General features: G+C 40.2%; 87 protein-coding genes and 3 pseudogenes (2 of these 90 cut by a window edge). 35 read left to right on the top strand and 55 right to left on the bottom strand.

The genetic code is table 11. The annotated features are described in order from the left end of the window. A protein-coding gene (locus IPO83_13615) for a purine-nucleoside phosphorylase (protein ID MBK9732295.1) crosses the window boundary here: on the bottom strand, positions 1–199 show its 5' end (the start). The gene continues 614 nt to the left of window position 1, outside the view; only the first 199 of its 813 coding nucleotides appear in the window; the start codon lies at positions 197–199; its stop codon lies off the left edge, out of view. 51 nt (positions 200–250) lie between these two features. Next, on the bottom strand, positions 251–1342 hold the full coding sequence (lpxK, locus tag IPO83_13610; protein ID MBK9732294.1) for a tetraacyldisaccharide 4'-kinase: 1092 nt from the start codon (positions 1340–1342) through the stop codon (positions 251–253). A 167-nt stretch (positions 1343–1509) separates the two neighbouring features. Between lpxK and IPO83_13605 the strand changes: the two genes are divergently transcribed. The 4 genes from IPO83_13605 to IPO83_13590 all read left to right on the top strand — a co-directional run bounded on the left by IPO83_13605 (position 1510) and on the right by IPO83_13590 (position 6709). Next, complete coding sequence (locus IPO83_13605) at positions 1510–2604, top strand: Nif3-like dinuclear metal center hexameric protein (GenBank protein ID MBK9732293.1); 1095 nt, start codon at positions 1510–1512, stop codon at positions 2602–2604. After that, positions 2604–3362: a hypothetical protein gene (locus IPO83_13600; protein MBK9732292.1), complete on the top strand. Its 759-nt coding sequence runs from the start codon at positions 2604–2606 to the stop codon at positions 3360–3362. The genes IPO83_13605 and IPO83_13600 overlap by 1 nt, the downstream gene beginning before the upstream one ends. A 137-nt stretch (positions 3363–3499) precedes the next feature. Next, the gene (locus IPO83_13595) at positions 3500–4996 is read left to right on the top strand and encodes a hypothetical protein (GenBank protein MBK9732291.1); all 1497 of its coding nucleotides are present in this window, start codon (positions 3500–3502) and stop codon (positions 4994–4996) included. Between the two features lie 90 nt (positions 4997–5086). Further along, entirely contained in the window at positions 5087–6709 is a 1623-nt protein-coding gene (locus IPO83_13590; protein ID MBK9732290.1) for an alkaline phosphatase family protein, read from the top strand. A gap of 469 nt (positions 6710–7178) precedes the next feature. On the opposite strand, the gene IPO83_13585 is transcribed toward IPO83_13590, so the two are convergent. From IPO83_13585 to IPO83_13555, 7 genes are all read right to left on the bottom strand, one after another. Then, positions 7179–8474 (bottom strand): T9SS type A sorting domain-containing protein, encoded by a 1296-nt coding sequence (locus tag IPO83_13585; protein MBK9732289.1) that lies wholly within the window; start codon positions 8472–8474, stop codon positions 7179–7181. A 178-nt stretch (positions 8475–8652) separates the two neighbouring features. Then, on the bottom strand, positions 8653–9501 hold the full coding sequence (locus tag IPO83_13580) for an HmuY family protein (GenBank protein MBK9732288.1): 849 nt from the start codon (positions 9499–9501) through the stop codon (positions 8653–8655). 212 nt (positions 9502–9713) lie between these two features. Then, positions 9714–12008: a TonB-dependent receptor gene (locus tag IPO83_13575; GenBank protein MBK9732287.1), complete on the bottom strand. Its 2295-nt coding sequence runs from the start codon at positions 12006–12008 to the stop codon at positions 9714–9716. Between the two features lie 5 nt (positions 12009–12013). After that, complete coding sequence (locus IPO83_13570) at positions 12014–13261, bottom strand: T9SS type A sorting domain-containing protein (GenBank protein ID MBK9732286.1); 1248 nt, start codon at positions 13259–13261, stop codon at positions 12014–12016. 127 nt (positions 13262–13388) lie between these two features. Then, positions 13389–15332, bottom strand: coding sequence for a menaquinone biosynthesis decarboxylase (locus IPO83_13565; GenBank protein ID MBK9732285.1), 1944 nt, complete (start codon positions 15330–15332; stop codon positions 13389–13391). 324 nt (positions 15333–15656) lie between these two features. Beyond that, positions 15657–17159 carry a hypothetical protein gene (locus tag IPO83_13560; GenBank protein ID MBK9732284.1) on the bottom strand — a complete coding sequence of 501 codons (1503 nt, stop codon included), beginning with the start codon at positions 17157–17159 and terminating at the stop codon, positions 15657–15659. A 36-nt stretch (positions 17160–17195) separates the two neighbouring features. After that, positions 17196–18638 (bottom strand): hypothetical protein, encoded by a 1443-nt coding sequence (locus IPO83_13555; protein ID MBK9732283.1) that lies wholly within the window; start codon positions 18636–18638, stop codon positions 17196–17198. 118 nt (positions 18639–18756) lie between these two features. Between IPO83_13555 and IPO83_13550 the strand changes: the two genes are divergently transcribed. Together IPO83_13550 and IPO83_13545 are read left to right on the top strand one after the other, a co-directional pair. Beyond that, on the top strand, positions 18757–20232 hold the full coding sequence (locus IPO83_13550) for a proline--tRNA ligase (protein MBK9732282.1): 1476 nt from the start codon (positions 18757–18759) through the stop codon (positions 20230–20232). A gap of 12 nt (positions 20233–20244) precedes the next feature. Next, a complete protein-coding gene (locus IPO83_13545; protein ID MBK9732281.1) occupies positions 20245–20787 on the top strand; it encodes a hypothetical protein in 543 nt (180 codons plus the stop codon). Positions 20788–20799: 12 nt separating this feature from the next. On the opposite strand, the gene IPO83_13540 is transcribed toward IPO83_13545, so the two are convergent. Beyond that, a complete protein-coding gene (locus IPO83_13540; protein MBK9732280.1) occupies positions 20800–21924 on the bottom strand; it encodes an AI-2E family transporter in 1125 nt (374 codons plus the stop codon). A 262-nt stretch (positions 21925–22186) separates the two neighbouring features. On the opposite strand from IPO83_13540, the gene lepA reads away from it, so the two are divergent. The 4 genes from lepA to IPO83_13520 all read left to right on the top strand — a co-directional run bounded on the left by lepA (position 22187) and on the right by IPO83_13520 (position 27614). Further along, positions 22187–23977: an elongation factor 4 gene (lepA, locus tag IPO83_13535; protein ID MBK9732279.1), complete on the top strand. Its 1791-nt coding sequence runs from the start codon at positions 22187–22189 to the stop codon at positions 23975–23977. Positions 23978–24050: 73 nt separating this feature from the next. Continuing rightward, on the top strand, positions 24051–24929 hold the full coding sequence (gene folD, locus IPO83_13530) for a bifunctional methylenetetrahydrofolate dehydrogenase/methenyltetrahydrofolate cyclohydrolase FolD (GenBank protein MBK9732278.1): 879 nt from the start codon (positions 24051–24053) through the stop codon (positions 24927–24929). A 140-nt stretch (positions 24930–25069) separates the two neighbouring features. Then, a complete protein-coding gene (locus tag IPO83_13525) occupies positions 25070–25651 on the top strand; it encodes a 7-carboxy-7-deazaguanine synthase QueE (protein MBK9732277.1) in 582 nt (193 codons plus the stop codon). A 178-nt stretch (positions 25652–25829) separates the two neighbouring features. Next, positions 25830–27614, top strand: coding sequence for a PD40 domain-containing protein (locus IPO83_13520; GenBank protein ID MBK9732276.1), 1785 nt, complete (start codon positions 25830–25832; stop codon positions 27612–27614). 32 nt (positions 27615–27646) lie between these two features. Here IPO83_13520 and IPO83_13515 read toward each other — a convergent pair whose 3' ends face one another. The 10 genes from IPO83_13515 to IPO83_13470 all read right to left on the bottom strand — a co-directional run bounded on the left by IPO83_13515 (position 27647) and on the right by IPO83_13470 (position 38058). Beyond that, positions 27647–28576 (bottom strand): DoxX family membrane protein, encoded by a 930-nt coding sequence (locus IPO83_13515; protein ID MBK9732275.1) that lies wholly within the window; start codon positions 28574–28576, stop codon positions 27647–27649. A 59-nt stretch (positions 28577–28635) separates the two neighbouring features. Next, positions 28636–28842, bottom strand: coding sequence for a hypothetical protein (locus IPO83_13510; GenBank protein MBK9732274.1), 207 nt, complete (start codon positions 28840–28842; stop codon positions 28636–28638). Positions 28843–28980: 138 nt separating this feature from the next. Beyond that, complete coding sequence (gene kdsA / locus IPO83_13505) at positions 28981–29796, bottom strand: 3-deoxy-8-phosphooctulonate synthase (GenBank protein MBK9732273.1); 816 nt, start codon at positions 29794–29796, stop codon at positions 28981–28983. 83 nt (positions 29797–29879) lie between these two features. Further along, complete coding sequence (locus tag IPO83_13500; GenBank protein ID MBK9732272.1) at positions 29880–30464, bottom strand: IS5 family transposase; 585 nt, start codon at positions 30462–30464, stop codon at positions 29880–29882. Between the two features lie 6 nt (positions 30465–30470). Then, on the bottom strand, positions 30471–30638 hold the full coding sequence (locus IPO83_13495; protein ID MBK9732271.1) for a transposase: 168 nt from the start codon (positions 30636–30638) through the stop codon (positions 30471–30473). 699 nt (positions 30639–31337) lie between these two features. After that, the gene (locus IPO83_13490; protein MBK9732270.1) at positions 31338–33479 is read right to left on the bottom strand and encodes a T9SS type A sorting domain-containing protein; all 2142 of its coding nucleotides are present in this window, start codon (positions 33477–33479) and stop codon (positions 31338–31340) included. A gap of 544 nt (positions 33480–34023) precedes the next feature. Beyond that, positions 34024–34782, bottom strand: coding sequence for a class I SAM-dependent methyltransferase (locus tag IPO83_13485; GenBank protein ID MBK9732269.1), 759 nt, complete (start codon positions 34780–34782; stop codon positions 34024–34026). A 24-nt stretch (positions 34783–34806) separates the two neighbouring features. Then, positions 34807–35625: a class I SAM-dependent methyltransferase gene (locus IPO83_13480; protein MBK9732268.1), complete on the bottom strand. Its 819-nt coding sequence runs from the start codon at positions 35623–35625 to the stop codon at positions 34807–34809. Positions 35626–35709: 84 nt separating this feature from the next. Continuing rightward, a complete protein-coding gene (locus IPO83_13475) occupies positions 35710–36699 on the bottom strand; it encodes a glycosyltransferase (GenBank protein MBK9732267.1) in 990 nt (329 codons plus the stop codon). Between the two features lie 69 nt (positions 36700–36768). Beyond that, positions 36769–38058: a glycosyltransferase gene (locus IPO83_13470; GenBank protein ID MBK9732266.1), complete on the bottom strand. Its 1290-nt coding sequence runs from the start codon at positions 38056–38058 to the stop codon at positions 36769–36771. Positions 38059–38238: 180 nt separating this feature from the next. Between IPO83_13470 and IPO83_13465 the strand changes: the two genes are divergently transcribed. The 4 genes from IPO83_13465 to IPO83_13450 all read left to right on the top strand — a co-directional run bounded on the left by IPO83_13465 (position 38239) and on the right by IPO83_13450 (position 44928). Further along, entirely contained in the window at positions 38239–39609 is a 1371-nt protein-coding gene (locus IPO83_13465; GenBank protein MBK9732265.1) for an insulinase family protein, read from the top strand. 29 nt (positions 39610–39638) lie between these two features. Then, positions 39639–40976, top strand: a complete 1338-nt coding sequence (locus IPO83_13460) for an insulinase family protein (GenBank protein MBK9732264.1) — start codon at positions 39639–39641, stop codon at positions 40974–40976. A gap of 228 nt (positions 40977–41204) precedes the next feature. After that, positions 41205–43073, top strand: a complete 1869-nt coding sequence (locus tag IPO83_13455) for an ABC-F family ATP-binding cassette domain-containing protein (GenBank protein ID MBK9732263.1) — start codon at positions 41205–41207, stop codon at positions 43071–43073. Positions 43074–43122: 49 nt separating this feature from the next. Continuing rightward, a complete protein-coding gene (locus IPO83_13450; GenBank protein ID MBK9732262.1) occupies positions 43123–44928 on the top strand; it encodes a tetratricopeptide repeat protein in 1806 nt (601 codons plus the stop codon). A gap of 35 nt (positions 44929–44963) precedes the next feature. On the opposite strand, the gene IPO83_13445 is transcribed toward IPO83_13450, so the two are convergent. Together IPO83_13445 and IPO83_13440 are read right to left on the bottom strand one after the other, a co-directional pair. After that, the gene (locus tag IPO83_13445; protein MBK9732261.1) at positions 44964–46019 is read right to left on the bottom strand and encodes an RluA family pseudouridine synthase; all 1056 of its coding nucleotides are present in this window, start codon (positions 46017–46019) and stop codon (positions 44964–44966) included. Positions 46020–46227: 208 nt separating this feature from the next. Further along, on the bottom strand, positions 46228–47214 hold the full coding sequence (locus tag IPO83_13440) for a pyruvate dehydrogenase complex E1 component subunit beta (GenBank protein MBK9732260.1): 987 nt from the start codon (positions 47212–47214) through the stop codon (positions 46228–46230). A 193-nt stretch (positions 47215–47407) separates the two neighbouring features. On the opposite strand from IPO83_13440, the gene IPO83_13435 reads away from it, so the two are divergent. The 3 genes from IPO83_13435 (at position 47408) to IPO83_13425 (ending at position 50760) form a co-directional block, all read left to right on the top strand. Next, entirely contained in the window at positions 47408–49453 is a 2046-nt protein-coding gene (locus IPO83_13435; protein MBK9732259.1) for an OmpA family protein, read from the top strand. A gap of 222 nt (positions 49454–49675) precedes the next feature. Then, positions 49676–49960, top strand: coding sequence for a septum formation initiator family protein (locus tag IPO83_13430; GenBank protein MBK9732258.1), 285 nt, complete (start codon positions 49676–49678; stop codon positions 49958–49960). Between the two features lie 47 nt (positions 49961–50007). Beyond that, positions 50008–50760, top strand: coding sequence for a PorT family protein (locus tag IPO83_13425; GenBank protein ID MBK9732257.1), 753 nt, complete (start codon positions 50008–50010; stop codon positions 50758–50760). 12 nt (positions 50761–50772) lie between these two features. On the opposite strand, the gene IPO83_13420 is transcribed toward IPO83_13425, so the two are convergent. From IPO83_13420 to IPO83_13400, 5 genes are all read right to left on the bottom strand, one after another. Beyond that, complete coding sequence (locus tag IPO83_13420; GenBank protein ID MBK9732256.1) at positions 50773–52899, bottom strand: hypothetical protein; 2127 nt, start codon at positions 52897–52899, stop codon at positions 50773–50775. Between the two features lie 142 nt (positions 52900–53041). Continuing rightward, the gene (gene fabG / locus IPO83_13415; protein MBK9732255.1) at positions 53042–53788 is read right to left on the bottom strand and encodes a 3-oxoacyl-[acyl-carrier-protein] reductase; all 747 of its coding nucleotides are present in this window, start codon (positions 53786–53788) and stop codon (positions 53042–53044) included. 240 nt (positions 53789–54028) lie between these two features. Next, the gene (gene sucD, locus IPO83_13410) at positions 54029–54901 is read right to left on the bottom strand and encodes a succinate--CoA ligase subunit alpha (protein MBK9732254.1); all 873 of its coding nucleotides are present in this window, start codon (positions 54899–54901) and stop codon (positions 54029–54031) included. Between the two features lie 168 nt (positions 54902–55069). After that, a complete protein-coding gene (locus tag IPO83_13405; GenBank protein ID MBK9732253.1) occupies positions 55070–55834 on the bottom strand; it encodes an ATP-binding cassette domain-containing protein in 765 nt (254 codons plus the stop codon). Continuing rightward, on the bottom strand, positions 55831–56577 hold the full coding sequence (locus tag IPO83_13400) for an ABC transporter permease (protein MBK9732252.1): 747 nt from the start codon (positions 56575–56577) through the stop codon (positions 55831–55833). Before IPO83_13400 ends, IPO83_13405 begins: the two co-directional genes overlap by 4 nt. A gap of 140 nt (positions 56578–56717) precedes the next feature. On the opposite strand from IPO83_13400, the gene IPO83_13395 reads away from it, so the two are divergent. Beyond that, positions 56718–57422: an SDR family oxidoreductase gene (locus IPO83_13395; GenBank protein ID MBK9732251.1), complete on the top strand. Its 705-nt coding sequence runs from the start codon at positions 56718–56720 to the stop codon at positions 57420–57422. A 62-nt stretch (positions 57423–57484) separates the two neighbouring features. Here IPO83_13395 and IPO83_13390 read toward each other — a convergent pair whose 3' ends face one another. Both IPO83_13390 and IPO83_13385 read right to left on the bottom strand, forming a co-directional pair. Further along, positions 57485–58663: a WG repeat-containing protein gene (locus IPO83_13390; GenBank protein MBK9732250.1), complete on the bottom strand. Its 1179-nt coding sequence runs from the start codon at positions 58661–58663 to the stop codon at positions 57485–57487. A 20-nt stretch (positions 58664–58683) separates the two neighbouring features. Beyond that, positions 58684–60627 (bottom strand): glycosyltransferase family 39 protein, encoded by a 1944-nt coding sequence (locus tag IPO83_13385; GenBank protein ID MBK9732249.1) that lies wholly within the window; start codon positions 60625–60627, stop codon positions 58684–58686. A 334-nt stretch (positions 60628–60961) separates the two neighbouring features. On the opposite strand from IPO83_13385, the gene ispG reads away from it, so the two are divergent. Then, complete coding sequence (gene ispG, locus IPO83_13380) at positions 60962–62920, top strand: (E)-4-hydroxy-3-methylbut-2-enyl-diphosphate synthase (GenBank protein MBK9732248.1); 1959 nt, start codon at positions 60962–60964, stop codon at positions 62918–62920. A 17-nt stretch (positions 62921–62937) separates the two neighbouring features. Here the strand turns inward: ispG and IPO83_13375 are convergent, their stop codons facing one another. The 21 genes and pseudogenes from IPO83_13375 to IPO83_13275 all read right to left on the bottom strand — a co-directional run bounded on the left by IPO83_13375 (position 62938) and on the right by IPO83_13275 (position 81639). Next, complete coding sequence (locus tag IPO83_13375; GenBank protein MBK9732247.1) at positions 62938–63195, bottom strand: hypothetical protein; 258 nt, start codon at positions 63193–63195, stop codon at positions 62938–62940. Positions 63196–63398: 203 nt separating this feature from the next. Continuing rightward, positions 63399–63920, bottom strand: coding sequence for a DUF420 domain-containing protein (locus tag IPO83_13370; GenBank protein ID MBK9732246.1), 522 nt, complete (start codon positions 63918–63920; stop codon positions 63399–63401). Then, positions 63917–64546, bottom strand: coding sequence for an SCO family protein (locus tag IPO83_13365; GenBank protein ID MBK9732245.1), 630 nt, complete (start codon positions 64544–64546; stop codon positions 63917–63919). The genes IPO83_13370 and IPO83_13365 overlap by 4 nt, the downstream gene beginning before the upstream one ends. Before the next feature lie 351 nt (positions 64547–64897). Next, complete coding sequence (locus IPO83_13360) at positions 64898–65227, bottom strand: cytochrome C oxidase subunit IV family protein (GenBank protein MBK9732244.1); 330 nt, start codon at positions 65225–65227, stop codon at positions 64898–64900. Between the two features lie 57 nt (positions 65228–65284). Beyond that, positions 65285–65956 carry a cytochrome c oxidase subunit 3 gene (locus IPO83_13355; protein MBK9732243.1) on the bottom strand — a complete coding sequence of 224 codons (672 nt, stop codon included), beginning with the start codon at positions 65954–65956 and terminating at the stop codon, positions 65285–65287. 9 nt (positions 65957–65965) lie between these two features. Beyond that, on the bottom strand, positions 65966–66532 hold the full coding sequence (locus IPO83_13350) for a cytochrome c oxidase subunit 3 (protein ID MBK9732242.1): 567 nt from the start codon (positions 66530–66532) through the stop codon (positions 65966–65968). Positions 66533–66536: 4 nt separating this feature from the next. Beyond that, positions 66537–67436 (bottom strand): protoheme IX farnesyltransferase, encoded by a 900-nt coding sequence (cyoE, locus tag IPO83_13345; GenBank protein MBK9732241.1) that lies wholly within the window; start codon positions 67434–67436, stop codon positions 66537–66539. Positions 67437–67537: 101 nt separating this feature from the next. Then, entirely contained in the window at positions 67538–69310 is a 1773-nt protein-coding gene (locus IPO83_13340) for a cbb3-type cytochrome c oxidase subunit I (protein ID MBK9732240.1), read from the bottom strand. Between the two features lie 128 nt (positions 69311–69438). After that, positions 69439–70497: a cytochrome c oxidase subunit II gene (locus IPO83_13335; GenBank protein ID MBK9732239.1), complete on the bottom strand. Its 1059-nt coding sequence runs from the start codon at positions 70495–70497 to the stop codon at positions 69439–69441. A gap of 25 nt (positions 70498–70522) precedes the next feature. Then, positions 70523–70990: a hypothetical protein gene (locus IPO83_13330; GenBank protein ID MBK9732238.1), complete on the bottom strand. Its 468-nt coding sequence runs from the start codon at positions 70988–70990 to the stop codon at positions 70523–70525. Continuing rightward, the gene (locus IPO83_13325) at positions 70968–71702 is read right to left on the bottom strand and encodes a hypothetical protein (protein ID MBK9732237.1); all 735 of its coding nucleotides are present in this window, start codon (positions 71700–71702) and stop codon (positions 70968–70970) included. Before IPO83_13325 ends, IPO83_13330 begins: the two co-directional genes overlap by 23 nt. Before the next feature lie 126 nt (positions 71703–71828). Beyond that, the gene (locus IPO83_13320; GenBank protein MBK9732236.1) at positions 71829–71972 is read right to left on the bottom strand and encodes a hypothetical protein; all 144 of its coding nucleotides are present in this window, start codon (positions 71970–71972) and stop codon (positions 71829–71831) included. Between the two features lie 53 nt (positions 71973–72025). Then, positions 72026–72481 carry a hypothetical protein gene (locus tag IPO83_13315; protein MBK9732235.1) on the bottom strand — a complete coding sequence of 152 codons (456 nt, stop codon included), beginning with the start codon at positions 72479–72481 and terminating at the stop codon, positions 72026–72028. 36 nt (positions 72482–72517) lie between these two features. Beyond that, positions 72518–73051, bottom strand: coding sequence for a DUF3341 domain-containing protein (locus tag IPO83_13310; GenBank protein ID MBK9732234.1), 534 nt, complete (start codon positions 73049–73051; stop codon positions 72518–72520). A 21-nt stretch (positions 73052–73072) separates the two neighbouring features. Further along, positions 73073–74497 carry a polysulfide reductase NrfD gene (nrfD, locus tag IPO83_13305; GenBank protein MBK9732233.1) on the bottom strand — a complete coding sequence of 475 codons (1425 nt, stop codon included), beginning with the start codon at positions 74495–74497 and terminating at the stop codon, positions 73073–73075. Positions 74498–74597: 100 nt separating this feature from the next. Next, a pseudogene (locus tag IPO83_13300) lies at positions 74598–77768 on the bottom strand (TAT-variant-translocated molybdopterin oxidoreductase). A 21-nt stretch (positions 77769–77789) separates the two neighbouring features. Continuing rightward, positions 77790–78506 (bottom strand): cytochrome c3 family protein, encoded by a 717-nt coding sequence (locus tag IPO83_13295; GenBank protein ID MBK9732232.1) that lies wholly within the window; start codon positions 78504–78506, stop codon positions 77790–77792. A 29-nt stretch (positions 78507–78535) separates the two neighbouring features. Then, a complete protein-coding gene (locus tag IPO83_13290) occupies positions 78536–79018 on the bottom strand; it encodes a cytochrome c (GenBank protein MBK9732231.1) in 483 nt (160 codons plus the stop codon). Positions 79019–79377: 359 nt separating this feature from the next. Next, positions 79378–79628 (bottom strand): annotated as a pseudogene (gene atpC, locus IPO83_13285) (ATP synthase F1 subunit epsilon). Between the two features lie 64 nt (positions 79629–79692). Then, positions 79693–80052, bottom strand: coding sequence for a four helix bundle protein (locus IPO83_13280; GenBank protein MBK9732230.1), 360 nt, complete (start codon positions 80050–80052; stop codon positions 79693–79695). A 74-nt stretch (positions 80053–80126) separates the two neighbouring features. Beyond that, positions 80127–81639: pseudogene (locus tag IPO83_13275) on the bottom strand (F0F1 ATP synthase subunit beta). Positions 81640–82111: 472 nt separating this feature from the next. Here IPO83_13275 and IPO83_13270 point away from each other — a divergent pair. Beyond that, positions 82112–83614, top strand: a complete 1503-nt coding sequence (locus IPO83_13270; protein MBK9732229.1) for a T9SS type A sorting domain-containing protein — start codon at positions 82112–82114, stop codon at positions 83612–83614. A gap of 890 nt (positions 83615–84504) precedes the next feature. Here IPO83_13270 and IPO83_13265 read toward each other — a convergent pair. Beyond that, positions 84505–87204, bottom strand: coding sequence for a T9SS type A sorting domain-containing protein (locus tag IPO83_13265; GenBank protein MBK9732228.1), 2700 nt, complete (start codon positions 87202–87204; stop codon positions 84505–84507). 214 nt (positions 87205–87418) lie between these two features. On the opposite strand from IPO83_13265, the gene IPO83_13260 reads away from it, so the two are divergent. Both IPO83_13260 and IPO83_13255 read left to right on the top strand, forming a co-directional pair. Beyond that, positions 87419–87700, top strand: coding sequence for a hypothetical protein (locus tag IPO83_13260; protein ID MBK9732227.1), 282 nt, complete (start codon positions 87419–87421; stop codon positions 87698–87700). Continuing rightward, positions 87691–88845: a DUF5106 domain-containing protein gene (locus IPO83_13255; GenBank protein ID MBK9732226.1), complete on the top strand. Its 1155-nt coding sequence runs from the start codon at positions 87691–87693 to the stop codon at positions 88843–88845. Before IPO83_13260 ends, IPO83_13255 begins: the two co-directional genes overlap by 10 nt. A gap of 106 nt (positions 88846–88951) precedes the next feature. Here the strand turns inward: IPO83_13255 and IPO83_13250 are convergent, their stop codons facing one another. Both IPO83_13250 and IPO83_13245 read right to left on the bottom strand, forming a co-directional pair. Next, a complete protein-coding gene (locus IPO83_13250; GenBank protein ID MBK9732225.1) occupies positions 88952–89362 on the bottom strand; it encodes a hypothetical protein in 411 nt (136 codons plus the stop codon). 2 nt (positions 89363–89364) lie between these two features. Then, entirely contained in the window at positions 89365–90582 is a 1218-nt protein-coding gene (locus IPO83_13245) for a glycosyltransferase family 39 protein (protein ID MBK9732224.1), read from the bottom strand. A 395-nt stretch (positions 90583–90977) separates the two neighbouring features. Between IPO83_13245 and IPO83_13240 the strand changes: the two genes are divergently transcribed. Continuing rightward, positions 90978–91952 (top strand): polyprenyl synthetase family protein, encoded by a 975-nt coding sequence (locus IPO83_13240; protein MBK9732223.1) that lies wholly within the window; start codon positions 90978–90980, stop codon positions 91950–91952. A gap of 192 nt (positions 91953–92144) precedes the next feature. Continuing rightward, a complete protein-coding gene (locus IPO83_13235; protein MBK9732222.1) occupies positions 92145–94526 on the top strand; it encodes a fibronectin type III domain-containing protein in 2382 nt (793 codons plus the stop codon). Between the two features lie 454 nt (positions 94527–94980). Here the strand turns inward: IPO83_13235 and IPO83_13230 are convergent, their stop codons facing one another. Continuing rightward, the gene (locus IPO83_13230; protein MBK9732221.1) at positions 94981–95844 is read right to left on the bottom strand and encodes a T9SS type A sorting domain-containing protein; all 864 of its coding nucleotides are present in this window, start codon (positions 95842–95844) and stop codon (positions 94981–94983) included. A 208-nt stretch (positions 95845–96052) separates the two neighbouring features. On the opposite strand from IPO83_13230, the gene IPO83_13225 reads away from it, so the two are divergent. The 8 genes from IPO83_13225 (at position 96053) to IPO83_13190 (ending at position 107932) form a co-directional block, all read left to right on the top strand. Continuing rightward, positions 96053–98902 carry a TonB-dependent receptor gene (locus IPO83_13225; GenBank protein ID MBK9732220.1) on the top strand — a complete coding sequence of 950 codons (2850 nt, stop codon included), beginning with the start codon at positions 96053–96055 and terminating at the stop codon, positions 98900–98902. A 402-nt stretch (positions 98903–99304) separates the two neighbouring features. After that, entirely contained in the window at positions 99305–100924 is a 1620-nt protein-coding gene (locus tag IPO83_13220; GenBank protein MBK9732219.1) for a T9SS type A sorting domain-containing protein, read from the top strand. A gap of 152 nt (positions 100925–101076) precedes the next feature. Further along, positions 101077–102432, top strand: a complete 1356-nt coding sequence (locus IPO83_13215) for an alkaline phosphatase family protein (protein ID MBK9732218.1) — start codon at positions 101077–101079, stop codon at positions 102430–102432. A gap of 183 nt (positions 102433–102615) precedes the next feature. Beyond that, on the top strand, positions 102616–103647 hold the full coding sequence (gene lpxD, locus IPO83_13210) for a UDP-3-O-(3-hydroxymyristoyl)glucosamine N-acyltransferase (protein ID MBK9732217.1): 1032 nt from the start codon (positions 102616–102618) through the stop codon (positions 103645–103647). Positions 103648–103738: 91 nt separating this feature from the next. Beyond that, positions 103739–105145: a bifunctional UDP-3-O-[3-hydroxymyristoyl] N-acetylglucosamine deacetylase/3-hydroxyacyl-ACP dehydratase gene (locus IPO83_13205; protein MBK9732216.1), complete on the top strand. Its 1407-nt coding sequence runs from the start codon at positions 103739–103741 to the stop codon at positions 105143–105145. Positions 105146–105203: 58 nt separating this feature from the next. Beyond that, a complete protein-coding gene (gene lpxA, locus IPO83_13200; GenBank protein ID MBK9732215.1) occupies positions 105204–106004 on the top strand; it encodes an acyl-ACP--UDP-N-acetylglucosamine O-acyltransferase in 801 nt (266 codons plus the stop codon). Beyond that, complete coding sequence (locus tag IPO83_13195) at positions 105988–106605, top strand: ABC transporter ATP-binding protein (protein MBK9732214.1); 618 nt, start codon at positions 105988–105990, stop codon at positions 106603–106605. Before lpxA ends, IPO83_13195 begins: the two co-directional genes overlap by 17 nt. Before the next feature lie 61 nt (positions 106606–106666). Next, on the top strand, positions 106667–107932 hold the full coding sequence (locus IPO83_13190; protein MBK9732213.1) for a hypothetical protein: 1266 nt from the start codon (positions 106667–106669) through the stop codon (positions 107930–107932). Here the strand turns inward: IPO83_13190 and IPO83_13185 are convergent. Then, positions 107912–109930 (bottom strand): T9SS type A sorting domain-containing protein, encoded by a 2019-nt coding sequence (locus IPO83_13185; protein MBK9732212.1) that lies wholly within the window; start codon positions 109928–109930, stop codon positions 107912–107914. The two genes, IPO83_13190 and IPO83_13185, sit on opposite strands and share 21 nt — an antisense overlap. A gap of 492 nt (positions 109931–110422) precedes the next feature. On the opposite strand from IPO83_13185, the gene IPO83_13180 reads away from it, so the two are divergent. From IPO83_13180 to IPO83_13170, 3 genes are all read left to right on the top strand, one after another. Continuing rightward, complete coding sequence (locus tag IPO83_13180; protein MBK9732211.1) at positions 110423–112375, top strand: T9SS type A sorting domain-containing protein; 1953 nt, start codon at positions 110423–110425, stop codon at positions 112373–112375. Positions 112376–112544: 169 nt separating this feature from the next. Continuing rightward, positions 112545–114740 carry a sulfatase-like hydrolase/transferase gene (locus IPO83_13175; protein ID MBK9732210.1) on the top strand — a complete coding sequence of 732 codons (2196 nt, stop codon included), beginning with the start codon at positions 112545–112547 and terminating at the stop codon, positions 114738–114740. 342 nt (positions 114741–115082) lie between these two features. Further along, positions 115083–115343: the 5' portion of an SBBP repeat-containing protein gene (locus tag IPO83_13170; GenBank protein ID MBK9732209.1), read on the top strand. 2499 nt of this gene lie beyond the right edge of the window; only the first 261 of its 2760 coding nucleotides appear in the window; its start codon is at positions 115083–115085; its stop codon lies off the right edge, out of view.

Raw genomic sequence — 115343 nt, 5'->3', positions numbered from 1 at the left:
CGCCTAAAGCAAATTTACCGGAATGTCCAGGTACCGTGCTCACAGGAAAATGCGGAATGTCTTTGTATTCAATCACTTCCTGCAATTTCATTTCACTCACAATGCTCCCAAGTCCCGATCCTAATACCATACCGATTTGGGGAACAAGTTTAGTACGGTCCTTAATAAAAGCGACAGCTTCATCCAACTTCTTCAACAGGTCATCCATAAACTCAGGTTTGAGATTAATTCTTTAATAAGGTGATGGAATTTAATGCGCGGATTTTAAGATTTCACTGCTTTCCGGTTTGAATGACTGAACAAATGTTGTAATCAACCGGTCAAATTCAGCCTTGTCCTCTTCAAAAAAAACAGCTTGCACGGGCATGCAATATATTTCAAGTTGTTGATTCACGATATATTCTTTAAAAGGAAGTAGTCTTACCGCATCCTTTTCCGTAGTTATTATAACTTTTCTTGTTCCGGCCAGTGATAGAAATTCTGAATGAATATTCCTAAGTTCTTGCATTGTATATGCATGATGATCCCTGAAGCGGATCATCTTTATACCTGAAGTAATTTGCACTAAGTAGTTGTACAGCGGTTCCGGATTTGCAATACCGCAAATTAAAAGTAACTGATCACCTTTCTCAAGGTTCCACTTTTTTGCGGCATTAAGCATTTCATATGGAACACCGTATTTAAGGAATGAAAAAAAGACAGGCTTAGATGAGCCAATTGCCATTTCTTGTTTTAATTCCATTCGTGCTCCTTTATCCTGCGAAGCCGGACATTTGGAAATTATCAGAGCATCAGCCCGAGCGGCACCACGAACAGGTTCTCTCAACCGGCCGGCAGGCAAAAGAAAATCACGGTTAAAAGGATGAGCAAAATCAGTAATCAATAGTGAAAGTCCCGGCTTGACCTGGCGATGCTGAAAAGCATCGTCAAGAAGAATTACATTTAAATCGGGACTGTCATTTATCATATTAACAATCCCGATTACCCTTGACTCACTTACAGCGACAGTTGCAGCAGGAAATTTTCTTTTAACCTGCATCGGCTCGTCTCCTGTTTCTTCGTAAGATTTCGAATCTTCTACAATTACGTAGCCTTTTGTTTTGCGGCGGTAACCACGACTGAGTACTCCCGTTTTGAATGAAGGTTGCAGCAGATCAACCAGATACTCTGTCAGCGGAGTCTTGCCGGTTCCACCTGCCGAAAGATTTCCTATAGCAATTACAGGTATCAGGAATGAAACACTTTTTTTAATACCAAGATCAAATTGCTTATGGTAAAGAAACACGATTGCTCCATACAACCATGAAAACGGAATAAGTATAATTCGAAGGACTTTATTCATTGTCAAAAAATCGTTTGAGCTATCAAAAAAACTTCTCTGCCTTTGCAAACAATCAGTTGATGTGAGGTCTTGCATCTTTCAATAACATCGCCATCCGTCAAAGATGACAAGAATAAAAGGATCGCTAATGTAGTCAATCGCTATTTTTGTTCACAAATCCATATGCTGTGAAACTGATAGAAATTACTACTGCACTCGAAGCATTTGCACCGCTCAGTCTTCAGGAAAACTATGACAATGCAGGCTTGCTGACAGGAGACTATGAACAGGAAATTTCACAGGCTATGCTTTGCCTTGATGTGACTGAGGCTGTTCTGGAGGAAGCTATTACGACAGGCTGTAACCTCGTGATTGCTCATCATCCGGTTATTTTTTCAGGCATAAAAAAAATAACCGGTAGCAATTATGTTGAACGTATACTCTTGCTGGCCATCAGACATCACATCGCCATTTATGCTGCTCACACCAATCTTGACAACCTGATTTATGGCGTAAATGCGAAAATCGCCGAACGGCTTAATCTGCAAGATCTTAAAGTGCTCTCGGCAAAGAATGATCAGTTGATGAAGCTTTTTACTTTCGTTCCGGTCAGCCATGCAGAACAAGTTCGGGCGGCACTATTTAATGCAGGTGCCGGGTCCATTGGCAATTATGACGAATGCAGTTTTAACGTTGATGGAATGGGAACATTCAGGGGAAATGATTCGTCAAATGCCTTCGTTGGGGAAAAGGGGAAAAGACATATCGAACCCGAAACGAAAATTGAAGTCGTTTTCCCGCGATGGCGCTTGCATCAACTCATTTCAGCCCTTCGTAGAAGCCATCCGTATGAGGAAGTAGCATATGATATTGTAGCACTTGTTAATCCTTGGCACCAAACCGGAGCCGGCCTGACCGGAAAATTAAAATCACCTATGAAAACAGATGCATTTCTGAAATATCTTAAGGAGAAATTGTCAGTAAAAATCATCCGGCATACAACATTATGCAAAAACACTGTCAGCACGGTAGCGATTTGTGGTGGTGCCGGAAGCTTTTTACTTCGTAATGCAATAGATGCCGGAGCGGATATTTTCATATCAGCAGACTTTAAATACCACCAGTTTTTTGATGCCGATAATGCCATCATTATCGCTGACATAGGTCATTTTGAAAGCGAACAATTTACACCGGAGATTTTTGCTGATGTTTTAAGGCAAAAGTTTCCTACTTTTGCCGTCCGTTTTACATCTATTAACACTAATCCAATAAACTATTACTGATGGCCAAAGTGAAAGAAGCTCCAAAAACCGACAACACGGTAGAAGAAAAATTGAGGGCACTTTACCGACTTCAAAAAATTGACACCAAAACAGATGATATACAGGTGTTGAAAGGCGAACTTCCTATGGAAGTGAAAGACCTGGAAGATGAGTTGGCAGGTCTCAAAACTCGCATTGGTAAAATTGAAGATGAGTTGAAGGAGATGGAAGAAAATATTGCCAGCCGCAAAAACTCAATCAAAGAAGCCGAGTCGTTAATCAAGAAATATCAGAAACAGCAAAACAACGTAAAAAACAACCGTGAGTTTGATGCGCTGAGCAAAGAAATTGAACTGCAGAAGCTTGATATTCAACTGGGAGAAAAGCGCATGCGGGAAGCAACAGAGGAGATGAATGTAAAGGGTGAATACCTTGAAACTTCCAGGAAGGCGATTAAGGAGAAAGAAAAAAATCTGAAACAAAAGAAGGAGGAGCTGGAACATATTATTGAAGAAACAGATGCAGAAGAAAAGACGCTGTTAAAAAAATCTAAAGAACAGCAGACTAAAATTGAAGAACGGTTACTGCAGGCATATCACCGCATACGCACTTCTTACAAAAATGGATTAGCAGTGGTAACGGTGCAAAGAGATGCCTGCGGCGGTTGCTACAACGCCATTCCACCGCAAACTCAAATGGAAATCCGTCAACACAAAAAGATTATTGTTTGCGAACATTGTGGCCGCATACTCGTAGATGAGGTGCTGGAAACCAAATAGCTCCCGTAAGAGAGCGATAAGTAATAAAGGGACTTCAAATGAAGTCCCTTTATTTTTTTAATAAACCATAACTTGCGACTTACTTTCAAGAGAAGAAATTGCTTTTTTTGAATCACCCGTTTTACAGTTTTTTGAAGATGATTAAGAACGAGAAATTATCATTTCTGTTCAAAACAGTTTTTCCGGTTCTATTGGGAATTTTGTTGATGGTGTATGTGGTTGCAAGAGCCATATTACTTCCCATAACTCACGATGAATCCAATACTTGCCTCACTTATTCTACGATGTCGATTCATGACATTGTAACCTATGAAAGACCGATTCCGAATAACCATATTCTGAATACCTTGCTTGTTAAGCTGTCTGCTACTCTCTTCGGCATGCATCCCTTTGCAGCACGATTGCCAAACATTCTCGGTTTTAGCCTTTACTTCACGATGGTATTTCTTTTCATTCGCAAAATCACTGCGGATGCGGCAGTAACTTTTTTTGGGATCTGTGTGATGGTGTGCAACCCTTACCTCCTCGATTTTTTTTCACTTGCAAGAGGCTATGCGTTGTCCATTTCATTTATGATGACCGCGCTTTATTTTTCTTTACTATTTCTTGAAAAGAAAAAAAATATACACCTGGCATGGTCAGTATTATTCTCGATGCTGGCGGTTTACACAAATTTTACCACGCTCAATTTCTATGCGGCATTTATTGGATTACTTGGCATAGCTTCCTTCCAATTTAATTGGTTACAACATATAGCACAAAAACTGCCTAAAAAACTTGCATGGCAATGGTTCATACTTTTTATGGGCTCATTGCTGCTGGCAGTTGCCAGTTATATTCCAATAACAAAAATGATAGCTACCAATCAGTTCGTTTATTGGGGTACCAATGGTTTTTATAAAGATACTGTGTTGACATTGCTTTACGCAAGCCAGTATAACGTAGAATATTTTAATCTGCATGCAGTGGAATTCAGCTATTTACTTATCGCAATTATTTCCATCATAATTTTAAGTGCGGCATGGCAATTTTTTAAAGAAAAAATGGTGCTGTACAAATGTAACCAGATGTTCTTTCTGCTTGTTTTCATCGGGAGCATTATCGTAAACATGTTGCAATTTTATCTCGTTGACACTCCTTACCTGACTTCACGTACGGCCTTGTTTTTCTATCCACTAATGGCGATTAATTTTGTTTTTTTTGCAGAATGGTTACGCGGTAAATGGTCCGCTTCAATAGTTTTTTTCTCAATACCGCTTTCCATTTTCGCCCTCATTCATTTAATCAGAGCAGCGAATTTTACTTACTGCTTTGAATGGTGGTATGACGCGGACACTTATAAAGTGATCAACGCATTGGAAGAAGAACATCAGAAAACAGCTAAACCGATCATGCTCAACTGCAGTTGGTGGTTTTATCCTTCACTAAATTTTCACCTTGTTACTGAACACAAAGACTGGATTGAGCTGGCACCTTTTCACCAGGATTTTCATCCTGAAACTGACTTGAAGTACAATTATTATTATAGCACATCAGATGACATCAAGCTTCTTGTTGCCGAATATGATACAATGCTTTCATTGGGATGGAACTCTCGATTCCTGATGAAAAAGAAAGAAGCGAGCAAAGAGTAATTGTCCATACGACTGCATGTCGGGCTTGATGCTGGTAATTCATCCAATAACTTATTTTCACAGTTCAAAAACCAGTCTTCAACTCTGTTTATGAAAAAAATCATTCCTATTGTTCTCGCAGTTTTTTCTTGTATACAATTGAGTCTTGCACAAAGCAGCAATGCACCTGATAAGCCAAAATTGGTAGTAGGTATTGTAATTGATCAAATGCGCTACGACTTTATCTGGAGATTTTGGGATTTATATGGAGACGGGGGATTTAAGAGACTGGTAAATGAAGGGTTCCTTTGCCGGAATACGCATTACAATTATTTTCTTACCACTACAGCGCCGGGACATTCCACCATCTACACAGGCACCACACCAGCCATTCATGGAATAATAGATAACAATTGGTTTGACCGGAATACAGAGCAGGAAATCTATTGCGTATCAGATCCTCTTACAACCACCGTAGGCAATGAAGTGGCTGCCGCTTCCGCTTCACCTTTTCTTCTGGAAACTTCCACCATTACAGACGAATTAAAGCTGGTAAGCAGGGAATCAAAGGTAATCGGCATCGCGTTAAAAGATCGGGCTGCGATAATGCCTGCAGGTCATTTATCCAATGGTTCTTTTTGGTTTGATTCAAAAACAGGAAATTGGATTACCAGCACTTTTTACATGAAAACGTTGCCTGCCTGGATGGAGCAGTTCAACAAATCCCATAAACCTGATAGCTATTTGCAGAATGACTGGCGATTGTTACTTCCCAGAAAAGATTATTCAATGTGTACAAATGATACAGTTCCTTATGAAAGCAACTTACCCGGCGAAACAATGCCGATATTCCCTCACAGGATGGTGAAAAAAAATTATGCCCTGATCCCAGTGTCTCCTTTTGGAAATACGATGACGAAAGATGTTGCCATTGAAGCAATAAAAGGAGAACAAATGGGAAAGCATGCTTCAACTGATTTTCTTTGCATCAGCTTTTCGTCCACTGATATTATTGGTCATTCTTTCGGACCTAATTCACTGGAAACTGCTGATTGTTATGCCCGCCTTGATCGCGATATTGAAGCACTACTAAAATTTATTGATGAATATGCAGGGAAAAATAATGTGCTTGTATTTCTGACAGCCGATCACGGTGTGGCACTGAATCCTCTATTTGCAAAAGATAAACACCTTGCCGGTAGTTTCACCAGTACTGACAGTGTTTTGCAAAATCTGAACAACTACCTTTCTTCAGTATTCGGAACCGGAAAATGGATCAATTCCATGAGCAGTCAACAGATATATCTGAATAAGAAGATGATTGCTACTTCAAAATTTTCAGAAGAATCGGTTGCGTTGAAAGTGCGGGATTATCTTATTGCTCAACCAGGAACACTTTGCGTGTGTGCACCGGATTATGGAATAAATAATTGCGCCCCTTTTGTTCAAAATACAATCATGAATGGTTATCAGCCGGCAAGAAGTGGTGACATTCTTTATTCATTATCACCAGGGTGGGTAGAATGGCACCAGACAAAAGGAACTTCTCATGGAACTGTTTACGACTATGATAATCACGTTCCCCTTATTTGGTATGGCTGGAAAATAGCACATGGCACAACTGCGGATCCGCTCGTGGTTCCTGATATTGCGCCTACGATTTCTAATTGGTTAAATATCTCCTACCCGAGTGGCTGCACAGGGAAACCCATTACAGGCATAATAATGAAGTAAAAAGAAATCGTAATAAGCATTAAGGCATTACCACTTTAGTAAAAGACATTCTTTTGCTGAAAAAATCTGATTTCCTAATCAAAAATGTTTGATAAAATCATTCATAAGCATATATGCAATTGAAAACCTCTTATGAAGTAAAATTGTTGGAATAATTCTTCGCGATAACCCTTTACCGAAAACAGCAGAGTAGAAAAAGTTATTACGCAATCATTTGAAATTCGATTGGCCAATTTCCCTTACTCAACTATTTTTAAAGATTAAATCTTGCACATCCAAATCATTTCACCGTCTGAAATACTAGAAGCCATCTTAAAAAGGCAAAAGAGCAGTGTCATTCCGAACTTGTTTTCCGAAGGATCCTTCGGAAATAAATTCAGCAAGACGCATCAATTTTGAGATGGTTTCTAATACATAAGATCATGTAAATGAATAACTAAAAAATAGTTGTCCACCGTAGATAGATCAATCAATGAATCACTGTTAGCTTTGAGATTCCCTTCAATGCTCCCTGATCAATCAATCGGATCAGATATAGACCAGCAGGTAAATCAGAGGTATATATCATAGCCGGTGATTCCAGTAAACCCTTGAATTGACGAATAAGCTGACCCGAACTATTATAGACCTGTATAGCAGGGCCTGACGCTTCGGAGGACCATGGCAAATCAATCATTGCCAAATCATCAGCAGGATTTGGATAAATCAGCATCGACTCCTTTGCATTTGCGACTTCTTCAAGACCAACGGTTGAAGAAATTTTTAAATTATCGATGTAAAGATTATTGCCATGACCGCTTGTCGCCTTAAACCGAATCATCACGTTGGCATTCCCAGCATAATTATCAAGATTTACTGTTTCAGTTCGCCACTCATCGTCGGCTACCGGATAATAAATACTTGCTCCACTTGGAGGCACTGTGGCTAAATCATCCTTCTCCTTATCATATACTACATTCCAGAACGCCCCGCAATCAACAGATACTTCTACCTGGAGTTTATCAAAATTAATAAGTCCGCTGTTTTGATAATAGCGGTAAGCCACATCAAAATTCAATACTGCACTTCCCTGATTCAAAAGGTTGAGGTTCTTGATATATGCATAGTAAATATTTTCAGCAACACTATAAAAAAAAGGCATTTGCAACATGTAATTATTATCGCCTAGTTCCTTTTCCTGGGAATACATTTTCCAACCGAACTCGTCTTCATTTTCTACAAAATATCCTTCCGGTAAGATTACAGTTTCAAATGGCTGCGACACAGGTACGGAGATACTTGATCCAATTATATAAAAATCAACCAATCCATCATTGTTACTTCCATTGATATCAGCAAGTCCGTTGGCTTCAATAATAGTCACAGCTAGTTGATGAAATCCTGCAGTTACCTGAATCTGATCGAATTCTATCACATCTGCTTCACCGGTTTCAAGGCTTCCTTCCCATGCCAGATATTGAGGCAACTCTGAATCAACAGTATATTTTATTAATGCGGCAGAAAGCACATTAGAACCATAGTTAACTATTTCAACGGAAGGATTTATGAAGCCCGTGCATTGGTAATCAGGAACTGCATAAATTCCGGATACTCCACCATCATTTTCATTTTCAAAAAAATTTGAAATAAATAAATCTGATGAACCTTTGGATACACCAGGCTGCAATCCAGTAAACAATTGCGCCTGAGTTTGCTGCGCAAAAAATCCAGTTGACGAGAGCAGGAAAATGAAGAGTCCTTTCATGTTACAATCGTTGAGTGGCATCAGAGATTTGAAGCAACATAAAGTTAATGTAAAAATCAATACAGTGTATCACCAATATTTCAGATATAATCAATCAGCGATTCAGATTGTACATAATAAATAATCCAATAAATTGCTATCTGTAATCGGTAACTATTTTCCAATCTGGGCTATACGATAAGCTGTAAGAATAGTAAGCTTAAAGTCGTTGAAATTCGAATTGCGGATATCCCTTCTCACCTCCATTATTGTAAAAATCAATAAAGTGCATTTTCCAATATACTCCTTCCATGTCGCGGATAATGTAATTAATATTCGAACGAACAACATAAGCTGCATTGTCGAAATCATAATACTTCCAGTTGTAACCGATTATGTCTCGCTTGTCAGAATAAGTGAAATCGAGTGCCTTTGCATAGTCAATATCACTAAAAGAAAAAGTGGAATCAATTGCAATTGCAATTCCTGGATTAATGAGCACACCTGTAACTAAATAAGGCAAAGGCGGATTCAGATCATAAAAAATATAACGGTACCTTGTAAACAGAATATCCCACCGTTGATTGTCGGGTTCTATATTGAGTAGTGTTCCACCTTCAACAAAAGAAAAGTAGGCATAAGCAAACAACTCATTCTTTGGAACTTGCATTACATGAACATCACTCCCATCAAGGTTAGCAAATTCAATTTCGTAATAGGTATCAGTAAGCGTTTGAAAAATAATTTTCTTATACCGTTGCTCTGCCGGCTTTTCATAACCAAGATCCATTACGTATACTTTACGATCATTTCTCCAGTCACCGATTGCTGTGGAATCAATATTCCAGCTTGATTCATCCCATTTCCAGGCTGCACCGTTAGTACTCGTAATAGCATCAAAGTCCTGCGTGTTCATATTGGCAATCATCGCAAGATTACCTCCGTTGATCCAAATGTGCCAGCCATCTGCAGTTGATTGAAAGCATAAGTCCCAACAATTATAATTGCTGGCAAGTGTATCTTCGGTAGCCATATCAAAATAAATCTGGCGTTGATAATCAGATCCCATGGACACTTGGCTGATTTCCGCGTCTCCCGGGGGAGGGAGCACTATAGCCGTATCATCTTTGAAGCAGGAAGAGAAAAAAATGATGAAAAGCATTGTAACAATCCCACGAAAAAATGCATTCGCACCAAAAATTATTGACTCCAATTGAAAAACCCTTTTGCTCTTAATCATATTTCTAATCCTCCGGTTAACCGTGTTATCACTTCAAAAAACTATTCCTTATAAAGTTTGAATCGAATGCTTCCAAAAATAAACCTTCCTGTTGAATAAGGAACTGAAACATCTCCCGATGAGTGTGCTGTTCCCGAAGCGGCATTACTTTGAATATTTACCACATCAAAAAGATTTTTTACACCCATTGAAAAAGCAATGTGCTTGTTCAATATATATTTAGTAAGTGACAAATCAACAATTGTATATGCACCAATTGTTGTCTGATAAACATTGCCATCCACATCTAAGTTAAAGCCAGGCGTGGCACCGGTATTTTTTAAAAATATAGCTGCTTCAAATCCGGCTTTTGGAAACGTCATCAGAAAATTATTTTGAAACTCAGGTGTCAGCGAAAATTTTTCGATGTTGAATGAGTCAGACAATGAGTTGGAAAGGCCGGTAAGTGAAAATCCGGTGGTAAAAGAAAAGTGCTTAGACTTTAAGGATGCAGAAAAAGTTGCTCCTGTGGTCTGGTAACGGTCAATATTTATGTAGGTATACAATTGGGTAACAGGTTCTATCAAAGCAAGCGTGATAATATTTCTGATATCATTATAAAAAATACCAGCATCAGCCTTCAGGTACAAATCTCCCGCTTTGTTTCGCGTAGTAAAAGACAACTCATAATTATCAGAAGTTTCAGCTTTAAGGTTATTGTTACCGATTATGTTATGGTTTACATCTACAAAGTACAAGTCAAGTTCCTTGAGCGAAGGCGCACGAAAACCATGCGCGTATGACGCACGGAAGGAATAATTTACCAGGAAGTCATACTTGATATTCAATGACGGTGTAATTGGTGCGCCATATCGTGTGTTGTATGAAAAACGAAGTCCGGGCCGGACGAATAAACTTTCAAAAAACCGGTATTCTAAACTTCCGAAAAGTGCATAGTCATTAATACGCTGCTTGCTGCCAGACAATTTTTCACCATTCCCTGTTTCAAGATTGATATCATAACCTGCTTGAAAATTAAGTTTTTGCACAGGCAAATTATTACTGTATGTTCCCCTAAAAGCCCACGAAGTAAATGCATTGGTATCCTGTGTCCCTTCTCCTGTAAGCAGGATTTGGTCGAGTGTTACAAGATCCACCCGATAAGTGTTTCGGATATGCTGGTAATATGAATACGCATTCGTAAACTGAATGTTTGCATTGTTTTTCAATCGCCATTCTGCAGTAAGTACATTATTCCACCTTGTGGTAAGATAATAATCATCAAAAGCATATGCCTGGTAAGGGGTTAATACAGGATTTCCTTTGTTCTGAATTTTCTGATCAAGATAATCACTCTTGAATCCGACTTTTAAAGACTTCATCTGATAGTCATAGTTGAAAGCGGCAAAGTATTGCTCTTTTGGCTTCCATTGCATAAACCTTGAGGAATCCGGATCGGAAAAACCATCAAAAAAATTACGTCCACCGGAAATCGAAATTGCATGGTTATTTTTCCGCCACAGCAAAGCAGCGTCACCATTATAAGTTCCAACAGATTCGTAATACAAATTAAGATCAGCTTCTAACGGATAACTGCTGTTTTTACGGGTTACAATATTGATTAATCCTCCTACAGCATCTGTTCCATAACTCACTGACATTGGGCCTTCTACAATTTCGATACGCTCTACATTGTTCATATTGATCTGACTGAGGTCTATATTACCATCTTCTCTTCCAATCATATTCACGCCATCAATCAGAATTTTTACATGCTGCCCTGAAATACCGTTGATACTCACACTACTGCCAAGTATATTATCCTGCGATAACCTGCAGCCAAGCTGGTTCGATAAAACGTCTCCCAAGTCCTGCGCGGCCATTGATTGAATAGTTGATTTATCAATCACCTTTACATTGTAAACCGATTTATCAGAAGTATTGATACCATATTGACCTGTAACAACTATCTCATTGAGATCTACATTTAATTTAGAAAGATAAAATGTGTAAGATTGAGATGGAACAATTGTGTCCTGAAGCGTTTTAAAGCCAACTGACTGAATATAAATTGTAGCTTTTTCAGGAAATAAATTTTCAATTACACCAGTTTCCCCGGTAAAATAAACTTCCTGCTTTTCGTCTGACTTTTTATTGAATGGCTGCAAAATAATTACGGCATCTATCACCGGTGTCCGTGTTTCATTATCGATTACAGTAATGGAGGCATGTTCCTGCGCATAGACCGGGGTTAGCAAGATTGTGAGAATCAAAGCCAGCCAATTTCCATTTCTGATATCCATTAATTCTGACATCTTCATCTTCCACATTTTAACCGGGAAAATATGATTCAGCATGATGACTATTGTGCAACCATTACTTTCAAAGCAGAAACCTCATTACCCGCATCAAGTAGAAGAATATACAATCCGTCAGAAATAGCAGGCAGTGACAATTGCCGCTGATTCAAACCAGAATTGGCATTTAAAGTAGTGTGATATACTTCCCTGCCATTGACGTCATTCAAACTGACCTGCAAGTTGCTTATTGCTTTTTTTGCATCAAAAATCAAGTTCATCTTTTCATTTACAGGATTAGGATAGATGGTTGCACTGCCTATTGAATAATTCAAATTGTTTACAGAAGTAATGGAATTGGATTGCTCCCATGAAATATCGCCTGTCGCAGAACCCGCAAAGCCGGTGAATACCAATTTATAAATATTACCATCTAAGGATTTTACGAAGTAACAGAGGGAGTCAACTAATGCATATTGACCTGAAGCCATGTCAAAGAATTTCCAGTCATATCCGATTTCAGAAATACTTGCAGTATAAGCGTTGTCGTAAGCAGATGCATTTACCGTATTTACATCTACATTATTTGCCTGCGCAACTGTTACTCCAACATTGTTCAATACACCAGTTACAAGATAAGGCGTGTTGTCTGGCGGAAGAAGTGTAACATACCGGGTGAATAAAATATCCCAGTTGGTGTTGTCAGGTTCAAGATTTAATGGTGTTCCATTTGTAATGGAGTAGTATGCAAAATTTTTATTGGGATAATCAGCATCGTTGATTATGATCGTCTGATCGCCGGTATTATCAAGATTTGCATACCGGAATGTCCAGTTACCGAAATCCTTTTTCATTATCCAAAGCTTTTTGAAAACTGAACCTGTTTTAATCACATACAGTGAATCACCGGTAACAACATGTGTAGTGAAATCATAATCACCCCAGCTAAAATCAGGAAAACCGGTTGAAGAGCGGTCAAATGCTCCATATTCCCAGGATGTGTCGCTGTTGTAAAGCTGCTGCCATGATTGCAATCCTGTAGTGTCGAGGGTGAGCCAACCTGTAGTGTCCGTATTTGGAACATGATAGAGATTCACCCCATTAGCGGAGTTGATAAAGATGGAAGAATTCTGCAATCCTAAGCGGAATGCAAGTTCCCAACTATTTATTGCAGCTTGTCCTGTAACACCACCTTGCATTTTCCAAAACACTTCATTTGCATAACCAGGGCTCATGGAAATGGACTCGGTAGTCTGTGCGCTCAAGTTTCCTGCAATTGAAACAATCACAAGAAATGCGGATAAGATTTTCATTTTACTGTAGAATTTTAAGATGCGGCCAAAGGTACGATGCATGGCCGCTCACAACCTGTCATTGGTCATAGAGCAGATACTTATGACAGAAAGATGACAATTAAAACCCGTTGAGAAGCTGCATACATTACTCCACAACTACTGCACCGCCCTTATATAATTGCGAACGATATTTTAAAGATGGCGATGTGAGCAGAGGGCCAAGTGGAAGAGTTGACCATTTAGCATCAATCTTCTGAATAGTTTCTTTATCCATGCAAATAATATTTGGCCATTCACGATCGAAGTTATCGTACTCTCTGGTTTTACGGGTTCCGTCAAAACCAATATGTGAGATCGATGAATCATCAGCTGCGGCAACCACAAAACTATCACGTCTCGGGTCTATGTTATTGCTCCATCGCCATATCACGGAAGCAATGTCACTCGCAGCTACACCATGCTCCACATAAATGATAAACTTCACTTCCTTTAATCCTGTTTCGTGAAATAATTTTTCATTCAATTCACGAATGTGATTTTTCCTGTTTTTTTGAACAGCGATAAAAACTACGGAAATCTTTTTTTCAACTAGTGATGTATTTATACTTTTAATTTCAGGATATGAAATCCTGATTGTTTCATTCAATTCCGTTGTCCATGCAGAGAAAGCCTTCACATCATTTTCAAATAAAAAAGTTCTGAGCATCCCTTTAAGGGAAGAACGTTGCTCTTCCTCAAATTTTCTTGTCGCATCAATGCACATTTTTCCACCAAATGAAAATTTTGAACAGGAATGATCCAGCACATCCATGGGACCTTGCGCGAAAAAAATATCATGTTGCGGATCGACATTTAAGGACAGCACCTTAGCGACAGCTTCATAATCCTGTATATCCACTTCTTCATCCACCACCACCAACATCTTATTAAACATCATCTGGCCCGCGCCCCACATGGCATTGGTTACCTTTTGCGCTTGTCCGGGGTAGTCCTTTTTTATTTTCACGATAGTGAGATTGTGAAACACGCCTTCAATCGGAAGCTCCATATCAACGATTTCAGGTATAAGTGTCATTTTGATCGGCGCAAGAAAAATTCTTTCAGTTGCCTTTCCAAGCCATGCATCTTCCTGTGGTGGTATTCCGACAATAGTGGAAGGATAAATAGCATTCTTTTTATGTGTGATGCAGGTGATATGAAATTTAGGATAATAATCAGCAAGCGAATAATATCCGGTATGATCACCAAAGGGCCCTTCCAGTATGTTATCTTCTTCAGGGTCTACATATCCCTCGATAATAATATCGGCATCAGCAGGCACTTCCATTTCGTTCGTCAGGCATTTCACCAGTTCCACTTTCTTCTTGCGAAGAAAACCGGCCAGCATATATTCATCAACATTTTCAGGAAGTGGTGCAGTGGCAGCATAAGTGTAGACAGGATCACCGCCTAAAGCAACTGCAACGGGCATTCTCTTCTTTAATTTTTTATATTCATTAAAATGTTTCGCAGAAACTTTGTGTTTGTGCCAGTGCATGCCTGTAAGTGTTGGTCCAAAAACCTGCATGCGATACATGCCAACATTACGAATTCCAGTATTTGGATCTTTTGTATTGATCACCGGTAGTGTTAAAAAAGGACCGCCATCTTCAGGCCAGCATGTCATTACAGGAAGTTTGGTGATATCCGGAATTTGCATCACTACTTCCTGGCATTCACCTCTTCCCGATTTTACTTTGGGCATCCAGGAAGCTAATTGGGAAAGCTTAGGGAGCATCATCAGCTTTTCAAGAATGTTATCCTTCGGTTTCATTAGTGATTTAAATAACTGATCAATTTCATTTGCGATATTGTCAAGATCGGTTACTCCCAGCGCCATGCAAATACGTTTTCGAGAGCCAAATGCATTAATCAGCAAAGGAAATTCAGTACCAGTATTTTCAAACAGGATAGCCGGTCCGTCATTCTTTGAAAGCCGGTCTATAACTTCAGTTATTTCCAGGTGAGGGTCAACAAATTCCTTAATACGGATAAGTTCTCCTGCTTTTTCTAATTCATCCACAAAATGCTGCAATGATCTGTATGCCATTCAATAAATTTTAGGTGAAACAAAATTAGGGAAAAGAAGTTGCGAACAATTTTTAGAGAGAATAAAATATATGTAGTTTGGTCTAATGCCGAACCAACAGATGACAATAAGACTGAAACCAATTCCTATACGTAAGTGATTGAACTATTAGTGAGCCCAGGAATAATGCCTGGCAAATTGCATTTTCAATAACCCTAAATTTATCATAGGGAATATCCAGTTTCATAATCTCTTGAAAACGGAATTTTTAAGTGCGGGATTATTCCTCAAATAGGAAAACCTCGCAGGCATCCCGCAAGCGAGGTTTTCTTTGTTAAATTTTCTTTAAAATTTATATGCAAGCGAAACAACAACATTGCCGCTATTGTTATTAATTCCTACGCCAGGCACAAATTGCGAGTCAAGTGAATAAGGCTGATAAAATTGTTTTGTTGAGGTATGAATATATGCAGCATCTATTGAAACCTTATCTAACTTAATTCCGAAACCTCCGCTGATATTAATTTTACTGTAGTCATAGTCTTCCGTAGCAACGCCTGGTTTGAAAGGAGATCCATAATATCCAAATCCGGCCCTGAAACGGAAAATATCGTATACAAGTTCTCCACCCACCCTGATATTTGATGCAGACCCGTATTTCAATTTGATAGATTGATTTATTGAAGATTCAATTGCCTGTTCGCCGGAAGGAGCATACTTATTGAAATTATAATGCATCGAAGCATAATCCATAAATTCATAGTCCACTGAAATAAATCCATACTGCTTAAAGAATATTGCCATGCTAGCGATAGCTCTCCAGGGAGTAACTAATGCATAGTCATATACTCCATAAGGCGTGGAATAAGAATCACCCTGCGTAGTGTCAAGCTGAGCATTAATATATGAACTGTATTCATCATGCAAATAATAAATGGTAGGTGAATGAAAGGCTCCTCCAAATCTTACCCAGTCATTAACTCTGTACGCAAGACCGAACTTTCCATTGAATCCTATACCATAGGAGGAAACATTATCGTAGAGTTGAAAATTGGAAAAATTAGAAATCGAATTATTGACATCAGTTTCTACATAAGAAGAAGTAGACGTGTAATGAAGTGATGGCATCCCAAAAGTTGCACCTATAAAAAGCTTGTCATCATAATTAGAACCTAAAGTAAATACATATTCTGTTGCCGATCCGTCTTCTTCAATGAGCTTATCCTGCATAACCTGTCCATGAGGTATAACGCTGCTATAAAAATTAGTATCAGAAACATCAGGGTTTACCAGGTAGGACTCCCAGGCAAGTGCCGAAGAAAAGGGGTAGGTATTAGTTATTTGCGAAGGTGCAATTCCCCCTCCTGCATTCAATTCCTGGAGGTATGTATCAATCAGTGAATTGTCTTCATTAAACCCACGATAATAAGTGGATTTATTAAAATCATTTGTGCGGTTTGCGCCGAAACCAAAATTAAGTCGTTTCCATTTATTGTCAATTTGCTTCCTTGTAAGATCTGATGAAAAAACAACACCGAAATTACTTACATTGAATTTAGATGCAGATGCATTATTTAGAATGTTTTGGAAGTTTGAGGTTGAATTTGTCCATGCTACAGAAGCGGAGAAACTCATTTCAGAACTCCTGTAAAGACCAATACCTGCAGGATTAAAACTCAGTGAACCAAAATCGGCACCTAATGCTCCGAATGCACCACCAACACCTACAAAACGAGCCGTTCCACCGATTGTATATTGTGAAAAACGAAGCGCATCTTCATCTGATTGAGCATAGATAAAAAGTGGTAGACAAAACATCATACCTATGGCTGACAACATCTTTTTCATGACTAAATTTTAAGTTAATTAGGAAAGTACAATCCTTTACTTTCTGTGAGTACTGCTATTAGAACTTCTGTTAGTTCCTAAAGAGGGAGCATTAGAATTACTATGTTGGTTATAGCTTCTTCCTGCATTGTTTCCATTATTAGTGTTTGTGGGCGAGCGATCTGCTTTAATATTTAAATTGGAAGGCTGGTTGCTTTTAAATAACTTTTCATAATTCAACGTCTTCTGCTTTTGGGGTGCCTGCGCAATTATATTTTGTTTCGACCTGCCATCAGGCATAGCATTGATTACAGATTTCTGCATAGCTGCATCATTTACGCTCAGGGCTGATTTCTCAGTTTGAAAAGATTGATTTTCAAAATTAGCATGACTAGTTCCACGATTATTTGCTGCATTAATAGCGGCATTTGAACTCTGTTGCTGTTGTAACAATGGTGGCAACGCAGATGAATTAGTACGTGGGCGGTTTTCCTGATTATTCTGTCTTACCGGAACATTTGCAGGTGAAATAGAATGCGTAGCAGGAACATTAGTTTTTATTCCATCAGAATTATCCGGCAAAGCAAGGTCTCTACCAGTTGTATTTTTTATTACACCTGAACCTGAAGGGGAATTATTCTGAATGGTTGTATTCCTTTTGATATCCGTAACTCCAATCACTCCTCCCGTTTTAACCGGCGAAACAATGCCTCCATCAGCATTAGAAACATTTATGGAAGCCGGCGTAACATTGAGACCAGAACCATTTGAAGTATTACTCAGACCACCATTCACATCACCATCATATTTGTATTGACGACCATCACCATCATTTGATGTATTGCTGCTTGAGGAACCGTGAGGACCGTAATATGTATTATTTCCATATCCGGAGCCGTAACCATACCCATCACCATAGTACCCTCCACCATAGTAACCACCTCCACAATAGCCACCTCCATAATAGCCACAACCACTGTAACCATAATATGGATTATAGTAAGGATTATAGCCGTAGTAATAAGGAGAATACCATGGATTATAAGAATAATAAGGGTAATAATATGGATTATACCAACTGCTTCCCCAACCAAAACCGAACGAAATGGAAGCACCGAAGCCGCCCATTGAATAAAACGGACTGAAATAACTGAATCCTAATGATGGACCATACCAGTGACTCAAATCAGAGGAATAACTGTTTTGATTACCATAGAAATCATAATTCTGACCTTCATAATAATTGTTTGTTATATAGTTTGTTCCATTTTCATCAATATACTTATCAGTCGTAGAATAGTCAGGATTAGGATTTGTTTGTTCATCCTGATACTTAACAGATGGATCAGTTGTGTAAGTTTCTGCTGGCGCGCTTAAAGACGATTCAGTTTTTGCAACATATAAATCATCACCTTGCACTGATGATTGCATTTTATTTCCGCTCGAACAAGAAGCCAGAAAAATTACAGAAGCAGAAGTTAGAAGCAATGCCGTTCTCATATCATTTGAATTTAGAACTGTGACTTTAGTAAACCAGAAAAGTTTAACAAGGAAAAGAGTATTAAAAAAATGAGCTATTTTTCCGATCATTATCCAACTAGTATGCCAAAAGTACGACATGAGTAAGGAAATAACAAACAGAAAGGACGACTATTCCCAGTGGTACAACGACCTTGTGATAAAGGGAGGATTAGCTGATTATTCTGCAGTACGCGGATGTATGGTGATCAAACCCTACGGTTATGCAATTTGGGAAATGATGCAATCGGTATTGGATCGGATGTTCAAAGAAACCGGTCACCAAAATGCTTATTTTCCATTATTTATTCCGAAAAGTTTTCTTGCTAAAGAAGCCGCTCACATTGAAGGATTTGCAAAAGAGTGTGCTGTGGTAACCCATTACAGGTTAATGAATGATCCAAACGGGAAAGGAGTAATTGTAGATCCTGATGCCAAATTGGAAGAAGAGTTGATTGTAAGACCTACTTCAGAAACCATCATCTGGAATGCATATAAAGGATGGATTAAATCTTACCGGGATCTTCCATTGCTGATCAATCAATGGGCGAATGTTGTTCGTTGGGAAATGCGCACGCGCTTATTTCTTCGGACAACCGAATTTCTCTGGCAGGAAGGACACACTGCACATGCTACCAGCGAAGAAGCCCTGGCTGAATCACGCACTATGCTTGATGTCTATGCATCATTTGCTGAAGATTGGATGGCATTGCCTGTGATTAAAGGTGTAAAGACCGCTAACGAACGTTTTGCAGGTGCGGAAGAAACCTTCTGCATTGAAGCGCTTGTTCAGGATGGCAAAGCAATACAGGCAGGTACGTCACATTTTCTTGGACAAAATTTCGCCAAAGCATTCGATGTAACATTCACCAATAATGAAAACCAATCCGAATTCGTTTGGGCAACGTCTTGGGGCGTTTCTACAAGACTGATCGGAACACTTATCATGGCACATTCTGATGATAAAGGTTTGGTGTTACCTCCAAAAATGGCTCCTATACAAGTGGTTATTGTTCCTATTGTGAAAACTGCAGAGCAGTTACAACTGATCGATGAAAAAGTTTTTTCAATAAAACAATCACTTCAATCAAAAGGCGTAAGTGTAAAGTACGATAATGATGATAAACAAAAACCAGGATGGAAGTTTGCTGAATATGAATTGAAGGGTGTTCCCGTACGTATTGCCATTGGCCCACGCGATTTAGAAAACGGAACAGTGGAAATTGCGCGCAGAGATACATTCGCTAAGTCCACAGTCAGTATGGAAGGATTAAGTGAAACGATATTGAAATTGCTTGATGAAATTCAGCAAAATATTTATGACAAGGCGCTTGCTTTCCGAAATGCAATGATCACCCGCGTGAATTCTTTCGAGGAGTTTAAATATACACTTGATGAAAAAGGTGGTTTTATTTCAGCTCATTGGGATGGCACTTCGGAGACGGAAAATAAAATAAAGGATGAAACGAAAGCAACCATAAGATGTATCCCCTTGAATAATCCATCTGAGGAAGGTACATGCATCTATTCAGGAAAGCCATCAACACAAAGGGTGCTTTTTGCCCGTGCTTATTAAACTTATTTTTTTATGTCTGAAAAAACGGTAGGCATAGGTTCAAGAGTTCAACATCCGAAGTTTGGATTAGGTGTTGTTACAGGCGTTCGTCTGACTACTTACCTCATCACATTCATGGAAGCAGGTCAGCACGAGGTGAATCAATTCGACGAACAATTGGAAATAATTGATGCGGTTGAGATTTCATCAGAAATAGAAACCCTCTCCGAAGTTGAAAAATCATTGTTGGGCATACTGAAAAAATGGGCTGATATTCAGGAAGTTGTTCCCCTTGGTGAGCGCTGGATCGGAGGATCCATGATTCTAAAACCTGTTGATGCTAAACTGCAATCCAAAGAAATTCCGATTGAGGCATTCTTTCATAAGATTGTGATGTTGAGAGACCGGTTGCGGGTGCTGGAACAAAATATCAATAGCCATTCAAAACTCACTGACGAGGAAAAGGTGAACCTTCAACAATATATTACCCGCATCTACGGAACGCTTACCACTTTTAATGTCCTGTTCAGAAATAAAGAACATCAGTTTATTGGTGAGAAGGGAAAACAGGACTGAATTCAGTGGAAATCATTTTGCCTCTTTCCTATCATTACTCTTTCGCATTTCAAGCCGCATTTTTTTAGCAAGCACAGATCGTTTCGGTGTCTCATCCTCTCCTATAAGAAAACCGAATGGTTTCAATTGATCTACATTATCGAAAACAATTTTTGCAATTCCGAGTAGCGGAATAAAAAGTATCATACCGGCAACTCCCCAAACCAAATTTCCAATCAGAATAACACCCACTGTAGCAAGTGCATTGATTTTTACCTGCGAGCCCGTAATGCGCGGGGTAAGGAAATTATTGTCTATAAACTGATTAAAAAGGAACACTCCCAACACACCAATAGGATAAAAGAAACTTTCTTTTGTTATCAATGCCAGTATGATCGGAAGACCTGCCCCAATCCATACGCCTATGTAAGGAATGATATTTAAAATGGCGGCCAGCACTCCAAAGAAAATAGCATTCTGAATTCCCAAAAGCAAAAGTCCAACTGAGTTAAGTACAGACATGATGGCCATAACAATCACTACACCTGTAAGATATTGTCTGGTTACTTTGGTGATTTCCTCTATCACTTGAGCTGCTTTGTCATGGTGACCTTTATCAATAAGTCCCAGGAAAAATCCTTTAATGCGTTGACGGTACAAAAGGAATAAAATAAAATGTAAAATCATGATTCCAAAGGCGGCCAGTGTGCCTCCGGTTGACAATAATATACCGGTGCCCCATTTATCAGCAGTCGATAATATGTTGGTGGTTTCTTTATCAATAAATTCCATCTGGTTTTCTACCGTGAAGCCAGAAACCTGTTGCACAAAAGCCTGAAAATCGGTGAACTTATCCCTGAGTTGCTGTTCAATGGTGGGTAAGTCTTTCATGAAGTTCACAACCTGCACTGAAATCAGTGTAATTATTCCTCCCAGAATCACCAAGATCACCAATAAGGAAATTACAATTGCAAGCACTCGGGGGAACCGCCATTTCTCCAACAACCTGTTAAGTGGCAACATCAGCATAGCTAATAATGCTGCAAACGTTGCAGGAATAAGATAAAAGCTCAGTTCATTTAAAATAACAAATGAAAGCACAAGGAACAGTAGAGCAAGTACATACAATGCAATTCTGGGAAGTCTGGCTGTATTCATGGTGAAAAAATAACGGATTAGTTCCAACTGGCCAAAAATTGAAATTCTGTAGCTGCAAATTACATCTGATCTTTCCAGGTAGCTGATTTAATTTTATCATCTGGATTAAATAATTTATATGATTTTCACGTCCTCTCCGAAAATTAGGTTAGGGAAAAGATTCCGATTAGTCGAAGTTGGAAGGCCTTTAACTTGTAAATTGTAACCCACGTCACAAAACTCTTCTTTCCGCATCCCGAATTCAAAAGCTATCTTTGGCGCCGTGAAAAACATTCGGAACTTCTGCATCATAGCACATATTGACCATGGAAAAAGCACTATGGCTGACAGATTATTGGAAAAGACCAAGACGATTACAGAACGGCAGATGATGAACCAGGTGCTGGACGACATGGATCTTGAGAGAGAGAAAGGTATTACCATAAAGAGTCACGCCATTCAAATGTTGTATGAGCTGAAGGGTGAAAAATATGTACTAAACCTTATTGACACACCAGGACATGTGGATTTTAGTTATGAAGTGTCGAGGGCAATAGCTTCCTGCGAAGGTGCATTATTGTTAGTAGACGCGTCACAGGGAATTCAGGCACAAACTATTTCGAATCTTTACCTGGCAATAGACAGCAATCTCGAAATCATTCCGATTGTCAACAAAATTGATATGGATGGCGCCATGATTGAAGAAACGTGTGATCAGATCGTGGATCTTATTGGTTGCAAACGAGAAGATATTTTACTTGCCAGTGGAAAAACAGGGTTAGGAATAGACGAAGTGCTGGAAAACATTGTACATCGCATACCTGCTCCAAGTGGCGATCCAAAAGCGCCACTGCAGGCATTGGTATTCGATTCTGTCTTTAATTCGTACCGTGGTGTTATTGTTTACTACCGGATTTTTAGCGGAGAACTTAGAAAGAATGACCAGGTAAAATTTTTCAATGCCGGAAGTGAATATGTGGCGGAAGAAATCGGTGTTTTACTATTGGAGCGTTCACCACGAGAGATCGTTAAAACCGGCGATGTAGGTTACATCATTACCGGTATAAAAGACGCCAGCGAAGTGAAAGTCGGCGACACGCTCACACTAAAAAATAATCCCTGCAAAGACTCCATTCATGGTTTTGAAGAAGTTAAACCCATGGTGTTTGCAGGGGTGTATCCGGTGGATACGGATGACTACGAAGAATTGCGCGATTCAATGGAAAAACTCCGTTTGAATGATGCCTCTTTGACTTTTGAACCTGAGTCTTCATTGGCATTAGGATTTGGATTTCGTTGCGGATTTCTTGGGATGCTTCACCTCGAAATCATCCAGGAACGGCTTGACAGGGAATTTGATATGCCGGTGATCACCACAGTGCCCAACGTTTCCTACCATTCATACACCACGGATGGTAATATGAAGATTGTAAATAATCCCAGTGATCTTGAAGATCCGACTAAACTGGAACGTGTGGAAGAGCCATATATCAAAGCACAAGTGATTACAAAACCAGAATATCTTGGTTCAATTATGTCACTATGCATTGGTAAAAGAGGCATGTTAAAAAATCAATCCTACCTTACTCCTTCCCGTGTGGAAGTTACTTTTGAAATGCCGCTGGCAGAAATCGTATTTGATTTTTATGATAAGCTCAAGTCTATTTCTAAAGGATACGCTTCATTCGATTACCATCCTATCGGATATCGTCCAGGCGATCTTGTTAAATTGGACATCAAGCTGAACAGTGAAAATGTAGATGCCCTTTCTGCACTTATTCATAAGGATCGTGCTTACGATTTTGGCAGAAGGATTTGCGAAAAATTGAAGGAACTGCTTCCAAGGCAACAATTTGTAATTGCGATTCAGGCAGCTATTGGTCAAAAAATTATAGCACGTGAAACCATTTCTGCTTTGCGCAAAGATGTAATTGCTAAATGTTATGGAGGTGATATCAGCAGGAAAAGAAAACTTCTTGAAAAGCAAAAGAAAGGCAAGAAACGCATGCGTCAGATTGGTAATGTAGAAGTGCCTCAGTCCGCATTTTTAGCGGTATTAAAACTTGAAGATTGATCACTATGTTTCAGCTAATATCACGTTACAATTAATGTATGGCAACTGTTATCGCTAATTAATAATTCATTGTATGCAGTTACTCGACGGAAAGCAACTTTCGATTAAGCTTCAGGAAGAAATTGCCTCAGAGGTTCAACAACTGAAAACATCAGGTAAAAAGACACCACATCTTGCAGCAGTACTTGTAGGAAGTAATGCGGCCAGTCAATCTTATGTAAATTCAAAAATAAAGGCCTGCGAAAGAGTAGGATTCAAATCAACCTTGCTGCAATTCAACCCTGATATTACTGAAAACGAATTGGTGAGTTCAGTTCAACAACTGAACCAGGACCCTGACGTGGACGGAATTTTAGTGCAGCTACCACTTCCATCGCATGTGAATGAAGAAATAATAACCGAAGCAATTTCTCCGGAAAAGGATGTGGATGGATTTCATCCGGTTAACATTGGAAGAATGGTGAAAGGATTACCAGCTCATCTGCCGGCAACGCCTTATGGAATCCTACTTCTACTGGAGCGATACAAGATCGAAACCGCAGGGAAAAATTGCGTGGTAGTTGGAAGAAGTAATATTGTTGGCACACCCATCAGCATTTTGCTTTCGAGGAATAACAATCCCGGAAATTGCACAGTGACGATTGCTCACAGCAAAACAAAAAACCTTCCTGAAATTTGCATCGGAGCTGATATTTTAATTGCTGCAATCGGACGCCCTGATTTCATCAAAGCTGAATGGATAAAAGAGGGTGCAGTTGTAATTGATGTAGGAATAAACCGTGTGGAGGATCCTTCAAAAAAATCCGGATTCCGGTTAAAAGGTGATGTTGATTTTGATAATGCTGCATCAAAGTGCAGTTACATCACTCCGGTACCTGGTGGCGTCGGTCCGCTTACAATTGCTGCATTGATGATGAATACTTTAAACGCAGTAAAGTCAAAATATCAATAAGATATTCACTCATCAATCCCAATTTGCACATTCATTTACTATTGAGAGTTAGCATCACATTGCGGATCAGCTATTTTACAACCATCAGAACATAAATGACTACGTCGTCCCTGTATCCCGCTCCATCTCTGCTTCCAGTCATGGAGCATTTTTATACCATCCAGGGCGAGGGTTTTCACCAGGGGAAAGCGGCCAGTTTTATACGACTGGCTGGATGCGATGTGGGATGTGTGTGGTGCGATGTTAAAGATTCATGGGATGCATCAAAGCACCCTGTAATGAGTGTTGACGAAATCGCTGCATCCGTTGTTCGGTGTCCTTCCAACATTTGTGTAGTAACCGGCGGAGAACCTTTGTTGTACAACCTTACAGCGCTTACAGAATCACTTCACTTGTTAAATAAAAAAACACATCTTGAGACTTCCGGAACTTATCCGCTAACAGGTTTTTGGGATTGGATCTGTCTTTCTCCCAAAAAATTTAAGTCACCACTTCCTGAAATTTTACCGCTTGCAAACGAGCTGAAAATAATTGTATACAACAAAAGTGATTTCCAATGGGCAGAAACGTATGGCGCTGAAATGAATGCAACTTGCCAGCGGTATCTTCAACCTGAATGGAGCAAAGAGAAAGAAATGATGCCATTGATAGTTGAATACATTAAACAACATCCTGAATGGAATATTTCCCTGCAAATTCATAAGTACATGGATATTCCGTAAATACATCTCCTGTAAATAACCGTTAAAAGAATTCGTTCATCATTGCATGAAAAAATTGATTTTCCTTTTATTGACTTTTTTGCTGTCTCAATATGCCGTACGGGCTCAACATTATACTACTCTTAAAACTGCTCCCAAGAAGACAGTCCAGTCTTACAATGATGCTACAAGATTTATAATGACTGAAAATTATTCAGGCGCAATGAAGCAACTTCAGGATCTAACCGAAATTGATGCTGATTTTATTGATGGATGGCTATTGCTTGGTGAATTATATAAAGAAGAAGGTGACTTTGAGAAGGGGAAACTTGCGCTTGAAAAGACAGTTTTGCTTGGCCCCGATTATTCCTCCAAAGCTTACTACTTCCTTGCTGAATGCAACTGGAATTTGGATAATTATGACGACTGCATAATAGCGAGTGAGAAGTTTCTGACCTTTTCTGATATTTCCAGACAAAGAAAATTACAGGCAGAACAATTTATTGCAAACTCAAAGTTTGCTGCATTTGCCGTTAAGCATCCTGTCCCATTCGATCCTAAAAGTTTAGGTGACGCTGTGAATACTGATGCCCCGGAATATCTGCCATCTTTAACCGGCGATGAAAAAACGATTGTATTTACAAGAAGAATCGGAAATGGAAGAAATGCAAATGAAGATTTTTTTCAGAGCGTGCAAAAGAATACAATATGGAGCAATACCCAACCACTGAATGGCATAAATTCGGCTTATAATGAAGGTGCCCAAAGCATGACTCCTGATGGAAGCATTATTTATTTTGTAGTCTGCGATAAACCCAATGGATATGGAAGTTGCGACATCTATTTCACTCAAAAAAAAGGCGTTCAATGGAGCGAACCCAGAAATGTGGGGGCACCTGTTTGCACCAATGCCTGGGAAACACAACCAAGTATTTCGGCTGATGGCAAAATATTATTTTTTACGAGCACGCGCACCGGCGGCAAAGGAGGAAGCGATATCTGGATTTCAACCAAAGACAAAAATGGAAAATGGAGCAATCCGGTTAATGCAGGCGATTCAATTAACACCCCTCTGGATGAAAAGACGCCCTTTTTTCACTCAGATGGGATGACACTCTATTTTTCATCACCGGGACATCCGGGCATTGGGAAGGATGATATATTCTATTCGCGCAAAAAAGAAGACGGAAGCTGGAGCAGGGCTGTCAATATCGGATATCCGATCAATACAAAAAATGATGAAAACAGTCTTATTGTTTCATTAGACGGTAAACATGCTTACTTCGCCTCAGATCGGTTTAAATTGAATCGTGATATGGATCTTTATTATTTTGATCTCTACAACGAAGCCCGCCCAAAACTGGTTACTTATGTCCGGGGCATTGTAACTGATGCAGCAGATGGGACACCTTTAGCGGCAGAACTTCAGTTAATTGATCTGGAGACTGGAATTATTTCAGGAGAAGCGACAGCAGATAGCCAATCAGGAAATTATTTAGTGAGCATCCCTACCGGGAAAAACTATGCAATGAATGTTTCAGCAAAAGGATATTTATTTTATTCCGAAAATTTTTCACTGAAGGACTTTATAAAAGAAGAACCATTTCAGCTCAATATTCAATTACAGGCAATAAAAACAGGCAGTACAGTTGTCTTGAAAAATATTTTTTTTGAAAGTGACTCTTACCTACTCAAAGATGAGTCGAAAGCTGAGTTGAATAAATTAACTGATCTGCTTCAACAAAATTCAACACTTAAGATTCAAATCAGCGGCCACACAGACAACCAGGGTACAGCAGCTTACAATCAATTACTTTCTGAAAATCGTGCAAAAACCGTTTATGATTATTTGGTAGTAAACGGCATCATAGCATCACGATTGACATACAAAGGTTATGGCGAAACAAAACCACTTCAAAATAATGATACGGAAACGGGAAAATCAGTGAACAGGAGAACAGAATTTACCGTTACGGGGCTTTAACCACCATTTACAGTTCAAGTTTCTAATTGTTGTTAAGGATTATTCAACCAATTTAATATTTCTTGTTCTTCAAGGCTGATGTATAGACTCTTTCTCACAACAATTCCATTGTCAATCCAATAAACCGTTGGAACATTTCCTCCTGTAATTCTGGCGAATGGTTCGCCCAACAAAATCGTGTAGGGTACATTCCCGGATTTTGTCTCCTCAAAAAAGGGTTGCAAATTTTTTTGTTTACCATTTAATACCATGAAAAATGGAATATCCGGATGTCGCTTTTCTATTATATGCATTTTAAAAGCTGTGGTCTTACAATGAGGACAGGTTAAGCTAAAAAAAGCAACAATGTGCTTTCCGGATGAAAAATCAATAATATTTTTTTTGGAAACGGAATCATTAAAAATTAGTGATTGATCGAACGCGAAATTAACCGATTCGGGTTGACGATAGTTTGCTGCCATCAGATCAATCGGATTTAAAATAAATGGAAGTGCGATTGAAGTGATTAAAAATAACGGGGCAAGTAATTTTTTGAACCTCAGTGTAGAATCTTTATGAAAGACCTGGAGAAATATCGCAACAGTGATCAACAAAATGTTTTTAATTATAGATTCAAGAGGAGTCATTTGCAGATAAGTACCAAAGCAGCCGCAATTTCCATTATTACCTTCGCTGATAATTTGAATAAGCAGGTAACAAGTAAAAAAGACAAGCATACTCACAACAGCTTTCAGCGTAAAGGATTTAAGTGCAAGATTCACGATGAGAAAACATCCCAGTAAAAATTCAATGGAAATCAGGAAACGGGCAATAAAAGGAGCAGTATACCAGTTTCCAATTCCCAGTTCAATAAAGTTCAGCTCAAATGGTTCAATCGGATAGAGCTTAAGGTATCCCGAAAGAATAAAAACGAGCCCAAGAAATATACGAATGAACTGAGGGAAGTAGCTTATTATTTTCATAGGTAAAAAAAAAGGGCATTTTTTAAAGAATGCCCTCTTAAAAAATCAGGAATATGAAGTTATTCAAGGTTGCATGTAGCCGTAGGATCAACGATCTGGTAAGTTGCTCTGGCAGCGTCGCAAGTCGTTTCAGCATCATCTTTTGTAGAATTGGGAATCGAAACAGGAATAGTCGATCCTAAAACAGAACAATCACAAGTGTAATCTTTTTTGCAGGATGTTAGGCCGGCTAAAGAGATAGCGGCGAGAATAAGCATTCTTTTCATAATTGGAAATTTTTTAGGGTTAGTAATTATTTTTTTGCAAGATGTAGAGAAAGCTATATATATCCAAATTTCAAGATCACATTTATTTGCTATTAATTGTATTCAGGTATTTACTGAAGGTACCGGCAAACTCAATGTTTATGACGATTGTTCCTGAATCGCTTTTCTGATTCGAATCAGTTTCTTCAACAATTGTTCGAGTTGATCAAGAGGTATCATGTTTGCACCATCTGAAAGGGCATGTCCGGGATCGGGATGTGTTTCAATAAATAATCCATCAACACCCACAGCTACCGCAGCTTTTGCAATAGTTTCAATCATATGCGGAATGCCACCAGTTATCCCAGAAGATTGATTTGGCTTCTGAAGTGAATGAGTACAATCAAGCACAACAGGATACCCAAACTGTTGCATTAGTGGTATTCCCCTGAAGTCAACAATCAGATCCTGGTACCCAAAGGTTACACCTCTATCAGTAAGAATGATGTTGTCGTTACCAGCATCCTGCACCTTTTGTACTGCAAACTGCATTTGTTCCGGTGCAAGAAACTGACCTTTCTTTATATTGACATATTTTCCGGTTCTTGCCGCTGCTACCAGCAAATCTGTTTGCCTGCAAAGAAATGCGGGGATCTGTAACACATCCACAAACTGGGCTGCAAATGCGGCATCAGTAGTTTCATGGATATCCGTTAAAGTGGGGACATTAAACTCCTGACCTGCCTTTTTAAGAATGCCCAACGCTTTCTCATCCCCTATCCCTGTAAAGGAGTCAATTCGAGATCTGTTAGCTTTTTTGAATGATGATTTAAAAATGAAAGGAATTTCCAGTTCATTAGTAATTCTAACCAATTCCTTTGCAGTTTGCATAACGACGGCTTCACTTTCCACAACGCAAGGGCCGGCGATGAGGAAGAAATTGGAGGAGGGATGAAATTTAAATTTGGAGGTCATATCGTGAAGGTAGTAGATACAAGGAAAAACTAAAAAAATAAAGGAAAATTAAAAAGTCATTCATTTAAGAAGCCGTTTTGAAATTATTTAAAAAGTTTGTCAAGAGCGGTTTTGATAAAAGAAATCTTGGTTATTACTTCACTGCTTAAAGGAGTGAACTCATAATCTTTAGAATTTCTTCGGTCATTATTGAGCCATGCAAGGGTTCGCTCCACAATCCATCTCTTGGGAAGTACTCTGAATTTTCCTTCATACTTTTTTACGATTTCAAGTTCGCAATGTAAGTTGGTCTTCAATTTTTGAATTAATGCTCCACTGTAACCTCCGTCCGCAAATGTCTTTTTAATTGATGGGTACGTTTGTTTTGCAAGACTGACGATGTCAAATCCTTTGTCTCTGTCTTGCAATGAAGCAATGTGAACTTCTACAGCCAAAAGATTACCCATCGTATCGGTAGCAATGTGCCTTTTCCTTCCTTTGATTTTTTTACCTGCATCATATCCTATGGCAAATCCTCCTACCGAAGTCGTTTTTACGCTCTGGCTATTTATGATACATACCGTAGGACTGGCATTTTTATCACTCTTTTTACGAATCCGATATATCAACTCTTCTAAAATGTTATCCATCCGGCCTGCATACTTCCACGTTCTAAAATAGTAATACACTGTTTGCTAGGGTGCAAATTCTACGGGTAACATCCTCCACTGACAACCTGTTTTGACCACATAAAATATTGCATTCCAGATGTCTTTTAATTCGTGCTTTCTTTTTCTTTCACAATCAAAAAACTTTTTAATAATTTGCCATTGGGCATCGGTAAGTTGAGTGTAAGCATTCATGATCTGTAGTTTTAGTCAACCACAAATCCAATAGGTTTACTTCACTTTTAATTGCCGATGCCCTTTTTCTAATTCACCCCATTTCCCTTACCTGTATTCTTTTTTTAGTCATTTCAAAACAGCCTCTAAATTTGTTGATTTGGAGGTTTGAGTTTTTCAAGAGATATGCAGCAAAGAAGATTGAGAAAAGGAAGGAATGATTTTTGGCATTCCTTCCTGATTCTTTCCGATGGTCGGATTATTCTAGCAAAATTGCTCCTAATCTGAGCCTTCTTTCGCTTTTTCTCGGATTTTTTTTTGAATAATACCGCTTCTCTGTGAGGTCGAAACTGCTAAGAGTTTGCTCATATTAATTAGAAAAACTTGATTTGCAAACCCCCAGCAATTCTACGTTGGGTTAAAACAAAATTTGATTTGAACTTAAGAATGGGCATTAATCCTACATTGCAATTAAAAGTTTTCAATCAGTTTCTTCTTTTCATATTGATACCATTGATGCTGCGGCGAAATTCTACGCCGCAATAGTGAGTTTTGCATAGAAAATATTCGCTGAATTCAAAACGCTTCATGCCCTCCCAGTCTGCGATACTCTCAGAAGTGACTATATACATGAATGTGGCTTCCTACACGAGTGCCTAGAAGAAACATTTGATTTATGATAATTTGTAAATAATTTGATTTTCGAAATAGTAATATTTGTTATCCATCATGATTTACGATCATTTTCAGTGATTTAAATTTACCACTGATATTACTACGAAGTCGAACGAAATAAATTCCATTAGGATAATTTACAATATCCAAAATTAAATTCTCCCGAGTTTCAATTTTCTCAGAATAAGTTAACTCACCAGCAACGTTTACGACTTCTAATTGATAATCCTCAAACGTTGTATCTTGATTTACCAATATGGTAATTTTGTCCGAAGTTGGATTCGGATAGAAACTGAACTGCAACTCGTTTTGAGGTAATGCAATTTCTTCAGATTCAACTGAGGATATTCTTAAAAGATAAGTCAAATTACCTGAATAAATTCTGCTTGAATTGCAATTGGTCAAAGTTAGAATATATATAAATACATCAACCGGCGGATAATTGCCCGTTGAGCTACAGATGCCATTCCATGCTATCTCACCATTTGAAAAACCTCCGGCACAAGCGGCATTACCGCTCTGTTCGTGAATTAATTCGCCCCATTGATTAATTATTTTTAAATTATAGGTATTCGCATTGTAAGAAGGAATAAATCCTGCAATTTTTCCATATTCAAATGCTACCCACGGCGAGTTTTGAGTTACTGCATTGGTAATTGCTAGGTTTGGTAATGATCCAGTATACGATGGAAAAACTACGTTGGTGCTAGCAGTGGCTGAAAAGCATGCATTGGAAGTTGTTGCAGTATACAAAGCACTTGAAGAAGTATTTATCGTATTAGTTGTCTCTCCGCCAGGACTCCAGAATATTGAATTATTACAATTTCCAGTTATACTAGCTGTTAGTAAGGGAGAAATACACCAGTTGCATGGAGTCGTTAGTATAGTTACCGATGGTACCTGATTAATTAAATTAACAGTATTATAGTCTTTCGCAACACAACCAGTTATGCTATTTTTAACCGTGAGGGTATAAGTTTGTGAGACGCATGGAAGGATGTTAGTTGGGAGAGTTGGTGTAGGTGTTGCCATTGTTGAACTGCTTAACCAATTTGATGGCGTCCAAGTATAAATATTTATAGCTTCCCCCTTTTTTCCTATTTTTTTTGTACCATTCGTAGATGGACATAACTGAAGATCAAGACCCGCATTAGCAACAGGTAAAGCTAAGACTTGAAAGCACTTAATAGCTTCCTGCCAAGGAGAGCAATTTGACCAAACTCCATGTTTAACTAAATAATAATGTCCTGAAATAAAAGGAGTATTTACTAATGGCACTGAAATGTTGTTCCCAGTGAAGTAAATCAATTCAGGGCCGATTATGTTGCAATTGATGTCGCATTCATAAAAGTTCCATTGGTTGTTAACAAATGGTGCTTTAGTTGAAGTAACTAGAGACTCTCCATAGCAGTATGTATCATTTATATTAAATTCAACATTATACGGATTAGTTGTAGTTCCATCAGAACGAATACAGGAGTTATCTACCCATCCACTGAATCTACGGTCAGCGTCTGCTTGGTCAATATTTGCATGCTGTAGGGTGTTTAATCCATTTACACTTGCTGGAAGTTCAAAACATAATGGAGAACCCAAAATGTGAACTGTTCTTTCCTGATCGGAAAAAACGCTTAGAAATCCTTGGGTTGATGAAACTCTTTGAATCCTTGCATAATATGTTTGATTCCATGCTGGGATACTTAAAGAACTACTGCTAACAGGAGCAGAAGCATTGTCCTTGTAAGTCGCATAAATTTTGGTTTCAGAAAGATAATTAGGTGTATTATGAGGTGAAACAAGGTTCACCTCAATAAAGTCTTGGTTTGTATAAGGTGTTAGAGGAGTATAAGGTGGGTCCTTATATGGTTTCTGGGTCCCTGCCGTTAGACAAAAAAGACTAGCTGCAACACCAATGTTATTACCGCTTTGAGGATTGAAATCAAATTCTGCCACCCATACGTTACCAAGCGTCATACCAAGGGAAGTGTAAACTCGATGATCAGATTGCCCAGGAATTTGGTTATAAATAACCTTTCCACTTGTAATTGTAACCGCTGTTCCTACATTCGTCCATCCGTTTAAATTGCTGTAATCTTTATTTAAAATATCACATTGAGCTTTTAAGGGTAAAGGCTTAGTTACAATCAATAAAAGTACAAGCCAGAATAATAATATTACTTTTTTCATATTTTTATTTTTTACCATCATTAAATTAGATATATTCGATAAAATAATTAATTTGAATAAAAACCATTATTGTTTGCCGATTGACTGCTTATTAATAAAGCATAATAAAATTTATACTTATTTCATATCAATATAAGATTATTTACCAGGAAGAAATTTTCATTTTTATGAGAATAAAACCAATAATTATATAAATACTGGTTAATAACTAATAAACGTCCTGTAAGTAAACCTCCGCAAACAACTCTTTTCCTTGATACTGTCAAGGTGGACGTGTTCTCACGATGAAGACTGTAAAAAATTCTTTCAATTTTGGTTTAATTATAAATTAAACAATACTTATACCTAAAACAATACACAATATTGATCAAATGTAGTACGATATTTTGAAACTGCAAATTTTTTTTGGATAATATTTATTCTAACAAAACTGACTTCTATTCTTGTGTGATAAATACTATAAGATAAATGAATTGCATAAGTTCATTCGATACAGTACATGAAAAATCCATAGATAAGTTCAGTTTGGCTTGAACAAAAAAGATTAAGCCAAGGATAAATAGATGCCTGATTGACCGTCGGTTTCCACACCATACTCAAAAGAAACTATCCTAAATCCACTTTGATTAATGATATCTTCAAAATATTTTCGATCAAAGCGAACACAATGCAGTGGCATTGTCCATTCCATCCGATAATTTGAAGGGTTTTCTGTTTCATTTTCAACTTCTTCTTCTATAAATGCTGTAAAAAATACTTTTCCATCCTTATTAATTATTCGTCTAAATTCATTTAAATAATTCTTAATATCCAACGTCTTCATGTGCGAAAATACCGAATATAAATAAATAAGATCAATTTCATTCTCATCGAAAGGCAGTAATATACCATCATATAATTCCCTACCACTTCTATTATATAACTCATTTTTCATGTTCAACAATACAAACTGAAAATTAGCTGAATTAACTTGCAAATATTTTTTGCACCAGTCAATTGCTCTTACACTAACATCCACTCCAGTATACCTACCAATATCAGGCAATACTTGCTTTAATCCAATTCCTAGTCTTCCTACACCACATCCAACATCTAAGACTTTAGTACTTGAATTTGCATTCATTTTATTAATCAATCTTGTTGCTTCACTTATGGCAGAATTATAATAGTGACCATTATCACGAAAATTAGAGCCGCAATATCTCAAATACTTTGCCGGCAATCTCGTACCATTATATAACACTGAATCAGGTACTATTTTATAATAAATATTTCTTATTGTTTTATGTATTAACGATTTCATAAATTACTAATTAAATTATTTATACTATTTATTTTTTTTCTCGCACTTAGCAAATAGATCCAGGCTCGTATATATATCATCATTAATAATATAAAATTCATCTATATTAAAATGTTTTTGATCAATCACTTCCATTTCATTTTGATTAATCTTCGACAATAACGGTTTTAGAATAGAGCTCATTGCAACTTTTATTCTTGTCGGAATAATTTTTTTAAGAGGATTATTTACATCAATTTGAATTTTATTAATTCGTCTATATTCCATATCCATGATTTCCTTTGTGGCACAAATCCCTAATATTTCAACCTTTTCAAATCTTATGTTAAGCAATTGCTTTAATTCATAAGGATAGTATTCTCTTAAATGAAATCTATTCCAAGGTTTTTGCATCGGGAACAATCTAATGGTTTTATTTGGGGTTGTAAGAAACAAAAGACCACCAGGTTTCAGTATCCTATAAGCTTCACTTACGAAATGCTTGTCATCAGCCACATGTTCAATTACCTGAAATGAAACTACGACATCAAAACTTTCGTCATCGTAATTTACATGCGTGCCGTCATATGCCATAAATTGACAATTTACAGAACCATATTTTCCTTTTGCAAAATCAATAATTTCTCTGCTAACATCAATTCCAATAATATTTATTGCCACTTGTGAAAGCAAAGATGTTCCATATCCTTCACCACAACCAAAGTCCAGAATGTCATTTTTTTCATTTAATTGATTTTTAACAACCTCATAAGCAAATAAATGTCTTAAAAGCATAACCCTTTCAATTTGCCCTTCAACTTTGTCAGGTAACAGTCTCTCAGATGTTTTCATAATATTTTTCATTGACAAAATTATCAAAAACAAAGTATAGTCAAATCCTTAACAGAATTTAAATATAGAAGAGCAAAAATAAAATCTCGAATGCAGCTAAATTTTGTTATCAAAATTACCAGCAAGACCATCCTTTACTGCTTTGATAAACATAGAATAGCGATTCAACTTAAAACTAACTAAAGAAAACAAAAGCATGCCGAAAAGATAGATTATCATATTAATTACAAATAGTAATTTTGAAGTACATAAAAAATAAAGTGATAGGTAAACGTTATTTCTGATTGAATAATAGCTTCGAAAATTGTTTTGCTCAAGATACTTCGATTTCAAGAATGTCCTGTTCGAAGCATCATACCAAACAGATTCAATATCTGCCACCTTGCAATTATGAAGCAGCATAATACTTCCTCCGATTATCCTAATTCTATTCGTATATTCAAAATCATCCGCATAAAGAAAAAATTTAATGTCAGGATATCCAATAACCGAAACCAAATCCTTATGCATAAATAATCCTCCATATGGAGCAAACGGTATTTCTACATTATGCATTGTTATATTTTCACCAATCGCATTTCGACTGAAAACCTTATACTTAAGATATCCTAGAATATGCTGAAGGTTGAATCCAAGGAAAGCATTTTTAGATGGAAAATTAAATTCAATTGGGTATCCTTTCGAAACATTCACTAAGTACTCTCTGTCAATCCTCAAAGCCAGCAGTGATTGCTTCCGGCATTTTTCAGGATTTTGAATTGAGTGCCAATAACTTAATAATCCAATTAAACAATTATCAATAGGGATATTATCATCATCAAGAAACCAAATAAATTCAGTATCGCTATTTTTCAAGATATATTCTAACCCTGTTTTAAATCCAAAAGCTGATCCTTGGTTAGCTGTTATGCTTATTACATGAATTTTGTTGGAATTGAAAATACTAATAGACTGCTTTACATCATAAGTCGAACCATTATCTACCACAACTATTTGGATTATATCATTACTTTTTAAAACTTCTTTTAAAACATTTTCGAGAAATATCCAACGATTACCATAAGTTACTATTAGTATCGTTACCATTTAATAGAAATTATTGCTGTACAATTAGAAATATAACTGACTTTACAATTAATTATGAATGACTTAAATTTATAAGATCAATAAATCGGCAACTTTAGCAGCCAATTTTTTCCTTGAATATTTTACTTCTACATTAGATTTCACATCAATTTTTGCATTCATTACCGATTTATTTAAATGAAAAATTTTCTTCTTCAATTCCAACATCTCATCAAACCCACAAAACACCCCCCGTCCCGTCTCTCTAACTATTCTTGCTGCATCTCCATCTATATTTCCTATACCCAAAATCGGCCGGCCCGCTGCAAGATATTCAAAAAGTTTTCCCGGAATGTGGCCCAATACATTCGGGACATTATTAAGCACTAAAAGTAATATCGCTGACTTTTGCTGCAACCGTATCGCTTCATCATGTGATACATAATTTTTGAATTCAAGGTGCGGCGTCAAACCGAATTGTTCAATCTCCCTGAATACTTCATAATCCACTTTTCCTGCCAGGCGGATCACTAAATCTTCTTTAAACGATGGCACTTCAAGACATAAATCATGAAGTACACTCCAAAAACCTGTCAATGTACGATCAGCACTCAGAAGCCCGATGTGACTGATTGAAAATTTCTTGTCTACTTCCACTTTTGCTCCGGCATAATCTTCTTCATCAAATCCATTGGTGATAACTTCAACTTTCCTGTTGCCTATTTTCCCTAGTTCTTCCGCCCAATGCCAGCTCACAGTAGTTACCTTATCTGCCTTGGTCAACACCTCTTTCTCGAGTCGATGATGCTTAGCATCTGCCCATCTGCTTAGCATGAGCTGATGATAGAAGTCAATATTAGTCCATGGATCGCGGAAATCTGCAAGCCACGGAATATTCAATTTTTCCTTCACCCCCATCGCTATAAGGTGCGTGCTGTGAGGGGTTCCGGTAGAAATAATATAATCCACTGGATTTTTCCGGAGTTCAGCTACCAAAAATTTTATGGAAGGTTTGATCCAAAAACAGCGTGCATCAGGAATAAAAAAATTTCCTCGAACCCATATACTCAACTTTTGGGTAAAGGATTTAGGTTTACCTTCAGTCAAGAACCCTGAATATAAATTCTCTTCCTGCTTTTGTCCAGTGAATCTTTTGTACCAACTATAAGGTTCCCAGATAGGCTGTCTGATAACCTTTAAACCCGCAGGTATATCCTTCTCCAGTGACCGATCAATAATCGGATACTCCGGATTGAGTGCAGTATATATGATTGGTTCCCAGCCGAATTCAGGTAAATACTTGGACATTTTCAACCAGCGCTGAACCCCTGCTCCTCCACTCGGCGGCCAATAATAAGTTATGATCAGTACTTTCTTCAGAAGTAATTTTTTTGCCAAAGGTAACAATCCAACAATTCTATTCTCAAGCATGGTAAAAGCTGAAAATGTTAGTCAATTGTTTTCCTATTCGACCAATAAATCGAAACCTTCGACCAATATTCTATGATGCAAAATTTTTGTTCTTAGTTTTGTCCCTCATTCTCAACCTCATTTCTAACTATGAAGCGACCACTTTATGTTTTATTCCTGCTGACATCATGGATTTCAATGGCCAGCGGACAGGAGCATCTGCCTTCAAATTTCTTCATGAGCCGACTGGAAAACGGCCTGCAATTGCTGGTGATTGAAGACAGCAGTGTGCCACTTGCCACCATTGAAATTGCCGTTCACAATGGCTCGTATACAGAAGATTCTAATTTCAATGGTCTCTCCCACCTTTATGAACACATGTTCTTTAAAGCAAACAAGGACATACCATCGCAAGAAGCCTATCTGAAAAGAGTGCAGGAACTTGGCATTTCATTTAACGGTACTACGTCCGAAGAAAGAGTAAATTACTTTTTCACCCTTCCAGTCGAAAATCTTGATGAAGGATTAAAGTTCATGAACAGTGCCATTCGCTATCCGCTGTTCTTAGCGCAGGAAATGAAAAATGAAAACCCAGTAGTAGATGGTGAATTTCAACGTGCTGAATCTAACCCGACATTCCTACTATTTCAGGACTATAATAAGGAAATGTGGGGTAACCTGTATGTACGTAAAAATCCGATTGGAATTCATGATGTGATTCTTACTGCCACTCCCGAAAAGATGCGCACCATACAGGCGAAATATTATTGGCCGAATAATTCTATACTGGTTATTGCAGGCGATGTGAAACACGATGTGGTACTTTCAAAAGTAAAAGCCCTTTATAGTGATTGGAAGCCTTCAGGTTTCGATCCGTTTGAAAAATGGCCCATACCCGCATTTGAGCCTATCAAACAAAACAAAACATTTATTACCATCAATGAAAATTCAAGAGTGCCATTTGTAATCCAGGGATGGCACGGGCCCGATACCCGCAATGATGCTAAAGCAACCTACGCTGCCGATGTGTTTTCATTTATACTTTCTCAATCTTCTTCTAAATTCCAACAGGAGCTTGTGGATAGCGGACTTGCTTACCAGGTGCAATTTGGATATCAGACTTCCAAATATACCGGTCCTATTCAATTGTTTTTTGTTCCTAATCCGCAACGGTTGAAAGCCTGCATGAAAAAGGTAGAAGATCAAATAAAACGCTGGGACAGTGATAACTACTTTACTGATGAACAACTTGAGACTGCCATTAATCAATTAGCGATCAGTGAGGTTTACAGCCAGGAAAAAACATCTTCTTATGTTCATACGGTAACTTTTTGGTGGGGATCTGCAAATATTGATTATTACACCACATATATTGACAACCTGAAAAAGGTAACCAGGCAGGACATACAAGATTATGTCAGAAAATATATTAAAGACCAACCAAAAGTTTCAGGCATTCTTATGTCGAGCCAAATGCAAAAAATGCTTGGGATTACGAGTTATGATCAATTGTTTCAATAATTTGATTCAGGTAAAAAAAACTTCCATTTATGAATAAGAAATTTTCAATTTTCACTACTGCGACCTTTACACTATTCCTGTTTACAGTTTCCCTCGCAGTGTATGCAGATTCAGGAATCAAGGAAATTAATGTGGACGGATTACGTGTGATCATTAAGTCAACACCGAAAGATGTAATCAGTGCAAGGTTATTTGTTATTGGCGGAACTGCAAATTATCCTCTGGATAAACAAGGCATCGAATCGGCAGCATTAAACACCGCTTTGAATGGGGGTACTACATCTAAGAGCAAGAATGAATTCAAAACAGAAGCAGAAAAAATAGGAACCAGTTTCGATTACTCTTCATCACTCGACTACAGCCAGATGAGCATGACCTGTATTAAACCTTTCTGGGACAAATCATGGGCACTTTTTGCAGATGCGATAATGAACCCATCTTTTGATCAGAATGAATTTGATCTGATTAAAGAACAGATGGTAAGTAATGCTAAACAACAGGAGGAAGATCCTGATGCAGCGTTGGAGCGTCTTGCAAACGGATTTGCTTTCAAGGGCAGGAGCTACGAAAAAGATCCTAATGGTACTTCTGAATCCCTGAGTAAACTTACTTCAGCTAATACAAAAACCTATTACAATAGTACGATCGGTAAAGCCCGCTGCTTTTTAGTAGTGGTTGGAAATCTTCCTGAAGCAGATATTATTGCGAAAGTGAAAGCAACACTCGCAAAACTCCCTGGCGGATCAGGAGCAAAACCGGAATCACGGTTTGTAATTACCAAAGGTGCAGAGAATATTGTTGACCGTGATATTGCAACCAATTATCTCTGCGGTATTATGTCTTCGGCAACTTTAGCAAGCCCGGATGGAATTCCGATGATGATGGCAATGGCAATCATGTACGACCGTTTTTTTGTAGAGTTGAGAACCAAACGCAGTCTCTCTTATGCACCCGCCGCCTACATCAATACCAGCGCAATCACAAGCCCTTACAGTCAGGTTTATATTTCAACGGATTCACCTAAAAAATCTATTCAGGTGATGGTTGATTTATTGAATGAAATTAAGCGGGATGGATTTAAACCGGAAGAACTGGTCAACAAGAAAGAAGGATTTCTTACCCGTTACCTCATGGGACTTGAGACATCAGATGCACAGGCGCAGGCACTTGGAGTCTGGACCATTCGTGGTAACTGGAAAATGTACGACGAGTTTGTTCAACGTGTGAACAGCACCACGCTCAAGGATCTGAACAGGGTGATGGATCAAAATACCAATGCTATTATCTGGACCTACCTGGGTAAAAAGGCAGATATTACAACTTCAGATTTTAAACAAACGGAGGTGTATAAAAATAAACCGTACTGAGCAGAATAGCTATGCGGTTATATGGCTGAATGGTTAGTGCTTAAGTGGTTAAATAATTAAATTATTAAAGGCAAGGATATCATTGCACGTTCTGAAAAGCAATCAGGGATATGTTCATTAATCCCTGACTCTTATCTTCAAAGTAGTCCCATGCATAAATTACAAGGGTAACCCGAATATGCAAGCAATCCGTTGGTCTCAACTTACGGGTTATCTTTGTTCCTTCTTATGAACTATCTCTTCGCAGAAAACATTGCAAAGTCCTTCGGTGACAAGGAATTATTTCGTGATATAACAATCAGTATCAATAAAGGGCAACGCATAGCGCTGGTTGCTAAAAATGGTTTTGGAAAAACTTCTTTGCTTCACATTATTGCCGGCATCGAACCGCCCGATTCGGGTTCTGTATTGCTGCGCAAGGATCTGACTGTTGGTTTCCTCGAACAGGAAGCACTCCTGGATGATAATAAAACCATTATCGAAACTATTTTTGATTCAGACAATCCGGTAGTTACTGCGGTGAAAATTTATGAACAGTGCCTTCTGGAAAATGCAGATTCCAAAAAAATGCAGGATGCCATGGAACAGATGGATCTGCTTCAGGCCTGGGATTTTGAATCAAAAGCACAGCAAATTTTAACGAAGCTCAGTGTTGGTGAAGTAAACCGAAAGATCGGTACTTTAAGCGGTGGACAGAAAAAACGTGTTGGACTAGCCAGCGTTTTGTTACATGAACCAGAATTCCTGATTCTGGATGAACCAACCAATCATCTGGATCTTGACATGATTGAGTGGTTGGAAGAATTCCTCAAGAAAAATTACGATACGCTGCTTATCGTTACACATGATCGCGATTTTCTCGATAATGTATGCAATGAAGTAATAGAATTGGATGACAGCAAACTCTATTTCTATACAGGTAACTATGAATATTATGTTGAACGCAAAGCCGAACGGAAAGAGAACGATGCCATTGTTGTTGACAAAGCCAGAAACCTTTTGCGGAAAGAGCTCGAATGGATGCGCCGTCAACCTAAGGCTCGTACTGTAAAAGCCAAATCCAGGATTGATTCTTTCTATGAGATAAAAGAGGAAGCCTCAAGGGATTTGCGTGAAAAGGAATTAAAAGCAGAAATAAAAATCACAAGACTGGGTGGCAAGATCGTTGAGTTTCACCACGTGCACAAAAAATTTGACAGACTTACTATTCTTTCAGATTTCACTTACAAATTCAGACCAAGAGAACGACTGGGAATCGCAGGACGAAATGGCATCGGAAAAACAACTTTCCTCAATCTCATTACCGGCCAGGAAAAGCCTGACAGCGGAAAAATTGTTATTGGAGAAACGGTACAATTCGGATACTATACCCAAAAAGGAATGAAGATCAAAGATGATCAAAGGGTGATAGAAGTAATTCGTGACATTGCCGATTATATTACGCTTGAAAAAGGAAAAACACTATCCGCTTCCCAATTACTGGAACGTTTTCTTTTCGATAGAAATAAACAATATGATTACGTAGCGAAACTGAGTGGTGGAGAAAAACGAAGGTTGTATCTGCTTACCATTTTAATGAAGAATCCGAATTTTCTGATTCTTGATGAACCTACCAATGACCTCGATATCATTACACAAAATGTGCTGGAAGATTTTTTAGAAGAATATCCGGGTTGTCTGGTGGTGGTTTCACATGATCGGCATTTTATGAAAAAGATCACTGACCATCTTCTGGTATTTGAAGGTGATGGTAATGTCATTGATTTTCCGGGTACTTATGCAGAATACCTTTTCTGGAAAGATGACAAAAAGGAAACCCGAAACTCTATCAAAAACGGCGAGAAACCGGAGTCAATCACTGAAGTTGTTTCGTCAAAACCCAAAATAAAACGCAGCTATAAAGAACAGCGTGAATTTGAATTACTTGAAAAAGAAATAACTAAACTTGAACAAAGAAAAGAAGAACTGACTTCCTCGATGCAGGTTGCAGACTTACCTTTTAATGATTTACAAAAGTTATCGCGTGAAATGACTGCAGTGATGCAGGCTATTGATGAAAAAAGCATGCGATGGCTTGAACTTTCTGAAATTGCCTGATCTGTTGCGGACACAATAGAAAGACTTCCTATCTTTCCTTCCGTAAAAAATGAAACAGCAAGGAAATCAACAGCAAAAGTCAACGTTAAAACAAGCTGCTGATCTTTCAATGTTACACAGCAGCCGTTTTCACATTGGTGCAATTTGTTGCATCGCTTTGTTGCTCTATTTTCCTTCTCTTTCCTATCAGCTTATCTATTATGATGATGCAACACTGATTGAGAATATGCGAGTGTTCATCGCAGGACATCATTCCTTTTTTGAAATATTTTCCATAAGTGTTTTTGGTTCAGCTAAAGGAGGTCCTGATTTTTATTACAGGCCTATGCTTACATTATCACTTTATCTGAACGAATTAGCAGGTGGCAATTCATTAACAGGTTTTCATTTAACAAATATCCTGCTGCACGCAAGTTCTGCTGTTCTGTTGTATATGTTTTTAGGGAAGTTGAAATTTGACAAGCAACTTTCGTTTATCAGCGCTCTTTTTTTTATTGTTCATCCTGCAATGGTGCAAGCCGTCGCATGGATTCCCGGCAGAAATGATTCGTTGGTGGCCACATTTTCTCTTGCCTCCTTATTAATGCTGGTTGATTATTTCGAAAAGCGAAAAATGCATTTTCTGATTTTTCATTTGTTGTTCTTTTTTATCGCCTTACTTTCAAAAGAAAGCGCTGTGTTTTTACCAGTACTTTTTGTGATCGCCTGGAAAATATTTGGTACAGATAAAGCAAGCAAGGCAAATACATTGGCAGTTAAAATTTATTCAATTGGTATTATTACTATCTCATGGGTAGTGTTGATCGCAGTATTTCTTCTTATTCGCAAAGCTGTTTTAGGTTCACCTGTCGGTTTGCCACAGAGTTTCACGATAGTAAATTTTGTTAAAAACATTCCGGCGTTAATACAATACACCGGAAAAATGTTGCTGCCTTTTGGCCTTTCCACTTTTCCGATTTTAAAAAACACCTCTTTCCTATTCGGAATCGTAACCATTGCGTTGGTAAGTTATTTTCTTTATGCCTCAAAAAACCTCCGGCACAATTACCTGTTGCTGGCCGTGTGTTGGTGGTTGCTTTTCCTGCTTCCTGCAATATTGCGTACCTCAGATGAATACGAATCCGTTTTTCTTGAACACCGGCTTTATTTTCCATTGATAGGATTCTTGCTTTTGTGGCTTGAGACAGATCTGCTGAAAAAATTCAATTGGTCTTCAGTCAAATCAAAAATCATTGCCGGAGCAATCGTGTTATTGTTTTCTGCTCTTACTTTTATCAACTCTAAAAATTACAAAGACGAGTTCAGTTATTGGTCACGTGCAGTTTCAACATCACCCGACGCCTCATTTGCACACAGATCACTGGGCACCAGTTATTTCACTTCAGGGAAAACTGCAGAAGCTGAAAAAGAATACCTGCTGGCTATGCAACTCAATCCTGCTTTGAAAGAAGTCCGCAATAACCTCGGACGTATTTACCTTAACAACGGTAGCATTGAAAAAGCAGCAACATTATTTAATGAAGAATTGGAGATCAATCCTGAAAGCGCAGTCACTTACTACAATCTTGCATTGCTGCAACTAAATCAAAAGAAATTACAGGAAGCAGAAAATCTTATCAGGAAGTCACTGTCATTTGATCCTGAATACCTGGACGCGCAGAATGATCTTTGCGTAATATTAGCGATGCAAAAAAGATACGAGGAAGCAATACAGATGTGCATTCAGATTTTAGAAAAACATCCTGATTATGCAAGCGCCAGGCAAAATTTACTGTTGATTTTTAAGAGTTGGGCTGATCCGGAAAAGACAAGTTATTACAAAAAAGTCTTGCAGCAGAAAGGAATTGCAATATAGTTTCTTCAGTCAAATGATTGATTATGGCCGTATATTTACCAGCCTTTTATCTTCACATATTTTCTCCATTTCTCCAATACATTCCTGAAATCATCCGGCAATTCCGAATCGAAGAAAACATCCTGTCGTGAAGTGGGATGCACAAAACCCAGTGACTTTGCATGCAATGCATGACGGGGTATCATTTCAAAACAATTTTCTACAAACTGCTTGTATTTAGTATATACAGTTCCTTTCACAATCCTGTTTCCTCCATACGTTTCATCGTTAAAAACAGGATGACCTGCATATTTCATGTGAACACGAATCTGGTGTGTGCGTCCGGTTTCCAACCTGCATTCAATCAAGGTCACGTAACCTAATCGCTCCAATACTTTATAATGTGTGATCGCTTCCTTTCCATAATCTGCCTCCGGAAAAACGTCCATCATTTTACGGTTCTTCAAACTTCGTCCTACGTTACCGGTAATAGTTCCTTCTTCTTCTTTGAAGTCGCCCCAGACAAGTGCCTGGTATGTTCGCTTGAGGGAGTGATCGGCAAATTGCCTGGCCAAAAAATTCATGGCGAATTCATTTTTCGCCACTACCAATATGCCACTGGTATTTTTATCAATCCGATGCACTAATCCTGGCCGGTCTTTATTTTTTTCTCCCGGTGAAACAGGCAATTGTTGAAAGTGGTAGATCAAAGCATTTACCATTGTGCCGGTATAATTTCCCACTCCCGGATGCACCACAAGTCCCGGAGGTTTATTAATTATTACCACATCACTGTCTTCAAAAACAATATTCAATGGAATATTTTCAGGCAACAGATCATGCTCCATCTTCGGTTCAGGCAACATGACCGTGATAAGATCAAGCGGCTTTACTTTGTAATTAGATTTTACAGAAATGCCATTGACCAGAATCATGCCTTCATCGGCGGCATGCTGAATTTTGCTACGGCTGATTGCTTCGATACGGTTGAATAGAAATTTATCAATACGCAAAGGAGTCTGACCTTTGTCAACCGTTATGCGAAAATGTTCGTAAAGACTATCCTCTTCTTCACCCTGAATGATGATTTCATCGGATGTCTCGGTATTCAATACTGCATTTATTTTAGATGGATGATTCAAGAGTAACTGTTTATTTTAATTCAAATTTTCGAATGCGTAATAAGTGAGCCACTTAATCAGGAGACAGAGATAAATGACTTGATAAATAATGCCGGTGTTGTCGACAATTTTAGCGTTCAAAGAAAATTTCTACAACTAACCCAAACAGTCCCTTTGATTACAAAATTTTTGTAAATCTTCAATTCTGATACATCGTTTCCTTCACCGCCTTTATCACTTTCTCCGGATTCGGCATGAATGCCTGTACGAGTGTGGGTGCATAAGCAATAGAAGTATCAAGCGTTGTTACTCTTTTAATTGGTGCATCCAGGTAATCGAAGGCATGTTTCTGTACCTGGAAAGTTACTTCGGAAGTTACCGAACCATACGGCCAGGCTTCTTCAAGAATCACCAGGCGATTAGTTTTTTTGACGGAAGTAATGATGGTTGGAATATCCAATGGACGAATTGTTCTCAGGTCAATTACTTCAGCGGAAACTCCCTCCTTTGCTAATTCATCGGCTGCTGCAAAAGCAACCTTCATCATCTTGTTATAGGAAATGATGGTGACATCAGTTCCTTCTCGTTTAACATCCGCTTTACCAATCGGAATCAGGTATTCTTCTTCCGGCACTTCGCCAACGTCGCCATACATCACTTCTGATTCAAAAAAGCAAACCGGATCATTATCGCGGATCGCACTTTTTAATAGTCCTTTAGCATCATACGGATTAGAAACGGAAACCACTTTCAATCCCGGGACATTCGCCATCCAGTTTTCAAAACTCTGCGAATGTTGCGCACCCAATTGTCCGGCTGCTGCAGAAGGACCTCGAAATACAATCGGGATGTTAAACTGGCCGGCTGACATAGACAGCATCTTTGCCGCAGAATTCACGATCTGATCAAACGCAAGCACAGCAAAATTCCAGGTCATAAATTCAATCACCGGACGGGTGCCATTCATAGCTGCTCCTACTCCAATACCTGTAAATCCAAGCTCAGCGATCGGTGTATCAATCACGCGTTTTGGTCCGAATTCATCAAGCATGCCCTGGCTAACCTTGTAAGCGCCATTGTATTCAGCCACTTCTTCACCCATCAAAAACACGCGATCGTCTAACCTCATTTCTTCTACCATGGCTTCGCGAAGTGCCTGGCGAAAGGGTATCTTTCTTACTTCCATAAAACTGATAAAATTTGCGGGCAAATATAAGGAAGTAATAGTGGTTTGCCGCGTTTACAGACTTGCTGCAATTTTAGCAGCCCAAAATGATGATAGAAAATTCATTTGGAGTACCTATTCATCGCACACGTTGACCAACCTTTTTTCGTTTCCTAGTTACTTTCCAATAAATTTGCTTCAATCACTGCAAAAAATGAAAATTAATAATCTTAGTATTTTTCCTTTACTGCTTATCCTATTCTGCTTTTCTTCCTGTCTGATTACCAAACAAACAAAGACTGGTGAAACACTCTTTGCTGAAAAGCAATATACTTTAGCTGCCGACCTGCTTCAAAGTGAGTTCAACAAAGAAAGTGAACCTTCCATAAAAGCAAAAAAGGCATTCCTGATCGCAGAATGTTACCGCTTTAACAGTGAAACCGAAGCTGCTGAAAAATGGTACAAAACAGCCTTTGCTTTGAATGATGATCCACGGTCGCAATATCTCTATGGCCAGATGCAAAAAAGCAATGAGAAGTACACAGAAGCTGCGGCCACTTTCACCGAATACTTAAAAGAATCTCCTTTCGATGATCAGGCACGGAGTGAAGTGGAAGCCTGTAACCTTGCACAGCAATGGAAAACAACAGAGTCCGGTACTACCATTACCAATGTGGAAGCATTAAATTCTCCGGCTTATGATTATGCTCCGGTTTTTTTCGGCAAAAACGGATTGGTGTTTACCTCAGACCGTTCAGATGCCGCCGGCAATAATATATATGGATGGACCGGCGAAAAATTCAGTGACCTGTTTACAAGTTCCAAGGACGAAAAAGGAAATTTTGGTGCACCGGTTCCTTTCAGTGAAGTATTAAATTCCGCTTATAACGAAGGAGCAGCTTGTTTCAGCAAAGATTTTTCGGAGTGCTATTTCACACGTTGCGGCAGTAATCAAACCATGAATGATTACTGTAAAGTTTTTTACTCCTTTCGGACAGATGATACATGGAGTGATCCCCAGGCAGTGCCTATATTTAACGACAGCACTAACGTATCGCAGCCTTTTTTATCTGCCGACGGCAACGAACTTTATATCGCGGCAGATGTGGATGGAGGTTATGGAGGAAAAGATATTTATGTGCTTACAAAAACGTCGGAAGGATGGAGTAATCCCTTGAACCTTGGACCCAACGTAAATACAACAGGAGAAGAAACTTTTCCTTACCTGGCGGAGGACGGAAGATTATATTTTGCTTCAAACGGACAGATGGGTATGGGCGGACTGGATATTTTTGTTGCCTCACGAATAAAAAATCAATGGGGAAATGTTCAGAACCTTAAATCACCCATCAATTCGGGAGCAGATGACCTCGCGATAATTTTTGACAAGGTGAATCCAAAGGATCAGTACAAAATAAAATCACAAGGCTTTTTTGTATCCAACAGGCCGCAAGGAAAAGGTCACGATGATATTTATTATTTCACAGAAGAAAAAGTGAAAGTGTACATGGTTACCGGTGATGTGGTTGAAAAAATATTTGAAAAAGAAAACAACCCTAACAGTCTTATAACAGGCTTCGCTCCGCTTGTAGCCATTGATGTAACGATTAACACGCTGGATGAAAAAGGAAACGTGGTTCCAAAAACACAGCAGGTGATTAAAACTGATAAAAACGGAGCATTTCGTTTTAAGGCGGAAGCAGAAAAAACTTACAAGATGAGTGCTTCAAAAACCGACTATTTCAGCAAGTCGGAAACCGCGAGTACGATAGGTTTTACGGTGATTGATAAAGACACAGTGACCGCAACTGCAAGAATTATTCTGGATAAGATTTATAAAAATGTTCAGGTTAATCTGAGCAACATTTACTACGATTATAACAAAGCGGACATTCGTGAGGATGCCGCGAAAGTGTTGGATACCCTGATCACTTTGCTCAATGAAAATCCGGGCGTTCAGGTGGAATTTGGTTCACATACTGATTCACGTGGTAAGGATGCTTATAACCTTCGGTTGTCGCAGGCACGTGCACAGTCGGTAGTAGATTATTTGGTGTTGAAAGGTATTGATCCATTGCGGTTGACTGCAAAAGGCTATGGTGAAACGCAACCGGTGAATGAATGTGTGAATGGTGTAAAGTGTACAGAAGAACAATTCCAGGAAAACAGGCGCACCACTTTTAAAGTATTGTCAGACACTTTTATGATAGAATCGACGAGGCCGGAGGAGATTATTGTAGATCCGAAGAAGATTCCTTAGTCGATAGTCCTGAGTGGTTAGTTGGTCAAAGGTCATTAGTCAATAGTCATTGGTAATTGGGCATTGGTCACTTTGGTTGGGGCATGTTGAAAAAATGAATTTTGAATAGTGAAGCGTTCATTTTTAATTGGTGAAATTTGTTGTTGTTTCTTTTAAGAAAGTGTTTTGACGATTATGAAAAAATCATTCAATAAATTTTTCTCCACACTTCGTAAGGGTAAGATCCCTACCATACTGACTAACAAATACCTGATTGTGTCCATTGCTTTTCTATCATGGATGTTGTTTTTCGACAATAACGATATTGCATCGCAGGTTCAGTTGCGGATGAAACTTTCAGAGTACCGCAATAAGAAAGAATATTATGAGCAGAAGATTGCTGACGTGAAAAATGAAAAAAAAGAGTTATTGACTAATCAGGAATCGCTCGAAAAATTTGCCCGCGAACAGTATATGATGAAGAAAGATGATGAGGACTTATTTGTGATTGTTCCGGAGAAGAAATAGACTATCTCTTATTATTTCATTATCAATTTTATCAAGGACGCATTTTTATGAAGAAATTATTTCTTCCCTGTATGCTCTTCTGCTTCATTCAACTTGTTTTTGCCCAGGAAAAGTCTAACGAAACATTTTTTCAATTTGGTTTAACTGCAAATTTTCTTCAACAGGTGGATCAGGAATACAGCGGTCCTTTAGGAGGAACCACAGGTTATGAATTCACCAACCTTTATCCATTGCCTGGTTTTATATTTGGGGTTAGCAGAGAAATGCGCCTGGGGAATAAGTTATTTTTCAGAGCGGGTGGAATGCTTAGCTATCATGTGACAAGTGCTGAAATTAATGCGCAATGGGCTGTAAAGGGTGCACTAGTTACAGAATACAAAAACATAAAAGCTCGCTTTCGAAATACTTATGGCCAGATTCCGCTTGATCTTGGAATTTCATTCGGAAATAAAAATCAACTCAGCATTTATGCAGGATTGAAAGGGAGTATTCTATTATTTAATGGGAGTAAATGGGAGTATTCAGAAACTAACTATAACTATGATTTTACAGTGTCGCCTCCTGTATATCTTTATGCTACAAATCCTCATGAGGAAGAAACAAAGTTAGACATACATAAAACAGATATCGCCGTTGAACTCGGTTTCATACAGGATTTGTCTGATAATTTTGTGCTTGAGGAAAGAATCTATAAAGGACTATCCCACATGGCAGATTTTATGGAAGGTGTCGCAGGCAATAATCTGGAACAATTGACTTTTGAAGTTGCTTTGGCGGTAAAAATCAGCCAAAAGAAATAAAGACTATCGTCTTCAATATCCCCCATTAAACTTCCTGATTCCCCATTCAATAGCCAGCAATAATAAGATTGGAATAATCAACCAACGCAGATTGATTAAAGGCTCAGTGCGTGTGGAGCTATAAAGTACAGGTTTAATTTCCTGCTTCGCTTTGATCTCTTTCGACAGATCGCTGAGTTGTGACGGATAGAATAATTTCCCGCCGGTCTTCTGACTTAAAGCATACAGCAATTGATGATTGGCTCTTGTTGTTTCAAATTCTAATTGCGTGGGTGAAACAGTAAACGAACCTGAAGCGAAAAAATCTTTCTTGTTATAATTAACTTTTGAACTATATGTATAATTGCCTACCGGGAAGTAACCGGCATTCAATGTATAGGCATTCGCATTTTTGCTGAATATAAATGGAAACTCTTTTCCCTGTTCATCTTTAATCGTGAGGGAAACGTCAGGTGCATTTATAAGTTCATTGGATTCATTAAGCAACTCTGCATTAAATACCACGGATTCATTCTCAGAGAAGATATGGTTGCCGCCGGTTTTCTGTTCCTTCTCCAGCCTCACCCGGAACTGCCGCTCATCAGACTTCACTGATAAATACTGAACAACAGAAGAGATTAATGAATTAAATGCGTCATGATTTCCATTCATTTCAAAATCGTTCATCCGCCAGCGCCACAGTCCTTCTCCGGCAATCATTCCAGTCCGTCCATCGAGATCCTGTTGAAAAAGAATGAGGGGATATTTGGTAACTACAGAACCAATTTTTTGCACCACAAGTGTTGCAGCTCCCGGTGAAATGCGGTAATCACCAAACGGTGAAATGAGCGGTGGTAATGAAGTGATCTTATTTATTAATTCTTCAGGTACATTGAAAAGGTTAAACTCCTGGGAGAAAACCGGAAATGCATCGCTGGTGGCATTATTAGCGCCCGTAAGATTTATAAGTGTCTGCGAACTGTTGAGTAATGCAGTATTAGTCTGCGCACCAAGAATGTAAAGCACCGATTTCTTTTTTGCTTTAATCGCCTGGAGTACCGGCTCAATATTATTAACTGAAGATGGCAACTGATGCAGAATCACAAGGTTGTAATCGTCGATCTTACCAGGAACAGTCCCGCCAAACGCAACCGTGACCTCATAATTTTTATTTGCTTCAACAGATTGCTTAATCGCTGCAATATCAGGATGCGCTGAATTGGCAAGGATGAGGATCTTTTCCTTCTTCTCAATCACGTCAATAAAAACATCTTTTACGTTGTTGCTGGCTGATGCTTCTCCTTCCACTTCAGCAAGTATAATACGATAGTGATTTACGCCGGGTGTTTCTGCTTTCAATAAAAATTCTGAGCTCCCACTGAAATCATTTCCCTCTATGGTAATAGATTTTTCATCCAGTTTTTTTTCAGTGCTGCCTGCAATCAGGCTAATCGAAATTGATGTTTTCTCATTGGCACAAAACTGAGACCTCCATTCTGCTTTCAGCGGAAAGTAATCTCCATAAAATACAGTGCGGTTGTGCAGCACATTCAATAATTGCAGGTCACGTTTCACAGTAGTATCACCCATGCCAACTGTATAAATGGGAACGTTTAACTCCTCTTTAAGGTAAACAGGGCTGCTGCCTTCATTATAAATACCATCGGTGGCAAGAATAATGGCACCAAGATTTTGATTGGTGTATAAGTTGGCAAGTTCATCAAGAGCAGAAGAGATATCAGTGGTCTTGTCAGTGAAAGAAAAGTCAGGATTTTCACGCAGTGAACTTCCAAATGAGTAGGACTTCACATCATAATCTTTCGAAAGTTCATTTATGAATTCTGTAACACTTTTCGCATAGCGAATAGAATCTTCCTTTGTATGATTCACCATTACCGATGATGAATTATCCTGCGCAAAAACGAGGATGGGTTTCTCAATGCGAGTTGAAATAGTCCGGATCAATGGCGACAAAAGCAGGAAAGCAATAAAACTGATAGTAATAGCGCGAATGATGGCCAATAACCACAACCATTTCTTAAATGATTTGCCAAGATCTTTAAATTGCCAGTCACGGTAGTAAAGCAGAAATGATGCGCCAATACCAATCGCAAGACATAACAGTATGAACCAGGAAGGATATGAGAGGGAGAGATTCAAGTTATGTAGGAGCTATGAACTATAAATTATGAACTATGTGCCGATGCTTACCTTGTATTTGTGATTTTTAATTTTAAAAAACGACTAACGACTAAAAGACCCAAAGACTGAAGACTTAAAAACTCACTACTCACTACTCCCATCAAGTATTCAACCCGCCGCAGACTGAAATCACTTGTCCATTTACATAGCTGGAAAGATCGGAAGCAAGGAAGAGCACCACTTTTGCCACTTCTTCTGCCGAACCATAACGTGCCAGCGGAATGTTCTTCTTGAATTGTTCTTTCATTTCGTCGCTGATGCCATGTGTCATATCGGTTTCAATAAATCCCGGTGCGATCGCATTACAACGGATATTTCTTGATCCTAGTTCTTTCGCCAATGATTTTGTAAAACCAATCACCCCGGCTTTAGACGCGGCATAATTGGTTTGCCCGGCATTACCTGTCATTCCAACAATAGAACTCAGATTAATAATTGATCCACCACGTTGCTTCATCATGGGCTTACAAACATTCTTTGAAATGTTAAAGACAGATTTCAGATTGGTGGTGATTACAGCATCCCACTGTTGTTCCGTCATGCGAAGAATCAGGTTATCATGTGTGATGCCTGCATTGTTCACCACAATATCGATAGTTTGAAATTCCATCAAAATATTACCCACGAGTTTCTCTGCTTCCGCGAATGAAGCGGCATCTGATTTATAACCAATGGCCTTAACGCCCATAGCATGCAAAGCATTTTCCAGTGCCATAGCTTTTTCAGCAGATGACAAGTAAGTAAATGCAATGTTAGCTCCATGTTCTGCGAGTTTTTTAGCGATAGCTTCTCCGATGCCACGTGAAGCGCCGGTGACGAGGGCTGTTTTTCCTTCAAGAATCTTCATAAGTGAATGGTGAAAAGTGAATGATGAATGGTGATCACTGTTTTAAACTGTTGAACTAATTAACTTTGATAACATTCTGAAACAACCTGAAGTCAACTCAGGAAGTGCTCCACAATTTTCAATGATTTAGTTGTAAAAACATGTAAATACCTTTTTTATTTATGATTCTCCGGGATAATTCCCAATCTATAGAAACAAATCAAACTATGCGCGAATTGCTGACCATTCACCCATCACTATTCACCCTTTCAGCAACTTCGCCATCATCTCGCCTATCACAGCCGGACTTTCTGCCACTGTAATTCCACATTCCCTCATGATGTTCATTTTAGCGATCGCAGTATCTTCCGTTCCACCCACAATTGCACCCGCATGTCCCATTCTGCGGCCAGGTGGAGCGGTTTGACCCGCAATAAAACCCACAACAGGTTTTGTTCCATGGGCTTTGATCCAGCGAGCTGCTTCGGCTTCCATACCACCACCGATTTCACCAATCATCACAATGCCCTTTGTTTGCGGATCATTCATAAATAACTCCACTGCTTCACGTGTTGTAGTGCCGATAATCGGATCGCCACCGATGCCGATAGCTGATGAAATTCCAAGTCCGGTTCTACAAACCTGGTCAGCGGCTTCATAAGTAAGTGTTCCTGATTTGGAAACAATGCCTACGGTGCCTGTCTTAAAAACAAAACCCGGCATGATGCCCACTTTCGCTTCTCCGGGAGTAATTACACCCGGACAGTTTGGCCCGATCAAGCGACAATCTTTATCCTTGATAAATTCCTTTGCTTTGATCATGTCTTGCGTCGGAATGCCTTCAGTAATGCAGACAATCACTTTAATGCCTGCATCGGCAGCTTCCATGATGGCATCTGCTGCGAAAGCAGGTGGAACAAAGATGATGGATACGTTGGCTCCGGCTTGTTTCACAGCATCTTCCACCGTATTAAAAACAGGCCGCTCCAAATGTTGCTGTCCGCCCTTGCCTGGAGTTACACCTCCTACCACATTAGTTCCATATTCGATCATCTGTGTGGCATGAAATGTTCCTTCCTGGCCGGTGAAGCCCTGTACAATTACTTTTGAATCTTTGTTGACTAATACGCTCATTTGTTGCTGGTTTTTCTTTGATAGCTATTTTCTATTCTTATTCGAGAATGGCTAAATTGTTAAATTGTTATTTATCAGTGAAGATGACAGCGCGATTATGCGCTACGGTCGTTCAAAGCTAAATGGAATCCATCTTAGTTGAAAAGGCGCAAAAATATCGAAATCTACTTAGGTTTTTGAAGATAGTTCTTTGATTTCTTTGAGGAACTTAGAAGCAAAGATAAAATCGTTCATCTCCTTATTGGTACTGGAGAGTACTTCATGGCGGTTTCCTTCCCAGCATTTCACACCTTTATAAAGAAAAATGATATAGTCGCCAATGCCGAGCACCGAGTTCATGTCGTGGGTGTTCACTATGGTAGTGATATTATATTCAATCGTGATCTCATGAATGAGTTCATCAATAAGGATGGAAGTCTGAGGATCAAGTCCTGAATTGGGCTCATCGCAAAATAAATACTTAGGGTTCAGCACGATCGCACGCGCAATGCCGACTCTTTTTTTCATGCCTCCGCTCAGTTCGCTTGGGTGCAGCTTATTGGTTCCTTTAAGGTTAACACGGTCCAGACAAAAATTTACCCTGTTGAGCTTTTCTTTCACTGTCATTTTAGAAAACATATTGAGTGGGAACAAAATGTTTTCCTCAACATTCATAGAATCAAATAATGCAGTACCCTGAAATAACATGCCGATTTCCTGCCGTATTTCCTTTTTAGCTTTTTCTTCCAATGAGACAAAGTCAACCGTTTTATTGTAGATGACGGTACCTGAAGTAGGGGCTATCAATCCTACCATAGATTTCATTAAAACAGTTTTTCCGGATCCGCTTGCACCAATAATCAAACTTGTTTTTCCGGGTTCAAACAAACCAGAGACGCCTTTCAGCACTTCGCGATCCCCAAATGATTTGCGTACTTCTTTTATTTCGATCATAGCAAAATTTCGGCAAGCACGTAATCAAAAATAAGGATGAGAATGCAACTGGCAACAACGGCACGGGTAGCAGAATTTCCAACCTGCAACGCGCCACCTGTAGTGTAATAACCCAGGTAAGCCGACACAGATGAAATGATAAATCCGAAAGTGGTGGCTTTAATAATTGCAAATGTGACGGTGAACGGAATAAAAAACTGAATAGAACCCTGCATAAATTCAGTCGACGAAACCACATTCTGAAGATGACCCACCAGCATTCCGGAAAGAATCTGCAAAAATCCGCCGATGATGATGATGATCGGAATCATGAAAGTAGCTGCAATCACCTTGGGTAATACAAGATAAGCGGCTGAATTAATACCCATAATTTCCAACGCATCAATCTGTTCGGAGATGCGCATGGTGCCAAGTTCTGAAGCAATGCTCGAACCTATCTTTCCTGCCAGGATCAAACAAGTGACCGTTGGTGCCATCTCGATAATGGTGGAGTTCGTAACAATCGAACCGATTATTGATTTTGAAAGTAAAGGTGAAGTGAATTGGTAAGCAGTCTGAACCGTCAAAACAGCACCAAGAAACACAGAAAAAATAATAACTATACCAACAGAACCGACACCTATTTCAATCATTTGCCGCATCAGTTCTTTCCAATAAATGGACATTTTTTCCGGACGAACGAAGGATTTCTTCATCAGCAGGATGTACTGTCCGAATTGTTCGAAAAATGTGATGGTGGGCATGTTGTTGAGTGCGGTTAAAGGTAGCCATTCTTTGGAAACTCTTTCGGGTTGCACTTAATGACCAATGACGAAATGGCTAAGTGGCTAAATGGTTAAATTGTTAAATTGCCAAATTGTTTAATTGCTAAAATAACCGACCCATGAATGCAGTAATTACCGGAGCTACGAAAGGAATCGGAAAAGCTATCGTTGAAAAATTCGCTTCTGAAGGATTTAATGTGGCCATTTGCGCCCGTAATAAAAAAGAGTTGGAAATATTCAGTGATGAATTGCGTAACAAATTTCCCGATATTGAGGTGCTGGCACAACCTTGCGATGTATCGGACAAAAAACAATTGAAATCATTTGCTGATCTCATTAAATCCGAATGGGATGCTATTGATGTACTGGTAAACAATGCCGGCATTTTTCTGGCGGGACAAGTGCACAAAGAAAAGGCGGGCATATTGGAGAAGCAGATCAAGACCAATTTATACAGTGCCTATTATCTCACGCAGTTTTTGGTAAAAGTGATGATCCGAAATAAGCACGGACATATTTTTAATATCTGTTCCACGGCAAGTGTGCAGGCCTATCCGAATGGCGGTTCTTATGGAATTTCAAAATTTGCATTACTTGGCTTTACCAAAAATCTGCGATTGGAAATGATTCCCTATAATATAAGAGTGACTGCAGTAATTGCCGGAGCAACACTCACTGCATCGTGGGATGGCGTTGATTTACCGGAAGAACGTTTTATGAAACCGACCGATATTTCGCGCTCTATATGGAATGCGTTTACCTTATCATCGCAATCAGTGGTGGAAGAAATTTTGATACGACCGGCGCAGGGAGATATCTCCTGAAATTAACAACGGCTCAATCATTTTGTAACCGCAGCTTATTTATACTTTTCTTTAAATTTTTTCTAATCCCGGAAAAATTCCTTTCCCCCCACATCAATATATCCCCACTTTCCATCGCTTTTTACCAATGCAAGTCCACCTTCAAAGTCGTCAGCATTTTCGTACCTCGGCGGAATCACTTCCTTTCCGGTTATGTCAATAAAACCCCAACGTCCATCACGTTCCACCCGTGCGTAGTTATTATTGAAATCATGAATCAGGTTGTACTGTGGAAGCGGAATCAGGTTACCTTCCTTAGTAATGATCGCCCAACCATCTTTAACAACAAGTGCACGTCCATCATGAAAATCATTTGCTGCTTCGTATTGAGGCTCAATCTTAGTTATTCCTTTTGAATCTATATATCCAAAAAGCTTATTTTGTTGAATCAGTGCTAGTCCTTCCCTGAAATTATTTGCATTCTCATATTGCAGTGGAATCACGGGTTCACCGGCACTGTTAATAAATCCAACAAGGCCGGCTTTCATCACTACTGCCAGTCCTTCCGAAAAAACATTAGCACCATTGTACTGGAAGCCAATCCTGAGGCTGCCATCTGTCTTAATAAAGCCCATTAAAGAATCTTTTTTCACGAGTGCAAGACCATCCTGAAATGAAGTGGCGCCGTCAAACTGCAATGGAATTACTTCTACACCTTTTTCATTTATAAATCCAAACTGCGGACCTGCTTTTACCAATGCCAGTCCTTCATGAAAAGGTAAAACAGCATCATACAATGGTTGCGTTATTTCATCTCCTTTCTGATTAATGAATCCAATCTTCATTCCGGTTTTTGCGGCAGCAAATCCTTCCGAAAATGCATCAATTGCATCATACTTCAATTTCACAATTTCCTTTCCACGACTATCAATCACGCCCCACTTGCCGGCGCGGGAAACAATAGCAATTCCATCGCTATTAAAGTTGCTGATGAAATCATACCTGAATGGAATTTTCACATCACCCTTGTCATCAATTATCGACATGTGACCATCTTGTTTTATTACTGCTATATCATTGTAGAATGGAAACACTTCCTGGTAACGGGTGGGAATAATAATGTTTGCTTTCCTGTCTGAGAAGCCCCAAAGCGAACCAATTCTGTAAGGAATTAACCGGGAAGACGAAACCTGCGCCAGCAGAGGCTGTTGCAACAAAATAATTGCAGTCAGCAATGCTATAAAAATTCTTAAACGATTCATGCGCATGAAATTATAAAAAATCAGGGATGATGCTTTTCTATCGGTTCAATCAGTCCGTAAATCCACGGATTACCCGAATCAATCGTCACGTTAAAATCACTGATGCTGAAATCATCCTGGTTTTTATTCCAGGCATATGCATTCAGTATCATTTTCTCCGTAACAGGAAATCCCAAATCCCGCACACTGATGCTGTAAAAAACAGTTCCATTGCTTTCAGACGAATCCAAAAAATAATTGAATGGTTTTTCCTGCCAGAAAAGGCTTTTTCCGTCGGCATCAAAACTTACAACCAATGATGCTTTGTTATCAGGTGGTACGCCTGAAACTTTCATCGAAATATTCACCACGTTATAGCCATTAGAAAGCAATCGCGACAACGGCGCCATCAAAGTGGGACCGAATTCAATGTTGCTTTTGTAGTGAAATACGGAGTGTCCGGTGAGCGAATCGACTGCTACAAGATTGGTATCAATTTTCCAATTTACACCCGGATGATGCATATCAAGCGTTTGCTGAAAAACTATATCAGGAGCCAGCCGCTCATTTGACTTTGCTTTGGAAAATGCATGATACTGATAGGTGAATCCTTTATCACGTGAAATTTCATTCGGATAAAATTGCCTTATCAACATCTGGTAATCTGTTGGCACATTCGCAGCAATAAAACATTCCGAATGGAGCGAGGAAAGATATTTTCCGAACGCGATGTAAGATTGAAATTCCTTTTCCGGCCAGTAATCCATTGCTATTTCACGATTGTATTTTCGCAGATAATAACCAACATACTTTCGCGGCTCATTCATCATCACTGTACATTGAATACCTTTTTCCATATCCATGGTATTGATCGTATTCTCTACTAATTCTTCAATAGGTTGATGATAGAAAATATCAAAATGCTTTCTTCCTGAAACCAAAGTATAAATACCTGTAAGCAGAATGAGTGACACCATCAACCAATTGTATTTCAACGGAACTTCTTTAATCCACGAAAAAATAAAAAACAGCAGGTAAGGAAAAGTAAATATCAAAACAGAATATTGCAACACTGCATTGCGATAGATGGAATAATAGAAACCAATAAAGAATGGCAGTAGGAACCAACACAGGGCAATGATCCGGAACTTATACCGCGCCTTTAAATGAGCAGAATGAAAAACAATGCTTGTTAATATCAACCCAATCACCAAACCTTTCAACCATGGAGAAAAATGAAAAATGTAATTGAGGTAGTTCCTGAAAAAATCAGGCCCTGGTTTTGGAAGCCATCCTCCTACCCCACCGATACCGAATTGGAATAAGGAGACCGATAGATGTGGAAGAAACAACAGCACAATAATTACATTGGCAATCAGGTAAGCTTTCCAATTTTCTTTCCTGATAAGAAACAATCCAGTAACTCCTGCTATAAATGCAAATAAAAGCGAGAAATAATGATTGTAACAGCACAATGTTGCGAATACCACAAATCCACACAATTGCCGTAATGGATGCTTTTCCTCTTTATTAAACAGATAGTTTGTCCAGCACAAAACCATCATCAATGAAAAAAACAAGCCGCTCATGTAAGGCCTTGCAATCTGGCTGTACATCACTGTGTACTGTAAGCAGCTAACCAATGCTGCACTCAGGTAACCAACTGTTTTATTGAACCAAAATTCTCCTATCAGGAAGACCAACCAAACAGAAAGCAAACCCATTACCAAAAATGGAATCTTGAAAGCTGCTTCACTGTCGCCAACAATCATTCTCCAGTAGTTCAGGAACACCTGAATAGCAGCAGGATGGCCATCGCCTTTTACTCCCTTATTAATTAATTCATGAAAATTCGTAAACCCGGTTCGTGCCCAAGCGCTTACTTCATCATACATAAATGGAATGTGAGGAAATGCATAGAAACGAAGGATCGCTCCGACAAAAATGATAAAGAGTAATAAAAAATCGGGTTTCCTGAAAGTCACAATAAACATATTGCATTTAGTGAGGTGAAAATAGGAAATAAAGAATACAGGTTGATGCTTACTGACTGATGGAATGTGCGACAATTTCAGTTTCGGGGACTCTCGCCAAGGCGCAAAACACGCAAAAGAAATAAGGGCATACACAACAATATCTCTTTCCGGGAATCTGGCAAAGGTGCAAAGCGAACAAGAAAATATAAACATTTGCCATAGGTGCTTTCAGCAGCAATTTTCATACTTTATTGTACACTCATCTGTAAGAATGCAGGCGACAACAATTCTTTCTAAACCCTGTTTATAAATCCTAATTTTGACCGAGCATAATCCGGAAAGTATGTCTTTTAAATATTGCAATTCTCTCACAAGCTATTCAAGACTTAAAACGCGTGAAGTAAAAGTTGGTGATCTTATCATTGGTGGAAATCATCCGATCCGCATTCAATCAATGACTACGACAGATACGATGGACACCATTGCAACAGTCGAACAATCCATCAGAATGATTGAAGCCGGATGTGAATTGGTGCGCATCACTGCACCCAGCATCAATGAAGCGCATAATCTTGCAGAAATAAAAAACGAACTAAAAGCAAGAGGTTACACTACGCCGCTTGTTGCCGACATTCACTTTACACCTAACGCTGCTGAAGTTGCTGCGCGAATTGTAGAAAAGGTGCGTGTGAATCCGGGCAATTATGCCGACAAGAAAAAATTCCAGGTGATTGAATATTCAGATGCCGATTATGAAGAAGAATTAGACCGCATCCGCGGGAAATTTTTGCCACTCATAAAAATCTGCAAGGAATATGGAACTGCGATGAGAATCGGCACTAATCATGGTTCACTCAGTGATCGCATTATGAGTCGATATGGCGATACGCCCCTGGGAATGGTGGAATCCGCTTTTGAATTTTTAAGAATTGCGGAAAGTGAAGGATACTACAACATCGTGCTTTCGATGAAATCAAGCAATCCGCAGGTGATGGTGCAGGCTTACAGGTTGCTTGTAAATAAAATGCAGGAAAGAGCAATCAACATTCAACCTCAGGGCAAAGAATCGGATTCTATTTATCCTTTACATCTTGGAGTAACAGAAGCCGGCGATGGTGAAGATGGCCGTATCAAATCAGCGATCGGCATTGGCGCTCTGCTCGAAGACGGATTGGGTGATACTATTCGCGTTTCGCTTACGGAAGATCCGGAACTTGAATTACCGGTTGCAAAAACCCTGGTATACCGCTATACACCTGAAAGAAAAGTTCCGAAAATTGCGACGATCAAAAAATCACCCATCCATCCATTTGAATATAATAAAAGGACTACTGTTCCAATAGAAAATATTGGGGCTCATCATGTGCCTGTTGTAGTAATGGATTTTTCGGAAGAAAAAACAATCACACCAGAAACATTGCTGACTGCCGGATATCGATATGATCCTGCTACTGATAAATGGAACATCGGAGACATGGCCGCTGATTATATTTTTACAGGTGGAAAAGATATTGACTTTGCTATTCCAGGAACGCTGGGAATTATTAAAAATGCTGATGCAGGAAAAAATGATGTTGCAGGTGAAAGGACTTTTCGCTCTTTCAACGCTTCCCAATTTCTGAGCCTGAAGAAAAAAGATGAGAAGTTGAAATTTGTGATCATCAACATTGATGATATTTCAGATGCATTAATTGATCAGTTGAAGAAAGACCCATCGGCTGTTATAGTTTTAACGACCGATCATTTCAACGGCATGATGGAACAACGCCGCGTGTTTTTTGATCTGATTACCGAACAAGTGGAAAATCCTGTGATCATCAAACGTTCCTTCGAAAATATTTTGTCAGATGAACTCACCTTATACGCTGCCACCGATTTCGGAGCCTTACTATTGGATGGTTTAGGTGATGGTATCTGGCTTCATGCGCCGCAGCACCTGGCGAATACCATTAACAGGTTGTGCTTCGGTATTCTGCAGGGAACACGTCAACGCATTTCGAAAACAGAATACATCTCCTGTCCTTCCTGTGGCAGAACACTTTTTGATTTACAGGAAACAACTGCCGCCATCAGGGCACGCACCAATCATCTGAAGGGTGTAAAAATTGCCATCATGGGTTGCATTGTAAATGGTCCGGGAGAAATGGCCGATGCTGATTATGGATACGTAGGAAGCGGCGTCGGAAAAATTACGCTGTATAAGGGAAAGGAAGTAGTGAAACGATCAGTTGAATCACTGGTGGCTGTGGATGAACTGATCTTGCTGATTAAGGAAAATGGTGATTGGGTGGAGGGGAGTTGACAATTGTCTGCTGCTGACTATTCCTGGATGTCTTCGGCGGATTTCTTTTTATGGTTTACATACCAGTAATAACCGATTCCGCCAACCAATGCATATGGAATCACCAGTAGATACATGATGCCGATGTTCAATCCTTTGGCATCTGTGCTGCCTTCTTTTAATGAACTTTCTGCACTTTGCTTGCACATGGCACATTGAGCTGATGCCAGCCGGAAAGAACCTGCAATGAGAACAAGCGTGAATAAAAGTGCAACGAGTGTGGTTTTCATGCTCATAAAATTATGTTTCGAAATTACTACAAAATTCATTGCGGAATGTTTGAATTTTTCAGGATTTGATTTGCAATGCTTACTGCAATTTCTCACTACAAATACTAACACATAAAGCTCAGATTTCGACGCGTGCCATCCGATTCAGTAGTCTGTACCCTCAGCTTGCAGAAGGGTTTTCCCATGATGTTCAAATTTCAGGGATGTAATTAATAATACGGCGACAACATCAGGTAAACCACCACACCAGTTACCGCCACATACAACCACAATGGAAAAGTCCACCGCGCAATTTTCCGGTGACGGTCAAATCTTTCCTGCAGACCACGCGTAAGAGTGATCAGGATCAAAGGCAAAATAGCTGCTGCCAAAACGATGTGGCTGATGAGGATGAAAAAATAAATATTTCGGATCATCCCTTGTCCTCCATATGAAGTCGGTTCAGTCAATGCATGATAGATTACATAGAAAACAAGAAACAGTGCTGAAAAACAAAAAGCAGTAATCATGCACAACCTATGACTCCGGATTTTTTTGTTCCTGATAAAATAATAACCGGTAAGCAACAACACTGCTGTACAGAAATTTAAGGAAGCATTGAGAGCCGGAAGAATACGAAGGTCGAATCCCATTTTTAAATCAGGTGGCTTTATATAAAACAGCAAAAGGACCAGAGTGGGCACCATAACAGAAACAATTCCGATAGCCCAGTTAATTGAACGGTCTTTCATTGCTGAATGCCAACCAGGATGCTGGCGAGATTGTTATAAAATGTATCCATCATCTGCTTGTCGAGACCGTTGTAAAATCCGCGGATTTTTCCATCTTCATCCACCAACACAATCTTTTCAGTATGGGTGAATTCAGCGCCTTTACCTCCTTCCGGAGTGTACACCACCGGCACTTTAAATCCTTTTTGTGCCATGTCCCAGACATTTTGTTTTTCACCACGAAGGAAATACCATTTTCCGTCAATAGCGTCGTATCGTTTTGCATAATCTTTCAATACAGGAATAGAATCACGGTCAGGGTCAACCGAAAAAGACACGAGTTTTAAACGGTCGTCATTTTTAAAATTTAATTGTATGAGCGACATTGTTTTTGAAAGGTTCGGACAAACACCTTCACAATTGGTGAAGATAAAGTCGGCAACATAAGCATGCCCTTTCAAATCTTTACTGTGTAAGGTGTCACCATTCTGGGTTTCATAGGTGAAATCCGGTGCATCCCAGAATACCTGCACTTCTTTCTGCCGGTTCGGCAATGCATCAATCTTTTGTTTGTAATAGAAAAAAAATCCGAGCGGGAAACCGACAAGGATCACAAAAGCAATTAAACGTGATCTGAACTTATTCATATAAAAAATTGAAGGCGCAAAGCTACTTCACAGATGCTGAAATGCAGCAAAAGAATTTAGGTGGTATGCGAATATGTGAAAATGGCTAACCGGCCAATGAGCCTGCTTTGCGCTACATACGCTAACACAATTCTATGCGACAGATTCCTACAGAGGAAAGGTTTCGAACACTTTTATTTTAAATCCGGAATATATTGAAACTTCAATTTTAGAAATAAGTTGATTGCTAGAAAAGGAATAACAATGCCCACGTTTTATTGATCAACCTTAACAGTAATATTCAGACTACCTGTAAATAAAAAAATCTCTTCGAAAAGAGATTTTAAATACCGGATTCTGGTTTTTGAGCAATCAATACGTCCGCATATGCAACCATGAATCGCCTTCAGCCAGCAAGGCGATCACAGCAAACAGCAGAAACGTCATCGGAATAAGGATGGTGATGGCGAGGTATTTTATTTCAAACTTAAGGTGCATAAATACGGATACAATGAAGAATGCCTTCGCAAGACTCATGATGATGTAAAAGGCATTCAATACCAGCAGCATTCCGTTTTGCGTAAAAAATTCGGTTAAAGAAACCGCCAATACAATTTCAACTATCGTGATGATGGAAAGCCATAAAGTGGTTCTCCAGATCAGTTTTACCATGTCAACGCTTTCTCCGTGTTCGTTACTCATTGTTTATCGGTTTGAATTTTTCAAAAATCAGTTGCTGAAAAGCTATTTGTCTAATTATTAAAGAAGGTAAAATGCCATAAATACAAACACCCATACCAGATCCACAAAGTGCCAGTACAAGCCAATTTTTTCTATCATCTCGTAACTTCCTTTGCGGTCATAATCACCACGCGCCACTTTCCTGCACACCAGTGTATTAATCACTACGCCGGTAAAAACGTGAAATCCATGAAATCCTGTGATGGTGAAAAATAACCATCCGAAAGCCGGAGCACCAAAAGGATTGGATGCTAATGTCATGTGTTCATCCACAATCAGGTGGGTCCATTCCCAGGCCTGACTTCCGAGGAAAATAATTCCTCCAAGAATGGTAAACAACAACCACTTCGTCACTTTTTTGCGGTTCATTTCATGATTGCCATAATGAACAGCCAGCACCATGGTTACACTGCTCATGATAAGCGTAAACGTCATAAAACTCACAAACATCAGCGGAAGCTTCACTCCTTCCAAAAAGGGCACAGAGGAGAAGACATGCGTTGGCGCCGGCCAGGCATTATAACTGAAGCGAAGTGCTCCATAAGTGATCAGGAAAGATGCGAATGAAAAGGAATCACCCACGAGGAAATACCACATCATCAGTTTTCCCCAACTCACCTTGAAAGGTGAACGTCCTCCGTTCCAGATCGAAGGCCTTACGGCGGTAGTTGTAAGTGTTGCTTCTGCCATCAGTTGCTATTAAGAAAGATTAATTTGAAAAAAGATAAAAAGGTAGATCCAGAGTACGTCTACAAAATGCCAGTAAGTGGCCATCATCTGCACTCCTGTCAAGCGGTTAGGATTAAACGGAACAATCATTGCCCTGATCAACATCACCAGCATAATAATCAGTCCTCCCAGAATATGCGCTGCGTGCACACCTGAAATAGCATACACAAATGAACCAGATGGATTGCCATCAATGTAAATTCCGCGGTTGGCGAGATCAAGCCATCCGTAGTATTGACCTGCCAGGAAAACAACTCCTAATGCTAAAGTGATAAACAGTGCAACTTTGTAAGCGACAATCTTAAAGCTCTTGAATGAATTTAATGTCCAATGCATGGTAAAACTACTCAGCAGTATCACCACTGTATTGAACCAGAAAACGGGCGGCATTCTGAACTCCACCCAATTCCCTTGCGCCTTTCTTACGATGTATGCACTGGTGAGTGATGCAAACAGCATAATGATGCTTGCAATACCCAGCCACAGACCGAATTTATGCGGATGAAAACGATTGTTATTTGCGGTGGCGCTTGTCATATAATTAAAGTCTGTCAAAGTAAATAGCTAACTGAACAACCGGTAAATAAAAGAAGGATCCAAACATTAATTTCTTAGCAGCTTCAATGCTGCATTGCCTGATTAAAAAGATCGACTGCACTAAAAATACAATGCCACAAACCAGCACTATCACTGCTGAAAAAATGCCACTGATTTCCATCCATGCAGGAACGAGACTTACAGGAATCAAAACAAGGATATACAGCATGATTTGAATGGCACTGAATTTACTCCTGCCGTCTTTTGATGGAAGCAGTTTATAACCTGCTCTCATGTAGTCGTCATGACCAACCCATGCAATAGCCCAGAAATGAGGGAACTGCCACATAAACTGTATGCCGAACAATGCAAATGCAACCGGAGATAAATGTCCTGTAGCACTTACCCAACCAATTAATGGAGGCAAGGCACCGGGAATAGCTCCAACCAAAACTGCAATGGGTGAAAATCTTTTTAACGGTGTATAAATGAAAGCATAGCTTAACAAGGCAAGCGCACTGAATAATGCTGCCAGCTGATTAAAGTAAATCCAGAAAATGCTGATACCGGCTACTCCGAAAATCCCTGCAGCAAGCAATGCTTCCGCATTCGTCATTCTTTCAGTGGGGAGCGGACGGTTAGCAGTACGCTTCATCAACCGGTCGTAATCTTTTTCTATCACCTGGTTTAATGCATTGGAAGAAGCAGTTGTTAAAAATCCTGCTAGAATTAATAACAACATTTGCGGCCATTCCCAATTTCCATTGGCTGCCATGAGAAATCCGATTACTGAAGAAAAAATTACCAGCATGGAAAGACGGAATTTTACGAGCTGGGCATAGTCCCTGAGCTTAGCTGCTGCCAGCAATCCGATGGTGATACGTTCTGTTTTTACTTCATTCATTTATTAGAAAGAAATGGTTATTTGTTAATGCTATTCGTGAATTACTGGTTACACTTTTATGGGAGGGTTAGGGTCAAGACATGAATGTCGTGGTATGTGTTTTAATGTCCCCCTGTTTCTCCTTCTTTTAATGGTGTTGTCTGCGGAATAAATTCTTCGCCATTCTTACTGTAATCGTAAGGCCACCTGTACACCGTTGGTAAATCGCCTGGCCAGTTGCCATGACCTGCTTTGATCGGTGTTGTCCATTCCAGCGTATTGGATTCCCATGGATTCTTCGTTGTCAATTTACGGCCATGGAAAATGCTGAATATGAAATTCACAACAAATAAAAGTTGAGCAAAGAACACCAGCATCGCTGCAAATGTGATGAATTGGTTCAGGCTTCCAAACATATTGAATGACTGAAAAGCGTCAAACGAATAATATCTTCTCGGTACTCCTGCAAGTCCCATGTAGTGCATAGGCCAGAAAATCATATACGCTCCCACCATCGTAACCCAGAAGTGAATATATCCGAGTGTGTTGTTCATGAATCGCGAATACATTTTAGGAAACCAATGATAAACCCCGGCAAACATGCCGAAGAAAGCAGAAATTCCCATTACAATATGAAAGTGCGCAATTACGAAATAAGTGTCATGCAATTCAATATCCAATGCAGAGTTGCCGAGAAAAATTCCTGTTAAGCCGCCTGAAATAAACATGGAAACAAATCCGATTGCAAACAACATAGCAGGTGTAAATCTTATGTTGCCCTGCCAAACAGTTGCAATCCAGTTAAATACTTTAATCGCTGAAGGAACAGCCACCAGCAATGTCAGAAACACAAAAACAGATGCGACAAACGGATTGAGTCCGGTAACAAACATGTGATGCGCCCAAACTACAAATGCAAGCACTGCAATGGCGAGCATGGAAAGAATCATAGCACGATAACCGAAAATCGGTTTGCGCGCATTCGTCGCTAACACTTCAGAAACCAATCCGAAGGCAGGCAGAATTATGATATACACTTCCGGATGACCTAAGAACCAGAACAAGTGCTGATAAAGAATCGCATTACCACCATCATTGGGCAATGCATGACCGTTAATGAAAATATTATCAAGATAAAAACTGGTGCCGATGGTACGATCCAGAATCAGGAGAATGGCAGCACCCAGCAATACAGGAAATGAAAGCAATCCAAGCACTGCTGTAATCAACAAGGCCCAAACCGTCAAAGGCATTTTGGCCATCGACATTCCTTTGGTACGAAGATTTAAAACAGTAGTTATGTAATTGAGACCGCCTAACAAACTTGAGAAAATAAAGAGTGCCATACCCACTAGCCAGAAATCCATTCCGGCGCCTGCTCCCGGAGCAGATTCACGAACACCACTCAATGGAGGATAAGCAGTCCAGCCAACATCCGAAGCACCTTCTGGCAAAAAGAAGGATGATAACATGACCACACTCGCCATAAAAAAGAACCAATACGAAAGCATGTTTAGAAACGGAGATGCCATATCGCGTGCACCAATCTGCAATGGAAGCAGGAGATTGGCAAAAGTTCCACTAAGACCTGCAGTGAGTACAAAAAATACGAGAATCGTACCATGCATCGTAACCAGCATGTAGTAAAACTCAGGACTGATGATGCCACCCGGCGCCCACTTACCAAAAATAGTTTCGAGGATTGGAAAAGCCTGGTTAGGAAAACCCAACTGCACACGAAATATAACCGACAGCATGCCTCCGATGAATGCCCAGAACATTCCGGTGATCAGGAATTGCTTGGCAATCATTTTATGATCCTGACTGAAAATATATTTGGTGATGAAAGTATCCTTGTGATGTTCATGATGATGCGGTTCATGAATTTCACCCATGGAATCCTGATGATGTGTGCTATCACCAGTAAAAACCTTATGTACTTCCGGACTAATAACTGGATCGATCATGACTGAAACTTTTACTTTAAATTATCAATTAAGCATTGTGCAAAAAAATGAACCACCTATTCGTGGTGTTCCATGTTTGCTTTTGCAGCTTCGGCATTTTTCAATTGTTCGCTGAGATCAGCGAATTTTTTTTCTTCAGCGGTCCCCTTGATGGCAGCATCATAAAATGATTGCTGAGAAGAAGCCCACTTATCATATTCTTCCTGTGTCTCCACTATTACAACACCTTTCATCCCGAAATGACCCTTACCGCACAATTGATCGCAGGCAATTTCATAGACGAAATCAGGATTGTTCATTTTCTTTTTCATTTCTTCCGTAGTGGCTGTAGGCGTAAACCAAAACCTGGTGGTGATACCGGGAACAGCATCCATCTTTACCCTGAACCATGGAATACCAACATCATGAATTACATCACGCGCTTTTATTTTCAGTAAAACCGGTTTGTTGACCACCAGGTGCATTTCTGTAGGCATGAAATCATCCTTGCTCGAAGGGTCATTAAAATCAATACCGACACCGTTTCCTTCGGTGATGTATTCAAATTGATTGGCACCAAGCTTTCCATCCTTACCCCCATATCGCAGCATCCAGTTAAATTGTTTGCCGGTAATCTCCACTACATTTGAGTCTTTAGGTTCCGGACCGGTAATCTGAAACCAACGATATAATCCTATTACTACCAGTGAAGTTAAAACGATGGCAGGTATTACCGTCCACCACATTTCCAATTTATTATTTTCAGGATAATACAAAGCTTTTCTTCCTTTGGTATGCTTGTACTTCCACGCAAAATAAAACAGGCCAATCTGCGTCAGCACGAACATAATGCCGGTAAAAAAGAGCGTTACATTGAACATGCTGTCGATCCAGACGCCATGAACAGAAGCGGCATTCAGGATCATTACGTCCTTAAAATAGTAAACTGACCAAAACAATGCGATCATTCCCAGAATAAGAAAAACCATCATCAAACGGGAATTGATCCTGTCTGATTCCAAATGGGTCCTTTCATCGCCACGCAAAATGCCTACGAACTCCGTAGTTTTTGCAAGCTGAAAAATAACCAGCGTAAAAAGTACAATGGCAATGACAACTAAAAGAGATGTAGTCATAAAACGGGTTCTTTCAAAACGTTAATCAGCTAGTATGGTGCAAACTTTCTTCGAGGAATGGATGGTTCTTCGGAACAAGATTCGCTTTGGTCAAATTGGTAAACACAACAAAAATCAACAATCCTGCATAGAACAATGATGGCGCAATTTCAGGCAGTCCAAATCCTGCCTTATTTCCAACTGTTCCGGGCATTACAATCAAATAAAAATCTATGTAGTGGCCAACAATGATGATGCAGGCAGCAATTACCAGCACCTGCACTTTCCTTTTCGCGTCTCTGCTCATCAATACCAGGAATGGTGCAATAAAATTCATGATAAAAATGGTATAGAATAAGATCATATAATGATCGTACCGTTGACGGAAGTATTCAGTTTCCTCAGGGATGTTTGCATACCAGATCAACATGAACTGACAGAAAATCAAATACGTCCAGAAAATACTGAACGCAAACATTAATTTACCCAGGTCATGCAGATGACCTTCTTTCACTACATCGAGATACCCTTTTCCTCTTTACGTAAACCACTACCAACGCCATCACAGAAATTCCTGTTACCCAAAAACTGGCAAATGTGTACCAACCGAACATCGTACTGTACCAATGAGGATCTAATGACATCAGCCAATCCCAGGACGTTACTGAAATATAGACCGCGAAAAATATCAGAAACAAAGACGCAACCGTAAGGTTTTTCTTATAATAAGAAATGCCGCCATGCTGATCTTCCGCCAGAGAATTTTTGCGCATCAGGTACGAAAGTGTAAGCAGGATACCCACAAAAAATGCAAAGCGTACGAAGAAAAAAGGAAGATTCAGATAACCAATCTTCGCGTGAACCAATGGATCGTTAGCTGCTACATCGGGATTTGACCACTCATACAAATTCGTATGTCCGAAAATCAACACCAATAACAACAATGAAGCAGTGTATGGAAGAAATCCCGCAATTGCTTCCGGAATTCTTTTAAAAACTGTGATGGACCCATTGTAAGCAACATACGTTGCCGCCTGAAAAAATGCACTGGCCATTGCAATACCTTGAAAAAAAACAGCATTCAACAGCATATTGGCCCACCACCGTTGTGTACCCTCTGCATCATTGTACATGAAAAATGCTGCAATGGTGCCAACCAGTCCGATGGCCATAAGTCCAAAACTGATTGTCTTTAAGCGCTGCGGAAAAATAAATCTTTCGTCCATGTTTTCTTGAAGTTTGCGATTCACCCGCTCTTCATTTTTAAAAATGAAGTTTGGATGGCAATCTGTGGTTCTTTATCCTGTATCTTTCTAATTACTTGCTACACTCTACTCACTACTCACTACTCATTACTTTTTCACCGTATCCATCATTGCCACCGCGGTTGCACCTTTTGTTGCAACACTATCCATATAATGTTTCTGCAATGACTTCACATAATACACCACTTTCCAGACCTGATCATGATCCAATGCTTTTGAATAAGCTCCCATCAGGTTTTTACCATAATGAACACTGTAGTATGCTTTTCCTTCGGGAATATTTATCAGGTTATCTGCAAAGTAGGAAGGTGGTGCAGGATAGGGGTTTTGATTTTAGTATTTACCACGATTGATCCGTTTGCATTTCCACCAAACCCATGGCATACCGCACAATTAATTCCGAATAACCTTTTTCCTTCTTCCAAATCTTTATCACCTAACCATGCAGGGAAGTGAAGATAAAGGCCTGCAGAATCATAACCGGTAACGTTGGTGCTATAATGAAAGGGCATGTAAACACCACGTGGAATAGTGTTCGGCACGGTTTGAATCGCATTCATGCTATCCGGAAAAAAAGGATTAGAAGTGTAGGTTTCATAAGCCAGTGAATGTGCCATGTCGGGCATGTATTCAAAACCTGGTTTGGTTCGTGGATAGTAACAGGAAGAGATCATCATGATTGCAACTGCAATGGCTGCCACCATCAAGCTTCCTGTTCTAAAATTGATTCGTTCCTTCATGCTGCTTCTTTGAATCGTTATCTGAATAATCAATTTTTAATAATGTTTCTCCATTTCCCGCTCTTTCACTTCCACCGCTCCTGATTCTTTCAACAACTGGCTGATGCGATCTTTTTCTTCTTTCGTGGTCTGATCAGTTATTTTAAATACCATTCCAAAAAGGTGGCTGGTAGTTCTTGGATCAAGCGGTTCCCGGAACCTTCCGGGATATAAATGGCAAAGCGCTAAAAATGCCACCGTCATTCCTATGGAAGCTGACAATACCGTGAACTCAAACATGATTGGAATAAATGCAGGAAAAGAAAAATGCGGTTTTCCTCCGAATACAATTGGCCAGTTGGCGGTAAATACCCATGTCATAAATGAAAAGGCAATGGCCAAACCGGTCAAGCCAATAAAGAAGCCGCCGACATGTAATTTCGATTCACGCAATCCAAGCTTTTCATCAAGTCCATGTACTGCAAATGGAGTTACCACGTCATGAATTTTGATGTTTTGCGCGCGTACTTTGTCCACTGCATTCAACAGCACCTCATCATCATCGTACAATCCTAAAAGATATCTTTTCATGAATTCAGTATTTCAGATTCGTTAAATAGCCTGTGGAACAACGTGCGGATCATGACCATGGGATTTTTCATGAGCATGTGCCGCTTTCTTTTGTGCTTCACCGGAAGTTTTCATTATGTGACGGATTTCCGCCATTGCGATTACAGGCATTGTTTTGGCAAAAATGAGGAAGGCTGTAAAAAACAACCCGATCGATCCCACATAAATACTGATTTCCACCCACGTTGGAGAATACATTGCCCAGGAGGAAGGAACAAAATCGCGGTGCAGTGAAGTGACAATAATTACAAACCGTTCGAACCACATTCCACAATTGATTACAATTGACATGAAGAAAGTAAACCACACGCTTCTTCTGAGCTTGCGAACCCAGAACAACTGTGGGGAAATTACATTGCAGGTCATCATTCCCCAATACGACCACCAATAAGGACCAAGTGCCCTGTTGGCAAAAGCATACTGCTCATAAGGATTTTGAGAATACCAAGCGGTAAATAATTCAGTGAGGTATGCGCAACCAACGATCGATCCCGTCAACACAATAATTTTATTCATCGACTCAATATGATCAAGCGTGATGTATTCTTCGAGATTCAACACTTTTCTGGTGATGATCATGAGCGTAAGCACCATAGCAAAACCCGAGAAGATGGCACCCGCAACGAAGTAAGGGGGGAAAATGGTAGTGTGCCATCCAGGAATTACGGACGTGGCAAAGTCAAAGGATACAATGGTGTGAACGGATAGCACAAGTGGTGTGGAAATACCCGCAAGTACCAGTGAAAGCATTTCATGGCGTTGCCAGTGCTTAGCTGAACCCACCCAACCGAAACTCAATAGTCCATACGCCCATTTCGCAATTTTTGATTTTGCGCGGTCGCGGATGGTAGCAATGTCAGGAATCAAACCGGTATACCAGAACATTAAGGAAACGGTAAAGTAAGTTGAGATTGCAAATACATCCCACATCAACGGTGAATTGAAATTCGGCCAGAGCGGTCCGCGACTATTCGGATAAGGCAGGTTAAAGAATGCAAGCCAAACGCGACCCATGTGGAATACCGGAAATAAAGCTGCGCAGATTACCGCAAAAATAGTCATGGCTTCTGCAGCGCGGTTTACACCGGTACGCCACTTCTGACGAAAAAGTAAAAGGATAGCGGAGATCAGTGTTCCGGCGTGACCGATACCGATCCACCACACAAAGTTGGTAATATCCCAACCCCAACCAATCGTTCTGTTCAATCCCCAGGTTCCGATTCCAAACCACACTGTCCATCCAATACAAAACAGTCCCCAGCACATCACGGTTGCAGCAATGGATGTAGCAATCCACCAGGAACGGGAAGGCTTTGCTTCCACAGAGCGAGAAATATCATCTGTAATCTGAAGATATGTTTTGTTTCCCTGAATCAACGGCGGCCTTAGGTACGATTCTGCGTGCATGAATATTTTTTTATCTCAACAAAAATCTTCTTCAAAATCATCTGCTTCTACTCATTGATTTCCTTATTTCTGAACAGAAAATCAATCGCGAAGTAATTTATTATGCGTGCTTTTCTGCAGTATGTTCTTTCTTTTCTCCCGGCACCATTTCATCCGTATTCCTCACCTTCTTCATGTAAGCAATGGCAGGACGGGTATTCAGTTCCGCAAGTGTATAGTAAGCGCGACCATCTTCATGGTTTTTACGCACTTCACTCTTCTCATCATTCAGATTTCCAAATGAAATTGCATCGGCAGGACAAGCAGTCTGACAAGCTGATTTCACATCACCTTCCATGAGCGGACGTCCTTCTTTCTTGGCCGTTAATTTACCGTCCTGAATACGCTGTACACAGAAAGAACATTTTTCCATCACACCTCGTGAACGTACGGTTACATCCGGATTCAAAACCATGCGCGTCATCGCATCTGTCATGCCCGGATCCTTGATGCCAAGTGTTGGTATTTTCCAGGGTTCATTCCAGGGGAAAACATCAGCAGTAGTATAATCAAGCCAGTTGAAGCGGCGTACTTTGTATGGACAGTTATTGGCGCAATATCTTGTACCGATGCAACGGTTATAAGCCATTTGATTAAGGCCTTCACTGCTGTGATTGGTGGCAGCAACCGGGCAAACATTTTCGCAAGGAGCATTGTCGCAATGCTGACACAACATAGGCTGGAAAACAACCTGTACATCCTGGTAATCCTGTATCTTATCGTATTCTTTTTCTTTATCGATCGTTCCGTCTTCTCCGGGGAAAGAATAGTATCTGTCAATACGGATCCACGACATCTCATGCACACGCATCACTTCTGTTTTTCCAACTACCGGAATATTATTTTCTGCCTGGCAGGCTATTGAACAAGCTCCGCAGCCAATGCAGGAATTAAGATCGATAGACATTCCCCATTTTGCTCCGGGAAATTTTTGTTCCGGATAAAGCGTCTCTGCCCAGAGATGCTTGAGTTCTTCTTTTTCTTCTTTGCCTTCTTCAGGGTGTTTTTTGTATTCTGATAAAACCGTTTCCTGGATTGCATCGCGCCCTTCAAAACTAAAGTGCGTTTGCGTCATCGCAATCTCGTACTTCTTATTAAGTTTGGTTACCGTAACACCTGAAGCATTGTAATTGCAGGTTTCCCCATTGGAAGTTACAAATGGATAAACATTCTGACCAACACCATCGCCTGCACGACCTGCTTTCATTCTGCCATAACCCAGTGCAATGGAAACGGAAGTATCACCTTGTCCGGGTTGAATATAAATGGGTACTTCTGCGGAAACACTCCCCGCAGAAATTTTAACCATATCGGTAAGATGCTCCACCAAATCCATTTCAAGACCATTGTCTTTCGCGAATTTTGGAGAAACACAGAGATAATTATCCCATACCACTTTTGAAACCGGATCAGGCATTTCCTGTAACCACGGAAGATTTGCATACCGTCCATTTCCCATGGCCACTTTTTCATAAAGCGAAAGTTCGAGGCCATTGGCTTTGGAAGCAATGGCCATTACAGCACCTCCTGCAGCAGCAACATCAATCGTTGAAGTTGAATTAGCAACATTAGCAGTAGTTATTTCAAATGCTCCTTCTTTCACGCACATATCCCAGAATGTCTGCGCATCGCCGTACATGCTTTGAGCAGGATAGACATTCTTCTCCCAATTCTTTTTGATATAAGTATAGTAATCTTCTGTACTACCTGACCAGCGAAGCAAGCTATCCTGAGCCTGGCGTGTATCGAATAATGGCCAGATGACAGGTTGAACCATCGTGAATAATCCTGCTCTGGGTGAAGCATCATTCCAACTTTCGAGATAATGATGATCAGGACAATGGTAGCGGCAAAGTGCTGAAGTTTCATCCGCGCGATCATTGAGTGAAATGGATGTTTCCACTTTCTTTACTGCATCAGTAAAACCTTTTGCATTCATATGATCGTAAGCAGGATTGGCTCCATATAAAACCAAAGCACTTACTGCGCCTTTATTCATTTCATCCATCAACAGCATCATGTCTTTATCACTTGACTGATGTGTGTTGGAATATTGATTCATATTAATAGTGCTGCCGTAACTTCCGAGCATCACATTGATTGCATTTACGATTGCTTGTACGTTGGCATCGTTAGAACCGGCAACCACCAAAGATTTTCCTTTGTTTGCAGCAAGATCAGCGGCGGCGGCACTGATTACTTTTTCCGCCCGGCCTGTAAGCTGACCACCTGCAATTGTTGTTGCGCCCATGGAAGCGGCAAGCTTATTATAAAGCGCAATTACAGCAACCGCTTCTTCCGAAGGCTTCACCACAGCACGTTTGTCAGCATTGGATCCAGTAAGTGAAAGACGTGATTCCACCTGGTAATGCCGGTTCATGTCTGTTTTTTCCGGCGACACTTTCCTGTTGCTCACATATTGACGGGTATATTCAATCGGAGAAATCCAGGTACCCAAAAATCCGCGCCAATGGAAACAATCACATTTGCATTTTCAAAATGATAACCCGGAACAACTCTTTTCCAAAACTCTTTTCATTGGCAACCGCAATACCTGCATAAGAAACAGGATCGTACACCACATGTTTTGCAGTTGGATAAGCAGTTATAAAATCAGCAATTACCTGTTTTGTTGAAGGGCTCAATAAAGTTGGTGTCAATATTCTGATGTTTCCTCCTTTGCCTTGATATCCGCTAAGCGATTACGGATTTCTCCGTCCACCACTTCCCAGGTTGCTTTCTTTCCGGTTACGGTTGGATTTTGAGGACGGGTGATATCGTACAATGAAAGTACAGAAGCCTGCACTCTTGCACTTGTTCCACCAAATAAAAAACGATTCGGAGAATTCTCAGCAATGTGTTTGCTGTTGAGTGGCTCTATTTTAATTGGACGGCCATCACGGGTTTTCACCAATACCGGACAATAATCATTACCATCAAAAAATGACGATGCATAATAATTGGCAACGCCGGGAACAATTTCTTCAGGTTTAATTACATATGGAATTGCTTTGTTAACCGGAATCCGGCAACTCGCAGCTAAAGTAGCGGCTGAAACGCTGAAACCGAGCATCTTTAGAAAGTCGCGTCGGCTTGCAGGTTTGTTGACAACAGATGAATTGAAAATTTCCTCTACGGGCAATTCTTCAACAAACTCCTTGTCTCGCTCTTTCAGAAACCCGGGATCTTCATGCAGCTCCTCAAGTCCTTTCCAGTAGTTTTTTTGTTCCATTCCGAATTTATTTGCGCTAAATCAATAGTGACATTTTTGACATTCCGTACCACCCATCATTTCTTCCGTTACCTTATCAATTTTCCCATTTTTAAAATCCTCATGCAGCTCTGTGTACATGCTGTAATAATTATTGGAACCGAACTGTACATCGGTCTGGCGGTGACAATTGATACACCAACCCATTGACAAGCTTGCAAACTGGTAAACCTGCGGCATGGTTTCAATTGGTCCATGACAAGTCTGACAGGCAATTTTACCAACAGCTACGTGCTGAGAGTGATTGAAATATACGTGATCAGGCAGGTTGTGAATCTTGGTCCACTGTATGGCCTGATTCTTATCAAAAGCTGCATAAATTTTTTGAATTTCCTTTGTTCCGGCTTCACTCTCCCCTTGTTGAACAGCTTTATGGCAATTCATGCAGGTGCTTACAGGCGGAATGCCGGCAACCTTACTTTTTTCAGCGCTGGAATGGCAATACAGGCAATTGATCTGATTGATACCTGCATGCAACTCATGTGAAAAGGCAATCGGTTGAGCGGGTGAATAATTTTTTGACCGACCTAATCTCATGGCACTGTCGGTGATGGTGAACCCTAAAAGAAATACACCTGCAATCGCATAAAATGCAATGGCACGTTTCGTTAACAACCTGCTGAAGAAAGGCTTTTCTTCCGGTAAGGTTTCTCCCATTTTTTCATACGCAAGCCGTTTTAAAACGGTGTTGGTTCGCATGAGAAGGAAAGTAATCACTAACAGAACACCTACAACAACATAGAGCCAGTAGGAAGGCTGATCAGCAGGTGCACTTCGGTCGCGGTAGATGTTCCGCCGGGTTGCTGCGCCGGAGCTTCACTTTGAACCTTGATGTATTCAATGATTGATTTGATGTCGTCGTCCTTAAAACTCAGGAAGGCAGGCATCTCATTCTTATTGTATTCAGCGTAGATAGCCAGTGCATCCTTATCACCCGAAGCACGTAATGCGGCATTGTTACGAATCCATTTGATCAGCCATTCTTCAGATTGTTTCTTGTGAACATCTTTCAATGCCGGCCCCACCAACTTGTTATTAATCTGGTGACAGGAAGTACAATATTGCTTGAATATTTTCTGACCGTTGTCAGCAGTAACTTCAGCGAAGCTGAATGAAGTTGAAAGAAAAATAAGTAGGAAGATCGATGCAATAAACCTGCGAAACCTTGATTTTAAAACTCTTTGGAAAAGCGTGTATGGCAATGACCTCATAGGTACTTATTTTTTTGCGTGGGCAAATTTATACTACGAACCCATACGTAGGTAATTATTTGACAAAAAAATGACCACCATCGTACGTTAGTAATCGACAAAATCACAACTGTTAAATTTCTGAGTTTTAATAAAAATTTTTCCGGGCTGTTTTTTTTCAGTTTCCCGTTGCTTATCAAAAATTCAATAAAGCAATAAGCTGTTTCTTATACGGTAAAAAAGTGTAATTATCGAGACGACAAAAAACTATTTTTTGTTAGCACACTACCATTCAAGTGCTATAAATTGGTTCACCGTCAACCTGAAAAATAAAAGCCCCTGAACGGGGCCTTATTAATTTATTGAAAGCGGCAGGTTTCTTATTCAATTACTTCAGCACCTTCCACCAAAACCGTTACCTTATTCTTGAGCACTTCCACAAAACCGCTTTGATTGAGAAAAATAGCTCTTCCTTTTTTATACGCACTTTGATCTTGCCTTCTTTTAAGGACGAAATCAACGGCGCATGATGATTAAGCACCTGGAATGCGCCGGCTGTTCCGGGAAATGATACGGCATCAGCATCGCCGCTGAAGACTTTTTTTTCGGGAGTGAGGATGTCGAGCTGCATGTTAGTAGTTTTTAGTCGGAAGTCGGAAGTCCTTAGTCGGAAGTAGTTAGTAAAGAAAAGTGATTCAGGTAAGTAATGATTTTTTAAGCCCGGAAATCATGCGTTGAATTTCTGATGACAGCTCCATCAGCGGTTGGATTTCTTGTTCCTTCATCAAGCCAATTCTCTTTGCAAGCATTATTTGCGTTTCAGCTTCAAAGCAAGATCCCATGGATATTGATAAAAACTGTGAAAATTCCTTTTTCGAATCTCTTCCCGCACCTTCAGCGATGTTTGACGCAATCGAAACGGCAGCCCGGTTTATCTGTGAAGTCAATCCAAATTTTTCTTCAGCAGGAAATTTTCTTGTCAATCCGTAAATCTTCGCTGCAAAATCCATCGCCTTCTGCCAAACTATCAGGTCTTGATATTTATTCACTTTCATATAAAAATGTCTATATAATATAATATACTATCACATCCCGCTACTAACGACTTCCGACTAAGGACTTCCGACTATTACCCTGCCGCTGCTTCCATCAACTTCTTCCCCTTCTCAATCGCGTCATCAATCGTTCCTACCAGGTTAAATGCTGCTTCAGGATATTCATCCACTTCGCCGTCCATGATCATGTTAAAGCCGCGGATGGTTTCCTCTATCGGAACCAGTACACCTTTCAAGCCTGTAAACTGTTCCGCTACGTGGAATGGCTGTGACAAGAATCTTTGTACACGACGTGCGCGTGATACAGTCAGTTTATCTTCATCACTCAATTCATCCAAACCAAGAATAGCAATGATATCCTGCAATTCTTTATAACGCTGAAGAATGAGTTTCACTCTTTGCGCTGTATTGTAATGTTGTTCGCCGACAATGTCTGCCGTCAAAATCCGGGACGTAGAATCCAGCGGATCAACAGCAGGATAAATTCCCAACTCAGAAATTTTTCTGCTCAATACCGTAGTCGCATCCAAGTGAGCGAAAGTGGTAGCCGGAGCCGGATCTGTCAAGTCATCCGCAGGCACATAAACTGCCTGCACGGAAGTGATAGAACCGCGCTTGGTAGAAGTGATACGTTCCTGCATCACACCCATTTCGGTAGCAAGAGTTGGTTGATAACCAACGGCTGAAGGCATACGGCCAAGCAAAGCCGATACTTCCGAACCAGCTTGTGTAAACCTGAAAATGTTATCAATAAAGAAAAGAATGTCGCGGCCCTTTGCTTCATTAGGATTCCCATCGCGGAAATATTCCGCCATTGTTAAACCTGACAACGCAACCCTTGCACGTGCTCCGGGTGGTTCATTCATTTGTCCAAAGACGAGTGTTGCCTGTGATTTCTCCAACTCCGCATGATCAACCTTGCTCAGATCCCAACCGCCTTTTTCCATGCTGTGACGGAATTCTGTACCATAACGGATTACATCCGATTCAATGAACTCACGCAACAGGTCATTTCCTTCGCGGGGTACGCTCGCCCACACCGGCGAACACTGACATACCTGCATATGCTTTGGCGATGTTATTGATCAATTCCTGGATCAATACAGTTTTACCAACGCCTGCGCCACCGAACAAACCGATCTTACCGCCTTTTGCATAGGGCTCAATCAGGTCAATTACTTTGATTCCGGTAAAAAGCACTTCTGATTGCGTGGAAAGATCTTCGAATTTAGGAGGATGACCGTGGATAGGGTAACCGCCTTCGTTGCTCACTTCGCCAATTCCATCAATGGCTTCTCCCACTACATTAAATAGACGGCCTTTGATTTTGTCGCCGGTAGGCATCTTGATGTTGGCACCTGTATCAACAGCATCTAATCCACGCTTCAGGCCTTCTGTTGAATCCATCGCTACGGTACGTACGCTGTCTTCACCAAGGTGCTGCTGCACTTCAAGAATCAGCTTCTGCCCATTTTCGCGGGTTACCACCAATGCGCTGAGGATTTCTGGGAGTTTGGAACCTTCGGCTGCAAAGCTTACATCGACAACCGGGCCGATGATCTGTTTTATTTTACCAATGTTGGGCATGAAAAAGTGTATTGAGATGAAGTATGGTTGAAGATTTTTTGAGTGGCGCTCACTTTCTAATTATGCTCCTTTAACTCATTGAGTTAATTCAGGATAGCGAACGAGGGCGCAAAGATAGGTTTGGAATTTTGAATTTCCAATGTTAGGTTGAACATACTTTCCAACTTTGATAAACCATCATCACGAGATTAAAAATTTCTGAAATTCAGGAGTGCATTCGTGAGCGAGTATCGGGCCATGTTGCAGATTAGTACCACTAGTTTGGCGTCTCGCTACCTTTTATTTATAGGCGGACGCTTATCTAACCAAAGACCTCATTTGATACCGTTCCTCATCTTACCAACAAGTACTTTAATCCTTGTTTAATGCAATGTGTATTTTTGATTTATAAGCGGACGCTTATATTCAGCAGGCACAAGGACGCTTGCGGTAATTGGAGAATTTTAATTTCTTCATCATAAAAAATGATACTATGTATCCCTCCGGTAAAGTACTGTACAATAGGTTTTCTATCGTCGTTGCATTCTTGATGCTGCGTGCATTCCCAAATAATGCCCAATCCATACCTGCTGAATGGCATTACCATACTGACGGGAATTTCCTTACCAGCGGAATAGTAGATGCTGACGAGGTATATCATGTGCCCTACCATGATTACGTGGGATATATTTCACATGTTTTTTTACTTTCAGTCGACAGCTCAGGAAATGAAGTTTCAAAGGTACTGTTGGGTGACTTTCAACCAAAACGCATCGACAAGCGATTAAACACCTATGGTTCTGGACCAGACTTCTTTTCTAATAAAATCTACTCTTATGATTCCAATGGATTACTGCGATGGGAAATTGATAACCCCATCTGCCCGAGTGGAGACGGTGTTCCTTTAAAAATGCTTACAGACGATTCCGGTAATTTATATGCTATCTCCAATAATACCTGCACTGACATTCGTATTTCTGTTACTAAGATAGACTCTTTTGGAAATGTTTTATGGACCACCTATCCCAATCCAAATCCTGATGAGGCGGATCATTTTCAAGACGCTGCCTTAAGTAAAGAGGGCGATTTATTTCTGACAGGCGATTTTACCGCACGAATAAGAGACGATGGAAGTGTAGCCTGGTTTTTAGATATGTATGGGGAGACCATTGCAGTGGATGATAGTGGAAATAACTATATCAGCAATGGACTGGATAAAATTCAAACGACAAAAATAGCTCCTGACGGAACAGTGAAATGGGACGTCTTATTTAATGCTAATCCAGCTTTAAAATCGCGTATTGCCCTTGATGGCGATAATAATGTTATTGTGCTGTACACCGACAATGACACAGTACTGTATTCACCTCACCTGATCAAGTACGACAATTCAGGCAATGAATTATGGACTGCTCAATTTACCAACCTGCTGCCTGATTATTATTCAGAAACGCTTGGCCTCGCTATTGACAGTGCGGATGATATTGCTATCACAATGTATGCGTACCCGGATGCTCCTTATGGCGACTATTATGGTTATTTAACGGCGAAATATTCCACCGATGGAAACCTGAAATGGTATTCCCTTTACGAACTTCCCTATGATCATTGGTATTCAAACTACCTACAGGATATTAAGATTGACATTAAGAATAATATATGGGTGGCCGGTGAGAGCTATACTGAAGGAGATGAAATTTCTTACTTTGATATATTCAGGTTTGATGGATTGGCGACAACCGTTTATGCTCCTGACCAGGCTGTCATTTCGATCTGGCCCAATCCTTTTCGTGAGGGCATTCAAGTTAATACTTCACAGTTTTTGCCTGGTTCATCCATTGAAGTTTATGATATGATGGGAAGACAAGTTCTTGCTGAAAAGATCAGTGCTGCTTCCTGCTATTTTTCATTCAGCCACGCTTCATCTGGAGTTTATCTCGCTATAATAAAGCAGGATTCTCATTTGATCTTTTCCATGAAGATAGTTGCTGAATAAAAGAATGATTGAGTCTATCCTTTTTCTGCAACTTCTTTCAATTTCGGAAGTACCATATCCCACCCTCCAGTTGAATCTTTGTAGCGAGATTCGCCATATCCTATCTTCGAACCGCCGCCTCTAGCAAGCCTGGGGGGGGGGGGGGGGGGGGCGGGGGGGGGCCCTGCCCCCCCCCCTCTCCCCCCCGCCCCCCCCGCGGGCCGCCCCGCGGCCCTTTTTCCCCCGCGGGGGCGCCCCGGCCCCCCCCCCCCCTCCCCCCGCCCGCCCCCCCGCCGCGCGGCGGGCCCCCTTCCCGCCCCCCCCCCCGGTTTTTCCGCCGGGCTCCGTCCCCCCCGCCCCTCGGGGGGGGCCCCCCCCCCCCCCCCCCGCGGCCCCCCCCCCGCCCCCCCCCCCCCCCCCCCCCCCCCCCCCCCCCCCCCCCCCCCCCCCCCCCCCCCCCCCCCCCCCCCCCCCCCCCCCCCCCCCCCCTCCTTTCCGCGCCCGCCCCCCCCCCCCCCTCCCCCCCCCCCCTCCCGGCCCGCCCCCCCGGCCCCCCCGGGCCCAACCTTTTCCCCCCCCCCCCCCCCCCCCCCCCCCCCCCCCCCCCCCGCGACCCCCTTTCCCCCCCGAGCCCCCCCCCCCCCCCCCCCCCCCCAAATCCCCCGAATGCTTGGTAACCAGGGGACACGGAGGAGTTCCGTGTTACAATACAATTTTTTTGATCTTGCTTTCTTATTCTCATCATTTTTGTAAAATCAATTCGCTATCTTCATGGGTATTGCTGCGCATTCACCCACACCAATCGACCATCATTATTTGAAATTTCAAAAGCTATGAATTCCACCGTGGTCCCGCTTCCTCCCTTCAAAACCTTGCCGGCTGAGACACTGTGGAGGTTGTGAAAATGCTGATTACTCTTTGATAATTTTTTCTGCGAACCATTTCCCGTTTGCTTGAAGACAGATAATATATATTCCATCAGCAAATTTCGAAACATCCATTACTACTTGTTGCTGATGTTCCATTTGTAAGCGATAGATTTCCCTGCCATAAATATCGTACACCAACAACTGTCCATCTGCTGAAACAGGTTGATCTGTGATGATGGTTACCAGTTGTGATGCGGGATTTGGAAAGAGTTGTAAGTGCGAAGATGAAATTTCAGCCTCCTCAATTGCTGTTTCTTCGTCAATATAAGTAACGGCATCATTGGTTTTGATTGGAGCATTGAAATCAAAAAAGATGGAAGCATTGTTTACGATGCTGTCTCCGGATAAAAGTGTTGGAAGTGGTTTTATTCTATACCTGATAAAACCATGACTTTCTTCTTCATTCACATTGCTGTCGGGTAGCAGAATATTTGAAAACAGAAAGACCATTTTATTGGTAGTTTGATCGAAAGTCAATTCAACAGGAGTTGAACTGGCCATCAATTCAAATGAAGACATGTCAAGCTTAAGAGGTATCTTATTGGTCACTTTGATATTCACAGCAGTATCAGTTCCTGTATTCTGAAAATTGATGATGTACTCCATGTAAGGAGGTGTTATCATTTGAGCGGATTCGATGTTGTGAATATTGACCAGTATTTCATTTGGGTCATACGATCCTGTAACAACCATATCCCATGGGGAAGAATTGTTTGAAGTATCAGCATCATTAAGAAGAGGATAAAGAATTGCACCGGAAGAAATAGCGGAGCCTAACACCGTGCTGGAGTTTACATTTAATGTGATCAAAATATTGCCAGTCTGAAGCGGAGATAATACACCTGTATTCCAGACGATGGAATCAGGTGTGATCACATCCGGAACAGAAGAGGCCGTTTGATAAGACAATTGCGGATCAGGGTAAAAAACAATAGTTCCTGAAAGAGATGTAGTTCCAACATTGCTGTAATCCAAACTGTACGATGCATTAAACCCGGGATTGAAACCATTTAAAGGCGTAAGCATTACAGCAAGATCATTGAATGTGCCGCCTGGCTGAAGCGCAAAATCATTCAGTGAATCCATTTCATTGATGCCTGCAAAATCAATGGCATACGAAGATGGAACGGCCGTATAATAATTAATGGTGTCTGGGCTTACCGAAAAACTTCCGGCATCTACCACAGAAACAGCATAGGAACCGTCCGATTCGGAAAACGAAAACCTTCCTGTGTTCGCTTCTTTTACAATATGGTTTGCCACCGATGGCTCGCCCGAATCCTGGATGGAATTGCTGTTGAAATCATAAAACACTTTCCCAGCCATAAAATTGAACTTTTCCGTTAGCGCCATCACCCAGAAATCATTGGTACCCGAACCATAAGCAGCTTCTGCTTTATCACCGGATATGGGTGAAGAAGAGTATCCGCCGGCCAAATATTCTCCATCAGCATTTTGCAGGATATCAGCGAAATAATCGTAACCGTTTCCGCCAATAGTCTTGTCCCATTGAACATCACCGGTGGCATCAAGTTTTACCATCCAATAATCATCGTGGCCTTTGTTGTTTTCTGTTTTATCAAAAGAACTATCTGAAAGAGATGTACCTCCAACAATGAATCCTCCATCATTAGTTGGCTCGATAGAAGATAGCCTGTCAGGGCCATCACCTCCAATTGTATTTTGCCAAATAATATTTCCGGATGTGTCCAGTTTAAGAATCCAGTAATCCTCATAAGAAAGGTATTCTGTTTTATCACCTGAAATGTAAGATTCCGAGTAGGCTCCCAGAATATATCCGCCGTCGCTGGTTTGATGAATGTCGCGAAGCCAATCATGGTTATCCCCACTTATGGTGTTCTGCCACAAAATATTTCCGAGAGCGTCCAGCTTAAGTATCCAAATATCACAGTCACCAAAACCTAAGCCTGCTTCTGTTTTGTCACCTGAAACACCTGAGGAACTGGAACCTCCAACGATGTATCCTCCATCAAAAGTTGGTTCAACAAAACAAGACCATTCGGGTTCAGATCCCCCAATGGAATTCTGCCATTGAATATTTCCAGATTGATCCAACTTTAGAATCCAATAGTCTCTATTACCAACATTATTTTCTGTTTTATCACAGGAGATACCGGAATAAGATACTCCACCCAAAATGTAACCACCGTCAGTTGTTTGTCTTATCGAACCAAACCAGTCTTCGTTATCCCCACCAATTGTTTTCTGCCACTCAATATTTCCTGCACCATCGAGCTTTAGTATCCAGTAATCTGCATAAAAAAGGGCACTACAATTGTTTTGCGTTTTGTCGCCGGAAATGTGAGAGTATGAATGACCACCGACGATATATCCACCATCAGTAGTTTGCTGAATTGTAAATAGTTCATCCTGGTCAGTACCCCCAATTGTATTTTGCCATTCAATGTTTCCTGATGCATCCAGCTTAATGATCCAGAAGTCATAAGAACCAGGACCCCAGCAATTTTCAGTTTTGTCACCCCCAATAGGAGAATTGGATTTGCCGGCAAGAATGTAACCACCGTCATTGGTTAATTCAGCAACATTTAAATAATCATCGTGATTTCCACCAATGGTATTTTGCCATTTGATTACCGGCTGGGAAAATGCGAGGTACGTTATAGATACCATGAGTACAATAAACAAAACTGTTTTTTTCATCAGAATAGAATTTATAATGAGATTTAGCAAGCAACCTTGCACATAGTAATATTAAAGTTACTAAAATACGCTTATTAAGTGATCGGATGACTTCAAAGCATTTGTGAAGGCTCGTTTTAAGTCATCCTTTGACTGCTCTTGTTTTTCTTAAAAAGTTGTTAAACAAACCATGCCGGACACTCTCTATTTCAAAACCTTTTATTTTTACCGCTCTATGAAAAAAATTCAACTCATTGCTGTAGTCATTTTAGGTTGCCTGTTCACTTTTTCATTTAATGTTTTTGCCCAGAAGCCTGGCTACCAGATCATCGTTCATATTCCGGCGATGAAAGATACGCCTTGCTTCCTCGCCAATTATTATGGTGATAAGCAATACATTCAGGATACGGTTCGATCCGATGTGACTGGCACGGTGGTGTTTGAAGGCAGAAAAAGTCTGCCTGGCGGGATTTACCTTTTGTATTTCCTGATAAGCGCTATTTCGAAATGCTGGTAGATAAAGAGCAGCACTTCAGCATGGAAACAACCTGGGATGATCCGATCAATAACATGAAGGTGAAAAATTCCAAAGACAATGAACAGTTTTATGAATACCTGAAGTTTGCTGTTCAGTTGCAAAAGCAATCGATGGAAACGCAGGAAAAGTTTAAGACAGCCAAAACAAAAGCAGATAGTTCGGCCATCAGTACGGAATTAAAAACGAACGATGAAAAGATGAGTGGTTACCGGAAAAATTTCATCCAGCAAAATCCGGAGACATTCCTTGCAAAAATTTTCACGACCTTACCTGAACCGGAAATTCCCAAAGAGATTCCCACATTGCCCAATGGCAGAAAAGATTCCACTTTCGCTTATCGCTACTATAAAAGTCATTATCTCGACAACGTAGATTTTTCAGATAGCCGTTTGCTCCGCACACCGCTCTTTGCACCTAAAGTGGAAAAATATATCAAGGACCTCACGCCGCAAACACCTGATTCCATCAATGTGTCAGCAGAGCTGTTGGTAGAGAAAGCAAAAGCCGACAGCGAAGTGTTTAAGTATGTGCTTTGGTGGATCACTTATAATTATGAAACATCGAAGGTGATGGGAATGGATGAAGTGTTTGTGCACATGGTGGAGAAATATTACATGACCGGACAAGCTTATTGGCTGGATTCTGCAGCACTCGTAAAAATTGTTGACCGCGCCCGGAAAATTGCTCCGAACATTATTGGAAATACTGCACCGGAACTGGCTTTAAAAGATACCCTCGGACAATGGCAGATACTGAGCAAAGTTCCTGCAAAATATACGATTCTTATTTTCTGGGATCCTGACTGCGGACATTGCCAGAAGGAAATTCCGAAAGTGAAAGAGGTGTATGATAAATGGAAAAGCAAAGGCGTGCAGGTGTATGCCGTAGACATTGAAGTGGATGATGCAAAGTGGAGAAAATTTATCCGCGATAATAAGCTGGATTGGATTAATGTTAACGATATAAATCATCAGAGCAATTTCAGACAGTTGTACGATATCTACAGTACGCCGGTGATTTATATTCTGGACGATAAGAAAGTGATTCGAGCTAAGCGGATTGGTGCGGAACAGATTGATGAGCTTTTGAATCATTTGGAAGGTGTGAAGGAGAAGAAGAGTTGAGGGGACACACACTGACAATTTCGGTATCATGTAATTGCTAAATGGTTTAACTGTTTAATTGTTGCGGCGAAGCCGATGATTAGTCTTTATGATGTGGCGTAGTTGCTCATAATTTTATCAGGTACATCTTCCTTAATGTTTGCCGACGGGTTTCGGGATTTAGAAAATTTAAAGTCAGTAGCGAAACCGAATAGTAGTTTACTTCAAACTGTTGCATTGCCTGCAACTGCTCTTTTTTTATTTCAAGAAGCAAATCTTTACTGCCAATCACCCAGCAATTGCTGCCTGAACTGATCTTTGCTGACAGTTCATTTTCATGAATAGCAGGGACAATTGTTTGCGTATAAAATTCAAAAGCATGGCTGCTGCATTTATAAAAATATATCTCGTTGACCGGAATATGCTGCTCTTTCACGATAGTTGCCAGTTCACTTCCAAATTGATATTTAAGCAAAGCGGGATAAACATGTGTGCTTAATAAAAAATTGACGGTGATCATGGCCATTGCTGAAGGCATGATCAATTGTTGCAGTATATTTTTGAAAGGAAGAAAAAGTATCCCACGCATATTATCAGCATAACTGCAACCATCCAAAACACAAAATTATCTGTTGGGAAAATAATGCTGCTTAAGTACATTGCTCCTGCAATCAGTATAATCGAAATCCCAAATTGAATCGGTCGAAGCAAGCTGAACAGTTTTTGATGACTGTTGCCTTGAATACAAATAAATCCAGCCGTCATAACAGCACATAATGGATACACCACAAAAATATAATGCGGCAATTTGTAGTGCGACAATGATAGTGCAATGAAAGGCAAAACAAATCCGCCCAATGAAAATGCTTCAGGAATAGCTGTAGTGCTGAACCGGTTTTTTATAAATTGAAAAATCAAAAACAGCAATGCAAACACAGCAAGTAAAGTCCATGGTAAAAACGACCAGCCAAAGTTATGCACGAAGAAAAAGGGTCCGGTATCGTTGTGCCACACATTTTCGCCGGTGATACGACCAAAGCTTTGGGTCCAGAAAAAAAACAGCGGACCTGCATTTCCATATTGCTGTTGCAAACCGTATAACATCGGCAGCATTAATAAAAGTGCAAATAGAATTCCGGCATACCATTGCCACCACAACAGTTTTTTTAATTCACACCGGTAAGCAAAATGTGAAAATAATGCAGCAGCCGGAACTACTGCACCAATCGGGCCTTTGGCCATCATCGCTAACGCAACTCCTGCAAATCCCAACAACAGGTTCGACCATTTTTTTGAGTTTGAAAATTCCAGCAACTGCCAGCACGCAAATGCAACATTGGCCGTGAGCAATGCATCCGTTCTTACATCATTGTTAAAAAGAAAGAATGCCTGACAGGTGTATAAAATGATGGCTGCAACAATTCCAGTGGTTTTGTTATACAGCAATATTCCAATTCTGTATGTTGAATAGACTCCGAACAGTGTAAATAAAAATGTTGGCAGTTTAAACGCAACATTACTGACACCAAATAGCTTGAAAGAAAATGCCGACAACCAGAATAGCAAAGGTGGCTTGTCAAGATAATTTTGACCACGATGCAGCACTTGCAGAAAACTTCCGTTCTCCAGCATCTCGCGGCTGATAGAAGCATATTGCGCTGCATCTACTTCCATTACATTGATGAACAAACCAATTACGTAGACGATAGTGGCGGCAAGAAAGATGAGGGTGACGGTATATCGCGGAAGTGTTTGCAATGGTTATGTTAATTGTTTAACTGTTTAATTGTTTAATTGTTTAATTGTTGACACGAGGTGTGTGCATGGGCTGACTGCCATATATTCATGTAGCCATTTAGCCATTGTTTAATTATCCAATTGTTTAATTGTTGACAAGAAGTGTGTGTTTGGGTGGCAGCTATTTTGACGCGTGGCAATTTAGGTATTCTGGCAGAATATGGTTGGATGGTTATGGCAAAGTCGATGCTTAATTGCTGTTATGAACTGAATCTATGAAATGAACACTATGCTCCTACCCTTTCTATTGACTAATGACTATTGACTAATGACTATTAACTATTCACTATTCACCATTCACTCTTCCCCTTCCCACATCAACAATCTCTAAAATCCGCTATTTTCACGCTCTGCCAATGTCCACTACCTTAGATCATATCAAAGCACCTATCGCGAAGGAGTTAGAGCTATTTGAGCAAAAATTCCGCGACTCGATGAAGAGCAATACGCCGTTGCTCGATGCCATCACCCGTTATATTGTGAAAAGCAAAGGCAAGCAGGTGCGGCCGATGTTTGTGTTTTTATCGGCTAAGATGTTTGGCGAGATCACTGAAAAAACTTATCGCGCTGCAGCATTGATTGAACTGCTTCACACTGCAACACTTGTACATGATGATGTAGTGGATGACTCTTATGAACGCCGGGGATTTTTCTCCATCAATGCACTCTGGAAGAATAAAATTGCTGTGCTCGTGGGTGATTACCTTCTATCAAAAGGATTGCTGCTTTCTATCTCCAACAAAGATTTCGGCATGTTGGAACTCGTGTCTGATGCTGTGCGGGAAATGAGTGAAGGCGAATTATTGCAGATTGAAAAAACACGTAAGCTCAATATCAGCGAGGAAGTATATTTCGAAATTATCCGGCAGAAAACCGCCACGTTGATTTCATCTGCATGCGCTTGTGGCGCTGCATCTTCCGGTGTTTCTACGGAGGAAGTTTCGAAGATGAAATTATTCGGAGAGAAAATCGGGATCGCTTTTCAGATCAAAGACGATTTGCTGGACTATAGCACCGAAGATACCGGCAAACCAAAAGGTATTGACATCAAAGAAAAAAAAATGACGCTGCCTGTAATTTATTTGTTGAATCATGCAACAAGCGCTGACAGAAGAAAAGTGATCAACACCATCAAGAATTATCACGACAATAAAGAAAAGGTGAATGAAATTATCGACATGGTATTGCAATCAGGCGGAATTGAATATGCCATGTCAAAAATGAATACCTATAAAGAAGATGCTTTGCAACTGCTCACTTCCTTTCCTGATTCTCCTTCCAGAAGATCGTTGGAAGAACTGGTGTATTTTACTACTGCAAGAAAAAAATAAAATTTCCGCATCCTATCAATCACATTACGGATTCTTTAATCGACATAATATTCCGTTAATGTATCCTTCATTTTCGCTTAATGTCTGCATCACAATCCCGTAAGCTTATCATCATTCAATAGTAATGTTGGACACACGATGTGATAACAAGCTGCAGATACTTTTGCGGGCATAACCAAAAAACATTTTCACATGAAGAAACTTTTAACATTCGCGGCAATCCTGCTTGTAGGATTAACTCAGGCATTCGGTTCAATCATCACCGTTTCCGGGTACATTACCACCAATCAAACGTGGACAAGCAACAACACTTATAGGTTAAGTGGTTTTGTGTATGTAAATAACAACGCTACACTTACCATTCAGCCTGGTACATTAATCCTTGGTGAGAAATCCACCAAAGGCACACTCATTATTACAAGAGGTGCAAAACTGATTGCAGATGGTTTGCCTTGCCAGCCAATTGTTTTCACTTCTGAGCAACCTGTTGGATCACGCACCTATGGAGATTGGGGCGGCATTATTATTTTAGGAAAAGCATCTATCAACCAACCCGGCGGCGAAGCCATTATTGAAGGTGGTGTTGATGATGGAGATGGCAATGCTACTTATGGTGGCGGTTTAACTCCTGATGATAATGACAACTCAGGAATTCTCCGTTATGTGCGGATCGAATTTCCAGGAATTGCTTTTCAACCGAACAATGAAATCAACGGGTTGACAATGGGCGGCGTAGGCGCAGGTACTACTGTTGATTACGTGCAGGTAAGTTATTCAGGCGATGATTCCTATGAATGGTTTGGTGGTACAGTAAATTGCAAACACCTGATCGCCATTCGTGCATTGGATGATGACTTCGATACTGACAATGGATTCCGTGGTAAAATTCAGTACGGTGTTACACTGCGCGATCCAAATGTAGCTGACGTTTCGGGTTCTAATGGTTTTGAATCAGACAATGACGCTACGGGAACCACTAATACACCCGGCACATTACCTGTTTTTTCAAACATGACAATTCTCGGACCGCTTGCAACACTTGCTTCAACGTTTAATGCCAACTTCAAACGTGGTGAACATGTAAGAAGGAATTCTTCCTGCTCCGTTTATAATTCGCTCATCATGGGCTGGCCGGTTGGTTTGTTGATTGATGGAACATCAACAGAAGCAAATGCATCTGCCAACACACTTCAGTTTCAAAATAATTACTTAGCAGGAAACACAACCAATCTTGCAGTAAATGCCGGAAGCACTTTTGACATCAACAGTTATTTTACATCACAGGGTGGAAACGCTACTTATGTAAATAACAGCAGCATCAATCTTGTAGACGCGTTTAACCTGACCAATCCTAATTTTCTTCCACAATCAGGATCACCTGCATTGTCCGGAGCAAGTTTTTCCAATGCGCGCCTGACAGATCCTTTCTTTACATCAGGAAGTTTTGTAGGTGCCTTTGGTGCTACTGACTGGACAAAAATATGGGCCAACTTCGATCCTAACAATACTACCTACAGCGGAGCCATTAATCTTGCACCCACGCTTACTTCAGTAATTACAAAATCAAGTTGTCCGTCTACAGGTGCTGTTGATCTTTCTGTATCCGGTGGTGTTGCTCCTTTCGCATACTTATGGTCGAATGGTGCTACCACTCAGGACATTTCCGGACTTGCTCCTGCTACTTATACAGTAACCGTTAGTTCAGGTTCCTGTAGCAAATCCGCATCTTATGTAGTAGCAAGTGCCAATATTCCCAAACCAACCGGTGTAACAATAAACAATAAAACAGCCTGCTCCATGGAGTTAAGCTGGAATGCGGTAAGCGTTGCTTCCGGCTACAAATTGCGCTATAGATTAACGGGTACAACAACATGGACCAATATTTCCGGAACCATTACAGCACTCACTTATAAATTTACCGGTTTAATACCTAACACTTCGTATGATTTATCTGTTGCTACTCTTTGTCCGGGTGGAACAAAAAGTTCATATGTTAATAAAACAGACAATACTACGAACGGTTGCGCACAACCTCTTAATGCAACTGCCGGAAACATTACTTCTTCCACAGCAAAAATCAGTTGGACCGGAACATGCAATGCGCCTACTTACAATTTGCAGTATCGCAAAACAACAACCATTACCTGGACAAGTGTAAATACCGCTGCAACCAATGCTACTATCAGTGGTCTGCTCGCTAATACTTCCTACGATTTCCGTGTAAGAAGTGAATGCGGCGGAGGAAACAATTCTGCTTACACAGCTATTCAGACATTTACTACCTCCTTGCGTTTGGGAATGGAGGCAGAAGAACTCGCAATTAAAGGAGTTAACATCTATCCGAATCCTGCAAAGGACAATGTAAGTATTGAAATCACTTCAGGTACATCAAAAATCATTAACATCACACTCGTAAATTCTCTCGGCCAAATGGTTGACCGCATGGATAACATTACAGTAGATGGTACCTTTACCCGCACAATTGATTTACAGAAAATGAACAGCGGGATTTATTATGTAAATATTTATGATGGCAAAGATGTTTTGTCGCACCAACTCGTGATTACCAAATAAGCCAATAGTTAATTTTTAATTCAGTTCTGCGGGGCGCCTGAAAAGGTGCCCCGCTTTTTTGTGGGTAATAACGATGATCAAAGGTGAATCCAAATAAAGCAAGTGGTTAGTTGTGCCCTGTAAGTAAACTTTGGCAGGGATCATATAGCGTATCATCATTGCTATTAAATGTTGCAAACCCTGCCAAAGTTAGTGTCAATTCAAACTTAACACAACAGTAGTATAAAAGCAGAGCCTTGAAAAGTGCACGATCCATCCATCGGATCAGTTGCGAAAGCTATGTGGGAATCCCTATCCGATGGAATTTTTACAAATTGATCTGACAAAATTAATTTACTTTAACTCAATAAATAAAACAGGCATGATGACTGAAATCAAAGGAACAGTTTCCATCAATAAAAAAAGAGCGGCGATGTGCCACTCTTCTTCACTTATCGAACTATGGAGGTACTAATTATTTGATCGAAATCTTTTTGGTCAACCTCATTCCTGCTCCTTGCGCTGTTACCAGGTAAATGCCATCAGGAAGTCCTGTCAACGCAAGATGTACCTGGTTTTCTTTTGTCTTTATTCGCTGCACAATTCCACCAAGCATATTAACCACCGTAATCTCGAGGTCATTGTTGCCAGAGGCAGTTGATGTAATGATTACATTTTTTTCGAAAGCAATAATACTAATGCGATTGTCAATCACAGCTTGAGGTACACCACTGATTATAACATCGGTATCTCCTGCAATAATGGAAGAATCAGGGATTGCCTGATAGGCATAATCTTTAATTGTAAACTGATTTGCAAAACTGTCTACATCCATCCGCAACCAACCATAATATTGATGGCCATCGATTCCTAATCGAAGACCGGTAAATCTTTCTGTTTCTCCCAACCAGTTACCCAACTGAAGTGGAGTACCCGCACCTGAAGTATAATGCTGGCCAAATACCCAGAATAAAGATCCATAGGCATGCCATTCGAGATCACTTCCTATTTTTTCTCCAGGCTGAATCGCAACCGGATATACATAACTGCCTGCGCCTGTTGTACCTGCAATTTCATTGTTCACATTGGAAGCAAAGCCATCCACCAAATGATTCATAACTGATCCTGAGTCACTCTTAATCAGGAAAAAAGTATAATCAGTTATGCCGTCGTTATTCAAATCAAAAGATAAACCGGTTTGACTGTCTGTGAACGTGGTGTCATTTATTTGATGATGGATGATTTGTGCATCTGCCAACTGCGATACCGTTAACATCGAACCGGCCATCACCGAATATGCTTTCAACTTACTTTGTAAATGCGGAGTGTTTTTTTTCATGTAGTGGATTTTATGCAAAAGTTGTGTTCCGCTATTACCTCAAGGTTTCAGACAGATTAATTTTACATGAACAGACTACATAGCAATTCTTCAGTTAAACATTGAGGAAACATTCCATTCATATGCTGATCATCCTGAGTTAACCATTACTTAACACCGGCTTAATAGAAACGTTAAACCATAGGAGGTTCTTTGCAAAAATTTTTTTATGCAACGTTTACTCCCTGCTATCCTCTTAATTTTCCTCTCAGTCAATATGCTTGCTGCACAATCCGGCTCTATCGCAGGGCACATTATTGACAGCAAAAACAGTGAAGATCTTATCGGAGCTACCGTTTCAATTGAAGACCATAAAGAGATTGGTACTGCTACCGATATTGACGGAAGGTTTTCTCTTGACGGACTTCAGCCGGGTAAGTACCATATACTCGTGACTTATGTTTCTTACAACAGTAAAGTCATTCAGGATGTTGAAGTGAAAGCCGGCGAAGTTACCAGTCTGCAAGTTGCGTTGGAAAGCAATGCCAATGAATTGGAAGAAGTGGTAGTCACCTCTTCCTTTAGCAAAGAAAATGTAAACTCTTTGTTGATCATGCAGAAAAATTTTGCTTCTGTCTCTGATGGAATTTCCGCAGATATCATTCGTAAAACGCCTGATAAAAATACAGGTGATGCGTTAAAGCGTGTGAGTGGTGTTACCATTCAAAACGGACGATTTGTAATTGTGCGTGGCTTACCTGACCGGTACAATATTGCGATGATGAATGGTTCGCCATTGCCCAGCACAGAACCTGACCGCAAAGTTTTTTCCTTCGATTTGATTCCCTCCTTTCTTGTCGATAATATCATCATTGTAAAAACTGCAGAACCTGATTTGCCGGGTGATTTTGCAGGTGGTGTTGTAACCATCAATACACGTGATGTGCCGGAACAAAATTTTCTGAGTATCAGTGCAGGTACCAGCATCAATACACTTGCTAACTTCAACACATGGTATTCTTATCAGGGTGGAAAAACGGATTGGCTCGGAATGGATGATGGCACGCGTGCTTTGCCTTCCGGTTTTCCCGGAACGGAAACCATTACCAGTCTTGCCAATTCAGCGAATACAGAAATTCTCGATTACTCGCGTTTGCTTCCAAACGATTGGGCGTTTGAATCAGGGAAATCGGCACCTGTTGGTTTCAATGGTCAATTAGTTGGCGGCTATAAAAAACGCATGGGTAAATCAAGCAACTTTGCCTTGATTGGTGGAGCCACCTATAACAGTTCCAATAAGCTCTCGAATTATACGAGATATGATTTTGCATCTGATGGAACACCACAATATGAATATAACGATGCTCAATGCAAGAACAATGTTTCCTGGGGCAGTCTGTTGAATCTCGCTTACAGCATAAACGACAATAACCGGATCACCTTCAAAAATTCATACACTGTAAATACCGATGACATCATGACGGTGAGAACCGGTGATGAATTCAGCAACGTGCGCGATGTGCAGGCGTACGCTTACAATTATATTGAAAACAGTTTGTTCACCAGTCAATTGGAAGGGTATCATTATCTGCAAGGTTCTAAAATCAAGATTGGCTGGAATGGGGCCTATTCAAAAACAACGCGTAATCAACCTGATTACCGCAGGTTATATTATTTTAAGAACTATGAAGATTCAGCTTACACCACGTATGTTCCATTTGGTTCCGCTTCTCCAAACTATGGGGGAAAGTTTTATTCAGATCTTTCAGAAAATAATTACAGCGCTGGCGTCAACGCTTCGATTCCGTTTGTGTTCATGAAAAATACCAGCACTTTTAAAATGGGAACCTTCCACCAATGGAAATCACGTGATTTTGATGCGCGTGTGCTGGGTTATGTTGTATATGATATTGGGAAGTTCTATTCTGATCCGGGAAATGCGGAAATATTTTTTCAGGGTCCGGATGAAATTTTTTCACACGAAAATATCAGTGAAACAGGATTCCGGATTGATGAAATCACTAATCCATCTGATGCATACACAGCTTCATCACAGTTGCATGCTTATTATGCAATGCTTGACAATCAATTGACGGAAAAATTGCGTTTGATCTGGGGCGCACGCATTGAATTCTTTGATCAGAAACTTACCTCATTTGAATATGGTGGTACTCCTGTCGATTATCAAACAAGCTCCGGAGACTTCAATAAACTCCCCTTTGATTTTTTACCCTCTGCAAATCTTGTCTATTCACTTACCAGGAAAATAAATCTTCGTGCCGCTTATTCAAAAACCGTTGCACGACCTGAGTTCCGGGAAGTAGCTCCTTTCTCCTTCTATAATTTTGATGAAATGGAAAGCCGCATTGGAAATGATTCACTGGGTCGCACATCCATCAATAACTACGATTTGAAATTTGAAAATTTCTTCGGCAATGGTCAGGTAATTTCAGTCAGCACTTTCTACAAAAAATTCGACAATCCTATTGAACAAAAAGTCTATCCCGGTTCAGGTGCAGGATCGCGTACTGTTACCTGGGTGAATGCAGATGTCGCAACAGTTTATGGTATCGAACTCGAATTGCGAAAGAATCTTGATTTCTTCAGTAAGTTCATTCACTGGAATCAATTTGAAAACATCACCTTCAGTACCAATCTGGCGCTTATCAAATCAAAAGTTGATCAATCCAATGACCCGAATGCATGGAAACCTGAACGACCATTACAAGGTCAATCACCTTACATCATCAACTTTGGATTTACCTATACCGAACCGGTAAGTGAATTTGGAGTTGGTTTGTTCTTCAATCAGATCGGAAGAAGAATTGATGCAATCGGCGATAAAAACTATCCTGATATTTATGAAGACCGTCGTCCATTGCTGGATGCACAAATCAGCAAAAGGATTTTTAAAGGTGGAAGTATTAAGCTGAATATGAACGACATTCTTGCACAGAGCCTCACCTTCTACCAGGATCAAAATGACAATGGAAAGCTGGATGAAAATGTTGATGACACCATCATTACCAAACAAAAGCTGGGTACAAACATTTCATTTTCCTTCAGCTATAATTTCTGACAACATCAATCAGTCAGGCCAACGTGTTTACTTCACTAACGTTAGCTATAAGAAAGATTTTCGTTGTGAAGACACGCACCAGGGCAATTGAAACTATCAGTTCTCCTAGCCTTCAAGCCGACGTAAGTGTCTTTACACAAGTGTATTTAAATAGAAATTTCATGTGTGAAATCACACCCGAATGCAATCAGCAACAAGAATCTTATTCAATGAATATTGATAATAGCTCACTCCTGTTTTCATTTCAGTAACTATAGAATAACATTTGATTCATGTTTGCTCATTTTATGAGCCGCTGTGTTATCTCCGTGTTTCCAAATTGTGATCTCTTAACATTAAACTAAACTTGTGTTAAGACGGAAGTAACATCCTGAAAATACTTTTGCGCAAACAAAAACAATCATGAAAAGATTTACAACATTAATGCTGCTGGCTACTATGCTTAGTGCACAAACAATGGTGTTTGCACAAGTTCCTGTACAGGTAGTTTCAGGTTACATTACCACCAACACAACATGGACGAAGGACAACATTTACCTTCTCACAGGATTTGTGTACGTTAACAATGGTGCCACTTTGACCATTGAACCCGGCACACTGATCAAAGGCGATAAATTTTCGAAAGGTGCACTCATAATTTCACGAGGTGCAAAGCTGATGGCTGACGGAACGGCTGCTGAACCCATTGTTTTTACTTCCAACGGCCCAACAGGTTTCCGTACTTATGGAGATTGGGGCGGAATAATTTTATTAGGTAAAGCAACCATCAACCAGGCCGGTGGTGAAGCAATTATTGAAGGTGGCGTAGACGACGGACAAGGCAACGGAACTTATGGTGGTGGTACTGCTCCTGACGACAATGACAATTCAGGAATTCTGCGTTACGTGAGAATTGAATTTCCCGGAATTGCATTCGCACCCAACAATGAAATCAATGGATTAACCTGCGGTGGTGTTGGAAGAGGAACCGTGCTCGAACACATTCAGGTAAGTTATTCAGGTGATGACTCGTATGAATTTTTTGGTGGAACAGTAAATGCAAAATACCTTATTGCCTTCCGCGGTCTGGATGATGATTTTGATACTGACAATGGTTTCAGCGGTAAACTCCAATTCCTGTATTCGCTGCGCGATCCGAACATTGCCGATATCAGCGGATCAAACGGATTCGAATCAGATAATGATGCAACAGGATCAACAAATGCACCGAACACACATGCACTTTTTTCCAATGTTACTATTGCCGGACCTAAAGTAACTTCCAGTAATGCATTTAATGCAAGTTATAAACGCGGCGCACACCTTCGCAGAAATACACAGGCCTGTATTTACAACAGTATCCTGATGGGCTATCCAACCGGAATCATGGTGGATGGCGCTTCTTCAGAAGCAAATGCAACTGCCGACATATTACAGGTTCGCAATACGATTCTTTCCGGTTGTGCGAGCAGTTTTGAAGTAGCATCAGGCAGCACATTTGATATCAGCGGCTGGTTTAACACGCCTGCATATTCCAATACCATTTATACTGCAAACACCGATGTGATGTTAACTGATGTATTCAATCTTGCCGGACCTAATCCAACTCCTGCAGTTGGTTCCCCTGCATTGAGCGGTGCTTCTTTCGCAGCAACCAATCTTACAGATCCATTTTTTGAAGCAGTTGATTTTCGTGGAGCATTTGGCACAACCGATTGGACTCTTGGCTGGGCTAACTGGACACCTAATAATTCCGTTTACACTGCTATCAATGATCCAAAAATAATTTCAGGCATCAACGTTTACCCAAATCCCATGAGCACAAGCGCCACACTTGAACTTAATTTAGCGGAAGCAAACAATGTGAACATTGCAATTACAGATCTGTCAGGAAGGATGATTACGGAAGTATTGAATGAACAACTCTCTGCCGGAAATCACACGATCTACTTTCAAACTCCACAACTTGCCAACGGCATGTATTTCGTGCAGGTGAGAACTTTGAATGAGAACAGGATGATTAAATTGAATGTAGCAGATTAAAATTTCAGGTAAGTAATTGCAAATCCGCCCCGATACGTTGGGGCGGATTTTTTTTGCCTGCAATTGCACTTCATCAAATAATTTTTCAGGAGCTGCGAAGCACAACAAGTGTAAATGGAAATGTTATTTTCAGCCAGTCAAAAATCAAAAAGATGAACCGGACTCTTTTTCTACTCGCCATGCTGCATTCAATTGTACCAAATTGCACTGCACAAGAAACTAACATGCTCGTTGCAGGACCAATGCTTGGTTATGTAGAACATCGCGAAGCACTAATTTGGCTGCAGGTCACTACAGCCGTCAATGCTGTTGATGTAAAGTATTATCCAAAAAATCAACCTTCCAATAACATCACGATTCATTACAGAGGTACGTTGGAAGAAGCATACAATCCTGAAAAAATTGTTTTGGAAAACCTGGACATGAATACCGAATATGTTTATGAAATTTATCTCAACAACAAAAAGCAACTGCTCCCTTATCCACTAACTTTTAAAACAAAAGACATTTGGGAATACCGCCGGCCCGCTCCTGATTTTTCTTTTCTTTTCGGATCGTGCGCTTACATCAATGATCCTCCAACAGACCGTCCAGGCGAAGTGTATGGACTGAGTCCGCGCATTTTTGACACGATGGCCAAAGTAAAAACGGATTTTATGCTTTGGCTGGGCGACAATACTTATACCCGCGAATCAGACTATACTTCAAAGAGCGGCTTCTATTATCGTTATACCCACACACGCAAATGCAGCAACATGCAGCAGTTGCTTTCTTCGCGGCCTAACTATGCTATTTGGGATGATCATGATTATGGTCCTAATGATAGCGGAGCATCTTTCGAATTAAAAGATGTTTCCTTGCAAACCTTCAAAGATTTCTGGGGAAACAAAACTTTTGGTGAAGCAGATAATCCCGGTGTTTATACAAAATTCACGTGGAGCGATTGCGATTTCTTTTTGATTGACGATCGTTATTACAGGTCTGATGATGGCATGAATGATACCAGTAGTGAAAAAAAATTCCTTGGTGATAAACAACTGGAATGGCTTGTCAATAGCCTGCTCTACTCAAAAGCATCGTTCAAATTTCTCGTCTTCGGCAGCCAGGTACTTAACCCTTTGAATGAATTTGAGGGATTTCGTTTTTATAAAAAGGAATATGACGCCTTGTTGAATCTGATTAAAGAAAATAAAATTCCCGGAGTCATCTTTTTGAGCGGCGACCGTCATATATCGGAGATCATCAAAGTGCAACCCGAAGGAATGTATACTTTGTACGATGTAACAAGTTCAGCTTTTACTTCACGCAGTTATGCAAAATTTGCAGAAACAAAAGAATTCAAAAACCCTTATCGGGTGGTGCCTGTCGCTGTTACAGAACAGAATTTTATGAAAGTCACTATAAGCGGCGAACGCAACAACAGGAGTGCAAATATTGCAGCGATCAACGCAGACAATAAATTAGTTTGGCAATATGAGATCAATCAGCAGGAATTAAAATGGAAGTGAGGCCTGTTGAAAAGAGGCAAATACCAAAGTTGAAGTGATATTTCCTGAATTTCATCTTCTCAATTCCGGTTGTCCTGCTGTGAAATTCTATCCTGGAATAAGCCATTTATGCTCATTGGCAATGTAGTAAGCAACTGCCTGTTTTTGAAGCAATCGACATGAAAAAAAGGTTATTTTTGCGCGATGCAAATGACCGCAGGAGAATGGTGTACACTGCTTAAAGGAAATCTGGAAGGAAATCCTGCTGTAGTCATTACGCATCCGGCGAAAATTGAAGATGCTGCTGCTGGTGCTATCAGTTTCATTGCCAATGCCAAATACGAAGCCTTTGCTTACAGTACTAAGGCCTCAGCAATTATTGTAGCGAGTGATTTTGTACTGAAAAACAGCATCGACCCTGTTGTAATTCGCGTAGAGCATCCTTATATTGCTTTTACAAGTGTGCTGCAAAAATTCAACAAACCGCATGACAAGCTGATTGGTACGGAGGAACCTTCTTTCATTCATGAGTCGGCCTCCATTGGTTCGGATGCGTACATTGGCGCTTTCAGTTATATCGGAAAGAATGTTCAGCTTGGGGATAATGTAAAAATTTTCCCCAACGTGTACCTAGGGGAAGGTGTAACCGTGGGTAATGATACAGTGCTTTATCCCGGTACAAAAATTTACCGGAATTGTAAGATTGGAAAGAGCTGTATAGTGCACTCAGGTGCGGTGATTGGTGCTGATGGATTTGGTTTCGCACCGCAACCTGATGGCAGTTATATGAAGGTTCCGCAATTGGGGAATGTGGTAGTTGAAGATGATGTGGAGATTGGCTCGAACACGAGCATTGACCGTGCAACACTTGGCTCCACCATCATCCGTCGTGGTGCGAAATTGGATAACCTTGTTCAGATTGCACACAATGTGGAAATTGGAGAACATACCGTTATCGCTGCTCAAACCGGTATTTCCGGAAGCACCAAAATCGGAAAACATTGCATGATTGGCGGACAGGTGGGATTTGTCGGTCACATTGAAATTGCTGATGGAAGCAGGATCAATGCACAGAGTGGCATTTCCAAATCAATCAAAGAAAAAAACAAAGCATGGAATGGCGCTCCGGCTTTTGAATACACTGCCTCACTCCGGTCACAATCCATTTTTCGTAACTTACCGGAATTGGAGAAGAGAGTGTTGGAGTTGGAGAGAAAAGTAGTGAGTAGTGAGTAGTGAATTGTCAGTTGTGTGTGGCCAATGACTAATGGCTAATGACCAATGACCAATCAATAATAACCAAAGTATCTCTTCGAAGGGAAAAATCATGGGAGTATTTCAACAGACATTAAGCAAATCATTCACTCTTTCAGGAGTTGGTGTACATACAGGACAAAGTGTAAATCTTACGGTGCGGCCTGCGCCAGGCAATCACGGGTATATTTTTAAACGGATGGATGTGGAAGGCGAACCTACCGTGAAGGCTGATGTTGACCTGGTAGTGGAGGTAGCACGTGGCACCACGTTAATGCAACATGGAGTGAAAGTGAGCACCGTTGAGCATTTGCTTGCCGCACTTGTAGGAACGGAAGTTGACAATGCGCTCATTGAACTCGATGCGCAGGAAGTTCCCATCATGGATGGCAGTTCGCTCATGTTCGTTGAAGCGATCCTGGATGCAGGAGTCGAAGAACAAACCAATTTCAGAAAAGAATATTTCTGTCTTCCTAAAAACATCAGCTTCCGCGACGAACAAAAGAATGTGGAAATGGTTGCTATTCCTGCTGATGAATACCAACTGACAGTGATGATTGATTATAACTCTCCTGTGCTCGGACCGCAGCATGCGATGGTGGATCATATCAGTCAGTTCAAAAAAGAAATTGCAGAAGCGCGTACCTTTTGCTTTCTGCATGAGATAGAATCATTGGTTGACAATAACCTCATCCGTGGAGGTTCACTGGATAATGCATTGGTGATTGTTGATCATAAGATTGAAGATGCCAGGCTAAAAAAACTGGCAGGCCTTTTTAACCGCGAAGACATTGAAGTGGAAGAAGGTTACCTTAACAATGTAGCGCTTCGTTTCAACAATGAACCTGCGCGCCATAAATTACTCGATGTAGTGGGCGACCTGGCACTGATTGGTACACCAATCAAAGCAAGAATTCTTGCAACAAGGCCGGGACATTCTACAAATATTGCATTTGCAAAAAAAATCAAAAGCTTTATCAAGGAATCAAAAGCCATGAAAGATATTCCTGTCTACGATCCTAACCTTCCGCCTATTTATGATATCCGGAAAATAGAGCGATCGTTACCGCATAAATATCCGTTCCTGCTCATTGATAAAATCATTGAGATCAGCGACCAACATGTAGTCGGCGTAAAAAATGTCACCTTCAACGAAAATTTCTTCCAGGGACATTTTCCGGGTAATCCGGTAATGCCGGGAGTTTTACAAATTGAAGCCATGGCGCAAACCGGTGGCATACTTGTGCTGAATACAGTGGAAGATCCTGAACATTGGGACACCTATTTTCTTAAAATAGACAACGCCCGGTTTAAAAATAAAGTGGTTCCCGGAGATACCATGATTCTCAGACTCGAATTGTTGAGTCCCATCCGACGTGGACTTTGTGAGATGAGGGGTGTTGTGTATGTTGGCAACAAAGTGGTGACCGAAGCAGATCTGGTTGCCAAAATCGTACGTAAGGAACTTCAGGTTTCTTGAAAACAAACTTAGATATAGCAGTAACTTTTTTAACCCGACAGCATTCTTAACAGGCACAATGTCACTTAATCTCACCAGCATTCATCCAGGGGCCAGGATTGGCAAGAATGTGGACATCAGTCCTTTCGTTACCGTATACGAGGACGTTGAAATTGGCGATGGATGTTGGATTGGTCCCAACGTAACCATCATGAATGGCGCCCGCATCGGTAACAATTGCAAAATTTATCCGGGAGCGGTAATTTCAGGCGAACCGCAGGATCTTAAATACCTGGGAGAAACCACGTATGCCATCATCGGTGAGCATACTATCATCCGCGAATGTGTTACCGTGAATAAAGGAACTACTGCCAATGATAAAACCATTGTGGGCAGCAATTGCCTGTTGATGGCCTATGCCCATGTTGCACATGATTGCGTAATCGGCAATAATTGTGTGATTGCGAATAATGCAGCACTGGCAGGTCATATCATCATCGAAGATTATGCTGTTTTAGGAGGAGTGTCTGCAGTTCACCAGTTTGTAAAAATTGGTCAGCATGCTTTTGTTTCAGGTGGTTCGCTGGTAAGAAAAGATGTACCTCCATTTGTGAAAGCCGCTAAAGAACCGCTTTCTTATGTTGGTATTAATTCCATCGGCCTTCGCAGAAGAGGTTATAAAGAAGATACCATTACAAGGATTGAAGATATTTACAGGATCATTTTTGTAAAAAATCACAACATCACCAAAGCCCTGAGCCTGGTGGAAGAAGAATTTGGCACTTCTCCTGAAAAAAATATCATCCTCGATTTTATCCGCAATTCTGAACGGGGCATTATGAAAGGCTATACGAATGGTCGGGATGAAGATCACGATTAACGCTGCGGGAAAGCGCTTCAATTATGAATGGATATTGAAAAATATCAACTACACTTTTCAATCAGGCCATACTTACGCAGTGCTGGGGCCGAATGGAAGCGGGAAATCTACCTTGCTGCAAATGGTCGCCGGCATACTCACGCCTTCTTCAGGTTCGGTTCAGTATGAAATTAATTCCACTGTTATTGAACCTGAAAATATTTTCAGACAGTTAAGCATTGCAGCTCCATATCTTGAATTGGTAGAAGAATTTACAATGGAAGAATTGTTCCTCTTTCAGCAAAAATTCAAACCGTTCATTAATAATTTCAGTGTCGCGGATGCAATGGCCGTTACACAACTTAATGCTGATCCTTTAAAACAGATCCGCAACTTTTCATCAGGCATGAAACAACGGTTGAAAGTTGCGCTTGCAGTATTGTCTGACGTTCCATTGCTATTATTGGATGAGCCCACTACCAATCTTGATGAAAATGGTGTTGCGTGGTATCTTGACCTGATGAAACACTATGTGGGTGAACGACTGGTTATTGTTTGTTCTAATGTATCACGCGAATATTTGTTTTGCACAGAACATATCGATGTGCTGAAATTCAAATAGACCTGTTATCGTAATCACCCGTATGCAATGATCAATCTAAACCGGTAATGAGATAAGAAAAATGCAAGCTGAAGAAATTTTTCTTATACTGATCTATGTTTTTATATTCTCATTGCTTATCAGGAAACTATCTTTCTTTCAGCGCTTTCATTTACCCATAAGCTGGATCATTGTTATATTTTTAATTAAATCGCTTACCGGTATTTTGTATGGATTGCTGCACCTGCAACTTTATGATGGTGGTGATACCATTTCCTATTTTAATGAGAGCAAAATTTTGCTGAGTGCCTTGCCGGAACATGTCGGTCAATTCCTTCGTCTTACGCTGTGGTATACGGTGAAGCCACCACCGCCTGATCTTGCATCTTATGAATCGCAGATGATTTACTGGAACGTTATGAGCTCCTATTTTATGGTGCGTATGAATGCATTGATGAACCTGGTAAGTTTTAATCACTATTTCGTAAACGTAACGATCTATAATTTTCTAACTCTTACCGGAATGCTTTACCTGTTCAGATGGCTTCATGATTATGTAGTAAGGGAGAAGTATATATTGATATTTGTGCTCTTTCTTTTCCCTTCTGTTGCATTCTGGTCATCAGGTATTCATAAAGACGGATTGTCAATCGCAGCACTTGGCCTGATTCTTTTTCACTTCCAGCAATTATTAACGAAGATAACCTGGCAGCGGATAGCTGTTTTCATTTTTGGTTGCTGGTTATTATTGATGGTGCGTAATTATTTACTGCTGCTCCTGATTCCATGTCTTGCAGGATATGCGTTGTCCGCTAAATTTTCACAACATAAAGCGCTTTCCTTTATCATTTCCTTTCTGGCTTTTTATATGCTCCTGTTGTTTGGCGGTGAATTTTTTTCCACTATTAATTTATTGACCAAAATGTCTCAACAGCAACAGGAATTTCTCCATATCCCCTATTCTGAAAACATTTCCTTCCGCTTACTCGATGGTACTTTCATTTCCCTTATAAAAGCAATGCCGGTAGGAATAAAAAACTGTCTTATGCTGCCTTTCCTGTTTACCATAAATTCAGTGTATCAACTTCCGTTTGCACTTGATAACCTGTTGTTAATTTGCTTAATAGTTACCACTGTTTTCTTTTATGATAGTGGTAAAATTCAATCAGCCACTTTTATCTTTTGCATGTTGTTTTCCTTCTCCATTTTCATTTTCGCAGGATCCATTGTACCAAACCTTGGTGCCCTGGTGCGTTACAAAATGCCCGGAATTCTTTTCCTGATTGTGGCACTGATAAGCATACTGGATATTGGAAGAATAAAAAGGTTATTGTTTCACCATTTTTGAAACTAATTGCTGATTATTGAAGATTGCTCTTGCCATATAAATTCCAGCGGATAAATGATCAAAGTCAAAGTGAATAGTATTCTCTCCCTGGTGAAGCTGAACATTTTTTGAAACTAATACCTTTCCATAAAAATCAATCACCTCAATTCTTCCGGCTGTTTCTGATTCAGAACGAATGGAAAGCGTAACCTCATTTGAAAAGGGTGAAGGATAAGAAGAGATACCGGCTTGCATTTGGTTGGCAACTTCTTCTGTTTTTAAAGGCATGCAGGTCACTAAATTCGTAAGACCTATCAAACCTACAAATCCATCCGTAGTAGTTTTATCAGCGCCGGCGTAAGTTCCTACAACATTGGTAAGTTTGGTAACCACTCCTATGTCAGAGCTTTTCGTTGCTAAAGAAATATAAATCTGGTTTCCAGGTCCGAAATCGAGATACGGACCATGACTCTCCGTATTGTCAAAATCTTCCATTTTAGTGCCTCCATACAAGGTGTAAAAATCCAGTTTTTGCTTTTGCCCTATAGGCAAGTCGGTTAGCTTGGCAACAAATGCATCCATGTTTGGTCCGTCATTACCGGGCCCATTTAAATCGCTTAAGAAGGGAGGTTGGGAACAAGTGGTACAACCAAGATTTGTGCTTGTAGTAAGTCCTGTAATAATCGCATACTTCAGCAGGGTGACAGGGTCCTTATACCAGATTATTGCATTGGAAATATCAACTGTGTTACCACCATAATAAGTACACCACGGAATAGCACCATCGAGTGTAACTTTCGCTACAAAAGCATCATTATCACCGCCACCACCGTAAGACTTATCAAATGCATTTCCGGTTTTATACATGTTACTGCTTTGCGTCCATCCGGTCCAAAAAATATTGCCTTCATTATCAAGTGCCAGCCTTCTTCCGCGATCGGTGTTGTTTCCACCGAAATATAAAAACCAATCCGGTCCTTTGGTAAGCACAGAATCCCAACGCATTAAAAACGCGTCAATGCAAACTCCGGCAGCATTGCAATGCATGGCATTTCCGTTATAGTCAGCCGGCAGGTTGGGCGGGTTTATCTGGATGTTGAAACTTTCGGTAGTTCCGGAAATAATAGGAATACAAACGCCTTTGCTTGTGTCAAGCACAATATCATGCCCGCGGTCATCAAGGAATCCACCGTAGTAGCTGAAAAACTCAAGTGTTGAAAGACAATTATCAAACTTGGCGATAAAACAATCACCTGTGCTTGCAGTCGAATTAAAGGTACTGTCATACTTAGAAGCAGCATTGGTTCCCATATTATTACTTTTCGCTCTACCGGTTACAAACAGCTCGCTGGTGTAGGGATCAATTGCAATGGCAAGGATATTATCCGGTGCTCCCTGAGTGAATTTGTTGCCACCAAGTTTTATCCAGCGAAGCAGGTTGCCTGCTGTATCATATTTAGCAATAAACCCATCCCAATTGTCTCCATGCGGTGATTGGTAAACAGGAGCAGAACAACCTGGTTCTTCCACGCAGGCAACTGTAGCTTTTGCTGAAGCGTCGGTATTGCGTATTTCTCCGCCAATGAAAACATACTTATGCCCGTTGTAATTGTCCAATGCAATCGTGAAAGCATATTCAGTTCCAGGAATCACAACACCATTTGAAATGAACTGCGTGGCAAACAGTTTTTTCCACATGATTTCGCCGCAGTGATTTAATTTCGCAATAAAAACATCATTGGCGCCGCCCGACTTTATCATACTATCACAAACCGGTATATTCTCGGTTACGGAACTTGTGCGGCCAACAACATAAATTTCCTCCGGACTCACTGTTTTGTCAACAACCAACTGTTCAATGTACTCACTCTTGTGCGTGGTTGTGCCAAGGTCAATATAAGAACCCCAGGCCGGATAGTAAGTCTGAGCAGCAGCGAATTTCAGGTTTATTAAGAAGCAAATCAGCAACAGCATTCCAAAAATCCGCATGCCGTAAAAACGTAAGTTACAGTTGATCATAAATGATATATTTTATGGTACCGAAAAAATTCACTGTTATCTGCTCTGTTTTATTTGCGAATTCTTTTCAGTAAGGTGTTTTGTTAAAGCGCAAATATAAGCACTCGTCATGCTGACAGACAAATTTTAAATACTAACACCTGTTGTGCAGCATCAATAATGAACCGTTAGATGCAATTCAGTATAATGTAATGTGCTGTTGAATACACTCCTATTATCACAATTACGGATGTGTATTCAAATATTTTTGATGAAGAAATAACCGCACTCGCAATCAGCTTTAAAAAATATATAGCACGTTCGTGAATTAATTTTATGTTCAACAGAAACATCTTTCCTTTACATTTTTTTGAAATAAAAGAAGTCCGCGTGACCTGGCTTTTGCACGTCAAGTGATCCTGTTCTTTTAACGTGTTTTTTCTTATATTTGAAAAGCGCTATTAAAAAAACATATCACCATCTGTAGGAAAAATTCCATTAATCTGCTTAAGTATGAAATCGAATACGTTACTGATAACACTATTTTGCTTTTTTATACTGAAGCAAACAATACATGCACAAACCTACGATGCCATTGATTGGGGAACCTATCTCAATGATTCGGCGAACTTTCCCAATTATTCTTATTCTCTTGACGAACTTGTTGATCAGCTTGTGGTGGACGATGACGACCCTGAGCATATTTATGTGGTGAGTCAAAGTAAAGCACCACCTAAAATAGATGTGAATATGTGCACCGACCATATCATGGATCTTGGCGGAGGTGACGGCTATATTGCAAAATACAAAAGGTGCGGTGAGCTGATCTGGTCAGTTTACATTGGTGATTTTATTCAATGCATTGCTCTTGATAAGGAAAATGGCAAGACTATTTTGTATGTAGCGGGAAAAAAAGGTTATGTGGTTAGTCCTGTAGCTGCATTTGCCTGTGATGGAAATGCTGCTCCTGTTTTTCAGCCCAATGCGGCGGACAAGGATGACGCTTTTATTGCAAAATTTATTGACAATGGTTCTTCAGCAACACTATTACGATGGACCTATTTTGGTGGGAAAACAGCATCAGGTACTAAAGTCGCACCCGATAATATCCTCAGCATTGCCGTCAACCGGCATAAAGTATTTTTCACCGGCAGTACCAAAAGCTATCATTTGGATACGCTTGCCCAACATGTTGGCGATGTCGGCTATAATGACAACGGAGATGGATTTCTGGGAGAGTTTGACAGCCTGTTAAGTACATTAATGTTTTTTACCTACATGGGCAGCAATGGAAATGATCGCTGTCACGATGTGAAAGTTTATGATAATGGATCCGGGCCGATTGATCTTTTTGTTTCAGGCACAACAGATAGCCCTGCTGATATTGCATCAGGCAGTGGTTTCGACCTTAGTTATAATGAAGGCACGGATGCCTTTTTATGTAAGTGGGAAGACAATGATCTGGATGGAAAATTTACGCAAACATGGGGAACCTATCTGGGTGGTACAAATTATGACCATGGTCGTCAGATGGATATCGATCAGGATGGCAACCTGTTTATCACTTTATGGGGCCAAAGCGATGATCTACCTGTAACCGATAATGCTTATGATAAAGATTTTGGTATTCCCGGACAATCCATTGATGGAAGTGATGCTTCCATTTTTAAAATTAGCAATAGCGGAAGTTTGATGTTGTGTACTTATTTCGGAGGTAACTACGATGACATGGTAAACGGCCTTGTTGTCTTCAAAAAGCAATCAAAGCAATACATCGTTATTGCAGGACTCACTAAAACTCCGGGCAACCTCTTTCCGCTGAAAGATGCGGTGCAGACTATGCTCAATGGAAACAACACCACCAAAAAATATGATGCTTTTATTGCTGTGCTAAATGACCCGGCAACAGCAAAGCAAAAATTAATCTATTCCACATATCTCGGAGGCACAGGTGAAGAAGGACAAAAAACAGGATCCAGTTATCATCCGGTGATTGCGTTGGGACCGAGTAATGAATTGTACTTCAGTGTTGCAACAAATAGTGCAGATATCAATACTGTTGCCGGCAGTAATTTCCAGCAATTGAAAAACGGGTATTCGGGAGGATCAGATGCGTTTATTGCGAAGCTTATCAATCTGTCTGATGCAAAGCAATACAACTGCCCCACTCTTAAAAAGTCAGCTGATCTTGCCAGCGTTGAATCTAATCAGGAAAAAAATATGCTCGTCTATCCAAATCCTTTCAAAGATCAGTTCCATATTAATTATAAGGCTTCAACAGAAAAAAAATATTCTATTCAGGTCTTCAATTACGTTGGTAAACTTGTATGGAGCGGGGAATATATTTTTAATGCAGGGATGAACGATGTTGTAGTTGAACTGCCAGAGGTTTCATCTGGCCTTTACCTGGTTAACATAAGCACCGGCGATTCATGGGTCAACCGGATAGTATCAAAAAATTACTGAAAACGATTGCCTTACTTAATCTGCGAAACAATTATTTTAGCCGCTTCAAAATTATCAACGTTGTTACCTTATACTACTTCATACAGATTATGCAATGATATTCTGGAAGCGGGTTGTGGTTTTGAGCATCATGATTTCAAGTCAGCTTTTTAAACCCAGCAATCGTCCCATGAAATTTCTTTTACCGGTCTTCTTCTTTTTTTACACTTTTCAATCCCTGGCTACCTGTACACTTCCTGCACCTAAAGGTTTTAAATCCAATGAAATCGCCAGTTGCCAGTTTACAGTGAAATGGAAACAGGTAACCGGTGCTTCAGCTTATCACCTTCAGTATAAAGCGGTGAGTTCCTCCAACTGGATTGCATTGAATTCAATCGGCAACGTTACAGCTTACACCATTTCAGGTCTGGCTGCGAATACTTCCTATAATGTGAAGGTGGCGGCGGTTTGCGCTTCCAATGAAGAAGGCACTTTCAGTTCAACAATTACTGTAGCGACCACCACTTGTTCGATACCAAATGATCTTGCTGTATCCGGTATTCTCCCGACCAGCGCTACTGTTACGTGGAACGCTTTGTGCGGGGCGACAAATTTTTCTTTGCGCTATCGAAAAACCGGAACTTCAGGTTGGACTACTATTTCAAATATTTCATCACCGAGTTATCAATTATCCGGATTGACACCGGCCACTGCTTACCAGGTGCGAGTTCGTGCCAAGTGTGGTCCAAATCCTTCTGATTATTCAACTATAGTAAATTTCTCCACGCCGGCGGCTACACCTCCTTCCAGAAAAAATGTTTTGCTGGTAATTATTGATGATGCACGGTTTGATTCTTACCAGGCAACCGGTGGACCAGTTTGGTTTCATGATACTGCCATGTCGCGCGTTGCAAATGAAGGGGCTAATTTTGAATTGAGTTTTCCGGCACAGTCGCAATGTGCCCCAAGCAGGGCTTCCATCACCAGCGGACTTTATCCCCACCTTCATGGCGTAACCGATAACCCTACGCAGGTTAACGCAGATACCATTACACAAATCACATTGCCTCAAATACTGCATGACAACGGTTACTATACTGGCCTTATAGGAAAGTACCATATATCCAAACATCCACAACCGGGCTATGATTTCTGGATGGAAATGCATGGAAATGATTATACAGACGCGCAATATAATCTAAACGGCATTCCCACAGTAATTCCAGGTCATGCCACTGATGTAGTATCTGACAGTGCAATTGGCTTTTTGAAAAAAGTGCCGCCAAATCAGCCCTTCTATTTATGGCTTGCTTATATGGCACCTCACACTCCCCTAACACCACGCCCAGAAGACAATGGAATGTTTGATGATGAAATAATGCCCTCACCCCTAAGCCCTGATAAATACACACAGAATTATCCCGGGTTCATTTATAACTGCCATGCTGCGCCTAACCTCGCTGGACTTGAAGATTTCTATCGCAGTTATTTTGAATTGCTGAATGGCGTTGATGTAACGCTAGGCGGCGTATTCAATGAACTCAAAACATTAGGATTGATGGATAGTACGCTCATTATTTTTATGAGCGACAACGGATATATGATCGGAGAACATAAACTTTCTGAAAAACAAATGTCCTACGAAGAATCGATAAAGATTCCCATTTTCATGCGTTATCCGGGACTTATTCCTGCAGGAACCAAAGTGAGCAATAACATGGCAATGAATATTGACATTGCGCCTACCATCCTTGACTTTGCAGGCATCGAAGATACCTTTGGAATGCAGGGAGTATCGTTATTAAAAATGATGAACCACACCGTGGAACGAAAAGAAATGCTGTATGAGTTTTTTAATAAAGACTGCCTGCCTGACATCCGTTCAGTACGTTCATTGGATTATAAATACGTGAAATACAATTGCTCTCAGGTAACTGAAGAATTGTTTGATCTCCATATTGATCCGCTCGAAACAATTAACCATGTTAATGATCCGGGTTATGCAACCATATTGCAGCAATACAGGGACAAACTCACCTATTGGCGTAACTATTATCTCGATTTTACCTGGGATTCCCTGTACTCCTGCAGTCTCACGAATCCGCAACGGCTTTCACATGAGCCCGGAAGCCCGCTGACTTTATTAACTGTATTCCCGAATCCTTCCACCACGGATATAACCATACATTTCATCTCGTCAGAAAAAGCGCCCGTAACGCTCCGGATCATGAATACAGCCGGTGTAGTGATTTACGAAAAAGTATATAATGATGCTTCCTCGGAATTTACTGAAACGCTTGATGTGAAGACATTGCCAGCCGGTAATTATTTCACCATAGTACAGCAGGATAAACAGGCTTATCAACAAACCTTTACTGTTCAATAAAGTGTTAGGTTTTTAAAAGTAACTGAATAACCGTCTGATAATCAACAATAAATTGTTGTATATCATGTGCTGAGAGCCTGCCCGATTTTTATTTTGTAATAAAATGAAAGACCTGTAATGATGAAAAAACGAAATCATATGAAAGGATTTTCTGGTAAGTTCGTTTGCACAATCATCACTTAAGGCGTAAATTCGCTTCCTTTTGAAAAAGGCACTTTTTTTGTCTATGCGGATTTTTTTAACTAATAACTTAAACCAATTCCTGTGAAAAACTTTACCCTAAGTGTAATATGCTGCCTCAGTTTTGCCCTAGCCTACGCTCAGCAAAAACCTGAAAACCTAATGGGATCATTTAATGAGAAAGGATTCCTTGAAAATAAAGGCCAGGTAAAAAACACATCGGGGAAGATAAACGATAAAGTAAAGTTTATTTACAGCCGTGATTTGTTTAACCTTGAGTTGAAGCAAGGTGGTTTTAGTTACGAACTCTTTCAGGCAGTTCCTGCAGGCGACAATATGGATGAAGCGGGATTTGCAACAGAAGACAAGGATAACTCAGGATCTGCTCTTCGCATCGCAAGTTCTGTCCGCATTGATGTGTCA

The organism is Chitinophagaceae bacterium (assembly GCA_016717285.1).
Classification (GTDB): Bacteria; Bacteroidota; Bacteroidia; order Chitinophagales; family UBA10324; genus JACCZZ01.
Note: the sequence above shows the minus strand (reverse complement) of the source record. Positions and strands in the feature narration are given on the sequence as shown.

What these genes read in the sequence shown, in the direction of transcription:
- IPO83_13465 (MBK9732265.1), top strand. Translation starts at nt 38,239, where the DNA reads ATGAAGCGACCACTTTATGTTTTATTCCTGCTGACATCATGGATTTCA.
- IPO83_13580 (MBK9732288.1), bottom strand. Translation starts at nt 9,501, where the DNA reads ATGGGATCTGATTATCAACGCCAGATTTATTTTGATATGGCTACCGAA.
- ispG (MBK9732248.1), top strand. Translation starts at nt 60,962, where the DNA reads ATGTCTTTTAAATATTGCAATTCTCTCACAAGCTATTCAAGACTTAAA.
- IPO83_13240 (MBK9732223.1), top strand. Translation starts at nt 90,978, where the DNA reads ATGTCCACTACCTTAGATCATATCAAAGCACCTATCGCGAAGGAGTTA.
- IPO83_13190 (MBK9732213.1), top strand. Translation starts at nt 106,667, where the DNA reads ATGCAAGCTGAAGAAATTTTTCTTATACTGATCTATGTTTTTATATTC.
- IPO83_13325 (MBK9732237.1), bottom strand. Translation starts at nt 71,702, where the DNA reads ATGGACGAAAGATTTATTTTTCCGCAGCGCTTAAAGACAATCAGTTTT.
- IPO83_13450 (MBK9732262.1), top strand. Translation starts at nt 43,123, where the DNA reads ATGAAACAGCAAGGAAATCAACAGCAAAAGTCAACGTTAAAACAAGCT.
- IPO83_13195 (MBK9732214.1), top strand. Translation starts at nt 105,988, where the DNA reads ATGAAGATCACGATTAACGCTGCGGGAAAGCGCTTCAATTATGAATGG.
- IPO83_13265 (MBK9732228.1), bottom strand. Translation starts at nt 87,204, where the DNA reads ATGAAAAAAACAGTTTTGTTTATTGTACTCATGGTATCTATAACGTAC.
- IPO83_13550 (MBK9732282.1), top strand. Translation starts at nt 18,757, where the DNA reads ATGAGTAAGGAAATAACAAACAGAAAGGACGACTATTCCCAGTGGTAC.
- IPO83_13375 (MBK9732247.1), bottom strand. Translation starts at nt 63,195, where the DNA reads ATGAGCATGAAAACCACACTCGTTGCACTTTTATTCACGCTTGTTCTC.
- IPO83_13360 (MBK9732244.1), bottom strand. Translation starts at nt 65,227, where the DNA reads ATGAGTAACGAACACGGAGAAAGCGTTGACATGGTAAAACTGATCTGG.
- IPO83_13475 (MBK9732267.1), bottom strand. Translation starts at nt 36,699, where the DNA reads ATGGTAACGATACTAATAGTAACTTATGGTAATCGTTGGATATTTCTC.
- IPO83_13290 (MBK9732231.1), bottom strand. Translation starts at nt 79,018, where the DNA reads ATGAGGTCATTGCCATACACGCTTTTCCAAAGAGTTTTAAAATCAAGG.
- IPO83_13495 (MBK9732271.1), bottom strand. Translation starts at nt 30,638, where the DNA reads ATGAATGCTTACACTCAACTTACCGATGCCCAATGGCAAATTATTAAA.
- IPO83_13250 (MBK9732225.1), bottom strand. Translation starts at nt 89,362, where the DNA reads ATGCCTTCAGCAATGGCCATGATCACCGTCAATTTTTTATTAAGCACA.
- IPO83_13215 (MBK9732218.1), top strand. Translation starts at nt 101,077, where the DNA reads ATGAACCGGACTCTTTTTCTACTCGCCATGCTGCATTCAATTGTACCA.
- IPO83_13405 (MBK9732253.1), bottom strand. Translation starts at nt 55,834, where the DNA reads ATGATCGAAATAAAAGAAGTACGCAAATCATTTGGGGATCGCGAAGTG.
- IPO83_13575 (MBK9732287.1), bottom strand. Translation starts at nt 12,008, where the DNA reads ATGCTGAATCATATTTTCCCGGTTAAAATGTGGAAGATGAAGATGTCA.
- IPO83_13335 (MBK9732239.1), bottom strand. Translation starts at nt 70,497, where the DNA reads ATGACTACATCTCTTTTAGTTGTCATTGCCATTGTACTTTTTACGCTG.
- IPO83_13370 (MBK9732246.1), bottom strand. Translation starts at nt 63,920, where the DNA reads ATGAAAGACCGTTCAATTAACTGGGCTATCGGAATTGTTTCTGTTATG.
- IPO83_13395 (MBK9732251.1), top strand. Translation starts at nt 56,718, where the DNA reads ATGAATGCAGTAATTACCGGAGCTACGAAAGGAATCGGAAAAGCTATC.
- IPO83_13595 (MBK9732291.1), top strand. Translation starts at nt 3,500, where the DNA reads ATGATTAAGAACGAGAAATTATCATTTCTGTTCAAAACAGTTTTTCCG.
- IPO83_13220 (MBK9732219.1), top strand. Translation starts at nt 99,305, where the DNA reads ATGAAAAGATTTACAACATTAATGCTGCTGGCTACTATGCTTAGTGCA.
- IPO83_13560 (MBK9732284.1), bottom strand. Translation starts at nt 17,159, where the DNA reads ATGAAAAAGATGTTGTCAGCCATAGGTATGATGTTTTGTCTACCACTT.
- IPO83_13350 (MBK9732242.1), bottom strand. Translation starts at nt 66,532, where the DNA reads ATGACAAGCGCCACCGCAAATAACAATCGTTTTCATCCGCATAAATTC.
- IPO83_13555 (MBK9732283.1), bottom strand. Translation starts at nt 18,638, where the DNA reads ATGAGAACGGCATTGCTTCTAACTTCTGCTTCTGTAATTTTTCTGGCT.
- folD (MBK9732278.1), top strand. Translation starts at nt 24,051, where the DNA reads ATGCAGTTACTCGACGGAAAGCAACTTTCGATTAAGCTTCAGGAAGAA.
- IPO83_13565 (MBK9732285.1), bottom strand. Translation starts at nt 15,332, where the DNA reads ATGGCATACAGATCATTGCAGCATTTTGTGGATGAATTAGAAAAAGCA.
- IPO83_13425 (MBK9732257.1), top strand. Translation starts at nt 50,008, where the DNA reads ATGAAGAAATTATTTCTTCCCTGTATGCTCTTCTGCTTCATTCAACTT.
- fabG (MBK9732255.1), bottom strand. Translation starts at nt 53,788, where the DNA reads ATGAAGATTCTTGAAGGAAAAACAGCCCTCGTCACCGGCGCTTCACGT.
- IPO83_13540 (MBK9732280.1), bottom strand. Translation starts at nt 21,924, where the DNA reads ATGAATACAGCCAGACTTCCCAGAATTGCATTGTATGTACTTGCTCTA.
- IPO83_13480 (MBK9732268.1), bottom strand. Translation starts at nt 35,625, where the DNA reads ATGAAAAATATTATGAAAACATCTGAGAGACTGTTACCTGACAAAGTT.
- IPO83_13545 (MBK9732281.1), top strand. Translation starts at nt 20,245, where the DNA reads ATGTCTGAAAAAACGGTAGGCATAGGTTCAAGAGTTCAACATCCGAAG.
- IPO83_13365 (MBK9732245.1), bottom strand. Translation starts at nt 64,546, where the DNA reads ATGAATAAGTTCAGATCACGTTTAATTGCTTTTGTGATCCTTGTCGGT.
- IPO83_13180 (MBK9732211.1), top strand. Translation starts at nt 110,423, where the DNA reads ATGAAATCGAATACGTTACTGATAACACTATTTTGCTTTTTTATACTG.
- IPO83_13520 (MBK9732276.1), top strand. Translation starts at nt 25,830, where the DNA reads ATGACTGAAAATTATTCAGGCGCAATGAAGCAACTTCAGGATCTAACC.
- IPO83_13590 (MBK9732290.1), top strand. Translation starts at nt 5,087, where the DNA reads ATGAAAAAAATCATTCCTATTGTTCTCGCAGTTTTTTCTTGTATACAA.
- IPO83_13295 (MBK9732232.1), bottom strand. Translation starts at nt 78,506, where the DNA reads ATGCGAACCAACACCGTTTTAAAACGGCTTGCGTATGAAAAAATGGGA.
- IPO83_13175 (MBK9732210.1), top strand. Translation starts at nt 112,545, where the DNA reads ATGAAATTTCTTTTACCGGTCTTCTTCTTTTTTTACACTTTTCAATCC.
- nrfD (MBK9732233.1), bottom strand. Translation starts at nt 74,497, where the DNA reads ATGCACGCAGAATCGTACCTAAGGCCGCCGTTGATTCAGGGAAACAAA.
- IPO83_13460 (MBK9732264.1), top strand. Translation starts at nt 39,639, where the DNA reads ATGAATAAGAAATTTTCAATTTTCACTACTGCGACCTTTACACTATTC.
- IPO83_13310 (MBK9732234.1), bottom strand. Translation starts at nt 73,051, where the DNA reads ATGAAAAGATATCTTTTAGGATTGTACGATGATGATGAGGTGCTGTTG.
- IPO83_13185 (MBK9732212.1), bottom strand. Translation starts at nt 109,930, where the DNA reads ATGATCAACTGTAACTTACGTTTTTACGGCATGCGGATTTTTGGAATG.
- IPO83_13340 (MBK9732240.1), bottom strand. Translation starts at nt 69,310, where the DNA reads ATGGGTGAAATTCATGAACCGCATCATCATGAACATCACAAGGATACT.
- IPO83_13225 (MBK9732220.1), top strand. Translation starts at nt 96,053, where the DNA reads ATGCAACGTTTACTCCCTGCTATCCTCTTAATTTTCCTCTCAGTCAAT.
- lpxD (MBK9732217.1), top strand. Translation starts at nt 102,616, where the DNA reads ATGCAAATGACCGCAGGAGAATGGTGTACACTGCTTAAAGGAAATCTG.
- IPO83_13235 (MBK9732222.1), top strand. Translation starts at nt 92,145, where the DNA reads ATGAAGAAACTTTTAACATTCGCGGCAATCCTGCTTGTAGGATTAACT.
- kdsA (MBK9732273.1), bottom strand. Translation starts at nt 29,796, where the DNA reads ATGACCTCCAAATTTAAATTTCATCCCTCCTCCAATTTCTTCCTCATC.
- IPO83_13280 (MBK9732230.1), bottom strand. Translation starts at nt 80,052, where the DNA reads ATGAAAGTGAATAAATATCAAGACCTGATAGTTTGGCAGAAGGCGATG.
- IPO83_13230 (MBK9732221.1), bottom strand. Translation starts at nt 95,844, where the DNA reads ATGAAAAAAAACACTCCGCATTTACAAAGTAAGTTGAAAGCATATTCG.
- IPO83_13585 (MBK9732289.1), bottom strand. Translation starts at nt 8,474, where the DNA reads ATGCCACTCAACGATTGTAACATGAAAGGACTCTTCATTTTCCTGCTC.
- IPO83_13485 (MBK9732269.1), bottom strand. Translation starts at nt 34,782, where the DNA reads ATGAAATCGTTAATACATAAAACAATAAGAAATATTTATTATAAAATA.
- IPO83_13600 (MBK9732292.1), top strand. Translation starts at nt 2,604, where the DNA reads ATGGCCAAAGTGAAAGAAGCTCCAAAAACCGACAACACGGTAGAAGAA.
- lpxK (MBK9732294.1), bottom strand. Translation starts at nt 1,342, where the DNA reads ATGAATAAAGTCCTTCGAATTATACTTATTCCGTTTTCATGGTTGTAT.
- lpxA (MBK9732215.1), top strand. Translation starts at nt 105,204, where the DNA reads ATGTCACTTAATCTCACCAGCATTCATCCAGGGGCCAGGATTGGCAAG.
- IPO83_13515 (MBK9732275.1), bottom strand. Translation starts at nt 28,576, where the DNA reads ATGAAAATAATAAGCTACTTCCCTCAGTTCATTCGTATATTTCTTGGG.
- IPO83_13320 (MBK9732236.1), bottom strand. Translation starts at nt 71,972, where the DNA reads ATGGGAGCTTATTCAAAAGCATTGGATCATGATCAGGTCTGGAAAGTG.
- IPO83_13390 (MBK9732250.1), bottom strand. Translation starts at nt 58,663, where the DNA reads ATGAATCGTTTAAGAATTTTTATAGCATTGCTGACTGCAATTATTTTG.
- IPO83_13490 (MBK9732270.1), bottom strand. Translation starts at nt 33,479, where the DNA reads ATGAAAAAAGTAATATTATTATTCTGGCTTGTACTTTTATTGATTGTA.
- cyoE (MBK9732241.1), bottom strand. Translation starts at nt 67,436, where the DNA reads ATGAATGAAGTAAAAACAGAACGTATCACCATCGGATTGCTGGCAGCA.
- IPO83_13260 (MBK9732227.1), top strand. Translation starts at nt 87,419, where the DNA reads ATGAAAAAAATTCAACTCATTGCTGTAGTCATTTTAGGTTGCCTGTTC.
- IPO83_13525 (MBK9732277.1), top strand. Translation starts at nt 25,070, where the DNA reads ATGGAGCATTTTTATACCATCCAGGGCGAGGGTTTTCACCAGGGGAAA.
- IPO83_13270 (MBK9732229.1), top strand. Translation starts at nt 82,112, where the DNA reads ATGTATCCCTCCGGTAAAGTACTGTACAATAGGTTTTCTATCGTCGTT.
- sucD (MBK9732254.1), bottom strand. Translation starts at nt 54,901, where the DNA reads ATGAGCGTATTAGTCAACAAAGATTCAAAAGTAATTGTACAGGGCTTC.
- IPO83_13400 (MBK9732252.1), bottom strand. Translation starts at nt 56,577, where the DNA reads ATGCCCACCATCACATTTTTCGAACAATTCGGACAGTACATCCTGCTG.
- IPO83_13570 (MBK9732286.1), bottom strand. Translation starts at nt 13,261, where the DNA reads ATGAAAATCTTATCCGCATTTCTTGTGATTGTTTCAATTGCAGGAAAC.
- IPO83_13205 (MBK9732216.1), top strand. Translation starts at nt 103,739, where the DNA reads ATGGGAGTATTTCAACAGACATTAAGCAAATCATTCACTCTTTCAGGA.
- IPO83_13255 (MBK9732226.1), top strand. Translation starts at nt 87,691, where the DNA reads ATGCTGGTAGATAAAGAGCAGCACTTCAGCATGGAAACAACCTGGGAT.
- IPO83_13435 (MBK9732259.1), top strand. Translation starts at nt 47,408, where the DNA reads ATGAAAATTAATAATCTTAGTATTTTTCCTTTACTGCTTATCCTATTC.
- IPO83_13355 (MBK9732243.1), bottom strand. Translation starts at nt 65,956, where the DNA reads ATGGCAGAAGCAACACTTACAACTACCGCCGTAAGGCCTTCGATCTGG.
- IPO83_13455 (MBK9732263.1), top strand. Translation starts at nt 41,205, where the DNA reads ATGAACTATCTCTTCGCAGAAAACATTGCAAAGTCCTTCGGTGACAAG.
- IPO83_13440 (MBK9732260.1), bottom strand. Translation starts at nt 47,214, where the DNA reads ATGGAAGTAAGAAAGATACCCTTTCGCCAGGCACTTCGCGAAGCCATG.
- IPO83_13510 (MBK9732274.1), bottom strand. Translation starts at nt 28,842, where the DNA reads ATGAAAAGAATGCTTATTCTCGCCGCTATCTCTTTAGCCGGCCTAACA.
- IPO83_13315 (MBK9732235.1), bottom strand. Translation starts at nt 72,481, where the DNA reads ATGAAGGAACGAATCAATTTTAGAACAGGAAGCTTGATGGTGGCAGCC.